At 54.5% G+C, this 115343-nt stretch carries 78 protein-coding genes and 1 pseudogene (2 of these 79 only partly in view); 38 read left to right on the top strand and 41 right to left on the bottom strand.

Going from position 1 to position 115343, the window contains the following annotated elements; all coding sequences use genetic code 11:
- From rpoC to K239x_RS27180, 4 genes and pseudogenes are all read right to left on the bottom strand, one after another.
- Positions 1-49 (bottom strand): annotated as a pseudogene (gene rpoC / locus K239x_RS27165) (DNA-directed RNA polymerase subunit beta') (its annotated part extends 4193 nt beyond the left edge of the window); the annotation flags it as partial.
- A 140-nt stretch (positions 50-189) separates the two neighbouring features.
- Entirely contained in the window at positions 190-3912 is a 3723-nt protein-coding gene (gene rpoB, locus K239x_RS27170; protein WP_145421526.1) for a DNA-directed RNA polymerase subunit beta, read from the bottom strand.
- Between the two features lie 593 nt (positions 3913-4505).
- Entirely contained in the window at positions 4506-5534 is a 1029-nt protein-coding gene (locus K239x_RS27175) for a CPBP family intramembrane glutamic endopeptidase (RefSeq protein ID WP_145421528.1), read from the bottom strand.
- 72 nt (positions 5535-5606) lie between these two features.
- Entirely contained in the window at positions 5607-6185 is a 579-nt protein-coding gene (locus tag K239x_RS27180) for a class I SAM-dependent methyltransferase (protein WP_419189449.1), read from the bottom strand.
- Between the two features lie 78 nt (positions 6186-6263).
- On the opposite strand from K239x_RS27180, the gene K239x_RS27185 reads away from it, so the two are divergent.
- Genes K239x_RS27185 through K239x_RS27200 form a run of 4 tightly spaced genes read left to right on the top strand, consistent with a single transcriptional unit; the run spans position 6264 to position 9937 of the window.
- Positions 6264-6683 (top strand): ExbD/TolR family protein, encoded by a 420-nt coding sequence (locus tag K239x_RS27185; RefSeq protein WP_145421530.1) that lies wholly within the window; start codon positions 6264-6266, stop codon positions 6681-6683.
- On the top strand, positions 6680-7123 hold the full coding sequence (locus tag K239x_RS27190; protein ID WP_145421532.1) for an ExbD/TolR family protein: 444 nt from the start codon (positions 6680-6682) through the stop codon (positions 7121-7123). The genes K239x_RS27185 and K239x_RS27190 overlap by 4 nt, the downstream gene beginning before the upstream one ends.
- Before the next feature lie 10 nt (positions 7124-7133).
- Positions 7134-9485 (top strand): hypothetical protein, encoded by a 2352-nt coding sequence (locus K239x_RS27195; protein WP_145421534.1) that lies wholly within the window; start codon positions 7134-7136, stop codon positions 9483-9485.
- Positions 9482-9937 (top strand): hypothetical protein, encoded by a 456-nt coding sequence (locus K239x_RS27200; protein ID WP_145421536.1) that lies wholly within the window; start codon positions 9482-9484, stop codon positions 9935-9937. The genes K239x_RS27195 and K239x_RS27200 overlap by 4 nt, the downstream gene beginning before the upstream one ends.
- On the opposite strand, the gene K239x_RS27205 is transcribed toward K239x_RS27200, so the two are convergent.
- The 3 genes from K239x_RS27205 to K239x_RS27215 all read right to left on the bottom strand — a co-directional run bounded on the left by K239x_RS27205 (position 9892) and on the right by K239x_RS27215 (position 16179).
- Positions 9892-10659, bottom strand: a complete 768-nt coding sequence (locus K239x_RS27205; protein ID WP_145421538.1) for a hypothetical protein — start codon at positions 10657-10659, stop codon at positions 9892-9894. The two genes, K239x_RS27200 and K239x_RS27205, sit on opposite strands and share 46 nt — an antisense overlap.
- A 64-nt stretch (positions 10660-10723) precedes the next feature.
- Positions 10724-14644, bottom strand: coding sequence for a hypothetical protein (locus K239x_RS27210; protein WP_145421540.1), 3921 nt, complete (start codon positions 14642-14644; stop codon positions 10724-10726).
- A gap of 245 nt (positions 14645-14889) precedes the next feature.
- Positions 14890-16179, bottom strand: a complete 1290-nt coding sequence (locus K239x_RS27215; protein WP_419189450.1) for a DUF4013 domain-containing protein — start codon at positions 16177-16179, stop codon at positions 14890-14892.
- Positions 16180-16598: 419 nt separating this feature from the next.
- Here K239x_RS27215 and K239x_RS27220 point away from each other — a divergent pair, with 419 nt between their 5' ends.
- Positions 16599-18011: a trypsin-like peptidase domain-containing protein gene (locus K239x_RS27220; protein ID WP_145421542.1), complete on the top strand. Its 1413-nt coding sequence runs from the start codon at positions 16599-16601 to the stop codon at positions 18009-18011.
- A gap of 135 nt (positions 18012-18146) precedes the next feature.
- Here K239x_RS27220 and K239x_RS27225 read toward each other — a convergent pair whose 3' ends face one another.
- From K239x_RS27225 to K239x_RS27235, 3 genes are all read right to left on the bottom strand, one after another.
- Positions 18147-19037 (bottom strand): hypothetical protein, encoded by an 891-nt coding sequence (locus K239x_RS27225; protein ID WP_419189451.1) that lies wholly within the window; start codon positions 19035-19037, stop codon positions 18147-18149.
- Between the two features lie 320 nt (positions 19038-19357).
- The gene (locus tag K239x_RS29005; protein ID WP_419189452.1) at positions 19358-20941 is read right to left on the bottom strand and encodes a hypothetical protein; all 1584 of its coding nucleotides are present in this window, start codon (positions 20939-20941) and stop codon (positions 19358-19360) included.
- Positions 20942-21150: 209 nt separating this feature from the next.
- The gene (locus K239x_RS27235; RefSeq protein WP_145421546.1) at positions 21151-22245 is read right to left on the bottom strand and encodes a DUF1573 domain-containing protein; all 1095 of its coding nucleotides are present in this window, start codon (positions 22243-22245) and stop codon (positions 21151-21153) included.
- 147 nt (positions 22246-22392) lie between these two features.
- Here K239x_RS27235 and K239x_RS27240 point away from each other — a divergent pair, with 147 nt between their 5' ends.
- Positions 22393-23295: a sialate O-acetylesterase gene (locus tag K239x_RS27240; RefSeq protein ID WP_145421548.1), complete on the top strand. Its 903-nt coding sequence runs from the start codon at positions 22393-22395 to the stop codon at positions 23293-23295.
- An 8-nt stretch (positions 23296-23303) separates the two neighbouring features.
- Here the strand turns inward: K239x_RS27240 and leuD are convergent, their stop codons facing one another.
- From leuD to K239x_RS27265, 5 genes are all read right to left on the bottom strand, one after another.
- The gene (gene leuD / locus K239x_RS27245; protein WP_145421550.1) at positions 23304-23894 is read right to left on the bottom strand and encodes a 3-isopropylmalate dehydratase small subunit; all 591 of its coding nucleotides are present in this window, start codon (positions 23892-23894) and stop codon (positions 23304-23306) included.
- A 51-nt stretch (positions 23895-23945) separates the two neighbouring features.
- Complete coding sequence (gene leuC / locus K239x_RS27250; RefSeq protein ID WP_145421553.1) at positions 23946-25367, bottom strand: 3-isopropylmalate dehydratase large subunit; 1422 nt, start codon at positions 25365-25367, stop codon at positions 23946-23948.
- Between the two features lie 246 nt (positions 25368-25613).
- Positions 25614-25814 (bottom strand): hypothetical protein, encoded by a 201-nt coding sequence (locus K239x_RS27255; RefSeq protein WP_145421555.1) that lies wholly within the window; start codon positions 25812-25814, stop codon positions 25614-25616.
- Positions 25815-25902: 88 nt separating this feature from the next.
- Positions 25903-27759, bottom strand: coding sequence for a glutamine--fructose-6-phosphate transaminase (isomerizing) (gene glmS / locus K239x_RS27260; RefSeq protein WP_145421558.1), 1857 nt, complete (start codon positions 27757-27759; stop codon positions 25903-25905).
- Positions 27760-28100: 341 nt separating this feature from the next.
- On the bottom strand, positions 28101-28769 hold the full coding sequence (locus tag K239x_RS27265; protein WP_145421560.1) for a hypothetical protein: 669 nt from the start codon (positions 28767-28769) through the stop codon (positions 28101-28103).
- 246 nt (positions 28770-29015) lie between these two features.
- Here K239x_RS27265 and K239x_RS27270 point away from each other — a divergent pair, with 246 nt between their 5' ends.
- Positions 29016-31193, top strand: coding sequence for a S8 family peptidase (locus K239x_RS27270; protein WP_419189453.1), 2178 nt, complete (start codon positions 29016-29018; stop codon positions 31191-31193).
- Positions 31194-31237: 44 nt separating this feature from the next.
- Here the strand turns inward: K239x_RS27270 and K239x_RS27275 are convergent, their stop codons facing one another.
- Both K239x_RS27275 and K239x_RS27280 read right to left on the bottom strand, forming a co-directional pair.
- Positions 31238-33472 carry a TRAP transporter permease gene (locus K239x_RS27275; RefSeq protein ID WP_145421564.1) on the bottom strand — a complete coding sequence of 745 codons (2235 nt, stop codon included), beginning with the start codon at positions 33470-33472 and terminating at the stop codon, positions 31238-31240.
- Positions 33473-33544: 72 nt separating this feature from the next.
- Positions 33545-34579 (bottom strand): TAXI family TRAP transporter solute-binding subunit, encoded by a 1035-nt coding sequence (locus tag K239x_RS27280; RefSeq protein WP_145421566.1) that lies wholly within the window; start codon positions 34577-34579, stop codon positions 33545-33547.
- Positions 34580-34805: 226 nt separating this feature from the next.
- Between K239x_RS27280 and K239x_RS27285 the strand changes: the two genes are divergently transcribed.
- From K239x_RS27285 to K239x_RS27300, 4 genes are all read left to right on the top strand, one after another.
- The gene (locus K239x_RS27285) at positions 34806-35081 is read left to right on the top strand and encodes a hypothetical protein (protein WP_419189454.1); all 276 of its coding nucleotides are present in this window, start codon (positions 34806-34808) and stop codon (positions 35079-35081) included.
- Positions 35078-36643: a sodium:solute symporter family protein gene (locus K239x_RS27290; protein WP_145421567.1), complete on the top strand. Its 1566-nt coding sequence runs from the start codon at positions 35078-35080 to the stop codon at positions 36641-36643. Before K239x_RS27285 ends, K239x_RS27290 begins: the two co-directional genes overlap by 4 nt.
- Before the next feature lie 104 nt (positions 36644-36747).
- Positions 36748-37875 carry a DUF2891 domain-containing protein gene (locus tag K239x_RS27295; RefSeq protein ID WP_145421569.1) on the top strand — a complete coding sequence of 376 codons (1128 nt, stop codon included), beginning with the start codon at positions 36748-36750 and terminating at the stop codon, positions 37873-37875.
- Between the two features lie 72 nt (positions 37876-37947).
- Positions 37948-39879, top strand: a complete 1932-nt coding sequence (locus tag K239x_RS27300) for a C45 family peptidase (RefSeq protein WP_145421571.1) — start codon at positions 37948-37950, stop codon at positions 39877-39879.
- A gap of 102 nt (positions 39880-39981) precedes the next feature.
- Here the strand turns inward: K239x_RS27300 and K239x_RS27305 are convergent, their stop codons facing one another.
- From K239x_RS27305 to K239x_RS27315, 3 genes are all read right to left on the bottom strand, one after another.
- Positions 39982-40782: a tetratricopeptide repeat protein gene (locus K239x_RS27305; RefSeq protein WP_145421572.1), complete on the bottom strand. Its 801-nt coding sequence runs from the start codon at positions 40780-40782 to the stop codon at positions 39982-39984.
- A gap of 148 nt (positions 40783-40930) precedes the next feature.
- Entirely contained in the window at positions 40931-42358 is a 1428-nt protein-coding gene (locus tag K239x_RS27310) for a S41 family peptidase (RefSeq protein WP_145421573.1), read from the bottom strand.
- Between the two features lie 57 nt (positions 42359-42415).
- Complete coding sequence (locus K239x_RS27315; RefSeq protein WP_145421574.1) at positions 42416-43240, bottom strand: 3'-5' exonuclease; 825 nt, start codon at positions 43238-43240, stop codon at positions 42416-42418.
- A gap of 165 nt (positions 43241-43405) precedes the next feature.
- Between K239x_RS27315 and pepT the strand changes: the two genes are divergently transcribed.
- Complete coding sequence (pepT, locus tag K239x_RS27320) at positions 43406-44671, top strand: peptidase T (RefSeq protein WP_145421575.1); 1266 nt, start codon at positions 43406-43408, stop codon at positions 44669-44671.
- 57 nt (positions 44672-44728) lie between these two features.
- On the opposite strand, the gene K239x_RS27325 is transcribed toward pepT, so the two are convergent.
- Together K239x_RS27325 and metK are read right to left on the bottom strand one after the other, a co-directional pair.
- The gene (locus K239x_RS27325; protein WP_145421577.1) at positions 44729-45559 is read right to left on the bottom strand and encodes a metallophosphoesterase family protein; all 831 of its coding nucleotides are present in this window, start codon (positions 45557-45559) and stop codon (positions 44729-44731) included.
- A 96-nt stretch (positions 45560-45655) separates the two neighbouring features.
- Positions 45656-46852 carry a methionine adenosyltransferase gene (metK, locus tag K239x_RS27330; RefSeq protein ID WP_145421579.1) on the bottom strand — a complete coding sequence of 399 codons (1197 nt, stop codon included), beginning with the start codon at positions 46850-46852 and terminating at the stop codon, positions 45656-45658.
- A gap of 407 nt (positions 46853-47259) precedes the next feature.
- Between metK and K239x_RS27335 the strand changes: the two genes are divergently transcribed.
- The gene (locus tag K239x_RS27335) at positions 47260-48228 is read left to right on the top strand and encodes a vWA domain-containing protein (RefSeq protein ID WP_145421581.1); all 969 of its coding nucleotides are present in this window, start codon (positions 47260-47262) and stop codon (positions 48226-48228) included.
- Entirely contained in the window at positions 48225-49118 is an 894-nt protein-coding gene (locus K239x_RS27340; protein WP_145421583.1) for a hypothetical protein, read from the top strand. The genes K239x_RS27335 and K239x_RS27340 overlap by 4 nt, the downstream gene beginning before the upstream one ends.
- A 64-nt stretch (positions 49119-49182) precedes the next feature.
- Here the strand turns inward: K239x_RS27340 and K239x_RS27345 are convergent, their stop codons facing one another.
- A complete protein-coding gene (locus K239x_RS27345) occupies positions 49183-50832 on the bottom strand; it encodes a hypothetical protein (RefSeq protein WP_145421585.1) in 1650 nt (549 codons plus the stop codon).
- Between the two features lie 176 nt (positions 50833-51008).
- Between K239x_RS27345 and K239x_RS27350 the strand changes: the two genes are divergently transcribed.
- Entirely contained in the window at positions 51009-51953 is a 945-nt protein-coding gene (locus K239x_RS27350) for a DUF1559 domain-containing protein (protein ID WP_145421588.1), read from the top strand.
- A 56-nt stretch (positions 51954-52009) separates the two neighbouring features.
- Here K239x_RS27350 and K239x_RS27355 read toward each other — a convergent pair whose 3' ends face one another.
- The 3 genes from K239x_RS27355 to K239x_RS27365 all read right to left on the bottom strand — a co-directional run bounded on the left by K239x_RS27355 (position 52010) and on the right by K239x_RS27365 (position 56402).
- Positions 52010-52444, bottom strand: a complete 435-nt coding sequence (locus K239x_RS27355) for a hypothetical protein (RefSeq protein WP_419189455.1) — start codon at positions 52442-52444, stop codon at positions 52010-52012.
- A 77-nt stretch (positions 52445-52521) separates the two neighbouring features.
- Entirely contained in the window at positions 52522-53931 is a 1410-nt protein-coding gene (locus K239x_RS27360; protein WP_419189456.1) for an AAA family ATPase, read from the bottom strand.
- 281 nt (positions 53932-54212) lie between these two features.
- Positions 54213-56402 (bottom strand): coiled-coil domain-containing protein, encoded by a 2190-nt coding sequence (locus K239x_RS27365; protein WP_145421591.1) that lies wholly within the window; start codon positions 56400-56402, stop codon positions 54213-54215.
- A gap of 318 nt (positions 56403-56720) precedes the next feature.
- Here K239x_RS27365 and K239x_RS27370 point away from each other — a divergent pair, with 318 nt between their 5' ends.
- Entirely contained in the window at positions 56721-56861 is a 141-nt protein-coding gene (locus K239x_RS27370; RefSeq protein ID WP_419189457.1) for a hypothetical protein, read from the top strand.
- Between the two features lie 87 nt (positions 56862-56948).
- Here K239x_RS27370 and K239x_RS27375 read toward each other — a convergent pair whose 3' ends face one another.
- Both K239x_RS27375 and K239x_RS27380 read right to left on the bottom strand, forming a co-directional pair.
- Complete coding sequence (locus K239x_RS27375; RefSeq protein ID WP_145421593.1) at positions 56949-57350, bottom strand: methionine-R-sulfoxide reductase; 402 nt, start codon at positions 57348-57350, stop codon at positions 56949-56951.
- A gap of 63 nt (positions 57351-57413) precedes the next feature.
- Positions 57414-59591, bottom strand: coding sequence for an FdhF/YdeP family oxidoreductase (locus tag K239x_RS27380; RefSeq protein ID WP_419189458.1), 2178 nt, complete (start codon positions 59589-59591; stop codon positions 57414-57416).
- 256 nt (positions 59592-59847) lie between these two features.
- Here K239x_RS27380 and K239x_RS27385 point away from each other — a divergent pair, with 256 nt between their 5' ends.
- Both K239x_RS27385 and hrpA read left to right on the top strand, forming a co-directional pair.
- Positions 59848-61719 carry an SLC13 family permease gene (locus K239x_RS27385; RefSeq protein WP_419189459.1) on the top strand — a complete coding sequence of 624 codons (1872 nt, stop codon included), beginning with the start codon at positions 59848-59850 and terminating at the stop codon, positions 61717-61719.
- A 112-nt stretch (positions 61720-61831) separates the two neighbouring features.
- On the top strand, positions 61832-65884 hold the full coding sequence (gene hrpA, locus K239x_RS27390; protein ID WP_145421595.1) for an ATP-dependent RNA helicase HrpA: 4053 nt from the start codon (positions 61832-61834) through the stop codon (positions 65882-65884).
- Between the two features lie 147 nt (positions 65885-66031).
- On the opposite strand, the gene K239x_RS27395 is transcribed toward hrpA, so the two are convergent.
- The 3 genes from K239x_RS27395 to K239x_RS27405 all read right to left on the bottom strand — a co-directional run bounded on the left by K239x_RS27395 (position 66032) and on the right by K239x_RS27405 (position 68806).
- Positions 66032-67777 (bottom strand): DNA methyltransferase, encoded by a 1746-nt coding sequence (locus K239x_RS27395; RefSeq protein ID WP_145421597.1) that lies wholly within the window; start codon positions 67775-67777, stop codon positions 66032-66034.
- 249 nt (positions 67778-68026) lie between these two features.
- Positions 68027-68461, bottom strand: coding sequence for a GNAT family N-acetyltransferase (locus K239x_RS27400; protein ID WP_145421599.1), 435 nt, complete (start codon positions 68459-68461; stop codon positions 68027-68029).
- A 66-nt stretch (positions 68462-68527) separates the two neighbouring features.
- The gene (locus tag K239x_RS27405) at positions 68528-68806 is read right to left on the bottom strand and encodes a DUF1294 domain-containing protein (protein WP_145421601.1); all 279 of its coding nucleotides are present in this window, start codon (positions 68804-68806) and stop codon (positions 68528-68530) included.
- 33 nt (positions 68807-68839) lie between these two features.
- Between K239x_RS27405 and K239x_RS27410 the strand changes: the two genes are divergently transcribed.
- Positions 68840-70780, top strand: a complete 1941-nt coding sequence (locus K239x_RS27410) for an AAA domain-containing protein (protein ID WP_145421603.1) — start codon at positions 68840-68842, stop codon at positions 70778-70780.
- 8 nt (positions 70781-70788) lie between these two features.
- Here K239x_RS27410 and K239x_RS27415 read toward each other — a convergent pair whose 3' ends face one another.
- Entirely contained in the window at positions 70789-72192 is a 1404-nt protein-coding gene (locus tag K239x_RS27415; RefSeq protein WP_145421605.1) for a GMC family oxidoreductase, read from the bottom strand.
- 87 nt (positions 72193-72279) lie between these two features.
- Between K239x_RS27415 and K239x_RS27420 the strand changes: the two genes are divergently transcribed.
- The 11 genes from K239x_RS27420 (at position 72280) to K239x_RS27470 (ending at position 89317) form a co-directional block, all read left to right on the top strand.
- Complete coding sequence (locus K239x_RS27420; RefSeq protein WP_145421607.1) at positions 72280-73494, top strand: amino acid aminotransferase; 1215 nt, start codon at positions 72280-72282, stop codon at positions 73492-73494.
- Positions 73495-73664: 170 nt separating this feature from the next.
- Positions 73665-75635 (top strand): peptide ABC transporter substrate-binding protein, encoded by a 1971-nt coding sequence (locus K239x_RS27425; RefSeq protein ID WP_145421609.1) that lies wholly within the window; start codon positions 73665-73667, stop codon positions 75633-75635.
- A 117-nt stretch (positions 75636-75752) separates the two neighbouring features.
- The gene (locus K239x_RS27430) at positions 75753-76682 is read left to right on the top strand and encodes an ABC transporter permease (protein ID WP_145421610.1); all 930 of its coding nucleotides are present in this window, start codon (positions 75753-75755) and stop codon (positions 76680-76682) included.
- Between the two features lie 41 nt (positions 76683-76723).
- A complete protein-coding gene (locus tag K239x_RS27435) occupies positions 76724-77917 on the top strand; it encodes an ABC transporter permease (RefSeq protein WP_419190122.1) in 1194 nt (397 codons plus the stop codon).
- Positions 77918-78063: 146 nt separating this feature from the next.
- Entirely contained in the window at positions 78064-79071 is a 1008-nt protein-coding gene (locus K239x_RS27440) for an ABC transporter ATP-binding protein (protein ID WP_145421614.1), read from the top strand.
- Positions 79068-80087 carry an ABC transporter ATP-binding protein gene (locus K239x_RS27445; RefSeq protein ID WP_419189460.1) on the top strand — a complete coding sequence of 340 codons (1020 nt, stop codon included), beginning with the start codon at positions 79068-79070 and terminating at the stop codon, positions 80085-80087. Before K239x_RS27440 ends, K239x_RS27445 begins: the two co-directional genes overlap by 4 nt.
- A 187-nt stretch (positions 80088-80274) precedes the next feature.
- A complete protein-coding gene (locus K239x_RS27450; RefSeq protein ID WP_145421616.1) occupies positions 80275-80883 on the top strand; it encodes a hypothetical protein in 609 nt (202 codons plus the stop codon).
- 272 nt (positions 80884-81155) lie between these two features.
- A complete protein-coding gene (locus K239x_RS27455; RefSeq protein ID WP_145421618.1) occupies positions 81156-82154 on the top strand; it encodes a hypothetical protein in 999 nt (332 codons plus the stop codon).
- A gap of 4 nt (positions 82155-82158) precedes the next feature.
- The gene (locus K239x_RS27460; RefSeq protein WP_145421620.1) at positions 82159-83187 is read left to right on the top strand and encodes a cytochrome c family protein; all 1029 of its coding nucleotides are present in this window, start codon (positions 82159-82161) and stop codon (positions 83185-83187) included.
- A 192-nt stretch (positions 83188-83379) separates the two neighbouring features.
- A complete protein-coding gene (locus K239x_RS27465) occupies positions 83380-86406 on the top strand; it encodes a secretin N-terminal domain-containing protein (protein ID WP_419189461.1) in 3027 nt (1008 codons plus the stop codon).
- 166 nt (positions 86407-86572) lie between these two features.
- Positions 86573-89317, top strand: coding sequence for an MMPL family transporter (locus K239x_RS27470; protein ID WP_145421622.1), 2745 nt, complete (start codon positions 86573-86575; stop codon positions 89315-89317).
- Positions 89318-89357: 40 nt separating this feature from the next.
- Here K239x_RS27470 and K239x_RS27475 read toward each other — a convergent pair whose 3' ends face one another.
- Both K239x_RS27475 and epmA read right to left on the bottom strand, forming a co-directional pair.
- A complete protein-coding gene (locus tag K239x_RS27475) occupies positions 89358-89834 on the bottom strand; it encodes a hemerythrin domain-containing protein (RefSeq protein WP_145421623.1) in 477 nt (158 codons plus the stop codon).
- Positions 89835-89936: 102 nt separating this feature from the next.
- Positions 89937-90890, bottom strand: coding sequence for an EF-P lysine aminoacylase EpmA (gene epmA / locus K239x_RS27480; protein ID WP_145421625.1), 954 nt, complete (start codon positions 90888-90890; stop codon positions 89937-89939).
- Between the two features lie 168 nt (positions 90891-91058).
- On the opposite strand from epmA, the gene K239x_RS27485 reads away from it, so the two are divergent.
- Complete coding sequence (locus K239x_RS27485) at positions 91059-92096, top strand: ThiF family adenylyltransferase (protein WP_145421627.1); 1038 nt, start codon at positions 91059-91061, stop codon at positions 92094-92096.
- 91 nt (positions 92097-92187) lie between these two features.
- On the opposite strand, the gene K239x_RS27490 is transcribed toward K239x_RS27485, so the two are convergent.
- Positions 92188-94752, bottom strand: coding sequence for an ATP-dependent Clp protease ATP-binding subunit (locus tag K239x_RS27490; protein ID WP_145421629.1), 2565 nt, complete (start codon positions 94750-94752; stop codon positions 92188-92190).
- A gap of 459 nt (positions 94753-95211) precedes the next feature.
- Positions 95212-95841 (bottom strand): hypothetical protein, encoded by a 630-nt coding sequence (locus tag K239x_RS27495; RefSeq protein WP_145421631.1) that lies wholly within the window; start codon positions 95839-95841, stop codon positions 95212-95214.
- 303 nt (positions 95842-96144) lie between these two features.
- On the opposite strand from K239x_RS27495, the gene K239x_RS27500 reads away from it, so the two are divergent.
- The 4 genes from K239x_RS27500 to K239x_RS27515 all read left to right on the top strand — a co-directional run bounded on the left by K239x_RS27500 (position 96145) and on the right by K239x_RS27515 (position 101561).
- Entirely contained in the window at positions 96145-98277 is a 2133-nt protein-coding gene (locus K239x_RS27500) for a DUF4190 domain-containing protein (RefSeq protein ID WP_145421633.1), read from the top strand.
- A gap of 135 nt (positions 98278-98412) precedes the next feature.
- Complete coding sequence (locus K239x_RS27505) at positions 98413-99663, top strand: outer membrane protein assembly factor BamB family protein (RefSeq protein ID WP_145422620.1); 1251 nt, start codon at positions 98413-98415, stop codon at positions 99661-99663.
- Between the two features lie 226 nt (positions 99664-99889).
- Positions 99890-100507, top strand: coding sequence for a DUF937 domain-containing protein (locus K239x_RS27510; protein ID WP_145421635.1), 618 nt, complete (start codon positions 99890-99892; stop codon positions 100505-100507).
- A 76-nt stretch (positions 100508-100583) separates the two neighbouring features.
- Complete coding sequence (locus tag K239x_RS27515; protein ID WP_145421637.1) at positions 100584-101561, top strand: alpha/beta hydrolase; 978 nt, start codon at positions 100584-100586, stop codon at positions 101559-101561.
- A gap of 7 nt (positions 101562-101568) precedes the next feature.
- On the opposite strand, the gene K239x_RS27520 is transcribed toward K239x_RS27515, so the two are convergent.
- The gene (locus tag K239x_RS27520) at positions 101569-102114 is read right to left on the bottom strand and encodes a PDZ domain-containing protein (RefSeq protein WP_145421639.1); all 546 of its coding nucleotides are present in this window, start codon (positions 102112-102114) and stop codon (positions 101569-101571) included.
- A gap of 395 nt (positions 102115-102509) precedes the next feature.
- Between K239x_RS27520 and K239x_RS27525 the strand changes: the two genes are divergently transcribed.
- On the top strand, positions 102510-103778 hold the full coding sequence (locus tag K239x_RS27525; protein WP_145421641.1) for a hypothetical protein: 1269 nt from the start codon (positions 102510-102512) through the stop codon (positions 103776-103778).
- 55 nt (positions 103779-103833) lie between these two features.
- Here K239x_RS27525 and K239x_RS27530 read toward each other — a convergent pair whose 3' ends face one another.
- Entirely contained in the window at positions 103834-105162 is a 1329-nt protein-coding gene (locus K239x_RS27530; protein WP_419189462.1) for a Na+/H+ antiporter NhaA, read from the bottom strand.
- Between the two features lie 298 nt (positions 105163-105460).
- Here K239x_RS27530 and K239x_RS27535 point away from each other — a divergent pair, with 298 nt between their 5' ends.
- The gene (locus K239x_RS27535) at positions 105461-106510 is read left to right on the top strand and encodes an LOG family protein (RefSeq protein WP_145421643.1); all 1050 of its coding nucleotides are present in this window, start codon (positions 105461-105463) and stop codon (positions 106508-106510) included.
- Positions 106511-106557: 47 nt separating this feature from the next.
- Positions 106558-108273, top strand: coding sequence for a gamma-glutamyltransferase (gene ggt, locus K239x_RS27540; protein ID WP_145421645.1), 1716 nt, complete (start codon positions 106558-106560; stop codon positions 108271-108273).
- A 69-nt stretch (positions 108274-108342) separates the two neighbouring features.
- Here ggt and K239x_RS27545 read toward each other — a convergent pair whose 3' ends face one another.
- From K239x_RS27545 to K239x_RS29010, 3 genes are all read right to left on the bottom strand, one after another.
- On the bottom strand, positions 108343-108933 hold the full coding sequence (locus K239x_RS27545; RefSeq protein WP_145421648.1) for a sigma-70 family RNA polymerase sigma factor: 591 nt from the start codon (positions 108931-108933) through the stop codon (positions 108343-108345).
- Positions 108933-114176 carry a serine/threonine protein kinase gene (locus tag K239x_RS27550; protein WP_145421650.1) on the bottom strand — a complete coding sequence of 1748 codons (5244 nt, stop codon included), beginning with the start codon at positions 114174-114176 and terminating at the stop codon, positions 108933-108935. Before K239x_RS27550 ends, K239x_RS27545 begins: the two co-directional genes overlap by 1 nt.
- Before the next feature lie 189 nt (positions 114177-114365).
- Positions 114366-115343, bottom strand: the end of a protein-coding gene (locus K239x_RS29010) for an ankyrin repeat domain-containing protein (RefSeq protein ID WP_419189463.1). 1386 nt of this gene lie beyond the right edge of the window; the window shows 978 of its 2364 coding nt (coding positions 1387-2364); its start codon lies off the right edge, out of view — the gene reads right to left on this strand; the stop codon is at positions 114366-114368.

The raw sequence follows: 115343 nt of genomic DNA on the forward strand, positions 1-115343 counted from the left end.
ACGCGTAGTCGTTAATGCGATCGTAGTTGCTGGTTTCGCCAATCGACATAAATCAGGGCTCCAAAAGGTTCGGCCATGACGGCCGAGGGAGACTTTGTGGTTGGTAAGGTCGAGGACGATTCGTGAATCGTCCAAAAGTTGTTCTTCATCGCCGCGAAAGGTCTCTCGCGGCTGCATCGTTGGGAAAACCTAGATAGGTCGTTTTTCGAGCTGCATGTTCAGCGCGAGTCCACGAATCTCGTTTGTCAAAACATCGAAGCTAGCTGGCGTGCCTGCCTCGAGAGTGTTTTCACCTTTTACCATCGATTCGTAGATCTTGGTTCGACCTTCGACGTCGTCACTCTTGACCGTCAGCAATTCCTGCAAGATGTAAGCGGCACCGTATGCTTCAAGTGCCCAAACCTCCATCTCTCCAAAGCGTTGTCCGCCAAAGCGAGCTTTACCGCCAAGAGGCTGCTGAGTAATCAACGAATAAGGTCCAGTGCTTCGTGCGTGAACTTTGTCGTCGACCAAGTGGTGCAGTTTCAACATGTAGATGTAGCCCACCGTCGTTTCTTGCTCCATCGGCTCGCCCGTCCGTCCGTCGGTCAGACGAACTTTACCGTGAGCCGGCAAGTCAGCTTCGGCCAAAGCCTCGTTGATGTCCTCTTCGCTGGCACCGTTGAACACAGGCGTAACGGCTTGGAAACCAAGTTTGGCTCCCGCCCAACCCAAGTGAGTTTCCAAAATCTGTCCCACGTTCATTCGACTTGGAACACCAAGCGGATTCAACATGATTTGGATCGGCGTGCCATCGGGCAAGAACGGCATGTCTGCGATCGGCAAGATCTTAGAAATCACACCCTTGTTTCCGTGACGTCCAGCCATCTTGTCACCAACACTGATGACTCGCTTGGTCGCAACGTAAACCTTGACCATCTGCAACACACCACTGCGAAGTTCATCACCACGCTTCATGCTGTTAAGTTGGCGATCACGGGCGTCGATGGCTTGCTCAACATTTTCCCACTGTGACTTGTAAACCTTTTCGACTTCAGCTTTCTTGGCGTCGCTTTTGACTTGCTCCAAGACATGGTCGAAACGGAACGAAGTTGCTCGTTCGGCAACAAACTTTGGATCTTGACCGTCTGCCAACGGCGTCCCGGTCAAGTCCTTGAACTTGACTCCCCCAGCGGCTTCCAATTCACGAACGAATGCTTCAAACGTGCTGGCAATTTCCGCGTTGCCTTCAGTTTCCGCGATCTTCAAATCCGCTTCAAAGATCTTACGCTCATCTTCGGAAAGACTCATGCGGCGAGAGAATTTGTGCGTGTCAATCACGATACCTTCGATGCCCGACGGCACTTCCAGCGAGTCGTTCTTGACGTCTTCACCAGCACGACCAAAGATCGCGTGAAGCAGTTTTTCTTCTGGCGTCAATTCTGTCTTGGACTTCGGACTTACTTTGCCAACCAGAATATCACCTGGCTTGACGTAGGTACCTGTTTGAACGATTCCGCTATCGTCCAAGTTGCGAAGTGCCTTTTCCGAAACATTTGGAATGTCCCGCGTGAACTCTTCGCGCCCCAGTTTGGTTTCGCGAATTTCGACGTCAAAGTCTTCGATGTGAATCGAAGTGTACGTGTCGTTTCGCACAAGTTCTTCGGAGATGATAATCGCGTCTTCGTAGTTGAAACCGTCGAACGACATGAAACCGACCAGGACGTTTCGCCCTAGAGCCAATTCACCGTTTCGAGTCGCAGCTCCGTCGGCGATAATCTGATTCTTTTCGACCTTGTCGCCCATGCTGATCAAAGGCTTTTGGTTCTGACACGTTCGTTCGTTCAGACCTTGGTACTTTTTCAATTCGTAGTGATCGCTACCGACTTCGATGCGAGTCGAATCGACATAGGTCACTTTGCCAGCGCGACGAGCACGAACAACCATCGCACTGTTGCGTGCGACTTCGCGTTCCATGCCGGTACCGACAATCGGAGGCTCGGCAACCAGTAGCGGCACAGCCTGCCGCTGCATGTTCGATCCCATCAACGCCCGGTTCGCATCATCATGCTCCAGGAACGGAATCAAGTTGGCAGACACACCGACCATTTGGCTCGGCGCGACGTCCATGTACGTAACTTGTTCGGGCTGAACAATTTCAAAGTCACTATGGAAACGAGCGATCAAGTTCGGCCCGGCAACCAAAGCACCATCTTTCAGTTCGACGTCAGCAGGTGCGACATAAGATTCGCTCTCTTCGTCGGCACGCAACCAAACGGTTTCTTCGGTGACCTTGCCTTTTTTGACCATGCGGTAAGGCGTGATCAAGAAGCCGTAATCATCCACGCCAGCGAAAATCGCCAACGAAGAAATCAGTCCAATATTGGTACCCTCAGGCGTTTCGATCGGGCAAATTCGACCGTAGTGCGAAATGTGCACATCACGAACTTCAAAGCCCGCACGTTTTCGGTTCAAACCACCAGGGCCCAAGGCAGACAGGCGTCGCTCGTGAGCCAATTGGCTAAGCGGGTTCGTCTGGTCAACCACCTGCGAAAGTTCGCCGCGCCCAAAGAAGTAATCGATCGCCGCTGAAACGCTCTTGGGATTGATCAGCGAACGTGGTGACATGTCTTGAGCGTCTTTGACACTCATGCGCTCTTGAACGGTACGACGGAGTTTCAAGAAACCCTTTCGCAGTTCTTCGCTAGCCAGTTCGTCGATCGTTCGCAGGCGACGGTTCCCCAAGTGGTCAATGTCGTCGATCTCTGCTTCGCTTTCGCTGTCGAACAAATCGATCAGGTAACGAATTGCTTCGACCATGTCGTCTGGACGAAGCGTCATTTCTTTTTCGCTGACGCCCAACTGCAATTTACGATTCAGACGGAAACGTCCGACTTTGCCAAGGCGATAACGGTTTTCGTCGTAGAATTTCTCGTTGAACAACGTACGTGCTTTTTCAAGCTGCGGTGGGTTGCCCGGTCGCAAACGCTGGTAGATACGCAGCAGTGCTTCTTCGTGACTGGCCGTGTTGTCATCGGCCAGCGTGTTGAAGATCAACGGCACTTTGGGCGAATCCATGCACTCGATGCTTTCGACACCCACGGTCGCGATTGCTTCGGCGACTTCTTTGGTGATGCGGCGACCGGCTTCGACGATAATCTCGCCAGCTCGATCACTGCTGCTGGGGTAGACCACATCATCAACAGCGACTTTGCCTTCGATTTTTGCAGCACTCTTGGGGCCCGAGATCTTTTGCGTGCCGGTGTGATAAAATGCTTTGAGCAAATCGGTGTCCGTGCTGAACCGTGGGTCCATCGCACGAAGCAAAGTCGTCGCGGCGAACTTACCACTCTGGTCAATACGGACTGTCAATGCGTCCTTTTTGGTCACGTTGACTTCGATCCACGAACCACGCTCAGGGATCACCCGGCAGCTAGGTAGTTTGCGGTCAGTCGTTGTGTCGTTTTCCAACACAAAGTCAACGCCGGGACTTCGGTGCAACTGGCTCACTACGACGCGCTCGGCACCGTTAATGATGAACTCACCGCCACCCATCATGATTGGCAAATCGCCAAGGTAGACTTCCTCTTCGTGCGGCTCTTCGCGGTTCAATCGCAACCAAATTCGCAGCGGACGACCGTAAGTCATGCGCAGCTGACGACATTCTTGGCTGGTGTAACGCGGCTTGCCCAATTCGTAGTGCAAGTATTCCAGCGTTGTGTTGCCGTCGTAACTGGCGATCGGGAAAATCTCGCGCAGGACACTTTCCATGCCGTGATTCTTGCGATTGCGAGGATCAGCGTCCTCCTGCAAGAAAGCTGCGTAAGAAACAGTCTGTAACGCTGTCAGGTCCGGAAGCTCGAAAGAAGAAAGCTTGGTTCCGAAGTGACGAACGCTGGTAGGTTCAAGTCGACGCTGGGTCGTGGTTGCCATCGTGTGAGAAAGCTCCTAGACAATCCAAATGAGTTTTGCCCGCAGTAGAATTCGCCGTGGGTGCGACTAGTTCAGGGCAGCAGTAATTGAGGGGGCCGCAGTGTCAATCAGCGAAGTGTCGACACGTTCAGCGCGAACCGTCAGCCCGAAACAAAAATCGAGCTGGGGAACTAGAAATCGTCGTGTTTTGCATTGCGGCATGTGCGGATAGCCGGAAAGCAACGGGACGAAGGAGAGCGGAATGTGCGAAACTGGGCCTGTGATCACGCTCAAAAATTACCAGATACCCCAATTTCTGCCTAGAGCAACTACCCAAACTGGCGCGGATTGTGCTCTAGCCGAAAAAACCGGGAAATCACGCGTTTTGTTGGGAAATCCAGCCCACGCAAAAACGCCCCAAAGGAACGATAATCCCCCTAGACGATCATTTTCTGAAAAAAATGCTTTTCTGAAATTTTATTTTGCACCTATTTCCTCCTGTTTCAACTTCAGTTTGGCCCGAATAGGACGATTATCGCAGGCCGCGAGCGCTGCCAATGGATGCCAAATCCCGCTTCGCTAGGCAATCGATCGGAGGAAAAGTCTGGCACCAGCTAACTTGCTTTGCTCTCTCCAGTCGCCACCAGACGCGGCCATCGCTGGACACTGACACTGCTGTCTGCCGCAGGCAATCTCTGGCTTGCGATCACTTTGCTGGCCCACCCAAACGCTATCAGCGCGATGATTCCGCCGACCACTTGAAACCAAACCGGCGGGATCGTCGGGATGCCCCACTGAAAGCGGCCCACCTGATACACGTTCCAACCGCTGTTGATAAACGCGTGGATCAACGCACCGGGCCAAATGGAGTTGGTGCGATAGGCAATCCATCCGAGCCAGACTCCGATGATCGTCGCCAACGCGATTCCGTGTGGCGTAACGTGCGCCAGTCCAAAGATGACCGAGGTGATCCCAATCGCGACGGCGGGCCGAAAACGCTGCAGAAATCTTCGCTGCAAGAAGCCGCGAAAGAACAGCTCTTCTCCGACTCCGGGAAAGACGCCGATCGCAATGATGAACACGATCGCCCAACCATCACTGATGTTCTTGTACAGCGCCAAGACTGACTGGTCGCCCGGAATGACTTGCTCGATCGCGATAACGGCTCCCACTGCCAGCAGAAGCACCGGGATGGATCCGATCGCCAAAACGCCCCACGAAACGGTCGACAACTGGGGCAACGTCAAGCCGAGCCGATCCGTTAGCGAACAATCGCGATGTCTGGCACTGATCGATCCAAACCAATAGCCACCCAGCATCATCGACACGCCCGAGCACACGATCAGCGTGGTAAAGATCCGAGCATCGTAGATTCGAGTCGGCAATGTTCCGGCTGCTTCGACGATCGACTGACCTGGCTCCCGAATAACAAACAGCACAAACAAGATGACGACACCCTGCAGCAATGACGCAAAAACCATCTCCACCAGCGCCAGCGGAAACAGAGGCCAAACCCGAGGTTTCAGCGCAGCGCTGTCTTGGTGAGGTGCGATCTGTTCGCTCAGCGGCGGATTCTCAGCCTCACCATTTGTCGGATCGCCATCTTCATTACCACTGCGGGGCGATTCATAGGGATTCGACATTTCGTTTTCGACCTTGGTGATGAAGAGGCGGCTCTGACGTGATGCCGGTTTATCCAGAGATTCCCAGCTCAGTCACTTCACACAGCGGTACACAAATGCGGGTGGCAAGTTTCGCCAGGCGGTTTCACTTTTTTCGACGCTTGTAAATGAATCGTGCAGCCGCTGAGAAAAACGTCGGCCAGCCGGCAAAATGATGCCTTGCCAGTAAGCAAACGTGGCAAACTGTGCACCAGGCCTGAGCCGGGCCAGCATCGTCTCCATGATCTCGCTCTGCAGTGAGTCGCTAAATGACGCCCAAGGCAGTCCGCAGATGATCGCGTCGATCTGATCCATCGATTCTTGATCACAAAGGCTGGCAATGTTGGTGACACTGTCTTCGCAGACTTTCACCCCCGGGCAGAGTGCTCGCGTTGCGGCGGCCAGTTCACTCGATCGTTCGACGGCGAAGAACTTAGCATCCGAATGGAGCTTCGTCTGAATGGCTTGAGTGAAAACACCTGTTCCCGGTCCGAATTCGACCACGTTGCGAACGTTTTGCCAGTCGAACCAGTCGACCATGATTCGCACCAACGCAGGGCTGCTTGGCGCGATTGCCCCCACCTGCGTCGGATGCCGCAGAAAGGTCTTTAAAAATGTTATGGTATCGTTCATAAGCGTTAGCGTATCGCATCGGAGCGACTGCGCTGAGAGATCACAGCTTTGACGGCGGGTCGGTCCGCCACTTTTCCTATGCAAACACCATCGATTCGCAACCGACGGCCGGTCGGCGCCAACATGACGCCGATGATCGATGTTGTATTCTTGCTGATCATCTTTTTCTTGGTATCAAGCCACCTCGCTCGCCAAGAAAATCACCTGCCGCTGGATTTGCCGGTCGCGTCTACTCACGGACCACAGGATCCGGACCGCGCAGCGCTGACGATCAGTGTCGACGCAGACGCTCAAATGCGAGTGGGAGGCAATGTGCTGGAGATCGCCGACTTAAAAATGGTGCTGGCAGAATTGCAACAGCGCGAGGGCTCGCAGGCTGCCGTCCGAATTCGAACCGATCGCGGCGTGCAGTATCGCTACGTAGAACCGGTGCTTCGCGAAGCGGTGATCGCAGGAATCACGGACGCCACGATCGCCGTGCGGGAGAAGCAGCCATGAAGTTGCCTCGCGCGGCCGATGCGGATTCGCTGGAAGTCAAAATGACGCCGATGATTGACGTCGTGTTTCTGCTGTTGATTTTCTTTGTCTGGACCAGCAGCTTTCAAACACCAGAATTCGATCTGCCAAGTTCATTGGCGGAAGCCCCGCAGGGTGGTTCGACGGAGAACCAGTCGGCCAATCCGCCCGTGGAAGCGTTCGACGAAATTGTCGTCAGACTATTTCTACAGGATGTGACGACTGTCATCGAACTCAACGGCAACACGGTTGCCGACGCAGCCGCTTTACGCACACAGCTTGCTGAGATCATTGCGTTGGGCGTGCAGCCGCCGATCATTATCGATCCGGCTGATCGTGTTACGATGGACCGAGCGATCGAAGCCTACGACGCCGCGCGCGACGCAGGTGCCGATCGCGTGCTTTTCGCTGCCCATCCATGAGTTCAGTGAGTTGATTGATTCAAGGTTTCTTGTCGCGATTATCCTGGCAACGCTTGCCACACCAGCAGTCGTCAGGGCAGATGGCTTCAGCGGTGTCGTACAGCGTCAGACGGATGATCGTGACCAAGATTTGATCGAAGCTCTCATCACGCACCGACGCTTCGTCGAAGCGAAAGAGATCTGCTCAAGCGAATTCTTGCGCTTCGATGCCAAATCCGACGAAGCGGCGAAGTGGGCCATCCGTTGGTCCAACGTGCTGGTCAAAGAAATTGAATCCGGTGGCAAATTCGACAATCAGTCGATCGAAAAATGCCGAGAGCCGATCACAACGCTAGTTGATCGATTAGGTTCCCTTAAAACACTCGACGACCATCGCCGCTCTGCTTTCCTGGGTGCCCAAACCGATCGAATCCGCGCCTCGATTGCTCGGCAAGTCGTGGTTGCTGCTTCCGTATCCCCCAGCACAGAACGCCGCGTTGAAGATGCGTCTTCGATTATTTCACAAGCCACTCAGGGCTTTGTTGATTTAGCCAAAGTCGTCGATGGCAATCGTGCCAGCATGGATACAAAAGCAATTACTCCGGAGGAAAAGGCTTTCTCCGCAGACCTGAAACGGCTGCACAACGAGCTCAGAATTGAGATCGTTAGCTTGGCCCTATTGCAAACCGATGTGTTCCCACCAGGAAGTCGCGATCGAACCGCTGCGGCCAGCAGAGCGCAGCGCGAAGCCGATACAGCGTTCAAAGAACTACCGATCGACAGCCCGGCGCGACTAGAAATCGAACGGCTGCGCACAACGGCGATCCTGAGAACCGGAGACTTGCAACTCGCCGAACGAAGCCTTGCAGAACTGGCGACCAAACTACCGCGTCCCATTCCGCATCGAGTCATGGCGCTGCGGATCGACCTCGACCTCGCTCAAGGCAATCGATCCAAGGCCGCCGAACGCTTGGGAGCCTTTTATGGCACACAGCCTGACGACGCGCCTCTTTCGGTCGAAATGGATTTGGCTCGATTGGCTTATTTGATTGACACGCGAAACAAATCAGTAGGGCAATGGCTCACTTCGATTTCAGCGCGTCATGGAGCCTACGCGCGGCGGCGGGCAGAAGCCATTTCACTTGGCAACCTACGGGCAAAAGGGACCGATGATGCGATTGATCCGGCCATCATCGCGGCGCAGGGAGCGGACTGGCTGCGACGTGGCGATTCTGCTCGGGCCGGTGCCTTGTTAGCGGCCGCGGCCAAAGCAGAACGAGACGACGATCTGGCGATCAACTACGCGATCAAGTCTGCCGCTGCTTTTGTCAAAGCCAAGCAACCTGCCCAGGCTGCGGCGACGCTAACGGCAGTAACAATCGCTCACTCAGCGGCCAAGCAGGCCGCCAACGCTCACCTGCAAGCCGCTGTGGTTCTTTCGCAGATCCAGCAAGACGGCGCAGCAAAGGACGTCGAAAACGCTCTCTTGCAAACTCAAAAAACTTGGCCAGAGAGCGACGCGGCAGCGAAAGCAAGGCAGTGGGTGATCACCTTGCTTGCGCGACAAGATCGCTTACAAGAAGCCGCTCAGCTGGCTACCTCATTTCTGAACGACGCAAGCACATCTCAAGAAATCGCCGCGACGATTGACGCCTGGATGAAGCTCGTTGTCGACTCGAATGAATCGGTCCAGGCCAAAACACTGTCTGAATTTCAACTTGCGTTTGAATCGCTCAAACAGTTTCCCGCGATCGCGCGCGGCTATGCATTTGCCGAAGCATTTTTGCTGGATGTGAACCAACTCAGTGACACGCAATCGATCCCTAAAGCAACCAACATCCACGAAACGTTCGCCGCCGACTTAGCCGGGTTTCGAAGAAACCAAACCGTCACCGACACGCTCAAGTCACCACCAGAACGCCGGCGTGACATTGCACAGTGGCGGCTGATGCGAGACGGAAAGCTCAACCCGAAACATCGCTCCACGATTGCTCAGTTGATCTCAAGCTGGGATGCAGGTTGGGAACAACAGATCCCGCTGCTCGTCTGGGCCGGCAAACGCGAGCAGGCTGAAACACTTGCCAAAGAAACGGCCGCCGCGGCCGATCAACCAGCTCCAATATGGAAGCTCCTGGCCAACACGCTTGCGAATTCGCAGAACCGCACCGATCAACTCCAGGGCGTCCAGGTCTGGGACCAACTGGCAGCTGGACTCCCCAAATCCAGCGTACCCTGGCACGAAGCCAAACTGGGTGCGATCGAATTACTGATAAAACTGGGCGAGCAAGCCGACGCACAACGCCGCGCGAAGTACGTACTGCTAACCAACTCCCCCGCCGATGCAACTTTGCGACAACGCTACGAATCGGCGGTGAAAAAATGACGCCCTTAGACAGCAACACGCAGTCTCCCTCGCAAAACCCTTCACAAAAACCCGTACCAAGGTTCATTGTTCTGAAACACGAAACCGGATCGACCTCCAAGCAAGAACCATTGGCACATGGACCGGTTCATTTCGACTGGATGTTTCAAGTCGGCGATTCACTTCGCACGTGGTCAACTCAGATTGTTTGCGACCTGGATCGCGAACTGGAACTGGAGGCGATTGCGTTGCCCGACCATCGCATCGCCTATTTGGAGATCCAAGGCGACATCGGTGGAGGTCGTGGGAACGTGACGCAAATCGCAGCGGGTGGCCTGCGCAATTCGACGGCGACCGACGAACACTACCGAGCCGATCTGGATTGGAAGAGCACCGCTGGTTCATTCACAGTACGCCGAGTGTCTGTTCAACGAATCGCCGTCGACTCCTGGCGATTACGTCTCGGGTTGTAAGAAACGAATTGGTGCACTGGGCCGCGTGGTGTGAAGACTTGCTCGGCCAATGATCCGGTGTGCCCCGCCAGCAGTAGCACACCGTCGACCAGTCGCACGGATTCGACGATCACCGGACTGGCAACGTAGCCGGGATGCTCTCGAGGCACATTGACCAAAGCGATCGGGCCGGCCTGAGTCATGTCCCATTTCACATCCACGTCGCCGCGGGCGGCTTCGCGAGTAATGCCCTTCAAAAACTTGTTCAGCGGCATTGGCAACGCACCCGCACGCAGATTCTTCAGACGCAGCGCCAGCATGTTGGCTTCTTCGGTCAATTCGACTTCGACCTCGAATGATATGATTGTATCGAACCGACGGTCTTGGTAACGCGCCGCGACCAGCACGCAATCATCTTCGATCACGATCCGTGGATCATTCATTCCTTTGGCAAGCAATCGTGGAAATCGCTTGGGTAGTTCTTCGATCAACCACGCGTTGATTTCGGCATCACTAAACGCGGCACTCCAAGATCCCAACCGGCCGACATCACTTTGGAATTTTTCGACATCGTGTTGCAGACGTTCGCTGGCTTCGCGAGTCTGAACCGGCAGCAAGTTGGTCGCCTTGGCATAAAACTCAGGCACAACCTTGGTTTGTTGGACTGCCCAGTAACTGGCGATCGATCCGACGATCAGTACGATGGCAAGTGTTATCGCGATTCGTTTCGTCCATCGTCGCATCCTGTTCACCCTCAATTGAAAAACAAAATCGGTTCCGGCTTCGTTTGCGAAATCTCTCGGGGACCTAGAACCTCAATGGCCGAGGCAGCCAGTCCTTAATACGCTCGGCTACGCTAGGCGGTTTGCCTTTCCCAGGTGTCGCTCGTCTAAATCGTCCTGCAATGGGCGGTGTGGATGATGATTTCGCCACGCCCGCAGGCTTCGCTGAACGCGTCGTCGGCGACGCAGCCCAACTGCGACCAGGAATTGAATCCAGGGCACTGCGTGGAAAACTCGGAGTGTTTGTGCCAGAAGCACTTCCGCTTGTCGCGAGCAGTTGCTGAGCCCAATAATTTTGTAGCAGCGAAGATGCAGAAGTCAAACTTCCATGCTGCAATCCTTGGACCGCCATAAACGCTTTGTCCTGGAGTTCACGGCGTTCGTTTGCCATCGGAAAATGATCGTGCAATTGAACATCGTCAATCCAAACGCGTCCACGTGACAGGCTGTCGATGGTCAGTCGAATCGAATCGACCGTCTGGCTAGACACATTGTCGGCTTCCAAAACGGTGTGCCTTGGTTGCCACTTTCCATCGCGATTAATTTCGACGATCTGTGAATGACGAATCGGTTCACCATCATGAGTGGCTTCGATTGACACTTGAATTTTTTGTTTGGTTTGATCGCCCGGTACCAGCTCGCCGCGAAGCGCTAGCGAAACGGCCAAACGCCCTGATTGAGGCGGCTTGAATTGTTCGCTGACAATCCATGTTCTTCCGGAATTGGCAGCCCCGTTTGCCAGCACGACGGACTGTCGCCCGGCACTTGCTTCGACAGCATCTATCCGAACGGCGTCCGCTGGATGCTGTGTGTGCATCCAACCGGCCAAAGCCGCATGGTTGGATTGTTCAAACCGATTCTTAAGCTCGAAACCACCGTTGGACAACACCGTATAGCAGGGCGGTTGGGACAAAGTGCCGATTCGTTCTACGACGGTCGTCACCTGATGTTTAATGAGTGACAACGTTTGCGGTCCGCCACTGATGCCAGCCATCCAAGAATGAACCGGGTTGGCGGGGCTATCGTTCTTCGCTCTCAAAATCAGCAATGACTCCGGAGCGACAGAGAACTTCATGCTGGCACCGTCGCTTCGAAAATCCGATGGCAACGCCGTCGATTGCCACGGCAACGTTGTTTGACACTGAATCGTGACCTGAGCTTTCCAAGGTGCCACATTCGATACGATCATCGCCGTTTCGCCACCCGAGTGCACATACCGGACAGTCGTGGTTTGCATGCTGGGGGCCTGTTCTTCGCCCGATTGCACCGCTGGAATATCGCCCCACTTTTGGGTTGGCATCGACGCAAAATCTTGCAGCATGCTGGCGAGCGCATCGTCCCAGCGAAGTGACAAGTTCTTTTCGCTGACGATGACCCACTGGGGATTCGCGCGTTGGACCGTATCGACAAGCCGACCTGTCATCGAACGTCCACTGGCTGCAGTGGCATCGAACTGCGCTAGATCGGCATAAGAACCAATGTCGACCGCCGGCACCATTGCATTGTGCGATACCGAATGACGAGCGGTTGTGTTTTGATCGGCGCCCGAATCGCCGCTAGTCGACTTGCCGTCAAAGGCACGTACGACAACCAGTCGTTTGTCGCTATCGGATTGATGCGACCATTGATTTCCCGTCAGCAGAACTTGCCCTCGAATTTCCGATGCAACTCGGTCATAGGTCGCCAACGCTTCAGACTCGCACCACGCGATCAGGTCAGACCTTGCAGTCAGCGTTGCCCAAGAGTGCAACTGGTGATGATTCGCGTTTGCGGGCGGTTTGTCGGAATCGTCAAAAACGGTTTCGTCGATGAAACGCTTTACGTCCACGGGCGTCAGTGCTGAATAGTCCGCTGAGTTGCGTTTGCCCGCAGGTGATATCACCAAACCGGCATACGACTTTTCACTCAAACACTGCTGGTCCAAATCGGTCAGCCAACGAAAGAGGCGTTTCTGCGACGTCGGATCGATGCATGGCACTGTCAATCCTGGCACGTCCGACGGATCAACCCCGACGTAGACACGAAGATCGCGACGATTCATCAGTCGCAGAACCGTCAAAATTTGGCGTGACGCAAACGGCGTTTGCGATCGCAAGGGAACAAACTCACGCGTGGCATAGCCAGTGCGTCCACCTGCATTGCCTGGAATCGACACGGCGTTATAGCCTGCCATCGACATGTACTGTGCCAATCGCTTAGTGGCTGTTACCAACCGGTCAGCCGCGATCGAATCAGGATGAAAGCGATTGTCAGTTTGCGATTGCTGTTCGTATACCAGTCGTTCGAACCACTCAAAATCGTTTAGGTGCAGCAAGGCCGTGCGATGCTCATCTCGCATCAAGTGATCTTGTGCCTTCAGCGAACTGGCGGATGATTCTGCTGTCGAATCTGACGGCGGACTCGATGTTCGCACTTCCGATCCAGCAAAAATCTCGATCGATTCAAACGACATGACTTGATTGTCAGAATTGTTGGTCAGCGTTACAAACTGCTCTCGTTGCGTCGGATAGTACAACACCGATTGAGTGCGATATCGAACGTCGTCTCCGACCGAGGGCGAATCCGAGAGCACGAAAGTCTGGCTCGGACGATCCATCGCTTTTTGCTGCGACAATTGGATTTGCAGATTCAGACGCTGTCCAGCGGGATAGCGAAACGTTAAGCGGTGTGGCTGATTGGGTTGCAAGCGAGGCAAACGCGTCGAGTAAGTGCTCTTGGGATCCAAAAGCGACACGACTTCGTCGCCGTGCTTGGCTTGCGCAAGACCGCCACTACGGGCCGTATCTGACGCACCGTAGGCTTTGCCGATCGATGGTTTTTGAAAATTGCCTGGCCACCACTTCTTTAATTCCCATTCGGGTTTTTGGGCGGGACGCACTTGGCCAATGGAATCCCACGAAAGCAGTGGACGTTGACTTTGTTTGATTGGCGAATCCACGTCCAAAGCCGACTGGACGATCATGACGGAATGAGATTTCGCCAACGCTTCGGTGGATCCTCGCAGTCTTGACCAAATCGCATCGTCATTCTCGAAGCCCAAACAGCGAATTTCGTAAACGCCGTCTCGGTCGGGAGCCTTGCCCGTTATCTCCAGCGCGGCTGAGTTTCCGTTCTGATCGACTGCAATGGAATAGTCGCTTTCGGCAACTTGCTCCCCATCCTGCACGCGAATCAATTGATATTTCAGCGACAGATTGCGCGAGCGCATTTTGAAGAAAGCATTTGTTTGGACAACAATCGTGAATGCGTCACCACAGTCTCGGTAGACCGAACCTTCTGAAAACTTGACTGCTAGTTCATCGTCGTCTTGGCGACGGAGTGTCAAAGTCGGCTTGGTGGGATTGGCATCGTCGACGATCGAAAACTCGCTCCCATGCAACAAGTTTTCTATCGTAATCGTGTTCTTATCAGCGGATGCCACGTCATCACTAGCAACGCCTGGGTCACTGCCGGACGACTTTAGTTCTCGGGATTGAACGATCAAACGAGAAGTGGAGTTCCCGGAGAAACGAATCTGAAGTGCTCCTTGCTCCATCTGTTCACGCGACGAAAACACCACGGATCGGCCATCCGCTGCAATCGTGAAACGGTTCACCGAAGCAGCGTTCTGGCAATGATTTTCAAGCTGCGAGAACGTACCGGGATCGTCAGCCGCGATCGATAGCTGAATATTCCATTGCCGCGACTGGCTGGCTGACCACTGGAGTCGCAAACCAGCGTCGACGACGAACGAATCTGTACTCGCGAGCGATTCGCCTAGCTCAGCCGACTGCGTGACTGATGCTGTTTTTTCTTGAATCTGTGACTGGCTAGTGGCAGGCGTCTGATTGCGAGAACGCATCTGGCCGGTAGCAACCGGAACAAAAAGGCCGCCAATCAAGATCAGAGCAATGATCGGAGCGCAGTTCCCTAGCCTTACTCGCCGCGGCAAGCGTGACTTGTTCATCGGTTCGGTTAGACATCCGTGTCGAACCATCAACCGTATCTATTTTGAGAGGACGGTGCGGGTAATCAGAGTCTACGAAACAAAGTGCGTCTCAGGTGTTCCAAACAACCAAGACGTCACATCGCGTTTCTTCCACGCTAATTCGTTGACCCTTGTGCACGATAGTATCCAAATAGACCCAGCGTAAAGACGAATCATTGCTAGCAGTGGAAACTAGAAAAGAAAGTTCGCTCTTGTGAATCGCATTAAACGCCACCGATGAACGGTCGCGGAAAGAGGATCGCATGTTGTTCGACCCAAGTGGGCAAGCCGTCCCAACTTGTGAACTGTGAAATGGTCAAGAAGACGAGATAGGTCCCCACGACCGCCAACATCAGTATCCGCACACTGATACGCGAAATTCGTGCCCATTTTTTTCGCGATGCCAGTGGGTTTCCGTTCTTGTCGATCGAGCTTTCGCCCATGCGGCGGCGGGCACGACGGAGTGCCAAGCCTTCGAATATCCTGGCGGGCAAGATGAAGGCAACAAACACCACACATGGCAACCAAGCGACTTCGCGCGGCGTCGCTTCGACTTTTAAGAGGTAAAGCGGCACAGGCAAAACAACCAAGCCAAGCAGCATCGCAGCAAACCATGCCCAAGGAGCAGCCACAAAATTTCGTCGGATCGTGCGCAGTTCAAACATTGCTGATAGCCGATTTTCGGCTGCAAAATGAGCTTGGAGCATCGGCAAGTACAGCAGCGTGACCCCCATCACCAACAGCGACAATCCGCCAATCAATCCTGCCAGCCCGCCTTCACCACTGCGATTCGCAGCAATGATGATCATGCCGGGAATCAACCAAACGAGCGTCCCGACGGCACCACGAGCGCCCAACCAGAACAGTCGAGGCAATTCCAGCGCGATGGTAAATTCCCAAAGCCGATCGGGAATGTCACGCCAAGTTGCCCATCGCCAACTTTCTTTCAAGAACCGCTTGGGCTGTGGCCACAGGTAGTGCCGAGGACGTCCTCCGCGAACCCAAGCCCACAACAAGTACATGGTTGCAACGAACGAACACACGATCGCCAAGAATCGCAGTACGACCGCTTGAGCCGAGCCCGGATTGATCAACTGCGCGACCGACTCCCAGTGAACCAGCAACTGAGTCGGCAGGGAAGCGACGAACACTGCCAAAACCGCCAAGCCGATCATTCCGGCTCGCCGCAAATTGGGAAGAGCATCGCGAAACTGACCACCTCGCGTCAATCGGCCGGCGACATCCAGCAAGTAGCCAAATGTGATCAATTGCAAAACGGGGATCGCTGTGAGCACGGCCAACAACGCCGTGAGCGATGCAACACAAAACGTGCCTCTGACAAACCACATGACTCCGCCAAACCAACGACGAACGCGGCTGCGTGGTTTCTCTTCGATGGTGGAAAGAGGCTCTCGAGCGGGTACCGCAGTCGCAACAACGATCTCAGAATCCAAACTAGCGGGCTCGCCAATCGATAGGGCGGCGCCAGCAGAATCGAGTTGCGAATCGTCCACTTGCAAAAAACCTTTGTCAGTTGTGCGTCACGCTGCTGCTAGATCAAGACGGTAAACGGGCGACGAGTTTCACGCCCGCTAAGCCATTCGCCGGACGCATCGCTTTCTTGCCGCCTCTTTCGCAAACAAACTGAATTTATCTTAGACACTTGTCTGCGATGTGCAGGCAATGTCGCGATCGCGAAGCAATTTTCCAGCGTTCGTGTCAAAAAAGACTGGCCATCATCGGTGGACAACCGACGACCCCCCATCGAGTGGCAAGCTTGGTAAACCTTGCGGCGCGAAACCGGTCGCATCAAGCGGCGTGAGGGATATTACCGATGCGTAGGATCGTACCGGTGATATCGGTGCAGCTGTGGCGAGTCCCGTAAGCTCGCCGATGACCGTGCATCCCAACCATTCCGCGGGTACGGGGATATATGCGACCTAAGACTCAATTCACCCTGGCTTCCAGCCGTCTGTTGTTTGCAATCACCATGATTGCGATCAGCATTCCAGCGTCACGCTTAGCCGCTCAAGGCCAGCGATCCGCTGAGGGTCTCAACGACATAAGACAAACACCTACGGTTCGTGCGATTCGTCGTGCGTCGCCAGCGGTGGTCAACATTCACGGTCAAAAGACTGTTCGCAACACCGCGGCCGGCCAAGCCGGCGCGGACCCTGATTCCTTTCGTCATGTCAATGGCATGGGAACCGGAGTTGTGATCGATCCACGTGGCTACGTGATTACAAACTATCACGTTGTCGAAGACGTCGATGATATCCGTGTGACGCTTCACGATGGCACCACCACCAGCGCCGACTTGGTGGCCTCGCGAATTCGAAGTGACTTGGCGCTAATCAAAGTTAATACACGTCAATCGTTGCCCACGATTCCGCGTGGCACCAGCGAAGACCTGATGGTCGGTGAAACCGTGATCGCAATTGGCAACGCATATGGCTACGTGCACACGTGCACGCAAGGCATCATCAGTGCGTTGCACCGCGATGTTCCGGTCAACGAAACACAAGACTACCTGGATCTGATCCAGATCAGCGCTGGCATCAACCCTGGCAACTCTGGTGGTCCGCTGCTGAACATCAAAGGCGACATGATCGGCGTCAACGTCGCTGTGCGTGTTGGAGCTCAGCAAATTGCGTTTACGATTCCGATCGACCAAGTGGTCGAAATTGTCACCGAGATGATCGAACAACATAACAACAGTCGTCTTTTAACCGGACTGCGAACCAACGGCGGTCCACGCGACGGCGACGGGGTAACCGTCGCCAATGTCTCCGCTAGCAGTCCAGCCGCACGGGAGGGAGTGAAGCCGGGTGACCGGGTGGTCCGTGTTGGTTCGCAACCGGTTGACGACCGACTGGATTATTCGCTGGCTCTGCTTAATGCAGCTCCCGGCGAAACGATTCCGCTGAGTATCGAACGCGATGGCAAGCTGATGAACTTGCAGATGGCGACAACACGTGCGGCCAAGACTTACACGGGTTCGTTTTCGGATCTAGCGTGGGCCGTGATTGGTGTCCGAGCCAAAACAGTTAGCCCGACCGCGATGAAACGGCTGAACACTCGAATGCAGACCAGTCACCGAGGTGGTTTGTACATCACCGCGGTGCGACCTGGTTCGGCTGCGGCTGATCAAGGCATCCAAGTCGGTGACGTCATGTTGGGCATTCACGGATGGCAAACGGCGACCCTGGATGACCTGCAAGGCATCTTGGAGCACCCTGATATGCAACGCGGATCGCGAGCGAAGTTCTACCTCGTTCGCCGTGAACAAACTTTGTTTGGACACATGCAACTGGCCGCCCAGCCACGACGATCGACCCGCCGCTAAAGAAGTAAAAGATCAACGTAGACGTCCCGGGGTAGACTCCTCCATCGCATCCCGCTGCGACCGGAGTTTGCCGACCCAGCCGGGACGCCGCGTTGATTTTTTGCGATGGTCAGTCAGGTCATTCCGATAAAACATTCACTCAGTTGTCTGATCTGGCGGCTTCCTTCGCTCGGCGGAGACTTCCTTGGTTAGAAAGGCAGCGTATTCACCAATAGTCAGACGACCGTTGCGGTCATAATCGGCGTCAGCGGGGCTTTTTCGCATCTGGGACCACTCCTTGGGCGTCAGCTCGCGGTCGCGATTGGTGTCGAAGCGGCGAAAATACGCTGTCGCGACCGCGATGAATTTCGCCGGCGGCTTGACTCGTAAAGTCCGCGGTGGCGACTGATTCTTTCTGTTCTTGGATTCCTTGCGGTGGGCGATCCGCACCGGCTGAGTGATTTTTGAACGTCGCGCGTCGACAGCTTCGCTTGGCGTGATGACTCCGTCTCGATTGGTGTCCCAGGTAAAAAAATCGGCAACCACTTGGTCGTTCCATTCGCTGGCGTACTCCGACATAGCAATCTGTCCGTCCGTATTCGTGTCTTTTTCTGCAAAGAAGTCCGGCATGTCTTCGTGCTGCCGGGGGTTTTGAAGGCTCCGGTATGACTTTCGCCCGCCAAAAATGTCTCGCTTGCTGCGGACGGTAATCCGATTCTTAGTCGGGGCCGTCGCGCTGAAAGCCGAATCGTTGGGAGGTGATTGCGTGGGCGGAAGAAGTCCGGGCTGCTTGGTCGACGCACTAACCAGTTCACGTTTTGAAACTTGGCGGTCTCGATTCGTGTCGATCAGTTTCAAGTTCGCGCGAACTGGAATTGAAAACTCATTGGGCTGCAAAATTCCGTCGCGGTTCTTGTCGTACTGGTTGATCAATTGCCTGGCACGGCTGACAAGACTGAGGTCCATCATCAAGTGATCGAAAGCCTCGGCCGCACCAAATCCTCGCAACGCTGGAGTCGGCTGCTTGTCGACGGAAAAACCTGGCACCAGTGGTCTCGGCTCGGATGAATCGATCGTTTTGCGAGCAGGTGTCGACTTTGGATTTGCCTTCTCCGTGCTGTTTACCGACCGGGTGCTGCGTGCTGATTGGGCATTCGCATTCTCGCTGCACAGCAGGGCGAAGCAATGAATCGCAATCAGCAAGCAAGGCAAACGGTTTCTCAATTCAGGTCTCCTTTGGACGCCGAATCACGCTTGGAGGAATGGGTGCGTCGTATGATCGCGCCACTTCCTCCATCGGCCGATGCAGGACTGACGCTAGCCCGGATGATTCACCTGTGACCGTTGGTGTACCGCCCACGGCGCGTTCATCGCTTACTCCGCTCATTTGAGCCCTTGGCTCGATCGTTTTTGGGAAAGAGTCCTTCGGGTTCTTCCCACGGCGTGCCGTGGGTAATGTTGCGACCCTCCGCGACATCGAATTGGAAATCATAGTATTTGCTGAACGGAATCCGATTGTCGTTCGTGTCGAAGTCAAAGAGATCGTCACCACATTCGGTGCCGACTCGCCAATCAAGTAGCATCGTTTCCTGCTTCACGTCTGCTTCGGTCATTCCACCGGAAACAATTTCAATTCGATAAGGCAACGGTTTTTTCAATTTTGGATGCATCCGCCACTCGATCCGGTTGTGGCCGAAAAAGTGTGGGCGCCCGACCATGCGACTTTTGAATTTGACTTGGACTGGCAAGTGTTTCAGACGTTTGCTCTGCGTCAATTCGATGTCGTAGTGCATGTCGCCTTTATCCCATTTCCACCTACTTCGGAGGTCACCGCCAGTAATTTCTTCCGCTGCGTCATAGATCGCTTGATGAAAATAGAGCGACTCAATCCAGTTCGTGTTCGGCGAAGTGCTCGTCGAGTAACCCCCTGGCAGAACCAGATCATCAAACGGATCAAACGTGGGAAAGCGAACGGTATAAGCCAAATACCTGTGAAAAGCCTTGTCTTTTGGTTTCGCAGTGTAGCCGGGGCCAATGGCCCATCCTGAACGATGCTTCAGTTGCGGTTTTTGGATGGTGACTTCGCTCCAGTTTTGGCCAACATGAGGTGGCTCCGACTTTTCGAATCCGAAAGCTTGATAAAGAAATTTGGATTTCGCATTACCAGCCATCAAGCGATAGACACCACCGAAGAATGGAGCACGACCGTTGCCAAAGGTCTGGTCTTGCATTCCCGTTGCGAACAGAGCAAAACGCTCTTGGACTTCGTCCCGCACGAGGGTCAGCTCAGTTAGCCCTGCGAACACATCCGCTTTCAACTTCTGTTGTTTCGCGGTTTCAGCATTCGGTTTATCAGCGATCGCTGGCACAGCTACGCAACTCAATGTGAGAACGATCACGATCTCAAATGCATTGTGAACGAAACAAAGCTTCCTATCAAACTGTGAGTTGTTATTGGTCATAGCTTGCATCTCCACCTTCGTCGTAGCCGCCGTCATCTCCTTGCCCACCTTCGTCGTAGCCACCGTCATCTCCTTGCCCACCTTCGTCGTAGCCACCGTCATCTCCTTGTCCTCCACCACCTTGTCCTCCACCACCTTGTCCTCCACCACCTTGTCCTCCACCACCTTGTCCTCCACCACCTTGTCCTCCACCACCTTGTCCTCCGCCTGGTCCTCCACATGCAACACCTGTGTATGGAAACCATGGATTGACTGCACCAGCTGGCGTTTGCTGGTTAGGGAGAGGTGGTTGGCAAACAAAGAATAAGCCGTCTGGATTGCAACTGCACGTGCCAGTGTGTTTACACACAAATACTTGCGCTTGGCCAACGGTTTGCCCAAATTCCATGGGTAGCGTATTTCGCTGCGTGGGTTTCGTCGTGGCTGCATCCGCACCCAATCGAACATACATCCGCATATTGCATTCGCCAGCAGCTTCTGGGTTGCCACAGGCGGCAGTGGGCCCGTTGTTGCACCCGTGAAAGTTCACCACCCCGCAGACCTTGAAGGGTTGGTTTTGTAAAACACCGTTGGCGTCCTTTTCTTGATGATTGATCATGCATTGCCCAGGTTGAGCGAATAAATTACCTACAATCATGAACGTGGCCGCAGCAACCACTGAAATTCTCTTCAACATCCTGATCCCCTGTTAAAAATGTTTAATCTCGTTTACGAACTCGAAAAGTCAGTTCTTTGTCATTGACGGTCAGTGTCGCTTTATAGTCTCGATCGGTTTCAATCGCAGCAGCGATCGGAAATGTCAATGCGACCAATGTCGGCATGACTTTCACGTGAGTTTCAATCGTTGCCTTTGGAATTTCCGCATGCCCTTCGCCACTATTAGCATTAACTGATCCGCTTCCATCTGAACAACGCAACGCAAGCGTTGCCTGAACAGTTTCGGATTTTTCAAACGCATCGATATCTCCAGTTGCGAAAACACGAACTGGTTTGCCATCAGAAACATAGACGATAGGTGGAATGACCCTCAGAACGCCGATGTACGTGATTGGAACGGAAAGGACCGGGAAACTCTTATCATTGAAAAATGGGCGAATGCGTATTTCGTTTGGCATTCCATCGGACCGATGACACGAAAGCACTATTGTTTGAGCGTCGCGCGGTTGATGCCTGATGCTAAACCCCTCGGTTACGCAATCAAATCGCGCAGATTCCGGTGCCAGAGTCTTATCATTGATCCGTAGTAGCAGGTCGCCTTGCCCATCAGGCTTGATCCGCAAATGATCCAACGGATACAGACGCGGTTCGATTTGTCCGGAAAACAATATTTCATGGGTCTTACCCGCATACTGCAATCGAATGCCCTCACTGAACTTTTCAGCCTTTTGTTTTCGGATTTGCGTCAAAAGGGGTGCGGACGAATTCGGCTTCACAAGATCGGCAAGCCGTTTCACCGCCGTGCAGCCGCAGGAACTGGTTACCGTTCCTAGACGAACATCTTCTGACAGGTCGTTCTGTAGGACGATGCGCCCGGTCAAGATAGCGCCCTCAAAATGTACTCCAAGTGGTACGGTGATCTGCTTCGAAATTTCGGATGCCTTGATAGTTGCCCATACAGGAATGTTGTCGACTTCCTGTTTTGGCAGTTGCACTTTGTCGAACTTGACAGCGGCAGGTTCATTGCTTTTCTGTGGCTCGGCCGAGGGCAAAACGCCCTGTGCCCGCAGAAGGGGTGCCACAGCCAGGGTGCTCACGAGCGTGATCACGCCCCCAAAGCTGCAAATATTCCACATGGTTTTGCCCTCAAGAAACTAGAAGGGAACCAATACCCCCCCCCCACCCGTAGTGTCAACAATCGCTGCGTTGATTTTTCATTTGGATGGATGACAATTTGAAAACTGAAATTTCAGATTTCTATTCCTGTCCCAGGCCAAACACTCATGCGTGGTTTCTTCCTCATCGCTTTGCTGGCGACTACGTTTCCGCGGTTGCTCTTTGCCGCAGAAGCTAATGCCGCAGAACCCATTGACATGTTCATCGTTGCTGGCCAGTCCAATGCCGTCGGCGTCGATGCTCCGGCTAGTGAACTGACGAAACAGCCGATCGACGATTCGATTCTGATTTGGTGGCGTACGGGCGACCCACCGCCTGACAAACACGACTCGATCAGCGATGGATGGCAAACGCTTCGCGCTCAACCCAAGGGCGATCCCATCCTTCCACGCGATAACAAGACACGGCAATGGGGCAACTACGCACAGGCTGACGGCGGTTTTGGACCTGAGATCGGGTTTGCGAGAACCGTCGCGGCTAAGCGACCCACGCCTGTTGCGATCATCAAAGTTGCGTTTAGCGGAACACACGTCGAAGGCGACTGGGATCCCCAAGCGGAGCCGACGAATGAATTCGACTGGCGCGATAGCCAGGGTGCTTGCTACCGCCAACTCATCGACGAATACGGCCGCGCGATCGAAGGTTTGCAGTCACGTGGCTTCACCCCAACCGCACGTGCGATGATTTGGGTGCAAGGCGAAAGCGATGCCAATTCGACCATGGCACCTCGCTACGAAGCAAACCTACGGGAAATGGTTGGCGCGCTGCGAAGCGACATTGCGACTCCGGGCATGATGTTGGTGCTGGGTGTGAATACAGAATTCAGCCGCGGCAAAAACAAATTCGTTCCCAAAATCGTTGCGTCGCAAAAGAAGCTGGCGACTCAAGAAGAGTCGATCATTTACGTCGATACTGAGGGAGCAACGACGTTCAACGCGGCACACTTCGACGCCGCTGGCACGATTGACGTTGGGGAACGATTTGCCAAGGCTTGGTTGTCATCCCAGTAAGCCATCAACTACCAAGTCCGGGCGGCTTCGTAGGCCGAAATCTTGTCTTCGACTAGCAACGTTTGAGCGATATCATCCAAACCTTGCAGCATGTTTTCGCGGCGACTCGGATCAACTTCAAATGAACGCTCGAACCCGCTCTCATCGCGGACGACCTGATTTTCCAAATCGACTGTCAACTGATACGGCGCGTTTTCAGCTCGCTTGAACAGTTCATCGATATCGGCATCGGGCAGCACGATGGGCAACACACCATTCTTGAAACAGTTGTTGTAGAAAATGTCGGCAAACGAAGGCGCGATCACACTGCGAAAACCGTAGTCGTCTAGTGCCCAAACAGCATGTTCGCGACTACTGCCGCTCCCAAAGTTCTGGCGTGCTACCAGAATCGAAGCATCTTTGACGACGTCCTGATTCAGTTCGAAGTCCGGATTTGGCGTCGTTCCATCGTCTTGGAAACGCCAATCGTAAAACAAAAACTGACCAAACCCTGTGCGTTCGATTCGCTTCAGGAACTGTTTAGGGATGATTTGATCGGTGTCGACGTTCGCGCGATTCATCGTCGCGACGACGCCGGAGTGAACGGTGAAGGCTTTCATAGTCGAAGCAGGGGGCTGGAATCTAAGTGCTGGAAATAAACGAAGGGCGGACTAGGACTTGTAGGCCCAGTCACGGATATCAACAAAATGCCCTTCAACGGCAGCGGCAGCGGCCATAGCAGGACTGACCAAGTGAGTTCGGCCACCTTTGCCTTGCCGGCCTTCGAAGTTTCGATTGCTGGTACTGGCACAGCGTTCGCCGGGAGCCAATTTGTCCGGGTTCATCGCCAGGCACATGCTGCAACCGGCCTCGCGCCAATCAAAACCGGCTTCCTTGAACACTTTGTCCAAGCCTTCTCGTTCGGCATGCTCTTTCACTTTGCCACTGCCTGGGACCACCATCGCATTGACATCGCTTGAAACGTGGTGACCTTTGACGACCGCCGCGGCAGCTCTCAAGTCTTCGATCCGCGCGTTGGTACACGACCCGATGAAGACGCGATCGATCTTGATGTCTTGGATCGGCGTACCGGCTTTCAGATCCATGTAGTCCAGCGAATCTTGCGTCGTTTTCTGGTCCGTCGGATCGCTAAAGTCAGACGGGTTAGGTGTCGAAGCCGTCACGCTTAACACTTGACCTGGGTTGGTTCCCCAAGTGACTTGTGGTTCGATGTCTTTGCCTTGGTAGACGTTGGACCGATCGTAGGTTGCACCTGGGTCGCTGGGCAAATGTCTCCAACGCTCCACTGCGGCTTCAAAATCTTTGGGAGACTCGGGTTTGTCACGAAGGTAGTCGAACGTCGTTTGGTCCGGCGCGATCATGCCAGCACGTGCGCCCGCTTCGATCGACATATTGCAAACTGTCATGCGTTCTTCCATTGAAAGAGCACGCACGCAGTCGCCGGTGTATTCCAACACATAACCGGTGCCGCCCGCCGTTCCGATCTGGCCGATCAAGTACAGGATCATGTCCTTGGCGGTAACACCTTTAGACAGCTCACCGTCGACGCGAAGTTCAAATGTCTTGGGTTTGAACTGCAACAGGGTTTGCGTGGCCAAAACATGTTCGACTTCACTGGTTCCAATCCCAAATGCCAAGGACCCAAAAGCACCGTGCGTCGCTGTGTGCGAGTCACCACAGACGATCGTCATACCGGGCTGCGTGTAACCATTTTCGGGGCCGATGACGTGAACGATGCCTTGGCGAACATCACCGATATCAAAAAGCTGAACGCCAAATTCGGCGCAGTTTTCTCGCAGCGTTTCAATTTGCTTGCGGCTGATCGGGTCTGCGATCGGCAGGCTACGATCCGACGTCGGCACGTTGTGATCGGGAGTGGCCAACGTGCGTGCAGGTTGGCGGACGGGCCGCTGAGCCAGTCGGAGCCCCTCGAACGCTTGAGGGCTGGTCACTTCGTGGACCAAGTGCAGATCAATGTACAGAACTGCCGGGCCAGTCGTAGGGGCGTGGACCACATGCTCGTTCCAGATTTTGTCGAGCATGTTGCGAGGCGTATTTTCGGTCGCTGACATGAAGTTGATAGTGCAAAGGGAAACGGAATCTTTGCGGCCACTGTCAACTCTAAAGCCGAAAATGTCAACGGCTCAGGACGATTTCTAGCTCATGAACAGGCCAGAAAGCCGCACGCCGGATCAGACGCTGCGGCGGCGAAAAGGTTCGCCAGAAGGGAATCCCACCGGGGCATGGCGGGATTCGTGCGATGGCGGACACCATCGCGTTCAGATTTCTGTCACGCCACAGCGAGACGGCACACCGACCTAAACAGGTTCTTCGATGTACTCGCGAGTTTCGGCGATAGCCCCCGGAACAATTCGCGTTACGCTGACTTTGGTGCGACGAAGTTCTTCGATTTCAGCGGCCATCTGTGAGATCAGATTGGCGATCTCTTCACCGGCGGATTCGCCAATGTTGATCATCAGGGCTTTGCGAGAATTGTACGATAGGCCAGCGTTTTTCATCGCGAAGCACTCCAGTTGATATCAGAATAGTGGGGAAAAGGGCGTAGATCTAAGAAATAGTTCGATCCTGCCCCAAGGCAAGCGTTACTTATTCGACAGTCACGCTTTTTGCCAAGTTACGTGGTTTATCGACGTCACATCCCCGCAAAAGGGCAATGTGATAGGACAGTAACTGTAGTGGTACAACCGACACAATCGGCTGCAAAATCTCAGGAACCGAAGGGATCCGAATCACATCATCGGCAATTGATTCGATTTGCGGGTCCTCGTGGCTGGCAATGGCGATGACCGGCCCGCCACGTGCTTTGACCTCTTCCATGTTGGCCAAGACTTTTTCGTAGGTCGTGCCATGTGGAATGATAAAAACGCTGGGCGTGTGTTCGTCGACCAGTGCGATGGGACCATGCTTCATTTCGGCCGCTGGGTAGCCTTCAGCGTGGATATAACTGATCTCTTTTAGTTTCAGCGCGCCTTCCAAAGCCGTTGGGAAATTGTATTGGCGCCCCAGATACAACACGTTGGACACGTCTTTGTATTTTTGGGCCACGTCACGCACCTGTACATCACAAGTCAACGCTTGCTGAACCGCTCCGGGCAACTGCTGCATCTCTTCGATAATGCGTTTACCACCCTCGTAACTTAAATGGCGCATGCGACCAAAGTACAACGCCAACATCGCCAGCACGCAGCACTGCGATGTGTAAGCTTTGGTACTGGCCACTCCAATCTCTGGACCGGCGTGCAAGTAGACTCCACCATCTGCCGCCTGTGCGATCGAACTCGCGACGACATTACAAATTGCAAGCGTGCGGTGCCCCTTGCGTTTGGTCTCGCGAAGGGCCGCTAACGTGTCAGCTGTCTCACCACTCTGCGTAATTCCAAAGACTAGCGTATTGTTGTCGATCGGTGGATTTCGATAACGCAGCTCGCTTGCGTATTCCACACTGACCGGAATCCGCGCAAGCTCTTCGATCAAGTATTCGCCGACCAGTGCGGAGTGCCAACTGGTTCCGCAGCCCGTCAAAATGATCCGTTCGACACCGCGCAGTTGCTGCGGAGTCAGATTTAAACCACCAAACACCGCCGTCGCGTCTTGTTCATCCAAGCGACCACGCATGGCATTGCGAATCGATTCGGGTTGCTCATAAATTTCTTTGAGCATGTAGTGGTCGAAGCCTTCCAACGAGACTTCGTTACTTTCCGTTTCCAGCGGACGGATATCGACGCGCACCTTTCCTTGGTCGCGATGCAACACTGAGAAACCTTCGGGCGTCAACACAGCCAACTGATGGTCAGCCATGTACACGATTCGCTCGGTGCTTCCAATCAACGGAGTCGCATCGCTGGCCAAAAAGTACTCGCCCCGTCCAACACCAATCACCAATGGACTGCCGAATCGAGCGGCAATGATCATGTTGGGCTTTTCGCGAAACGCAATCGCCAAACCATACGTTCCACGAAGCTGTGCAACCGCCCACTGCACCGCAGTGACGTAACGCATGTTGGGCTGTTCTTTGTTTTCGGGCGTTTTTTTCAGCCCTTCGGCGACCAGATGGGCGATGACTTCGCTGTCGGTGTCCGATTTGAACTCGTACCCCTTTTTGATCAGTTCGTCTTTCAGTAACTGAAAATTTTCGATCACACCGTTGTGAACCAGCACAACTTCGCCTTCGCCGCCCACATGCGGGTGGGCGTTTTCATGAGTTGCCGGACCGTGCGTGGCCCAACGTGTATGGCCGATGCCAAGCATGCCTGCCGGCGGTGTTTCGCCTAGTTCGCCAGCCAACGCATCGATGCGTCCAACGCTTCGGGTGATGTTGATCTCGGCGCCACCATGGACGGCTACCCCTGCGCTGTCGTAACCGCGGTATTCCAGCCTTCGCAAACCATTAAGCAAGAATGAACCGGCGTCACTGCCACCCACGTACCCCACAATACCGCACATAGAATCTCTCGAATTTATCTAAAACAAGCGTTCGCACATTCGGGGGAAACCAGAGTCCGAAATGTACGACACTTAGTGAATGGCTTGATTGACTTGGATTGCTTCAAATTCTTGATTGCAGCGTCTACCAAAGTCACTGGATCGATGGGTTTGCAAAACCATCTCGGTCGCTCGACTCGCAGGCAAACGGGATCTGTCTACAGTAACACCACCGTGCGGCAGAGTAAAAATAGGCTGGCTTTAACGATTTGAAAAGTGTTTCAATTCTGCATTTTCAGTACTTATTTTCTCTCCGCAGCCGCAAATTTGCTTCGGACGACGCTCGGTCGCCGTAGTCGCCCTTACGCAGCACGGCGGGCGGGCCGCGTTGCTTTGTCGGTCACAGCGTCCAGATCGATTTGGACCCACTGTTCGTCAGTCAGTTGGTAAATCGACGTGTTTTCTGACGCGACCTTCTTCAGTGCTTTGCTGATATCGAGCAGGGCAACCGATTCGGCTGGTCCAGCGACTGGATCAGCAATCAAAATCAAATCCACAACGCCAACCGTGCTGGACACGCGATTCAGACCAGCCGAAACACTCATCGGTACCAATGTCGGCTGGACGTTCTGAGCCCGAATCTGTTTGTGAAAATCTTTGAGCGTGATCGGTCCGTCTGCCATCTCGAACATATCGATCGCGACGTAACGCACTGGGTTGCCACCATTGGCTTCCACCAGAGCAGCCGTCATGGCTAAAGCCCGCTCGCCATCGCCCACGCCGATCTCCAAGATCGATGTTGCACCACTGCTTCGGACCAAACGACAGGTCGCCGCGTGCGGTCCACCGCCGAATCGATCCAGCAAACTGAGCTTGGGCTTTGCAGCCGGCTTCGACGGCACCGGCACCTGCGGATCACGACTAGCGGTGCCGCTATTGAGCTTCTTTTTGGTCGCTTGCTTGGGATTTGCGACACCAGCACTGTCAGCCGATTTACCGCGAATCGTGTTCCAAAGTTTGATAAGGGGCATCGCTTGATTGCCTTTGACTGCCCACCGCGCGGCGCTCGAAGTAGCAGCTCAGCGCGTTTCTGGGGGTACGAATTTGAGGACTTCTCTCTTTGTGTCGTCGCCACCAGCGAATTGAATCGACTGTGTCTCAGTTTATTCCGGTTATGCCGACCACCGCCGAATATGCGTCCTACGTTTGCTGTGACGGATCGGGCCAGTCTCATTGGACAACGACGGTCTGTCGCACTCATTTTGCACGGGAAAACCATGGTTCGCACAACACCGACTTCCTCCGATCCGACGTCGATCCGATCGATACTTGATAGCATCGATGCCGCCGCTTCAGCGATCCAGGCCTGCGAACCAAGACTGGCACTTTCGGCAAGTCTGGCCGCTGACGTTCTGCTGGACGCCCTGGATGTCCAATCCGTCGATACTCCCGAAAATTTCGCTGTCGATGACACGGCCAATTTCGATAGCGCCCCGGCAGAGCCAACCACATTGCTGGAGCAAGCCGCCGAAGTGCGCGGCGCTTCTGGTATCGATGGCAGCGGGCAAACCGTCGCTGTGATTGATAGTGGTATCGGCTGGCAACACGAAGCATTCGGAAGCGGCTTTGGTCCTGGCTACCGCGTCGTCGGAGGATGGGACTTTGCAGAGAACGACGCCGACCCCAATGACGATGGGCCCAGCGGATTTCACGGAACGCACGTCGCTGGACTGCTAGGCGGAGATACCGACGGTTTTCAAGGAGTCGCACCGGGAGCCGACTTGGTCGCGTTGCGAGTCTTTGACGATAGCGGAGCCGGCGAATTGGAATGGATCGAATCGGCTCTGCAGTGGGTGCATGACAACCAAGACAGCTTTGAATCGCCGATCACGACGGTCAACCTTTCGGTCGGTGCAGCGCTGAGCGATGCGAATCGCGCCGACGCAGAGATGATGTTGGCCGACGAACTGCAGCAACTTCGCGATGACAACATTTTGGTATTTGCGGCGGCTGGCAACTTTTTCGGCTCCGACCAATCCACTGGCGACAACCAAGTCCTCTTTCCAGCATCTGATCCATCGGTCGTTGCGATCAGTAGCGTAGACGACGACGGCGGACTGAGCGATTTTGCGCAGCGTGATTCTGGAATCCTAGCAACCAACGGCGAAAGCATTCGTAGCAGCGTGCCGGATCATGTTTTTGGCTGGGATGGCAAAAACGACGACTTCGCATCGCTGGACGGAACCAGCATGGCCACGCCGCAAGCTGCCGGTGCATCGATGCTCATTCGCCAAGCCATGATCGAAGAAGGACTTGAGCCGACCGCCGAGAGTGTTTTGGCGCGTCTCTACAGTGCAGCCTATTCGCAGGTCGACCCGGTCAGCGGCGAGATTTTTCACAACATCGATTTGGCAGCAGCCATTGGTGACACAAGTGCGGTCGACACGGACCCCGAATTGCCACTGGATCGATACGATGGCTCAAGTGATTCCGATTCGATCGTGTTGGATCTGACGGACGGAATCATCATGCGAATCGGCGACCAGACTTACACGCTGCAACAGAATCCGTCTGGCGATCCACTGGTGATTGATGTTGGTAGCGGAGCCGATTCGATTCAGATCATTGGATCCGAACAGACCGAACGCCTGGTCGCACACGCCACCAGTTCACTTGTTGACGGAAACGTATTGGAGAGCAGCCTAAGCACAAACGAGTTCGAAATCACGCTTCGCGGGTTCGAGAACATTAGCTTTGATGGAGGCGGCGGACGCGACCGTGCGACGCTTTACGATTCAGCCGGCAACGACACCCTGCGTTCAACAGCTGATACCGCGACCTTGTCCGGTGTGGGATTTCAGTTTGAAGTTTCCAACATGGCTCGTGTCTATGTGCATGCCAATAACGGTGGCGATGACACGGCGTTCATGCAAGATTCAGCCGGTGATGATACCCTCGCTGTGCGGCCGCAGTTCACCAGTCTCCGCAGCGACAGCCACTTCCAATCAGCGCTCGGTTTTGAATCGGTCTACGCCTACGCCAATGCTGGTGGCAACGACACCGCGACCATCTACGACTCAGTCGGCGACGACACGATGAGCGTTTCGGCAAGTCGCACGATGATCAATGGCCCCGACTACCAAGTCAGCGCTCGCGGTTTCGAGAGCGTCGTCGGACACGCCAATGCGGGTGGGGAAGACGTCGCCAAAATCTACGGCGACTCGGACTCCAATCAGTGGCACGCGACTGACGACATGCTGCAATGGACCGGGCAAGATGAATCAGTCCGCGTGGCCCGTGGGTTCGAGCGAGCATTCGCTTTTGAAAACTACCAGCCAATCCCGATTGAACGTCTATCCATTCAATCGCTGATCGCGGACGTCGACGAACGCGAAGAACTGGCACTTCGCGAAGCCGAGGCACAAAGAAGCGTTTTTGACAACCTTGGCAAATAGCAAATTCGCACGACAAGCGAACCTCTCTCAGTACATACGGCCAACTACAGCGGTGCAACCACGGTCGGCGGTTCTTCTGGCCTGCGCATCGAATTGATCGCGACGGCGACAGCGAAAACAATCGCTCCAATGACGTCCACCGCCAAGCCAACTTGCATCTCACCAATTTTGGTCAGCGGTGCCAAAAGCAGGGCAGCCGAAACAAACATCGCGCCACGTTCCAGCAGCGTCAGGTTGTTTCGGAAATAACCGGCAATGCCAGCCGCAAGCGCTAAGATACCGATCGTCGCCGCGATCACTGCGTGCGATACAGCAAACAGCGTCGGAGCTCCGCCATCGGCCGCCAACAAGCACAGCGCCGGTCGATAGACAAACATGAACGGCAGGGTGAAACCGACTAAGGCAAACCGAAACGCCGCAAACGAGGTCTTCATGATCGGCGCATCAGCGATCGAAGCACTGGCGTATCCCGCCAGTGCGACCGGGGGCGTGACCATCGACATCATGCCAAAGTAGAAAATAAACAGGTGGGCAATCAGCGGCTGCACGCCTAGTTCGCCCAGTAGCGATCCCATCAAGGTTGCCATCAGCAAGTAGCAAACCACTGACGGAACTCCCATGCCTAGGATCAGTGAACAGACCATGATGCCCACCAACGCTAAAAACAAATTGGTTGCGACGACGCCTTTGATGGCCGCACTAAAATCGGTCGCGATTCCGGTCTGCTGAACGATGCCAATAATGATGCCAACGCAGGCACTGGCTGCCACCAATGAAATTCCGTTCTTGGCGGATTTGGTAAATGCGGTTGTCATCTCCGGACGCCAAGCGGGATGGATCAATCCAAAGATCAAAAGTCCAAACATGCCGACGATCGCTGACTCAAGCAGCGATCCGATCGCCAAAATGGGGCTGATAGATTGCGTCTCAGGGTGGACCCACGACGGAGCGACAAAAGGACTGAGCCAAGACGGCGCCGTTTCGCTAAACGGGATCGATGCTTGGTGCAGCAACAGGACAATGAAAAAACTGGCAAAGGCAAGCCAGCGAGCACTGGAGCTGATGTTCAGTTCTTTCCGAAGCGTTGCGAACACCAAAATCACGGCCAGTGATCCGGTCACCGAACGGAAAGGAGAAAATCCAAAAATCAACAGTCCAATCAGCGTTCCCAAGGCACCAAAGAAAACAATCGCGTCGAAGCCCCACAATTTCTTTTTGCCGACTTCCGCGACGTCCAAACCTTCTGCGCCCAGTCGTCTGGAATACAAAAACACGACCGCAAGGATCGATAGGTAATACAAACACGCCGGAATAATCGCAGCCTTCATGATCGTCACGAAAGTAACTTGCGGCTGAACCAATTCCAGCATCATGTACGCACCAGCGCCCATCACCGGGGGCACCAGCGCTCCTCCCGATGCGGCGGCGGCCGTAATACCACCGGCAATGTGTTTGGGAAACCGAGCACTACGCATCATCGGAATCGTAAACGTGCCGGTCGTAACAGCGTTGGCCACGGCACTGCCTGAGAGCGATCCCATCAATCCACTGGCCATCACGCTGACCATCGCGGGGCCACCGCGGATTTTGCCAAATGTTTTGGTCGCAAAATCGATAATGAACTGCGTTGCGCCCGACATCTCCAAGAACGAACCGAACACCACAAACAAGAACACATACTTGAACATCACGGCTGCGGCCGGGCCGAACACGCCTAGCGACTGCAGAAACGTCGTGCTGACAATGTCTTTGGGGCTCTGTCCTGCGTGCGGGAGCAACCAAGAGGGCATTTCGACCAAATCGTATTCAATGCTGCCGTAGCAATAAAACGAATGCGCAACAAAGAACAGTGCCAGAATGGGAACAATCAATCCGATGCTACGCCGCGTCGCTTCCAAGACGATGATCAAACCCAGCAAGCCGACACCGAAGTCAATTCCCGTTTCGGCTCCCGCGCGATTGCCCAGCGAGATGCCGTCGGACCAGAACGCTTCGAACAGCGGTTCGGTCTGCACGACCACATAGCCGCAACACGCGACCGCGACGATCGCAAGGACAACATCCATCCAACGCAGCGCGACCACATCCGTCCATCGCTTGGCGATCGGAAACGTCAAAAAACAAAGCGCCAATCCCGCTCCAACAAAAATCGCCAGCGACGACTGCGGTTGCAGCAGATTGTAGTTCACTTCAAAGAGCGTGAACAAACAAAGAAAGATGCCCAGCAACGACACCGCGTGTTTATTCATACGGTCGAAAGCCGAAACGTTTTCTGTCACTTAGTTTTTCCTTGGATCATCTTCACTTAGATATCGGCGCATCAGTTTTGCGTCTTCGTCGTGACATAGTTCTTACGGTGTTGCGGCAGCGGTTTCTTTTTCTGTCGTCTCAGCTTCGCCATCACCTTCGGGCCAGACCCCGGCTTCTTTGTAAAACTTGATCGCACCGGGGTGATATTCAATCCCCGTGTCGCGAGCGATGTTCTTTTCGTTAAGCGCTTTGCCGGCGGGGTGTTTGCCAGCGATTTCCGCGCGGTTTTCCCAAATCGTTTTGGTGACTTCGTAGATCAATTCTTCTGGCTGCGACTGGGCCGTGATCACGTGCATCGAACCGACATTCAAACCCAAGTAGTCAGCTTCCATTCCTTTGTACGTTTTCGCAGGGATGGTGAACGGATGAAAGAATGCGTAGTCCTTGATCAGTTTCTGACGAGACTCTTCTTCAAACGGAACAAACGTCACATCAAACGTGCTGGTCGCTTGGGTGATTGAACCAGTCGGAACGGCACCACCAAGAAACGCTGCATCGGCCGATCCGTCGCCCAACTGGTCAACCGATCCACTTTGGGTAGCGTTCAGCGAAGTGATCTCTTCCCAGGCAATCCCGTGGGCTTTCAAGATTGGCTCAATAAACATTTGAAAACCTGCGCCCGACGGACCGGTGATGACACGTTTGCCCTTGAGGTCAGCGATTGTTTTGATGCCTGAATCGCTGCGAGCGATAAACAGTGCAACGTTTGGCGCCATCGTTGCGATCGCGCGGATGTTGTAATTCTTGTCCCAGCCTGCTTCGCCGCGAACGGCGAAGTAACTGATCGCGGCATTGGATAAAGCCAATTCCAATTCGCCTTGTTCCAATCGACGAATATTCTCCTGCGACCCCTTGGTGCCTTTGGCTTGAACTTTCCACGCGATGGTGCCCTGGTGAGCGTTCAGAACTTCGGCGATCGCTCCTCCGACAACCGGAAACGCACCGCCAACCGGCGCGGTTCCCATGCTAAGGAACTGCGTCTTGGAGTCGGAGCTTTTCTTGCAACCAACAAGCACCGGTGTCGCGATCAAGGCAGCTAACGCGGTGAACAACAAAAACTGGGAGACACGGGTCATCTGAAGAGAACCTTTTGCGGTGGCGAATACCGTGTTGCCAGCGGCACACGGTCGGTGTGGTGAGGTGGGATTTTCTGCGGGAGACGTATGTTAACACGCACGGTTTGCGTGGGCTAGCGAGTAGCCGGTTGGTAAGGAACCGCCGCGGAATGGTGCCGACTCCTGACGCGCACTAGACTAGTCGCTTCGCGGTCCGTTCCCCGCTTTTCTTCGTTGAAATCGCTTTATGAAAACTGCCATCTGGATTTGCGTTGGCTTACTGTTGATCCTGCACCAGGACTACTGGCAGTGGGACAACGCAACGCTCGACTTTGGGTTCCTGCCAAGGACGATGACCTACCAAATCGGGCTATCGATTGCTGCTGCGGTCGTTTGGCTACTGGCAACGCACTACTGCTGGCCAACCGATCTTTCGCCGCGAGATCCCCTCAATAGTGATCCACGCGGCAGTGACTTCGTTGACGGCGACCAAACAGGTAGTGGACAAGAGGATGCGTCATGACACAGTTAATCATCATCGCGATCTATCTTGCTTTGCTGGTGGCCATGGGGCTATCCGCCAGTCGGCTTTTTCGAGGCACTGCGGACGACTACATGTTCGCCAGCCACTCGATCGGGCCGTTTCTGTTGTTGATGTCGCTTTTTGGAACCACGATGACGGCCTTTGCGTTAGTTGGATCCACGGGAAAGGCGTATGCCGTTGGTGCCGGCGTGTATGGGCTGTTGGCATCGGCCAGTGGAATCATTCACTCGCTATGCTTCTTCCTGATCGGTGTTCCCCTTTGGCGACTTGGTAATCGTCACGGCTATCGAACTCAGATTCAGTTTTTTCGCGATCGCTTGGACAACAACTTCATCGGATTGCTGCTGTTTCCGGTGTTGGTCTTTCTGGTGATCGGCTATTTGATGGTCGGTGTACTGGGCGGCGGCAGTGTGGTTCAAGCGGTAACCGAAGGTGCGTTCAGCAAAATGGGCTGGTTCAAATCGTACGACTACGGTGTCCCGTCGCCGATAGCGTCCGCAGTGATTTGTGCGGTCGTTTTGACGTACGTCTTTTTTGGCGGCATGCGTGGAACCGCCTGGGCCAATGCGTTCCAAACCGGACTGTTCATGATCCTGGGTCTGGTGACGTTTGTCGTAATCGCCAATTCGATTGGCGGCACCAGCAGCTTCGCCGACAACTTACAGATCGCGTCGGCACAAGCCGATGCGTCGCTGATTGCACGCGACAAAATCCCCAAGACGGTTTTCTTTTCGTTCTTGTTGATCCCTCTGTCCGTGGGAATGTTTCCGCACATCTTTCAGCATTGGCTGACGGCTCGAAGCGCCGCGGCATTCAAACTGCCCATCGTCGTGCATCCGATTTTTATCATGATCGTTTGGGTGCCTTGTGTGCTGCTGGGCGTTTGGGCCAGCGGACCTGCTAGCGGCATCGCTGATCAGCTTGCTGCGATGGATCCACATGATCGCGGCAACGCGGTATTGGGCGCACTGGTCAGCACGCATGCAGGACCACTGCTGGGAGGATTACTGACGGCCGGTATTTTGGCGGCGATCATGTCATCGCTGGACAGCCAGTTTCTCTGTTTGGGAACCATGTTTACCGAAGACATTTTGCGAAGCAACTCACGTCATGCTCAAGACGAAAAGAAAACGGTCCGCCACGCTCGCGGCTTTGTCATCGCCGTTGTCGTCGCAACCTATCTGCTTAGCCTAGTATTGCCTCGCAGCGTATTTGATCTGGGCCTATGGTCGTTCGCCGGATTCACTGGCCTGTTTCCGTTGGTATTCGCTGCGATCTACTGGCGTAGGCTATCGGCGGCGGGAGCCATCTGCAGCGCGATCGCGACTTTTGCGTCTTGGGGCGTTTTGTTCTATCGCTCGGACTTTGGCGGCAATCCTCGCTACAGTTTCCCCGAATCTCCGGTCCGTGCGGGTGATTTCACGCTCATCCCGCCATTGCACCCCGTCGTTACAGTATTCGTAATATCCGCCTTCGTCATCGTTGTCGTGTCGCTGCTAACAAAGGCTCCGAAAGAATCGACGCTCAAGAAATTTTTCTAAGCACTGATTCTCCAAGGTCGGCCGCCGGCGTGGGGGAACGGCAGCGCAGTCGTTGGAGGATGACCAAGTCACGATCGACTACTCACCGCAAGAATCGCAACAACATGAATGTTGAACTAGCTATCTCCGCCGCAACAAACGGTCGTTCATGGCTGTGCTTGATTGCCGTGCTACTTTTTTCGGGCGTCAATTCGGCTCAAGAAAGCGAATCGGCTGCGAAACCTGCTTTGACGGAGGCCCAGGCAACCACATTCGCGCGGCTTGCTCTCAAGGGCATTGCGCAGGAGTATCCCAACAAACCGTCCAACGTGATGGACACGGCCGACGATGTGCGTTCACCCCAATCGATGCACCCTGCTTTCTATGGCAGTTTCGATTGGCACTCATCAGTACACGGGCACTGGATGCTCGCGAGACTATTGAAGATGCATCCCGATGCTCTTATCGCGACTGAGATTCGCGCAGCGCTCAATTCACAACTCACCGCAGAAAACCTGACACAAGAAGCTGCCTATTTCGCGGCTGACCACAACAAATCATTTGAGCGAATGTACGGCTGGGCCTGGCTGATGCAATTAGTCGCCGAACTACATGACTGGGACGATTCCGATGCACGGCGTTGGCGAGAACACGTGCGGCCGCTTGAAGAACAAATCACGAAGCGAATGAATGACTATCTGCCAAAGCTGACGTTTCCCATTCGCACGGGGGTTCACGCTGACACAGGTTTTGCAATCGGCATGCTAGTGGATTACGCTCGCGCGACCAGCAATACCGAACTGGAGCAACTGCTGGTCGGCAAATCAAAAGCGTTCTATCGATCCGACATCGATTATCCCGCCCACTACGAACCGTCGGGACATGACTTTTTCTCTTCCGGATTCAATGAAGCCGATTTGATGCGTCGAGTCCTTTCCAAGGAAGAGTACGTCACCTGGTTGGATCGATTTCTTCCCCAACTGCGAACAAAAACGATGGGCGAAATGATGCGGCCTGTCGAGGTCAGCGACGTGACCGATGGGCACTTGGTCCATCTGGCGGGACTCAATCTATCCAGAGCGTGGACCATGACAGGCATCGCCCGAGCACTCCCGGAGAGCGATCCACGCCGACAATCCCTTTTTAGCAGTGCCAAACAGCATGCCGATGCTGGATTAAAATATGTTTCCAGCGGGCACTACGAAGGCGAGCATTGGTTGGCCACGTTTGCGGTCTACCACTTGTCGCAATAGTCAAATCGACTGGCTGCGGTGCAGACAAATGACCGCGGTGCACGACAACACGACCATTAGAGAGAATTGACGATGTTTATCTTTGTCCGCGCTGTTGCCGTTGCACTCCTCCTTGTGGCAAACGGATTCAGCTGCACGACGGTCCTTGTATCCGGCCGTGTCACCGTAGACGGTCGACCGCTGCTATGGAAAAACCGCGACACATGGCAAACTCAGAACGAAGTTCTCTATGCCGATACCGGCAAGTACGCTCTGGTCGGCGTGGTCAACGCGGAAGCCGCCAAACGAGTCTGGATGGGGACAAACGAAGCGGGTTTTTGCATCGAAAATTCGCTCAGCCGTGACTTAAGCGGCAGCAAGGGTGTGTCCGGTGGCATGGGGAACGGATCGTTGATTCGCCTGGCCTTGGAGACATGCGATAGCGCCGATGCGTTCGAACAATTGCTGATCACAACCAATTCGCCGGGCCGTCGAACCGAAGGTAATTTTGGAGTCATCGATGCTGCTGGAAGTGCAGTGATGTTCGAGGTCGGCCCGACCAGCTATCTCAAATTCGATGCTAATGATCCCAAAGTCGCACCCGATGGAATCATTGTTCGTGCAAACACCAGCGTTTCAGGATCGTTGGAAACTGCTCCGAAAACCCCGCTCGCCGATTTACCAGTCTTGGAAGCCCGATACAGCGGACTGCGGTACTGCCGCGCACGTGAAATTTGTTTGCAACAGTTGAAGGCAACGAACTTGGATGTTCGCTTCATGCTTCAGGATCTTGCTCGCGACATCGAAATCATCAAGACAGCCGAAGCGAAAGCCGGCGACCTAGTCGATACGGCACGGACCCTGAATCGCAACACCACCGTGTCGGCCGTCGTCTTTCAAGGTGTCCTGCCGGGTGCGTCTCCGACGGGCACAACGATGTGGACGTTACTGGGTGAGCCAGCGTTTTCGATCGCGGTTCCCAATTGGGTAACCCAGGGCAGAATTGCCCAGCAACTCAACGGTGACGGAAAGAGTTCGATTTGCGAACTATCGGTCCAACTTCGTCAACGAAACTATCAAGCTGATTTGTCGAAACGTAAAGACTATTTGATGCCCAATCATCTGGACCAAATTCGTCAGGCAACGCTCGCAGTGGAAGACGAAACGATCGACGAACTGCAGCGCGTCAGGGCACAGCTTTGCCACGACCAACCGTCTTCGGAGCAATTCTGGAACCTTCACCAGAAAGCTGCCCGGAACGCTCAAGCTGGACTTGAACAACTGTGCCAAGTCATTCAACAACCCGCTCGCCGCACGAAAGGTCAAATCAGACTCGCCGCCGATTTCCGTTTTGATGAACCCGATGGAACCAAACTGGCCGACGTCGCAAATTTAGCCGGCAAGGAAGTCTTTGACGGTGGACTGTCTGATTGCCGCGTCAAAGCAGGCAGTTTTCGAGTTCGTCGCAATGAATATCAGAGCGTAAATCGCTTTGTTGACGTGACGCCCAACGTGCGCGTTTCACCTGACAGTCACGGGTTTCCCAAGACGCAACGTGGATGGATCGTTATCGAAATTGCTGGCTGGAACCTGTTGGGCGACCAAACCGGCGAAACTGTCCGCGTGGGGTTTGCTTCGCAAAGTGACAATGACATCCACACCGTGGGCCTGGAGATTCGCCGAACGAAAGCGAACAAGGTGGCGATCCGAGGAGTCGGTTTTGGCGACGGAGCGACTGATGTCAATCTAAGAGTACTCTGGCCGGCGAAACAAACCCAGCCGATCGCGTTTGCCTTGGAACTTGACAAGGTCGCAGGCAACAGCGGCGAAGGTGACTCCGGGGGCAGGTACCGTTTGTACGTTCGCCCAAGCGGCCAATCGAACTTCAAGCCGCTTGGCGAAGTGGGGAAGGTTCGACGACTCCGAAACGGCAACCAATTGGCGTTGCACGTCGAAGGCTACTTCGGCGGCGAGGCCGAGTTCTTGGACATCGACCGAATCTACTACTCCACAGCAAGACCATAAGTCACTGCTGAAAAGACGAATCGCATAGTCGACGCGTCTGGTCGTGGATTCGTCTGCTACCAAATGGCCTTTCGCTTCAACGCGAAAGGCCCGGCAGAGAGCTTAGTTACCAAATGGGTCGGCGCCACCACCGCCACCGAATGGATCAGCCATCGCGTCGCCGCCTCCACCAAATGGGTCGGCTGCGGGAGCAACGCCACCGGCTCCGCCAAACGGATCCGCGGCAGGAGCATCTGATGCGCCACCAAAGACTCCATCACCAGCAGCTTCGACTCCGGCACCTACGTCAGCCATGCCATCGTCAGGGAGCGGATCCAAAGTGCCTTTGAGCGCGTCGTCGGCGACAATCTTGGCATCACCCATCGCCATATTCGGCGCGTCATCTTTGAAGGGATTCTCTGCAGCTGGCGGCGTGGGAGGTGGCGTCACGCTTGCGGTTCCCGGTGCCGCGACAACACCAGGTCGCGTCGAGCGAATTTCGTTCATTCGGACGTTGGATCGAGAAGCTGCCGACATCAGTGCTTGCAGGCGAGCCGCTTGGCGAATCTGTTCTAGTTTCAATCGCCCGGAACCTTGAAAACGCGAAAGTGAACGACCGATTGCGACCGTTGTCTTTCCGCTCGCTTCCAACTGTGCGCCCTGCTGCCAATCCGATTCAGCTTCATAGCTGCTTCCGGTCATCGTCGAAACAATGCCGCGGAAATAATAAGCGCGGGGATCTTTCGAGCCAGCATTGATGGCCGACGAAAACAATTGGCGAGCTTCGTCATAGCGCCCTGCGTAAAACGAGTGCACACCGCGTCCATAGATTTCAGCCAAAACGGCGTCTTGCGAAGACGCAGTTTGAGGTGCAATTGTTGTGGACGCGCAAACCAGCGCGATGACAGTCAAGCAGTATTTCATATCGGTAGAGTCCTCCCCGAAAGGTATCGGCACGGGTCAGCCTGTTGCCCAGTGGAGCGTAAGTTCTTTACCGAGACTCTAGTTATTCCGGTTGTACCGAGCAAACGTTTTTGTGGCTGAGAGCCCATAAAACCCGCTCGAATGCCTCCTACGCAGCGGCTTTCGTTGCGTTTTGCGACAGTTCTTCGTCGACCTTCGATTTTTCAGATTCCGAAGCCGGGTGGATGACCTGCTTCAAATGTTCGACGGCCTGACGCAGCTGCGGGTCAAAATCGACACTCGACTGCTCCGACGATTTCGCAATCACGGGCTTCGCGGAATCCTCGGCCCCTTCGCCGGTCTCCCCCCCGTTTTCTTCGCTGGACTGATCCGTGAAAAGTTTGTCGGCCAAAAGTGGATACGAAGCCTGTTCGCGTCGCCGGATCATTTCGACCAACGTTTCATCGTCGACCGGAACGACTAATCCATCATCGGGAGTCACCCCCCACTCGTCTTCCTCAGTGGCGTCCGCCTTGCGATGAATGTTCTTGTCACTGGGGCGAAAGTACCGTGCCACCGTCAACCTCAGGGCACTACGGCCGAATTGCAGCGGCAAAATATTTTGCACGGTGCCTTTGCCGTAACTGCGTGTTCCGACAATCGACGCGCGCTGATGATCCTGCAAACTTGCCGCAACGATCTCACTGGCGCTAGCGGAACCGCCGTCGATCAAGACGACCATCGGCTTGCCGGGATCAACCAGGGTACCCAACTGAGCTTCATAAACATCTTCGATGACGTTTCCGCGGATCCGCGTCGAGACGATCTTCCCTTCATCCAGAAACATGTCGCTGATGTCGCGAGCGGCGTAAAGCAGCCCTCCAGAGTTTCCGCGAACGTCCAAAATCAACGCGTTGAAATCGTTGTCCAGCGCCCCGAGTACACGCTGCAATTCGTTGACCGTTTTTTCACCAAAACTTGTGAGGCGGACGTAGGCAGTTTGTGGATCGGATTTCAATCGATAGACCCAGTGATTGTCTTTGTCGCGGTGGTCACCAATGACGGATTCCAATTCGATGGTGGCTCGGCTGACATTGACCAAGAGCGTTTCGTCGTTTTCACGCATCAAACCAACTTTCACGGTCGTGCCAACTGGGCCTTTCAACCGATCACTTACCGCACGCAGCTCCATCGTCGAAACATCCACATCATCGACCGAGATGATTCGGTCATTTGGCAAAATGCCAGCCTTCAGAGCGGGCGACCCAACAAGCGGAGTAATGACGCGAACCGGTTTTTCTTTGTCAGGTTGTTCGACAAAGATCCCGATGCCCGCGAATTCTTGGTTGATGCTGTTTTGGAATGACTCGTACTGATCTCCCGGTATGAAACTGCTGTTTTCGTCCAACGCATCGGTCATGCCGTTCATCGCTGCGGTCAACAAATCGTCGACTTCGACAGGATCGACGTAGTTTTGATTGATCAATTCCAACGCATCGCCCACCATCATCGCGGTTCGAGTTCGGCGGTGGGTCGCGTAGCAAAGCACGGCAACGCACATTGCGATCAAAATTGCGTTCAGATTACGGGGCAGCATATTTAAGTTTGTGTTGGTCGATTCAACAGGGAAAAACAGTAGCCATCTTTGCTCCCGCTAGGAAACCAATTCCTCGGATTCCCAAGGGTCATGCCAGTCATCCCAGTGGCTGAGATAATCCGAATAGGCTTTGCAGTCGTCGGCCCGTTCTTCGATCCAGTGCTTGGTATTGGCAACGATTTCGATCTCTCGCTCCAAGGTCAATCGCCCGCAGAGCACCATGGATCGTAGAAAAACAAAGTACGTGTCCAGCACATCACACCGGCAATAGTCGCTGATCGATTGCAATTCGCCGGCATCGTACTGTTGCTGCACTTGATCGCCTCGCAAATCCATTTTGCCAGGTTTACCAAGCAATTTGGAGGCAAGATTGAGACCGCCATTCAGACGAGCGGCGCCGAAATTCGTTAACAGTTCTTGCAGATCCAAATGCGAATTGGAATTGAACCGATTGCGAGGCGATTTGTAACCGTCGTCAGAAAACCACTTTGGCAGCGAAATCCCGAAACGAAAGGCAGCCATTTCCATCAGCGGCAAATCGAAGGACCGTCCGTTGAAAGTGACCCACTGCGGACGCCGGTAGATCTCCCAGCCTTTCCAAAAATGAGCCGTAATCACGTGGCTGCGAAAATCCGGTTCATCGAGTGAAACCAAGTCGATGATCTCGAAGTCCGGATTTACTTTGGCAATCACGACCGAAATCGGCATCTGAAATGTGTGCGGAATGAAGGTCGTCCCCTTCTGTTCCATCAACTCATCTTGGTACTTGGTCACCGCTTCCTTGGGCGTCAGCTGTTCGCCCGGATAACGGACCTTCGCGATCAGCTCACCATCGGCGATACTTTCGGCATCGAAAATCAAGTGCGATACTTTTTCGGGCATCGGTGAACCAAGTCTTGGATGATGAGGATTCGGTTTGCACCGAACAACTTCACAGACTTTACCATAGCCTCATTTCAATCGCATCGACCCCATTACTCGCCCCCAAAAATTCGCCCTCCCAGAAACCGATCTCCAAAGTTCGTTTACTCGCGCCCCAGCATTCTGATGACATCTACGCAAATAGCCGACGTTCCGATCAATCGCCAACGACTATTGGAGCGTTTTCTTCGCTATGTTCGCGTCGGGACGTCGGCCGATCCGACCAGCAACACTTACCCTAGTTCGCCTGAGCAAGCTGATCTGAATCGCATTTTGCGTGATGAGCTCTTGGCAATGTCGGTTACCGACGCGCATCAAGACGAAAACGCCCTGACATGGGGCACGATTCCGGCGACCAACGGCGGCGGTACCCCCACAGTCGCCGTCGTCGCGCACGTGGATACTTCGCCGGACGCTCCCGGGGACAACGTAATGCCTCAGGTGATCGAATCCTACGAAGGTGGTGATATCGAATTGCCTTCGGGAAAAATGATCACGGTGGCAACCGCGCGCGAGCTGGAAGATTTGGTGGGAACAACATTGATCACCACCGATGGCACGACACTGCTGGGCGGTGATGACAAAGCCGGCGTGGCCATCATCATGGAACTGGCTCTTACCTTGATCGAAAACCCTCATTTGTCGCACGGCCCCGTCAAACTGATGTTCACCTGCGACGAAGAAATTGGTCATGGCACAGACAAAATTGACCTGCAGAAACTGGACGCAACCGTGGCTTACACGCTTGATAGCGGCGGCGAAGGAGTGCTGGATGTCGAGACGTTTTCCGCAGACGCCGCAACCGTTCATTTTACGGGTTACAACATTCACCCCGCGATTGCCAAAGACCGCCTGGTCAACGCTCTTCGCGGTGCAGCAGATTTTGTAGCCGCGTTACCACGTGATACTTGCACGCCAGAGACGACCGAGGACCGTGAAGGATTCATTCATCCCCACCGAATCAGTGGTGGCAATGGCGAAGCAACGGTGGATCTAATTTTGCGATCGTTTGAAACGCCGCAACTGACCGAGTACGCCAAGATCGTTCGCGACACCGCCGACAAAGTGGTAGAAAAAACACCAGGACTCTCGGTCGACGTCACGATTCGACAGCAGTATCGCAACTTGCGAGAAGGCCTGGACAAATTGCCCGAATCCGTTGAGCTGGCCGAGCAGGCGTTTGCAAACCTTGGCCGCGAGTGCAAAAAGACGATCGTCCGTGGGGGCACCGATGGAAGCCGATTGACTGAGAAAGGATTACCAACACCTAACCTGTCCAGCGGTCAACACAACATCCACTCGGTCACCGAATTCGCGTGTCTGGATGAAATGGAACACGCGGTGGAGCACTTGATCGAACTACTTCGCCTTTGGGGTGAAGTGCGTTCATAGCTCGCGCCTGGCGACAGCGCACTGCTGCCACGACCATTCGAAACGTGTTGCGGATCGTCATGACCGCAGCAAGCTGACATCGCACTTGCCGTCTTGGACATGCACAACCGCTTCCACGTCTGGCTGACCGTACACAGCGGCACCCGTAAAGACCGTCAAGTTGCCCGCTAGATTCGCAATGCCTGCGTGATGCGTATGACCACACAGCACGTGTAGTTGGATCTTTGGATTGTCGTCGGCAAATTGCTTTAGCTGGTCGCCGACCTGACCACACACAAAGAACGGAGCCCAGTTGTCGTCGGTCGTATGGCCTTCGTACCAGCAGGCTTCGCAAAACGGTGGCACGTGAGTTGCCACGATCACATCAGACGCATTGGCTGGCAGCTGCTGGAGCTGAGTGCGCAAGCGTTCGGCAGACTGTTTTCCTTGTTGCTGAAGCTGCGATTGCCAATTCGATCGGTCGCTGGTGATAAAATCTTCGATCGAAACGAAATCGTTTAGCTTCACCTGCGATCGCAGGTAGTCACCGCAGGTAGCGTCTCCCCAGCCGTCTTCGCCGATTAAATAGACGCCGTCGGTCAGACGGGTCGGCGTTTCGAAAGTCAGATACTTCAGCAGCGGATTATTGTTGGCCGATGCGATCACCCGCCGCCGCGTTTCCGCGATGCTGCTTTGGTAAAAATCGTGATTACCTAGTACGAAGCGCAGCGGCACCCGAAACGCTTCGGACATGCGATTGAGTTGAAAGACAACATCATCGCCTTCGGAGATATCTCCTGTGACCAGAATCGCGTCGGGACGCTGAGATTCGATCAGCGCGATCCAACGGTCCCACTGAAGCACAGGGACATGATTGAGATGAGGATCGGTCGTCCAAACAATTCGCATTTCGCAGGTTGGTCTTGCGCTGGATTGACTAGAGAGACGAACCAAGCCGTCAAAAGCTCTCGCAATGCGAGAGCGTTGCCCAGTGTCAACCTAAATTCAAACAGCCGATTTGAGAGCGTCGACCTTGTCGGTTTTTTCCCAAGTCAGCTCGTCGATTTCGCGGCCAAAGTGACCGTAGTTTGTGGACTTGCCGTAGATTGGACGTAGCAAATTCAACTGACTGACAATGTCGGCTGGCTTGAACGAGAATACTTCAGCGACAGCTTTTTCGATCTTGGCTTCGTCGACGGTGTTGGTGCCAAACGTATCGACCGTTAACGAGACAGGCTCTGGAAAACCGATTGCGTAGGCGGTCTGCAATTCGCATTTCGTCGCCAGTCCCGCGGCAACGATGTTCTTTGCGACCCAGCGACACATGTAAGCTGCCGAACGGTCAACTTTGGATGGGTCCTTGCCAGAGAAAGCACCGCCACCGTGACGGCCCATGCCGCCGTAAGTGTCAACAATGATTTTTCGACCGGTCAAACCACAGTCACCTTCGGGTCCACCGATGATGAACAATCCGGTCGGATTGATATGGTAGGCCGTGTCATCGGTCAGCAAGTTTCCAGGCAGGACTTTTTCGATCAGATCTTTCTTCAAGATGTCACGAATCTCTGCGGTCGTAATCTCAGCAGCGTGCATCGTGGAAACAACAACGGCCGTGATGCGGTTGGGTTTGCCATCGACGTATTCGACGCTGACCTGTGTCTTCGAATCGGGACGCAGCCAAGTGTGCTTGCGCTCTTTTCGCAAATTGGTGATGCCTTCACCCAACTGATGCGAGTAGGCGATTGCTGCTGGCATCAGCTCGGGGGTGTCATCGCACGCGTACCCGAACATGATTCCCTGGTCGCCCGCACCTTGTTCGGCCGTTTCTTTGTCGGCTGCCGCTGCGGCGTCAACGCCTTGGGCGATGTCGGGGGACTGCTGCCCAAGCAGATTCATGAAAAAGAAGTTCTGGGCGTCAAACTTGCAGGTGTAGCTGTAGTCGGTGCCTTCGGCGTAGGCCGAGTCGTAGTTGATTTCGATCAGCGCTTTTTTGACGACTTCGCGATAGTCGAACTCGGCTCCGGTCGTGATTTCGCCGCCCAGGATGACAGCGTTGTCCTTGACCATCGTCTCGCACGCCACTCGTGATCCGGAATCCTGTGCCAGACAAGCATCCAGCACGGCATCGGAGATTGTGTCACAAGTTTTGTCAGGGTGTCCTTCAGTGACGGATTCGGACGAAAAGATGAAACTTTTACCCATAGCAGCAATCGGAGCCTGAAAGTGAGGTGTGTTTGGAAAGACCAAAACGCGAATTTGAAGTTGTGTGATAGAAGCGACCGCCCCCAGCGTCAAGCGGGGAAAATCACCCAATCCAGCACACAGAAGATGCGATTTGACTGCCGAATCAGCCGTCCAACGTCTAAACTGAAGGCTTCACGACAAACCGAGCTCAGTACGGTAGTTCGATATTCGCGTGCTGCCTAGCCAATTCTCCTCTTTCACAGCCGCGCTGCATGGTCGATCCGTCGCCACGTCCCGTCCATCGCGCAGGCAATCGTGCGGGTCCTCTATCCGCCTCTGGAACTGGCCATTTCCTCGCTGAATCGCGGGATCTAACTCAATCGTTGGATCTGTTGGTGCCTGAGCGGACTACGCCCGCTCTGATCATGTCGCTCCTGCTCCACTTCATCCTGCTCACCACGCTGGGCATCATCTGGTCCAGCGAGCCGTCGGGTACCGGCGACGAAGCCGACCGTCCGGTGGGCATCGCGATTGTGCATCAATTACCCGACCGGCAGCGATATGTCGACGCGCGCGACTTGAAAGTTCAAGAAAAAAAATCAACCCAGTCGCAACAGCAGTCCCAAAGCAGCAGTGCATCAGCTGCTGCGCCGCCCGCGGATCTATCCCCTCCCATCGACTTGGCCGGAATTCTCAATGCCATGGAATCCACTCCCTCGCCGGTATCGGGAACCGGACTGGCAGGCGAGACCGAGCTAGGTGATGACGCATTTGGTTCAGGCGACGATAAGAAGTCGGATAGTCAGGGAGACCAAGCCACCACGATGGTATTTGGGGTGTCGGGAAGTGGCTCGCGGTTCGTCTACGTTTTTGACCGTAGCGACAGCATGAATGGCCACAACGGTCGCCCCCTGCGTGTCGCCAAGGCCGAATTGATTCGCAGCTTGAAAACACTCAGCGAACAACAACGGTTTCAAATCATTTTTTACAATGACAAAGCCAAACCGTTTCAGCTTTCCGGTGCACCGCTGCAGCTGGTCGCCGGCGAACCGTCGATGATCACGATGGCACAACGTTACGTGGAGTCGATCGCAGCGTTCGGCGGAACCGAACACGACGTCGCACTGAAACTGGCGTTGCGAATGTCGCCTGACGTGATTTTCTTTTTGACCGACGCAAGGATTCCGCGTTTGTCAGGCACCGAACTAGCCGAAATCCGACGTCGGGCACAGCAGTCAGGAACCACGATTCACGCGATCGAATTTGGTCCCGAACCAGGCGCCCCGCAAGACAGTTTCCTGCGCGACTTGGCAGCGCAGAATCAAGGCGAGTACAAATACATCGATGTCCGTAACTTGGGCGTCCAATCGACAACGCGCGAGGCAACTCCGTGAAGCGTGCTTTGATTGCAGGGTTGGTTGGTGTTACTGCGTTGTGGGGAGCGTCTTCGCCAGCGGAAGATCGCGTTTGGATTTCACCACCACCGACCACCGCGGCGAGCAGCAGGTGGTTTGCACGACCGATCAAGCAACTCAGTGGCAAGATCGCTCAGTTGGACGATCGCCAACTTCGGATCAAAGTCGCCGATGCCCCCGACGATACGCTGATCGCTGCTCATCGCGTCTTGTGGATTGAATCGGATGATTTGCCGGCGGAAGCCCAGAAAGCATACGGACTTTACAACGCGGGTAAATTCGACCAAGCCCTTCGGCCTTTTTTGGATTCACTCGCCGAACACCCGCCAGTGTGGCGCCAACAATGGCTGTCCATGATGGCTGCTGACGCGGCATGGCGAGCCAAACGGCCAACGATTGCGTTGGAGTTGGTATCGCAATTAGACGCCAGGCCGCTGCCGCCAATCGTTTTATCATGGCTCCCGATCAATTGGGACAACAGCGTCAACGATCGAACAAACGAAACAGCTGCCCTGGACAAAATCAGTGCCCCGTCGGCAGCCGTACGCTTGGTGGCGGCCAGTTGGCTGATCCAATCACGCCAGCGACGCCAAGCGGTCGAAACTTTGCAAAAACTAGCGTTGGACAATCAACGACCGATCATCGCTCGGCTCGCCGAAGTCGTGTCATGGCGAGCCACTCTGCCGCCCCAGGTAGCAGGCAATGTCGCCAACTGGGAGCAGAAAGTGAACGCGTTGCCGCTGGTTTTGCAAACGGGCCCGCTTCAAAGCTTGGTTCATAAGTACCAGGCGGCAGGACTTAAAGACGAAGCTAAAAAGCTAAGGCTCTTGCTAGAACTGACGCCTGTCGTTCCCAAAAGAGCTCAATAGGTTTGCAACCGACTCTGCAATTCATAGATGCCGTCTTGCACTGACAAATCTTATTGCACGACTCTTACTGTACGACTGAAATGTGCTGGAGCTTTCCCTCGCTGGACAAGACCAATCGCAGCACGCCGTATCGCACCGCTTGCGATTCTTGAAAATCGGCCCCCTTGGGAAGCCTTGCCAAGTCGAATGGGAGCACCGGCCGTGCTTCGTCTGGGGCCCCAAATTGCTGGAGCAGAAAGTCCGCATGCGCCCTCACGCTGTAGCAAAGCCCGTCAGATCGATCACTACTCGCTGCGCCCGTTTCGTACTGGGTCATCAGCTGCATTGCGACAACCGAAACGTGAGGAGATCGTTCGGTCGCAAACCCAATTTTTGGCGGCGGTTCAAACTCCATTTCAGCCAGAGCCGATAGCGGCTCCAAACCACTGGGATGTTGCTGTCCAAGTTTTATCCACCCCGCCTCCATTCGTTTCTCACCATCACGCCAGTGAACGGTAGTCAAATAGCCAAGCTGCAATTCATTACCGCTGAGCCTAAGAAAAGCGTCACTCAATTCCTTCCCTCCAACAAACGTGGGTTCCAAGGCGGACGAACGGAATCGGACATAACCATCAGTCGGTCGAACGTCACCGACCACATCATCTGGCTCCGTCGCAGCGATTTGCGTCGTCGCTTCTTCATTATCGGCGAGCAACTGTTGGTCATGAGTGCGAACAGTCCATTCGTATTCGCCTGACCAAGAGTTGCCAGACGGATTGAAAACAACACAGTTTCCGTCCTCATAAAAGGTCAATGAAAACGAATCGTCTTCTGCAATCCAACTGCCGATGATTTGCTGGGGCTTCAAGCCGATTTGGCGCCAATGCGAAAACGCCGTCGCAATCGACGCGCTCAGCAATGCAACACAAATGACAAACATCGCCACACGCCGAAATACATAGAGACTTGACAAACTGATCTTCGAATTCAGACCTTCCCAGCGGACTGAATGCTGCCTCCAACGCGGGGCCGCTTCAGTTCCCTCTTCGATCTCCTTCGGCTCTCCGGCCGCTTCGCTACAAACGTCCGGGCCTACGACTTGCGGTGTGTCTTGAAAACTACCGGTCGACAACAACGGTGCGTCGTGATTGCTTTGCTCAGAAGCCGCTGAAGCCGACTTCTGCTTGAATCGTTTCGCCTGATCCCGAGCGACCTCGACCGGCACTCTCGTTTTCCCCATGTCGCCGACGTTCTTGGCATCGCCTACAGCGTGCTGTTGGTCAATGCGACTGGTTTCGCCAGTTTGCGTCGTTTGCCGGACCATGCGTCCTGTTTCACTTACCAAAACCATTTCGCCGGTCAAGCAAGCCGAGAGAATCGGGATTCGATCAATCGGCATCCACTCGGGGGACAAGTCGCTTTGCAATGAAGCTTCCGCTAACAACATCCCGCGAGCTGCAAACCCGATTAGTTCACGCAGCTTAAAAGGGCCCTCGGCGACAAAGCTGAGACCGCGCACGTGGTACTGCGGGACATGGACTCCATCGGGGTGAGGCAGCGGCGTTTTGGCTGTCGAGAAAAGCCCGGTGTCGGTCGCTACGGTCCACGGACCTTTGCGAGACGGGCCGATCAATGAACTGGTCGTGATGATTCGCGACAGTGCCGCTTCGCGTAATTCGATCCCCGTAAACGGGCCAACCGCAGAGCTTTCGGTCTTGATAAAAAAGGCTGTCATCGTGCAGACCGATGGGGTGGGGATCTCACGGCTTTGATCACTTTAGTTTACCGAACGCTTGAAAATAGCTCTATGATTGAAGTCGCTGAAAATCGCAGTTGCTCTCGCAACGGTCCGCTTTGTGCGGCCACGCAGCGCATCGCGCGACAACACTTGACGTTTGCCCGGGACGTGACATGAAACCATCTTACACCACCAGACAAGCCTTCACCCTGATCGAACTCCTGGTCGTGATGTCGATCATTTCGATCTTGGTTGGACTACTGTTACCGGCCGTTCAAGCGTCGCGCGAAGCAGCACGTCGAACTCAATGTCAAAACAACCTTAAGAACGTTGGCTTGGCGATTCAAAATTTCCACGCTCAGCGAAAAGAGCTTCCACCAAGTCGCAACTACGACCACTACACTAGCTGGGCTTTCTTGATCCTGCCGTTCGTCGAACAGTCCAATCTGAGCAACGAGTGGGATGATTCTCTGAAATACTACTACCAGAGCGACAAAGCACGGACGACTCGGATTCCACTTTACTACTGTCCGTCGCGACGTGACGGAGACATTCTCAGCATTCGTGGCGATGACATCTATTCGCCGTTTGAGACCAGTTCACACATCCCCGGCACGGTCAGCGATTACGCGTGCTCGGCTGGTCACGGTCCAAGCGGAGTTTGGAACTGGATCAAATCCAATGGTGCCATGATCATGGGCAATGGAGTGACCGAACCAGAGACGATCCCCGACGGCAACTTTGCAGCTCCCGGCGCCATTCTAAAAACCTGGAGCAGTCGAACGTCCTATGCCAGTTTGACCGACGGAGCAAGCCACACGATCCTGGTCGGCGAAAAACATGTCCGTCCGTCGCGACAAGGCATCAGCCCCGAAGACGGTGCGATCTACAACGGCGACCATCCCGCCAACTTCTCACGCTGTGGCGGCCCGGGCTATCCGATCGCCAAGTCCCCGACCGCTCGGTACCAAACCAATTTTGGCAGCTACCATGCCGGCGGGGCCACCCATTTTGTCTTTGCTGACGGCAGTGTTCGCACTCTGACGCCCGACACAAACACGGATCTTCTGGGACGTCTGACGCATCGGGCGGACAACAAATTCACCGAAGGTCACTGACCCACACTCAATCGACAAGCGTTGAGCGGGATTGAATGAGCTCACTTCGACGGAGCTCATTTCAATGGGAAATAGTCGACTTCGATGACAAAATGGTTGCTGCTCTCCCGCACAGTGAACTCCAAACCCGACGTATCAAAATCGCGATACTTCTGATCAAGTTTTGCTTCTGCAATCACCCCCGGCCGTTCAGCGCCTGTTCCAATCGGGACGTCCGCAATCACAGCGACACGGTGCTTCCCAGCGATTGCACCGTCGTCTACCGCAAATGTCCCTAACAAAAAACTTCCGTCCGGCTGAATCTCGCCAGTCGCCGTAGCGGCATTTTCTTTGCCGACCAGTTCAAATTCAACAGTGCCTTCACGAAGCAACTGGCCATCGGCAAATCGCACAATCCCGCCCGCGGGAAACACGTTGGTCGCCCCTCCCGAGCAACCCACGAATGTGATCGACAGCCAAACCATAGACAACGTTCGTGGAAGACTATTCATTTCGTGCTGCAAAATTGGATGACAAGCATTCAAGTAAAAGGCACTCGGCCAGCCGCCATTGTATCGCACAAAAGAGATCACTCGGCCGACGTCGCCCCCACTGGCTCCGAATCACTCCCCGATGCTTCGCCATAGTGAAGCTTCAAAGCCAAGCGACCGCAACGTTCTTGGAATTGCGCCGGCGTATCTTCGCGACCTGCGTGACAGATGTCATCAATCCAGTGAGGCCAATGATCTAGAATGCGCTCGGCCAACTTACGCCGACCGGCTTCATCCAGTCGGCCCATCGACACGATTCGATCGATCCGTCCTGGTCGAGATCCGATCGCCCCCGGCTGTCCGATCGCGGGATCAATCTTCTCCAAGTGATTGGTGGTTACCATCACCATCAATCCGTCGGCACGCTGCACGCCGTCCAAACAATTCAGCAAACAATCAAACGTCAGCGCGGGGCCCTGGTTAGCCGCGATGTTTTTGCGTCCTTCGAACACCGCGTCGATGTCTTCCATCAGTGCCATGCAGGGAACCTCTGCCAGCATCTGATTCCATGCCTTGAGAAGTTCATCATTTTTCAAGGTGGCCAAGTCGAATACAAACACAGGCAGATCGAGATCTTCTGCCAGCGCACGGGCGAGGGCTGTCTTGCCCGTCCCCGGTTCACCGTGCAATAGATAGCCGCGACGCCAAGGCAAGCCGCGATCTCGATGCCAATCTTCGGTTTCGCTCCAGCGTTTGGCTTCGTTGACCAATTCTTGCGATTCTTTGTCTAGCGCCAACCTATCCACGGCACTGGTCGCGCGATCCGGATCAGGACCAAAATCGCTCAGCTCCCAACCCAACGGTCGATGCCCCAAGCAAGCACGAATGTCCGTCCCGCTCGTCGGCGAACTGTTGCCACCGCGACTTTTTGCCGACACCATCGCAATGTTGCCTGCGGTGCCATGAATGAATCGAATCGAATGCCGGCGACCACCTGTGGATTCGTACTGGCGCACTTGCGTATTGAAAAAGTCAGTCGCGTCCAAGACCAGCTTGTCGGGGTCCATCATTCCTCGCCCAAACGTCACCGAAATGGTTTGATAGTCGTAGTCGGCCGCCTGCAACCCTTCTTCCAAATCGCCCAAACCATCTTTACTTTTTGCAACCCAAATAGGACGCCAACCACGCCAGTAAAGTCGGCCCGACGGGGGAGCAATTTCCATGCTGACCAACTGGACACGTTGGCGAGGGCGGACAAACAGTTTCCAACCCACATACGCACGAGGCCCAAACCGAGAGGCCGTAAAGTGATGTTTTAAGTACATCAAAATGGCGTCGGCTTGGTATCCACTGACTGTCAGCTTAACGACGACGCGACCAGCTATTTGCGAGTAAAGATTCTTCAGGTGGCTCCAGCCGGTCGCAAAAATCGTCAGCAAAGCCGCCCCACCGGCCAGCATCCATCCGCTTGTCAAATCTTCCACCGTGACTCCAAAAATAGCAAACATCAACATCGGTCTAAACAATCAATTGTCCATCTTGCGGGCGTGCGAGCCGGCGATTCTTCGCTGACGTCACGGCTAGGACACCGATGCTGCGAACAGGTTCCCGCGATTCAATGACATTCTTGGCGGAAGTTCGCCTCTGTCCAGAACCACACACAGCAGTGCCACGTTCAGATCGCCGTCCACAACAGCCACAAAAAAACCGAGGCTTCCTGTGCAAAAACATTGCACTGAAAGCCTCGGCGGCTGTGAGATCGGTAGGGACGCGGTGCCTGACCCTCAGGCTAAGCAGCGCGTCGTTGTTGTCCTTCGTCGGTGTCTTCGCCGAACTGGAAGATCGATCCGCGTGGGCGGCGGAGTTCGCGAATGGTTTTCGTGGACTCGTGCACTTCGTTCTGCAAGTCGCGGATCGTTGTTTGTGCTTTCGCATTAGCGGACAACGATTGATCGTGCTCCGCACTTAGTTCCTTCAATGCAGTTCGCAGCTGAGCAACATCGCTTTGCAGCTTTTGGTTTTCTGGTTGCATTTTCTGAGCCACGCTTAAGTCGCGTTCCATCGCAGAAATTGCAGCCTGTTGTTGTTTCAGGCTGTTCGCAAATTCGCGGCTGTCCTTGATGGCTTTCTCGTAGGCTTGGTTGCGGGCATCCAATTCGCTACGTAGTTGATCAGCATTGGAAGACTGAGTCGCTAATTGACTGGCCAACTGCTTGACCTGCTTTTCCAAATCCACTTGCTGTTCAGCCAATTGGCGACGCTCATTGGAAATGCCCTCGTATCGCTCGCTGACAATCTCCAAGTTTCGCTTTGCCGATTCGACTTCGGCTGCGGTCGCTCGAAGCTGCTGGACTTCAGCCCGTTGTTCAGCGTAAGCCTTGGTCTGCAACTCGCTTTGATGCTGCATGTCCTTCAGGTCAGCGGCACTTTGATCCAACTGCCGCTCCAGCACTTCGGCCTTCTTCAGTTCACGGTTGAGCCGAGCGATTTCGGCGGACTGTTTTTCGTTGGATCCGCGCAGTTCGCTGGTCGCTTTCTCTGCAGACTCCAACTGGCCTTTGATGCTGCCCATCTCGGCTCGGAATTGACCGACTTCGCTGAGCTGGTTTTTCACATCGGCGACTTCCGCCTGTTGTTCGCTCAGCAGGTTGGTCAAACGAGTGTGTTCGCCATTGGCTGTCTTGATGACATTGGCGGCACTGTCCAACTCCGACTTCAAACGAGTGATTTCGACTTCGCTCTTCTTCAACTCTTCAATCTCGTTGTTCTTTTCGACCAACGTCGAACGCAGCGTTGCGTTGCTCTCGCCAAACTCTTTCAACTTGGCTGCCAGTCCCGCATGTTCCTCTTTGACGCCGTCTGCCTCGGTCAGACTTTGCTGCATGACAGCAAACTGCTCGGAGCGTTTTTCCAACAATTGCTCGAGTCGCAAATTGTTTCCTTCGGCGACCTTCAATCGCTCGGCCAGCTCGTCACGCTGCGAAGCGAGTTGCTTGAGAGACTCGTTTTCTGTCGTTAGCACGGCGATATGATTGACCTGCTCGGTCAATTTGAATTGCATGTCTTCGGAAGTCGCCTGAGACTGCACTACCTGTTCAAGCAGAGTGTTCTTTTCTTGGATCGCTGCTTCAGGTATTTCGTCGCGAACAACCACTAGCTGCTGCTGAGCCTCGGCAAGTTCCGACGTAGCCACATTTAGCTGGGTAGAAGTTTCGTTCAACTGAGTCGTGGTTTCATCAAGCGACGAATGCAATCGCTCAAGTTCGCTTCGAGCTTGCTGCAGTTCGCTTTGCAAATCGCCAACCCGAGCGTCTTCTTGTCCAGCTTGTTCCAAACTGGCATCAAGCTCGCTAATGCGGGCGTCCTTTTCAATGAGCACATCATTGAGAACTTCGGTTTGTGCGACCGCTTCCTCTGCTTGCTGCGACGTTTCCGCCAATTGCTGACGAAGTTGTTCGATCGTCTGCTGAGCCTCGGAATCGTCGCTGGCTCCGTCCGTCGCCTCTTGCAGGAGAGATTCCAGCCGCTCAATTTCTTTTGTCTGCTGCTCGATGATGCCTGTTTGACGGCCCAATTCGTCGCCTGCTTGGCGAACGACGTCTTCATTGCGACCGTGAATGGCTTCGTAAGATTCTTTGGCTTCAATCGCTTCTTGAAGTTGCGTTGTCAACGATTCGTTGCGACTGACTTGCTCTTGCAAATCGCGACGCAAAGCCTTCGTCGACTCCGCAAACTCTTCGCTCTGCATCCTCAGCTGGTCAAAGTCGCTGTGCTGAATGGTTTGCGTTTTCTTCAGTTCCAAAAACTCTTGACGGTGCGTTTCCGCCGCACCATTGGCTGCCGAGTACTTTTCTTCGAGTTCCAAGATCCGTTTTTCATCGTTGCCTCGGTCCTTGTACCAGACCAAATGGCCGATCAAAAAACCCGCCAGCACGAATAGAAAAATCGAGACTATTGGCAGTCCAAGAAAAATACTCATCCGTCATTCCCAATTGTGGGGAGCACGCGAAATAATGCTCGCCGATATTTGCGAGTTGTGATTCAAACCGGTCCCATCCGTCTTCGGAAAAACATCATCCGGAAACATCTGAAAGCTGGCGTACAGGTCGCTATAACAAGAATTCCAATTGAAAGTCGACTGGAGTTTTGACTTTTCTAAATGGGCTCGCTCCCGCTAAATCAAATCACCGCCCCCACGCCGTGAAACGCGTCCTTGCACACCAGGCAAAATCAACGAAAAAAGCGAGCCAAAGCACTGGCTCGCCTTTCGTGAAACTGTCGAATCGCCATCCTTCGATTGGAAGGTAAATCGAGCCGCAAGATCGCCGAGAATATTCAGCGAGCCAAAAGCACGGTTCACCGCAAACTGAAACGCAAACGGCTCCGACGACGCTGGATCAAACGAGTCAAACAATCGCTCCAATGCTTGCTGGACTAGCGACTTGCTAACAAACTGGCGACTTGCTAACAAACTGGCGACTTGCCAACAAATGCGATGACGCTGGCTGACGCATTCCAATCGCGACTAAGAACCTGAATTTTGAATCACTTCGGGAAGGTCCTTGCCTTCGACAACAAACTGCATCGAAAGCGAATTGACGCAGTGTCGTGTGTCTTTCTGTGTCAGCCGCTCTCCTTGGAAGACATGCCCCAGATGGCCACCACAGTTTTCGCAAAGTATTTCGACGCGGCGGCCATCCGCATCAGCCTCGCGGCGGACGGCACCTTCGATCTCGTCATCGAAACTTGGCCACCCGCAGCCGGAGTCAAATTTGTCGGCTGAACGATAGAGCGGTGCATTGCATCGTCGGCAAAGGTAGGTCCCTGGCTGTTTGTTGCCAAGCAATTCACCGCTGCCGGGAGCCTCGGTGCCTTTGTTAACGATCACGCGTTCTTGTTCGGGCGTCAGTTCGTTGTAGTCGGTCATTGCTTGGTTTCCATGGGTGGGTGCAGAATGTTTCGCGGCTGTCATCACGCGATGCGACTGCGGCTAGGTTTCGATCCGAATCACGACGCCTTTGAACGCCGGCGTTTTGCTTTTGGGATCCGCATAGCGAGACACCAGCACGTTGGCTTCGGGATAATACATCAGTGCATTGCCGCAACGAATATCATCGTACCCGCGAGCGCGGATGTTTTTTAACGCCCCGGTATCGCTGGCAACTGTGACCAGCTGATCGTGCGTCAAGCCGAACCGTTTCATGTCGTCGCTGTGCATTAAAATGACGTCGCGACGATCCTGATTGCGGTACAGGTCCTCTTCTTCGTAAACGACCGTGTTGAACTGACCTTCGCTGCGGACGGTCATCAATCGCAGTTCATTTTGAGCGGTTCCCTTGAGAGCCGGTAGATCGTGGATGAACAGCACCCCGCGCCCATCTTCGGTTGGAAACTGTGGCTCGTAAAAAGTGCGTCCGTCGATCTGGAACTCTTCTTTGGTTTTGTCGATCTCCGTGATCTTGCCATAACCCGGCACAACGGCGCCGATCCAATCGCGAATAGTCGACGCCTGTTTCATTGTGTTCCAGTCGACGCCCTTTGCATCGGGAATGACCTTTTCGGCGATCGAGGCAATTACATCGACTTCGCTTCGCGGGCCCGGCAATCGTCGCGGCCCACCATCACTGAGTCGCACGAAATTGAACATTGATTCTTGGGTCGTCGACTCAGGTTCTTCGTCACGAGCCAAAACGGGCAAGACAATGGTGTCTTGGGCTAATCCGTGAGCATGACCGGTGTTGAGCGTCGTATTGAGCATGACGTTCAACTCCAAATTCGACATCGCTGTGTCTGCAAAAGTGGAATCTGGATTGGAGCCATAGAGATTCCCACCCAACGAAAATCCGATTTTGATATCGCCCACCGCTGCCGATTCCATGCACGCCAACGTGTCTTTGCCAGGAGTGGTCGGCAGTTCGACACCGAATTTTTCTTGCAACGCCGTGAAGATGGCGTCTTTCAATTTGGGAGTAACGCCAACACTACCGATACCTTGCACGTTGGAGTGACCGCGAATGGGCATCAGCCCCGCGCCGGGCCGACCAACCATGCCACGGCACATTGCCAGCGCTGCGATCGCTTGCACGTTGTCCACGCCGTGTGCGTGGTGCGTGATCCCCATCGTCCAGGAAAACACCGCCTTCTTGGATTGGCCATACACGGTTGCAATCGATTCGATCTCGCTGCGCGCGACGCCCGACTTGGATTCGATTTCTTCCCAGGTGAGTGCGCTAATCGCTTTGATCCACGTTTCGCTATCGCGGCAATGATCTCGCAAAAAATCGTCGTCCATCCCGCCTTGTTGCTTGACCGCTTTTGCGATTCCCCACAGCAGCGCAAGGTCGCCACCAATGTGTGGCTGAACATACTGTGTGGCCACTTTGGTACCCAACAGCAACGAAAACGGATCGCTGGGAACACGGAACTTAATCAGCCCGGTTTCGCGAACCGGATTGATCACAATTACTTTGCCGCCGCGACGACGTACATGCATCAAGCTGGTCATCAACCGCGGATGGTTACTGGGTGGATTGCCGCCGATGATAAACACGGTATCGGCATTTTCCAGATCCTCCAGCTGAATCGTCGCCGTCCCGCTACCGACGGTTGACTGCAATCCAACACCGCTGGCTTGGTGACAGTAAAAACTGCAGTTGTTGACATTGTTGGTGCCGTACACTCGCGCGAACAGCTGCAGCAAGAACCCGGCTTCGTTACTACTGCGGCCACTGAAATACCAAAACGTTTCGTCTGGTTTGGTGGCTCGCAGTTTGTCGGCGATGGTGTCGAAGGCCTGTTGCCACGTGATTTCTTCGTAGTGTTCTGTTCCGGCGCGGTAGCGAATGGGACGAATCAGCCGGCCTTGGTGCTCCAGCTCCCGCGGCGTCATTTTCTTTAGTTCACTGACCGGCGTGTCGATCCAGAAGTTTGATTCGATGGCAGGCTGCATATCGGCCACCATCGCCTGCATGCTTTTTTTGCAGACCTCCGGGAACGATCCGGCTTCATTGACCATCCCACCCTTCTGCCCCCCCATCCCTAACGCACAGGTTTTGCAGGCGTTGCGGGAACGCATGGCTTTGAAAAGTTTCCAAATTCCCCCCGCTTCGCGGCCTTTTTTGACCGTGTACCAAATCGCTCGGAATCCACCACCACTGCGAACTTTCACGCTGGAAACACCTTTTATTGAATCGCCAAAGAATCGGTTAACCGTCGGGCGTATGGTAGCGTTTTGACGAATTCCTGGCAGTGACGTGCCGCAACACGACATTGGCTGTCCAGCGTTCAAGTCACAAGTTCCCATCGCCGGCCATTCGACCCGACTATGCGGAACTTCTTTCTGGTTTTCCCGCTGCTGAGGCCCAAGTGACGTTCGAGATTGGCGGCTGGGCGAGTATTTTGTGCCCTAAGAGTGACCGCGATCGGTGGTCATCACTTGTTTTCTCCTGCTCAATGAACTCTGGCGACTTGGAACTTTGGTTACTTGGGAATCCTGGCTGACCCTGTCCGTCGCTGGCATACTGCTAGTTTGCTTAGCCCTGCGCGTCGCGGCAACGGACCTTTTGGCAGTCGCGTGCTTGGCAATCCTGGTCTTTGCTCAGAACATCACCGGCACGCCTCTGCTACCGACGCCAGCCGAAGCAGTCGCGGGATTTGGTAACGAAGGTCTAATTACGATCGCACTTTTGTTCGCTGTCGTCGCTGGCCTGGAGTTCACCGGTGGCACCGAATTGGTCACCTCGCGATTACTTAACCGCGCAAAGACACTGCGTACCGCGCAAGTTCGATTGCTCCTTCCGGTCGCAGGCATCAGCGGTTTTCTGAACAACACGCCCGTGGTTGCCGCATTGCTGCCAGTCGTGGATGACTTGGGCAAACGAATTTCGCAAAGTACCAGCCGTCTGTTTTTGCCGATGTCGTACGCTGCGATCTTGGGCGGCATGTGCACGATCATGGGCACCAGCACCAACCTGATCGTGCAAAAAATGTACGACACGCAGTTCGGCGTCCAGCTGAACTTTTTTGCTCCCGCTTGGGTCGGTTTGCCCGCCACGATCATTGGCCTGATCTACATCATTCTGGCGACACCCAAATTACTCGCCCCGCGTAAACCCGCGGTCAGCGCGTCCGACGACCCGCAGCAGTACACGGTGGAAATGCAAGTCGATCCGGGTGGACCGCTGGTCGGCGTGACTATCGAAAAAGCCGGCCTACGTAATCTTCCCGGGCTCTACATCGCCGAAATCCAACGCGAAGACGACACGATCACGGCAGCCAAACCAAACGAACGATTGCAAGCCGGGGACGCGTTGATCTTGGTCGGCGCGTTGGACAGCGTAGTCGATTTGCGAAAAATCCGCGGACTGATCGCACCCGACGATCAAGCCCGCAAGTTACAAATTCCGGCGTGGCGGCGAACACTCGTCGAAGCTGTTGTCAGTTCACGCTGTTCCTTGCTTGGCAAGACGATCCGTGAAGGCCGCTTTCGTTCGCACTACAACGCTGCGGTAGTGGCGGTGGCACGCGGCGGGAAACGACTGTCCGGCAAAATTGGTGACGTCCGACTTGAATCGGGCGACGTGCTTTTGCTGGAAGCATCGCCTTCGTTTCAACATCGCCAACGCGAGCTGCGGGATTTTTATCTGGTCAGCGCTGTCGAAAAAGGCACGGTCCGGCGACACGAACGTGCCTGGGTTTCGCTGGCCATCCTGATTGTGATGGTGCTGAGCGCTGCGTTGAATTTCCTGACGATTTTGACAGCCGCCTTGCTAGCCGTCGTCGCCATGATTGGGCTGCGTTGCTGCACAACTGTCGAAGCCAGACGGAGTGTTGATTGGTCGATCTTGATTGTCATCGGTGCAGCCATCGGGATTGGCACCGCGATGGAAACCAGCGGATCCGCCAAAGCCATTGCAAATGGGCTGCTCAGTTTGGCCAATGAGAATCGCTTTCTAACACTCGCTGCGATCTATCTGGCCACCATGCTGTGTACCGAGCTCATTACCAACACCGCTGCAGCGATTTTGATGTTTAAGATTGCCACCCAAGCCGCCGCAGCCTTGCCCGCCGCGGACGGTTCCATCGGAGTGAGTGAAACGCCGTTCGTGATCGCGGTCATGATCGCAGCGTCGGCCAGTTTCTTGACGCCCTTTGGATACCAAACCAACTTAATGGTGTACGGTGTGGGTGGTTACCGCGTCAGCGATTACGTCAAGTTCGGTTTGCCCCTGAGCCTAATTGTTTTCGCTGTGTCCATGATCGTGATCCCCAACGTCTGGCCCTTCGCGATTCAGTAGTCTCGCGTGGCCAAAGCGGCGGCGGTCGCTTTGTCATCACCCTCCACCAAGACGTCCACGCGTCGTCATGCCCTCCGAGCGGTCCTCCGAGCTGCTTCGCAGGACTACGAATATGAACTTCAAACCCAATAGCCCTCGACTTTCGCAGACATCCCCCACAGCGAAAGCGACTCCGCCCCAGGACCAACAGCCCAGCGTTTCACTTGACGATGCCCTGCGGATCGACCGGTTCCGCTTGCGCCGCTTGAAGAAAAAGCTCTCCGAAAAAGACTTCCAGTCCAAACTCGCCCAGTCCATCGCTCAGCACGAAAAACGCAAAAGCGCCGATCCACGGTTGGAGTACCCTGACGAACTGCCCATCAGTTCGCACCGCGACGACATTGTTCAGCTGATCCGCGATCGCCAAGTCATCGTCGTCTGCGGCGAAACCGGTAGCGGCAAAAGTACCCAGCTGCCGAAATTCTGTCTGGAAGCCGGCTTGGGTCGCGAAGCCATGATCGGCCACACCCAGCCTCGGCGATTGGCCGCTCGCAGCATCGCCCAGCGTCTCTCGGAAGAACTTGACACCCCGTTGGGAAAATTGGTCGGCTACCAAGTTCGTTTTGGTGACCAGACGACGCCCGAGACACTGATCAAATTGATGACCGACGGAATCCTGTTGGCCGAAACACAGTCCGACCGATTTTTGGACGCCTACGACGCGATCATCATCGACGAAGCTCATGAACGATCGCTAAACATCGACTTCCTGATGGGCTACTTGCGACAACTGCAAGGCAAGCGCCCCGATCTGAAAATCATCATCACGTCGGCAACCATCGACGCCGAGCGTTTTGCAGAACACTTTTCCGATGAGCAAGGTCCGGCGCCGATCGTCAATGTCGAAGGCCGTGGTTTTCCAGTCGAAACACGCTACTTGCCATGGGAAGAAGTCGCAGGCGAAGTCACTGCTTCGTACGACCTGTCACGTCACGTCATTGCGGGAATCGATTCGCTGTCCGGCGGCGGCGACACGTTGGTTTTCTTACCCACCGAACGGGACATCCGTTTTGTTTCGCACCGCGTCTCCGGGCACTTCACCAGGCAAGGCATGGAAGGCCGCGTTGATCTGCTGCCGCTCTACGCTAGGTTGCCGCAAAAAGAACAGCAAAGGATCTTTCAGCCATCGGGCAACAAACGCAGGATCATTTTCGCGACCAATGTGGCCGAAAGTTCGCTGACGGTCCCCGGAATCCACTGCGTCATCGACGCGGGAACCGCCCGGATCAGCCGCTACAGTCCTCGCAGCAAAGTCCAGCGACTTCCCATCGAACCTGTCAGCCGCGCCAGCGCGGACCAAAGGGCAGGGCGGTGCGGCCGCGTCGGACCGGGCATCTGCGTGCGATTGTTTTCGCAAGACGACTACGAATCTCGGGACGATTTCACGACCCCCGAAATTCGCCGAACCAATCTTGCGTCGGTGATCCTAAAAACCAAAACCCTGCGAGTCGGTCGGTTAGAAGAATTCCCACTCCTGGACCCACCACGGCCCGAATCCATCCGCGAAGGCGTCAGCACGCTGGTCGAACTCGGTGCCATGGATGACCGTCGAGAACTGACGGACATCGGCTGGAAACTCGGCTACATGCCCGTCGATCCACGCGTCGGACGAATCATCTTGGCCGCCGATGAATACGGCGTATTGCCGGAAATTTTGCCGATCGCTGCGGGGTTGGAAATTCCCGACCCACGCGACCGTCCACCTGAAAAACAACAAGCCGCCGACGAAGCTCATTCGCAGTTCGCCGACCCACGCAGTGACTTTCTTTCCTGGTTACGGCTCTGGCGATACTACGAACAGTCTCGCGAAGAATTTGGCCGCAACAAACTGACACGCATGCTGCGAAAACAGTTCCTTTCGCCCAACCGCATGCGCGAATGGAGCGACATTTATCGGCAGCTCAAAGACACCGCGGCAACCTCGTTGGGCGACCGCAAATCAAAACGCCGCAAAATCGGCGCGATTCATTTCAACGAAGACGAAACCAAGCTGGTCGACGATGCCAAGTACGATGCGATTCACCAAGCCTTGATGAGCGGACTGCTGTCGAACGTTGCCACCATCGGCGACAAAAACGAATACCTGGGCGCCCGTGGATTGAAACTGCATTTGTGGCCCGGCAGTGGCGTGTTTGATTCCAAGCCAAAATGGATTGTCGCCGCCGAACTGGTCGAAACCACGCGGCAATACGCTCGGACCGTCGCGCGCATCCAACCGCAATGGATCGAAAAGATGGCCGCACATTTGCTCAAACGTTCGTACAGCGACCCGCATTGGGGTGGAAAAGCGGGAGGTGCTTTTTGCTACGAACGCGTCACGCTCTACGGACTGCCCATCGTCGCTCGCCGCCGCGTGCCGCTGCCACCGTTGGACCCGAGCACTTCGCGAGACCTGCTGATCGAACAAGGTTTGGTGGCGTCACTACTGAAAACAAGCGCCAAGTTCGTTCGACACAACGAGCAGTTGCTGGAGCTTGTCGCCGCGCTGGCCGCAAAAACCCGTCGCCGTGATCTGGTCATCGACTCCTACGTGATCGAGCGGTTTTATCAAGCTCGTCTGCCCGAAGAAATCTGCGACCGCGGGCGCTTAGAGAGCTATGCCAAAAAGATTGACGAACCAACCTGGGTAAAAAAACTTAGCAACGCTGCCGACGTGTCAGCGTGGCTTCAATCACCGCCGACCGATCTAGACGATGCAACGTCGCTTTACATGAACCCAAGCGATCTGGTCGACGTAAAGGCTGACGAGATTACGCAGGAAGACTTTCCCGATGAACTATCGGTTGGTGGCTCGCGTTTGCCCCTGGAGTATCACTTCGAGCCCGGATCGGAACGGGATGGTGTCAGTCTAAAAATTCACCAGGCCGCATTGTCGCAGATCAGTGACGAACGACTCGGCTGGCTCGTGCCCGGACTGCTTCACAAAAAACTGGTGTCGATGATCAAGTCGCTGCCAAAACGAATCCGCCGCAATTTGATCCCCGCCGCCGACGTTGCCACGTCGATCGCCGCCGAACTGAAGGAATCGCAAGGCACCGCGCCTTTTATGGCAGCTGTTTGCCAAGCCATGTCGCGCCGTGCTGACATGACAATTACCGAACATGATTTTCAATCCGAAAAACTGGACGACCACCTGCAGTTTCTGATTCAAGTCGTTGATGATTCGGGCGAAACCATCGCTTGCGGGCGCAGTGCCGCGCCACTGCAGCAACAAGTTGGCGCCGCCGACGGACCTGCTGCCGACGAAGCCGGCCATACGGATGACGAGTCCTGGTCGCGCGATTCGATGACCACGTTTGACATCGACGCGTTACCCAAAGAGATTCTGCGAGACCGGGGCGGAGTACGTGTCGCGCAGTACCCAGGCCTAGTCGATTTGGGAGAAACCGTCTCGACGCGGCTCTTCTCGGATCAACTCTCTGCTGATGCTTCGACGCGATTGGGCTTGATGCGACTCTATGCAATCGCGGATCGCAAAGAACTCCGCGGCCAAGTCCGTCATCTCCCGTCATTGGAACAGGCCAAGATCAAACTGACCGGCGTGATCTCGGCGGGCGATTTCGAGTCGAGTCTCGTCGATCTGCTGGCCCGAATCGCGTTTGTCGAAAATCAACCGATCGTTCGCACGCCTTCCGAATTTGAAGCCCGCCGCAAAGACCGCATCGAACGAATCGCCAAAGCCACTCACGAGGTCGCCACTTGGCTGACAACGCTGGCCGACGGATATTTTGACACACGTCGCCACTTAGAATCGGCAAACAAAAACAACCACGGCGTCGCGATTGGTGACATCCGCTCACAATTGAAATGGCTGATGCCAACGGACTTTTTGTCGTTTACTCCATGGCAATGGCTAAAGCACTATCCGCGTTACATGAAAGCGATCGCTTATCGCCTGGACAAACTCCGCAGCGGATCCGCCGCCCGTGACGACGAATCGAACCGCTTGATCGCCGATCTCAATCACCAATGGCTCGTCGCGCTCCCCGAACAAGATCAGAACCCTAAAACCCAAGCCGCCAGCGACTTCCGCTGGATGGTCGAAGAACTCCGAGTCAGCCTGTTTGCCCAGCCACTGGGAACGTCCATCAAAGTATCCGCCAAACGCTGCGAAAAATTGCTGTAACCCGCAATCTGTTCGCAAAGCAATTTCGTAGTCTCGCGACGCCGTTCGCGAGGCCAAAATGGCGACAGCCACTTTGCCTCTGCACCGGACGACTGCAAGTCGTCATGACCTGCGAACCGCGTCGCAGGACTACGGAGACCGCTGAAATCAAACGGCCAAGCGTTCGTTAAAGTTCCACTGAGGACTGTACCATTTCAACAAGCGACTTTGCCTTGCCAGCCTTGCATCGGTGATCGAACCGACTTGCACAATCGCCAATTCAAGAGTGTCGATATCGACGCCAAACGCCGGCCACCCTTCGCGGGTTGATTCGCAAAACTGAGCTTCGATCCGACTTTTTAGATCGCTGGTTTCACCCGCGTAGACGTAGTGATTGTCTCCGTCGCGAAGCGCATAAACGGCGGGCACTTGATCGAGAGAAGCAAAATCGATTTTGCTCAGACGCTTCACGTCGGCTTTCTTGAATTTTCGGATTCCCAGCTGTTTCGGCGTACTAGCCTGGGCACGGCTCCTGCCCTTACTTCCTTCTTTTCGCAATTTCAAAGCGGCCCAACGATAGTCCAGCGAAGTGAATCCGGGTGAATAGGCCATGGCTAATTTGTCGAACTTATCGGCCAACCGCGGATCACTCAGCAGTTCATCCAAGCTCATGTTGGCATACAGATCGCTGATTTGCCGCCACGCAATTTCGGAGGCAAACAAATACGGCTCCATCTGATCCCAAGTGATGCTTGTTCGTTTGGACGTCTCGATGCCTGCGCGCTTCAGCTTTCCGGATTTGCGTAAGCGAAACAAAAAGCGGTTTCGTTCTGCCCCCGTACCGGGCACGTCGCGGCGAGCACATTGCAACTGAAAATCTTCGTTCAGAACCGGGTCGGCAATCAGTCGATCGACCGAAAATCCGCGATTTGACTCCGAAAATGCCTCGACAATCGACTGCGATTCAACTTGCGACTCTTCCAGATCAAAAAGCAAATTCGTCGGCGCGGGCGATTTTTTCTTGCTTGGTCGTTTCTCACCGAGTTTCTTACCAGCACTTGTCGACGGAGCGCTCACGGTCGGTTCTGCCGAACCATCCAACGGGTCGCCCACGCAAGCCGATTCCAATCGTTTGCTACCTAACTTGGCGTACTCCTTGGAAAGTTCAAAGCTAAAATATTTGCGTCCGAGTTTCTTCGCAACCGTAATCGTCGTTGAACTTCCCGAAAAAGGATCCACCACCACGTCATCCGGATCCGAACAACCTCGAACAATCCGGCCCATCAATTGCTCGGGCATTTGGCAACCGTGAAAACCGGCTCGCTCTTTGAAAGTGCCTGCGACGCGGGGGAAGTACCAGAGGTCTTCGTCGGCAGTGAACCCATCCACGCAATCTTGCGGGCGCAAGATCCACGTATCGTCGGGCAGTCGTCCTTTCGGGTTCGCACGTTTATCGCCGTAGACAAGCTGTCGCGCCGAAGGCACCGCGATCGCGTCTCGATTAAACGTGAAGTTGTCGTTGTCTTTTACAAAGTAAAACAAGTGTGCGTGAGAACGCGTAAACTTGTTCTTACAGTTCACTCCAAAGGTGTAGTACCACACGACCCAGTTGCGAGTGTGAAAACCAATCTTCTGTGCTTCTATTTTCAGCTCGGCCGCATACTCATCGCCGATCGCTAGCCAAAACGTACCGGTGGGACTGAGCATCCGATGAACCTCCGTCATCCAATCACGCGACCATTCAACGTACTTTTCAGCATCCAGTCGGTCATCGTATTCGTCGTAGTCGTACCCGATATTAAACGGCGGATCAGCAAACACGAGTTGCACCGATTCGCTGGGCACGGACTTCATGCCGTCGATGCAATCGCCCTGGTGAATTTTGCCAACGAGTGAATTCAGTTTCTTGGACATGGTGGCTTCAGCAACGAGTTCGGCATGGGGGTAAGCCCATGTTTTACGTCGTCAGTTGGTGGAAAGTCCACTGGTGCGGTTTGTTAACTGATTGGTTATTTCCGCTTCAAATCGTCAATGTCCACAAAACACGGACTGAGCACGGTTTGTCAGTCTGAAACGCGATTTCCTGGAGACCGGAAAAGCCGGAGAAGTGAATAGCGGTTCTGAACAGAGCGGGCCTGAGCAACTCACCCGAGCAACGTGTTTCTAACCCCGCAAACTTTTCACCATCCGGAAATGGGGAATTCCGACTTCGACGAACCGTTCGCCTTCGGTGACGTAGCCGAGCGAATCGTAGAATCCTTGGGCCACATCCCGGGCGTTGAGCTCGATTCTCTGAAACCCTTTTCCGACCAAGTCCCGTTCGACATTTTCAAGCAAGAACCGCCCAACGCCGCGACGTTGATGTTCAGCTGCGACGGCCATTTGCCGCAGCTTGATCGCAGTTTGCGAAATCGGCTTGCCCAACACCACTGCGATCAACTCCTCCTTGTCGATCACCCCCCAACGCAATTCCTCTGATTCGGCGGCCAACTGCGGCGCGGTAAAAGTCAGTCCAAGCGGCCGACGCAATAGTTCGTCGCGAAGTTGAATTTCCGCGTTGTAGTATTTTGATCGCCATGTCATTTCGATGAATTGCATAAGGTGCCTTTGTACGACGCAGCGATCCGCGTGGGTAGTGTTAGTGGCGAAACGCCGGCCATTTGTTTACTGGCTGAAATACCAGATACCTGCGGCGACGATTGCGACGACATGAGTGATGGCGGCCAGAACAAACGGAATTCGGAAGCTGACCTTTTGAGTTTTGTGCCGAACCATCCTGCCTGCAATCAGTCCGCCCGGCCAACCGCCGACCAACGACCAAAGCAACAGCGTACTTTCGCTGACGCGGCGAGCGCTATTTCTCGCTGCTCGTTTGTCCCAAATGAACAAGCACGCAGTCACCAAACTCGCTACCAGTGTCCAAACCACAAATTTCGCTAACATGGGGGATTCTCGATTCCGCTTCTTGCAAGTTTTATGGCTCGTTCCAAACATTCCAATTCTTTCGGCGGCCAGCTTACCAAGCTTGATGACCTCCGCACCGCCGACGATTATTTTGACGTTCTGGAACGTTGGTTGGACTTGGAGAGCGAAGCCGAAAGAGCTCGATTGGCACGTCGTCGCCAGATTCGCAATCAGACCCACGTCGAAAAGACAGGCGAGACAATTGTACGACTGCAGATGGCCGATCATAAGACCGGTTTGGCGGGGCGATTTCTGATTGACTTGACCAAACCGGGCGATCAAAAATTGCCGATGAACCGTCTGAAAGTCGGCTCGCCCGTTGTGCTCAGCGATGACGACGATCCCTCCGACGAAGGCATCCCCGGCGTGGTCAGCCGCCGCAAGTACGATTCAATCCAAGTCGCTACCGACCGCTGGCCAGAATCACGCTGGTTCCGCTTAGATCTATCGCCCGATGAAACAACCCGACGTCGTCAGCTGAGTGCGATGGCGCGGGCAAGGACTGCTGCCAGCCGGACGGGCAGGTTGCGTGACATGCTGCTGGGCAAACGACCGCTTCGCTACGGCGAACCCAAGAACGTCGAACTGCTGACTTCACTGAACCCACCGCAGCAAGAAGCCGTTCGATTCGCACTTTCTGCCTACGACGTCGCGATCCTGCACGGGCCTCCCGGTACCGGCAAAACGACCACGTTGGCGGAAGTCATCTACCAGGCCGTGCAGCGCGGCGACCGCGTCCTTGCTTGCGCCCCCAGCAATACTGCCGTCGACAATTTGCTAGAACGACTGATCGGCATCATGCCGCGCACCGTGCGAGTCGGGCATCCGGCCCGCGTCTTTGAATCGCTGCGCGGTCACACGCTCGACGAACTGGTCGATAACGACCCCTCGTCGAACATCATTCGTGAAATGCGGCGCGACGTCGAAGAACTGATGCGAACCGCTTCGAAGACACTTCGCGGCAGTGACTGGCGGCAGCAAAAGCGAGCCATCCATGCCGAAGCCGGTCAGCTGCGCGGGCAAATCCGTTCGCTCGAACGCAGCATCATCAATAGCGTGCTGGATCGGGCCGATGTGATCTGTACAACAACCACGATCGACGACGACTTGTTAGGCGACCGCACATTTGATTTGGTCGTCATTGATGAAGCCTGTCAGTGCACCGAACCAAGCGTGTGGCAAGCGATCTTGCGAGCGGACCGCTTGGTGTTGGCCGGCGACCATTGCCAATTGCCGCCAACCGTGTTGAGCGATGAAGCGGCGAATTGCGGCATGCGTCAGTCGTTGATGCAACGTTTGGTGTTGCGCGAAGGCGAGGAGGTGTTTCGACGATTGACGGTGCAGTACCGAATGCACGAGGCGATTATGAATTTTTCGTCTGATACGTTTTACGAAAGCACGTTGGTGGCCGATGCCTCGGTGAAATCGCATCGATTGTGTGATCTACCAAATGTTCAAGAACTGCCGCTAACGACCGATCCGATCGAGTTCATCGATACGGCCGGTGCGGAGTTTGAAGAACAGCTTGAACCCGATGGTGAAAGCAAGATGAACCCCAAGGAAGCCAACGTCATTGTGCGATTGGTGCGTGAACTGATCGACGCTGGGGTCACGGAAGATCAAATCGCAGTCATCGCCCCCTACGCTGCGCAAGTTCGTTTGCTACGCGGGCGACTGGACGCAACAGATTTGGAAATCGGGACGGTAGATGGTTTTCAGGGCCGCGAAAAGGAAGTCATTCTGATCACGATGGTTCGCAGCAATGATCGCGGCGAAATCGGTTTCTTGTCCGATACGCGGCGCACCAATGTGGCTCTCACGCGGGCCAAACGCAAACTTATCGTCGTCGGCGACAGTGCGACGTTAGCCACCAATGAGTTCTACGGTGATCTGCTGGAGTACTTCGAAACGCAGAACGCCTACCACACCGTTTGGGAATTCGGCGATGTCTAGTTCCGCGATCAAGTTGCTCTGCCAGCCCCCACTAATTTGGCCAGCGTCATCACGGCAGCATTCGGATTGCCCATCGTGATTCGCTGCAAGGCGGATGCATCGACGACGTGCAGATTGTCGGCTCCCGTTTTGATCCCCGCTGCGGTTCCCATCGGATGATACAGCGTCTGAGAAAATCGCTGCACTGATTTGGCAATTGCTTCGTCGCTCTGTCGCTTCGTACCCGGCAGTATTTCACCGGTGATCAGATTGCCGTAGTGATCACTCGATGCGATCTGCCGAGCCAGTCGGACGCCGTCGATTGTCTTTTCCAAATCGTGTGGATGATCCAAGTAGTTTGGATGAATGCTGGGCGGCGCATGCGGATCAGCGGACGTGATCGTCAGCTGTCCACGCGATTGGGGCTGGGTCACGTTCACACCGATCGTCAGCGCGGGCGGTGCCTTGGGATTGGGGTACAGCAAATAGTGAGTCGGAGTAACGTGAATTTGAATGTGCCCGTCGTCGAACAAGCCGCCTGCTTCGGCAATGTTGGACACGATCGGTCCGTCGCCATCCTTTGTCCACAATTGGTCTTCTTCGTCGCTGAACGTGAACGGGAAAGCATGCTCTGGATTCACGCCAAAGATCACCGGCATGATCAAATGATCCTGTAGGTTAGCGCCAACCGCTGGATCATCATGTCGCAAATCAATTTTGCAATCGCACAAAACCTCTCGCGGCCCAATACCGCTTCGCATCAGAATCATTGGCGTCGCGATGGCGCCCGCACAAAGAAAGACTTGTTTGGCGGCACGCAACTCTTCGCCATCGGCGGTGCGAACCCCCGCCGCGCGATCACCTTGGAACAGAACTCGGTCAACGGTTGCACGAACGACTTCAATGCTGCCGTGCTTCAGCAATTCTGCAGGAGTCCAACGTCGGCCGCGCCGGTTAGCACGCCGGTAGCTGTCCGGATCACCATAGTTTTTCGCTGCCAGTTGAAACTGCCGCGCAGCGTTACTTTGCCACTTTGCCCGTTCAGGCTGAACGATTGATTCCAATTCATCAAAAGCGTCGCGTGCATCCGAGGACTGCACCCCAATCGATTCGGCGATGTTTTCAAAGTCACTGTCGGTCGGCGGGAACCAGATCATCGCGTTGATGCGGCCGCTGCCACCGGGCCCCCGCCCTCGAGGCCAGCCGAGCGATCGCCCCGCCAAAGTATCGATTGGATCGGTCGCCAGATCCCAATCTTCACGACTACCGATCAGATTCAACCATCGGGACGGCCGAACTCGATCGATTTGGGGGGCCAAATCAGACTCCGGCTCGATGACCAGGATTTGTTGATCGCCGTCACTTGCCAAGCAATTTGCCAACAGGCAACCGGCCGAACCAGCGCCCACGATGATGATGTCAGGGTTAGGCATGAAAACAGAAAAACTGCCGATAGTCGATTTCGAGTTTGTTGATTAGGATTTTGGCATCTGTTTCGACACCCTTACCTTTCGATTGTCATGACCGCGTCAACGACCAGCCACCGTTTTTCGACTCTGTCCGTCGCGCCACCCGATGCTATTTTGGGTTTGACGGAAGCCTTCTTGGCGGATTCCAACCCCGACAAGATGAACTTGAGCGTCGGCGTGTACAAGGACGCTTCGGGACAGACACCGGTGTTGAAATGTGTCAAAGCAGCCGAAACAAAATTGATCGAAGAAGAAAAAACGAAAGGCTACTTGCCGATCGATGGGTACACGGACTACCGCAACCACGTGCGCAATCTGGTGTTTGACGAAACCATCGAGCACGATCGAATCGCTGTGATTCAGACTCCAGGTGGAACCGGAGCGCTTCGCGTGGCGGCAGATTTCTTGGTCACTCAGTTGACGCCGATTCGCATTTGGATCCCCACTCCGACTTGGGCCAACCACGGCAACATTTTTGCAGCCGCGCACTTGGAAGCTCAACCGTACAGCTACTTGGGTGCGGACCGAAAGTCCCTGGACATCGATGCGATGTTGGACGATCTAAAAAACAAAACGCGGGTAGGTGATGCCGTGCTACTGCATGGTTGCTGCCACAACCCAACCGGCATCGACCCGACCGCCGCACAGTGGAAGGAAATCGCCAAGGTGGTCGCCGAAAAATCATTGATCCCACTACTGGATTTTGCGTATCAAGGTTTCGGTGCGGGCATTGCCGAAGACGCCGTCGGACTGCGAACGGTACTGGATGCCGTCGATGAAGCGATTGTGTGCAGTTCGTTTTCAAAAAACTTTGGACTGTACAGCGAACGCGTCGGAGCCGTCTCGTTGGTTGCCAGCGACGCCGACGCGTGCAAAGCTTCGCTGAGCCAACTGAAACGGATTGTTCGCACTAACTACAGCAACCCGCCACGACATGGCGGTGCGATCGTCGCGACAGTGCTGGATGACGCAGGATTGACGGCGATGTGGACCGAAGAATTGACTGAGATGCGAGAACGGATCACACGTCTGCGTGGCGATTTTATCGACACGATGAAATCGACCGGTGCCGGGCATGACTTTGAATTCCTGCGATCACAAAACGGCATGTTTTCGTTTAGCGGCCTGACCCCCATGCAAGTTGACGAACTGAAGAACAAGCACAGCATCTACATCGTCGGCAGCGGCCGTATCAACGTGGCCGGCATGAGCGAGAGCAAAATGTCGCAGCTATGCGAAGCGGTTGCGAGCGTGATGGAGTCCTAGACGTTGCCGCGACCACGATCTGGCACTCTGCCCGGCAATGAGGACGGGGGGACGTAGCATTCCGCCGCGAAGCTTTGCAACGACGGGATTGAACCGCCATCGCACTGAATTGCGGTTCCCGGTTACAATTCCGACTCACCGAGCAATTGCATCTCTTGAGGAACCTTCGCGTGCCCCCGCAAGTACGTCGTGCCTTTCTGATCGTCGCCGCTGTCATGGTGGTCATTGCCGTGGCTTGGGCATCATTTTTTGAAACGTTGCCGCCAGCAGACTTCAGTTTGCAAAGCGGCACGGATCCCAAAACTCTGGACCCCCACCGAGCGACGGGAAACATCGAAAGCCGTTTGATTTTCGCGATGTTCAACGGCCTGTTGCAGATGCTTCCCGAGGGCGAACCGGACCCCGAAAGCGGGCTGCAGCCGATGACCGCCCAACCAGCGATGGCCAAATCGTACGACGTTTCCGACAGCGGTAGAACGTACACGTTTCATCTTCGCGATGACATCTTCTGGACCGACGGCTCCCCCGTGACCAGTCACGATTTTGCTTGGAGCTGGCAACGAATGCTGCACCCCGGCACTGCCTGTGAATACACGTTTCAGTTGCACGGCGTACCGTTTGCCAAAGAATATTCCGAAAGCACCGTCAAAGTAGGTGACAAAGTCGAAGTCGAATTGTGGGATCGCCCAGACGACACGGACGACAAAGCCAGCCTGCAAAATTTTCCGCGCGGAACGATGCGTTACGGAATTCTTCGCGAAATTGAGAAGCCGGACAAACCGCCCCTTTCCGACGATGCGTCCGACAAACAGATCAAGAATGCCGAAGCCGACTGGCAAGAAACCTGGGTCTATCACATCGATGTCGCAGCAGAAAACGCAGATGGATCCATCGACTGGGACGGCCAAACAAAATCGCAAACGTTTGTCGCGAATCTAGAATCAGCCGCCAAAAAGACTGACACCCAACGCTGTCATGCAGTGATGATCGCATTTGGAAAACTAGGCGGACTGGAAACTCCCGACTACAAAACGTTTGTGGTTCACTTGAAAGATGCGATTCCATATTTCCCCAATCTGGTCGCCTACTACCCAACGTTCCCGGTCAACAAAAACTGCGTCGAAGAGCACGGATCGCCACTTTGGACCAAAGCCGAAAACATCGTCACCAACGGGCCGTACAAACTGCAAGAACGACGCCTGCGTGATCGCCTGCGACTGCTAAAAAACGAAGACTACTTTGGCGTCAACGAAAAGGGTTACGACACGATCGACTTCTTGTCCATGGAAGGCCAGAACACTGCAATCAACATGTACGAAACCGATCAGATCTCTTGGGTGACCGATCCGCCCGCGGCACTGTTGGGCGAATTGATCAAACGCGACGATTTTGTCAGTGCTCCGCAGTTGTCAATCTACTACTACCAAATCAACATCCAGCGCGAGCCACTGGATGATGTTCGCGTCCGCCGCGCGATCGCGATGGCGATTGATCGAAAACAGATCGTCGAACAAGTCATGAAGACTGGCCAGCTTCCCGCGTTCACATTGGTGCCGCCAGGGATCGCTGGATACGAAAGTGCCAAAGGCCCGATCTTTGATGTAGAAGCGGCCCAAAAATTGCTAGTCGAAGCCGGTTTTCCTGGTGGCCGTGGGATTCCAAAAATCACGTTGCTGTACAACACAACGGAAACCCACCGCGCGATCGCCGAAGTCATTCAGCAGCAATTGCAAAACAATCTAAATGTCAAAATTGAGTTGCAAAACATGGAATGGGGCAGCTACTTGGACAAACGCAAACAGAAAGATTACGAAATCGCTCGTGCAGGTTGGATCGCGGATTATCCCGATCCAAACACTTTCTTGGACATGTGGATCACCGATGGTCCCCAGAATGACACAAACTGGAGCAACCAAGAATTTGATCGCTTGCTGCAAGACGCGGGATCCGAAGGCGATCCAGCAAAACGAATGAAGATGCTTCAGGCAGCCGAGCAGATTTTCATTGATGAGATGCCAGTGATCCCGATCTACTTCTACACGTCCTTGAACATGATCAAGAACGACGTAGAAGGTTTCTTTCCAACTGCCCAGGATTTGCATCCGATTCAGTTGTTGCAACCCAAGGAGGGCGTGAAGTGATTCGATCTCTCAATCCGCCGTTGGCAATCGTCATCGGCCGCTACGAACCTCTGAGGTCGGATCCAGGCCCATGGCTAGCGCCATCGACTGCCCCGGAAATTCGACAGGAGGTTTTCCATGCGTGATCTCTTGAGCTATCTGACGCAGCGGTTCTTTTGGATGCTGCTGACTCTTTGGGTGGTCTACACGTTCTCATTCATCTTGATGCGCAGCGTGCCGGGCAATCCCTTTAGCAGCGAACGCAATGTACCGCCGGCGATCGAACGACAGCTGGAAGCCCGTTACAACCTGGACGCACCGCCGCTGACGCAGTACATCGACTACTTAGTCGGCATCGTCACACGGTTTGACCTCGGCTGGTGCATTCGCCTGGAAGACTACAGCGTCAACCAAGTCTTGGCCGAGGGACTCCCCGTATCGGCCTCACTTGCGATTTTCGCGATGGTGTTTGCGATCATCCTGGGTGTTTCGACAGGTGTTGTCTCTGCCGTCTACCGAGGCACCTACGCCGATATCGGGATGCGGACCGCGGCCGTACTGGGAATCGCGATTCCAAATTTTGTATTGGCAGGGCTGGCCATTTTGTTGTTTGTGTTTGGGATCAAAATTTTTCCTGCCGGCGGCTGGGGAACTTTGCGGCAAGTCGCATTGCCTGCACTTTGCCTGGGCGCACCAATCGCTGCCTACATTGCTCGATTGACACGAACGGGCATGCTAGAAGTCCTGACAAAAGATCATGTTCGCACCGCGTTTGCAAAAGGGCTTCCCAAGCGAACCGTCATCATGAAACACGTTCTTCCCGGAGCCATGTTGCCAGTCGTTTCGTACTTGGGACCAGCCACCGCACGCGTGCTGACGGGATCGCTAGTGCTTGAGCAAATTTTTGCCTTGCCCGGACTTGGCAGTCACTTTATTCATGCTGCCCTGCAGCGCGACTACACGCTGGCCACAGGAATGGTTCTGACTTACACAGTGATCTTGTTTGTCATGAACACCCTCGTCGATATCTCGTACTCGATCATCGATCCAAGGGTGAAGCTACAGTGAACACAGGAAAAGATGATCGCGACGTCAAACTTCTCGAGCAAATTCTCGACGAATCGAAGCAGGTGCAAGGCGTTTCGCTTTGGCAAGATGCCTGGAAACGATTGCGCCGCAACAAGGCTGCGATGGCATCGATGGCGACGTTGTGCATTTTGGGCATCCTAGCCTTTTTGACACCGCTATTGCCTCTGCAAAGCCCCATCGACAAGGACTTGAACAACCGACGGTTCTTGCCACCCAGCCTGGAAACAGTTGTCATGGGGCAGCGTGACGGATTGAAATTCAAAGACGGCCGGCTGACGGCGCAGCTGGCAAAGTTCGAGGACGAGATTGGCGAACTAAGAACGAAGCAGAGAAGTGAATCGGATCCTGACAAACGCGATGCGATCGATGAACAAATCGAAAATCGCATCGAAGTCGAGCATCCTTTCAACCAACTTTGGAACGAACTAGATTCCGTTTCGTGGGGTCTGTGCGAACTGCGAGTATCAATCTTTGGCGACTACGCGATCCCCAGCATCTTCGGCACGGACCAACTGGGCCGAGACTTGCTGGCACGCGTCTTCTGGGGCGCCCGTGTATCGCTAATCGTTGGGATTGTTGCGACGCTGGTCAGCTTGATCATTGGTGTCAGTTACGGAGCGACGGCGGGTTACTTCGGTGGGATCGTCGACACGATTATGATGCGGATCGTCGATGTACTCTATTCGATTCCGTTTTTCTTTGTGGTGATCTTGATCATGACGTTTTTAGGCGACGACGCTATCAAGAAACGCATGAACGAAATCGGCATCGACCAGATCATGGTGTTCTACGTCGTGATTGGCGCGATCTATTGGTTGACCATGTCTCGAGTCGTGCGGGGACAGGTCCTCTCGCTCAAAGAAGAACAGTTCGTCGAATCAGCACGCACAGTGGGCGCATCTTCGTCGCGAATTATCTTTCGGCATCTGGTGCCCAATGTGTTGGGCATCGTGATCGTTTACTTAACTCTGACGATTCCATCGGTCATGTTGTTCGAGGCGTTCTTGTCGTTCTTGGGCATGGGTGTTTCACCGCCAGATGTTTCGTGGGGCTTACTACTCAAAGACGGTGTCGATGCCCTCTCCAGCGTCAAGCTGTTTTGGTGGGTCGTCGTTTTCCCAGGCGCCGCCCTGGCCGCCACGCTGTTCGCATTGAACTTCTTGGGCGACGGACTACGTGACGCATTGGATCCAAGAATGAAGAACCGTGATTAGTCTGCCTATCCATTTCGCCAACCTAGTCGTCCCGCGTCGCCGCTGGCGGATCCAAAGTGACGTCCGTCGCATTGCCGCGTTGGCAGTTTTGACGACAGATCGGCAACACGCTGCCAGCATCGTGGCAGGCTTACGGAGATGCGCAAATGTCTGACTCAATTCTCAGTGTCGATGACCTGCGTGTCAGTTTCAAAACTGACGATGGAATCGTACGTGCCGTGCGTGGCGTATCGTTCGATGTTCGCCGCGGAGAAACCATCGGTCTGGTTGGCGAAAGCGGTAGTGGCAAAAGTGTCACGAATTTGGCTGTCATGGGCCTGATCCCAAAACCGCCCGGCACGATCGACGGAGGATCCGCAATGTACGACGGGCGCGATCTGTTATCGATGGGCGACCGCGAATTGCAGTCGGTTCGCGGCAAAAAGATCGCCATGATCTTTCAAGATCCAATGACAGCGCTCAATCCGCTGATGACTGTCGAACAGCAGATGACCGAAGTCACTCGCATGCACATGGGTCTGAACAAGAAGGAAGCTCGACTGCGTGCTGCGGAGATGTTGGAAATGGTCGGCATCAGCTCGCCCGCCAAACGCTTGCGAGACTACCCGCACCAGTTCAGTGGCGGGATGCGGCAACGTGTCATGATCGCCATGGCGCTGTCGTGTGAACCTGACATTTTGATCGCCGATGAACCCACCACAGCTCTGGACGTAACGATCCAAGCTCAGATATTGGATCTGTTGGCGGATCTACAGAAACGTCGTGGTACCAGCATCATCTTGATCACCCACGACCTGGGAGTCGTCGCCGGTGTATGCCACCGCGTGATGGTGATGTACGCCGGACGAGTCGTCGAAAAATCTGATGTGCATCCGTTGTTTGAATCTCCCCAGCATCCATACACAATCGGATTGCTGGAGTCCTTGCCGCGAATCGATCAAAGCAAAGGTGGCGAACTACAAGCAATCCCAGGCCAACCGCCCGATCTGGCACACATCCCCGACGGCTGTTCGTTTCGACCGCGTTGTCCGTTTTCGATCGACAAGTGCGTTCAGCAAGATCCGCTGCTTACCGAAGTCGGACCGGATCGCTTGGCAGCGTGTTTGGTGGATGTCGAAACTGCCGAACGAAAAGCGGTGGAGGTGGAATCGTGAGCACACAAATCCAAAGCGACGCATCAGCAAATCGAACGTCTGATCCTCCGCTGCTGCAAGTCAATGACCTGCGCGTTTATTTTCCGTTTAGTCGCGGTTCATTGTTTCGACCCGAACACGGTTTCATTCGTGCGGTTGATGGTTTGACGTTCGACATTCGCGAAGGTGAGACGCTTGGTTTAGTTGGCGAATCAGGATGCGGAAAGTCGACGACGGCTCGAGCGATCATCAACTTAGTCAAACCCACGTCCGGCCAAGTGATTTTGGAAGGCACCGATATCACCGGGCTCAACGACAGGTCGATGCTGCCGTATCGGCGCGAAGTACAAATGGTTTTTCAAGACCCTTTTGCTTCGCTGAACCCTCGCATGACCGTGGGCAGCATCATCGGCGAACCGATTGCAGTACACGGATTGGCCAAGGGCAAAGATCGCAAACTGGAAGTTATCCGGTTGATGGAACTGGTGGGGTTGAACCCGCGATTTCTGAATCGCTATCCACACGAATTTAGTGGCGGACAGCGCCAACGAATCGGCATCGCCAGAGCGCTCGCGGTGCAACCAAAACTGATCCTCTGCGACGAACCCGTTTCCGCGTTGGACGTTTCCATTCAAGCGCAGATCATTAATCTGCTAATGGATTTGCAACAGCGACTTGGATTGTCCTATTTGTTTATCGCCCACGACTTGAGTGTCGTCAGGCACATCGCGACCCGCGTTGGAGTGATGTACCTAGGTCGACTAGTCGAACTGGGTGCTGCTGCTGACCTCTACAGAGCACCGGTACACCCGTATACCGAAGCACTGCTTTCCGCGGTGCCGGTTCCTGATCCAAACGCAGCGGCAGCGCGAGAACGCATCGTTTTAAGCGGTGAAGTTCCCTCTCCCGACAAGCAATATGTGGGCTGCGCGTTTGCGGATCGCTGCTGGCTTGCCGAAGATCGCTGTCGAACTGAACAGCCATCTCTGGCAACAAAAGATCATGCAGGAGCTTGCTGGGTCCGAGCGACCGATTGATTGCAACACTTTGCTTTTGCCGCTCTCTTTGTCCGCAATGAAAACCTTTGCTGAAAAGGAGCTCTTGGCGGACTATTCGGCCAATGCGTTATTGTCATAATGTTGTCGGTGATCGAAATTGTCTTTTCTTTGAGGTCACCGCGCTAATCAATCTTCTCGGAATCAAGTTTGCCGGAGAACTTACAAGATGGAACGCGTCTTTCGCTGCGGAGTCGTGCCATTCGCCTTGGCGTTTCTTTCGATGATGTCCATCGTTTCGGCGGACATCCCGGTCGCCAAAAGCACTCCGGCCAAACCGACGCCGCTGATCAAAGGTGATGCCGCCGGTGCATTTTATGTCACCAAGATCGCAGGCGCCAAAGACGATGGCGTGGATGTGGGGCAAGAACTCTGTTACCGATGCCGGTATGGGTCTCGACCAATCGTGATGGTGTTTGCACGCAGGGCCGATGACAAGCTATCGGACTTGATGGTTCAGTTGGACAAAGCCGTCCAAAGTAGCAAGGAGTCTCAGCTCCGAGGCCTAGTCACGTTGCTCAATGACGATTTGGCGAAGGCCAAAGACAACGCGAATAAGCTTGCTGACAAAACGGGTGTCAAACTGGTCCCCATTGTCGTCGCAAAAGACAACGCGACCGGCCCTCCCAACTACAAACTGAATCAATCCAGTGACGTGACCATCGTGATGGCCAGCGACAGTCAAGTTGTCTGGACGCGTGCCTATTCTGGTGACAGCGTTGATGTTTTGGATGTAATGAGCCACGTCAAAGCGTTGATCGCACAGTCGATTCAGTAGCGCCATTCCAGTCGCTGCCGGCTGTCCCCTCCGCCAACGCCGTTTCTTCTTTGCGAAATCATCGCAAAAAGCGTTCTGCTTTGTTCGATCTATCTGTTTTGTGACCTAGCGTTCAATAAGGAACCGCATGTCTCGGGTGTACCGAGTCTGGAGTTCCGATTGCAACGATTTTGCAACTCAGACAGATCACCATGACCCACTCGTTGAATCGGCCAAGATACTTATTGCGCTGGGATCATGCCTGCGCTAAGGATCTCAGCCAGGACACTGTGGTGGCATCCCATCGTCTTGGCGAATTGCCACTGGCACATGACCAGCGGCTTTGCGACTTGCTCAGCGAGCACCCACGCGATCTGACACAGGTTTACTCGACGGGCAGTGAATTGTCTCATCCCAATGAACTTCGCGTCGGCGAACTGGGTGACTGCCGCAGCGACCAAATCTTAGAAGCAGTTCGCCGCGGACGACTGTGCATTGTTCTACGAGACGTCGACAAGCACCAAAACGATTTTCGTCACTTACTCGGTCGGCTCTACAGCGAGCTCAACGAGTGCGACTCCAGCCTGCGAGCAAGTGACATTGCCGGGGATCTTGTTCTGGCGTCTCCAAATGCTCTGCAGTACTTCAACTGCGATCCTTGCCCAACGATACGTTGGCAACTGCGTGGCAGTCAGTCCATCAGCCTGTACCCGGTCGACAATCACTTTATCGATCCCCAGACACGACAAGCCATCGCGGTCGAAGGTCAATGCTCCGAACTGTTCGGTGCCAGCTATCAGGGTACTGCACCGCAGGGCGTCGGACTTTACTTTGAGGCCGATTTTTTAAAGGACGCTCAGACATATTTTGTTGACGCTGGCAACCTGATTTCCATTCCGCATCTGATTCCTCGACACACGCAGTACCACGGTGATCTGTGCGTCTGGTTTCAGACTCGAGCCAACACGCCGCAGTCGCTTCGGTACCGAAACATCGCGTCCGCTAATTGCTTCATCAGCAAGGCATATCCCCGCATCGCGCGACACGACAGCCAAAAGGGAATCTTGGCGGCGACCAAGAACTTACTGGGCAGCATTCTATCGCTCACTGACCGTCGTACTGAACCAGTTCATCAATTGCCGGCAAGTTTCTCGATCTCGCCGGTAAAAGACCTCGCTCCAACGAAAACACTTTCGCAGCGATCCAGCAAGAAAACTCAACCATCACCAGTCGTCGGCTTTCTCAGCCCGACGCAATCAATCTCAATTACCCCCGTTGTTTCGGAGCAATAAATCGATGTTTGCACGACCTTTTGTCTATGCAGGTCTGGGACTCACACTGGCTACTGCCGCCTTCGCTGCCACCGCAACGCAGTCGTCTTCCGCGACGCCTGCGGTGGCGGCACCGGCGACACCTAGCAAGGTCCTGGGCAACCAAGCTTGTGTGAAATGTCACGCCAACGAAGTCAAAGTTTGGGAAGCCACGCCGCATGCCCACACGTTCGAGGAACTTCACCGTCGCCCCGAAGCCAAGCAAATTGCATCGAAGCTTGGTCTGACGTCGATCAAGCATGATGGTCGCTGCGTCAATTGCCACTACACACAACAAACCGACGCCGCTGGATCAGCCCACGCGATTGCCGGCGTGTCCTGCGAATCGTGTCACGGCGCTGCCAAAGACTGGTTGGATATCCACCACAACTATGGCGCCGAGAACATCACTCGTTTGACCGAATCGCCCGCTCATCGCGCCAGTCGCATCGCAAGCTCGGTTTCGGCCGGCATGCGAAACCCAAACAACGTGTTTGCCGTAGCGCAAAGTTGCTTGCGTTGCCACACAACTGCAGACGAAGAATTGGTCAACATCGGTGGTCATACACCGGGAAGCCTGGACTTTGAATTCGTTGCCTGGAGCCAAGGCAAAGTGCGTCACAATTTCGTGCGGACCGACGGCAACTCCAACGAAGCAAGTTCTCCTGAGCGAGTCCGTGTGATGTTTGTCGCTGGCATGATCGCCGAACTCGAAGCCAGTTTGCGAGCCACTGCCGTGGCAACGAAAAAAGCCACGTACGGCGTGACCGCCGCGAAACGCACCGCACGCACCGCAGCCCGTTTGAAGAGCGTTGCGGCCAAGGTTGACGCTCCCGTTTTGAATGCCATCGTGAAGGTGTTCGGAAGTGTCAAATTGAAACTAAACAACGAAGCACAACTAACCGCCGCTGCCAATCTGATTGCCAAATACGGTTTTCAATTCGCGGCCGAGAACGACGGCAGCGCGCTGGGCAGCCTGGATGCGTTCATTCCCAAGAGTGACCGTTGGAAGTAGATCCGACGAATCCGAGGAGCTTCTGCTCACTTAGCCCTGCAAATCGCAGGGTTATTTTTTTTGCATTTCACACCGAATCAGCCATTTTCGCCGCGTGATTTGCGATTCGGCAAATCGGTTTGTAAGCGGACCACAGAGCATCCATACTGACGGGTCGTTCCTTCTTTCGATCCAGTTTTGCGGCTCAAGTGGATGCATCTCATCAAAAATCTAGTTTTCGTCATCGCCGCCGTGACGTTCGTGTTCAACGTTTCGCCGGCACAGGGCGACGGCCCGATGGCATTCCGCCCAGGCCCCGATGGCAAACCCGTGCAAGTCCCAGGCACGGGCGAATCCAAAGGCGGCGACGGTAAGGATGGTCAACCCAAACCGCCCGAAAAGGGCGGCAAGAAATCGAAGGATGACGATAACAAAGAAGGAAAGTCGCCCGAGCCAAAAATCATCCGCCGTGGTGAAGTTGTCGACGGAACCGCGGACGCTGATGAACTGAAAGCGACCGTGGGCGAGGACGGAAAAGTCGCGTTCCAGTTTCGCAATCAGAGTTGGGTCGAATTGGTTCAATGGCTGTCGGACATCACCAACAAACCACTCGACTGGTTGGAACTCCCCGGCGACCGCGTCAACCTTGCTTCGCCCGGTCGCTACACCGTGGCCGAAACACAAGATCTCTTTAACCGGCACTTACTTGCTCGCGGGTTCACGATCCTGGAACTCGATGGCGGCATGACGATTACGCAAACCAAAGACATCAATCCCGCAGTGGTACCGCGAGTTTCGCTCGCGGAGCTACATGTCCTTGAGCCTCATGCATTCGTGCGAACATCCTTGGACATCGGCTGGCTCTCCGCAGAAAAAATGGCGCAAGAATTGACTGCCATGATCAGCACGAATGGCCGATTGACGGCCATGACGACGACCAATCGCATCGAAGCCATGGATGCCGCCATCAATTTGCAAGAACTTGCTCGTGTGATGGAACAGGAACGCGACAGTGCCAGCCGCGAAGCCTTGGCTCCCGAATTCAAACTTCGCTATCTGCCGGCCGAAGAAGCCAAAAAAATGCTGGAGCAGTTCCTGGGTGTCCAGGAAAAAAAGTCGGCGCCCATGACGCCACAGCAAATGCAGATGATGCAGCAACAGATGCGAAACCAAGGCGGCAAGGCCGTGCCGACCGCCAAGAAGGTCGAAGTCTCCATTGTTGCCAATATTCGCCAAAACTCGGTCATCATTCGCGCGCCAGCGGATCGTGTTGCCGTGGCCACAGAGTTCATCAAACGCATCGATGTTCCTAGCGACGCCATGACTTCCCTGGCCGACATCCAGTCTCGCATGCAAGTCTTTCGGCTTTCGTCGCTTGATCCCGAAAAGCTAATCGAAATCATCACGGAAACAAACGTCCTGGAACCGTCCACGCGACTGCGTGCCGACAATGAAAACAACGCCTTGATCGTATCGGGAAGCGCCCCCGACCGATTTATCATCACCAGTTTGATCGAACGACTGGACGGCAGTGGCCGACGATTTGAAGTCCTTCAGCTTCGGCGGCTGAGCCCAACCGAAGTCGCCGAATCCATCTCCTTTCTGATGGGGCAAAAAGAAGAAAAGGACGAAGGCTCATCGCGAAATCGTTACTACGGCTTCTACGGATACGGCGGCAACGAAGAAGAAAAGAAGAAGACGGACGAGTTCCGTGTCGCTGCGAATGAACGCTATCGACAAGTACTCTTGTGGGCAAGCGAATCCGAAATGGAGCAAGTCGAATCACTGCTGATCAAACTTGGCGAGATTCCGCCTCCGGGAGGCAGCAAACGGACGATGCGAATGGTCGACGCGGCCGCCACGCCAGAAACCTACGAGTACTTGCTGAAACTTCAACAACAATGGAGCTCTACCTCCGGGACTCCGCTGCAGCTCCCAGATAAAGAACTGTTCAAAGATCCGATCGATGAAGTCAATCAGACGGACGACACAGAGACCGAGAATGCCGATCAGCAAGAAGAGCAGGAGGCTGCCCGTCCCAAAAACAGCGACGAAGATGACGCCGTTGCGTCCAACAGCGTGATCAAGCCAGGATACTTGGTAGCGATGCAACCACCTTCCGACCAAGTCGAATCGGGAACTGCTGCCCCCAACAACGCTGCTGACTCTGGCAACGCGGCTGACTCGGACAGTGCTTTGCAGGACGACGCGGCAGCGCCGGCCAGGAAAGTAATTCGGTCGGCAGCAGAATTCGACAGCGTGTTTCGGCCCAAGCCAGAACCGAAAGTCCAGAAAAGCAAGTCGTCCGGATCGCCGATTCGCATTGAAGTCGATTCGGAAGGCAACCTGCTACTACTGTCCAGCGACACCAAATCACTCGATCAACTTGAGGATTTGATGATGATGGTCAAACCACCTCGACGACCGTATCGTGTTTTCAAAATCAAGTTTGCGTCCTCGTTTTGGGTCAAACTGAATTTGGAAGAGTATTTTGAGGACGCCGAAGAGGAGGACTCCGAAGCCGATCGTTTCTACCGTTGGTGGAATGACGATACGGAAGACGAAGACGAAGGACCGACTGGTTTGGGCAAAGGCAATCCACTGAAATTTGTAGAAGACCCGGACACCAATACCATCGTGGTCTCTGGCGCGACCAGCGACCAACTGCGGACGATTTCCGAATTGATTGAACTTTGGGACATCAACGAACCAAACAACAAACGCAAGATGCGATTCACGCGTCTGGTCTCCTTGCAATACGGGCGGGCGGGCGCGATCGCCGAAACCGTCAAAGAAGCCTATCGTGATTTGCTTAGCAGCAATGACAAATCCTTTGGGGGACGTGGTGGAGGCGGTGGCGGAGAAAAGGGAGACAAGGGTGATGCCAAGCGGAAACGCGAGGGCAACGGCTCCGGGCTGGTTGACCGAGAGAACGGCAACGAAGGTGGTGGCGCGGACTTTTCTTTCAAAGGCAAGTTGTCCATGGGCATCGACGAAGTTGGCAACACGCTACTGGTCAGTGCGGAAGGTGAAGACCTGCTGGAATTGATCACCGGGATGATCGAGAAACTCGATTTGGCCGCTCGATCGGCCGGCGAGGTGGAAATTTTTCAACTCTCCGGCAATGTCAGTACTCAAAGTGTTCAGCAGGCGCTGGAGGCATTCGGATCTGGCGCAAGCACCAAGGCCACTGCTGAAACACGCCCGCGACGACCTTTCGGTGGACAAAGCCAAGATTAGCAGTCAATTTAGATGACCTGGCATCCCCCGCCAGCAGCAGCTGTCCATGTGTTCGCGTGGACTGCAAGAACCGACGGTAATGGGGTAACTTGGTATTTGAAACAGCCGTCTTTTGCTGCCTCTTTCTTGGCCAGGCTCCCTTGCTGTCGACCCCACAATTGAATTGATGCAACGATCTGTCTCCGCTGCTTGGGCCGAGATTGTCACCCGCTGGTGGCACGTGGTGTTGATCGCCTGGATTGTCATCGCAGTTGGTTTGCGTTTAGCCGCCCCTGCATGGAACGACGTTGCCTATGACGGTGACTTTGAGTATCTACCGCCGACCATGTCCAGTGTTGCAGGCGGACGGTTGCTGGACGATGCGTTTCCGGGTGTTCGCAGTCGTAGCCAAATCGTTTTGGTCCTTGGACGTGCCGAAGACAAACTCACCCCCAACGATGAGATCGTCGGCCTGGATCTGCTCAGGCGTTTGTACCACCGCCTTGCCGAAGTTTCCTGGCAGCGGGCGATTGAATTTGGTTACGAAAGTGGGCCTGTCGATCAAGCTGGCGACGCAGCGCCTTGGGTTCGACTGACTCGCGAAGCCTTAGATCAATCCATCTCCATCGACGAGCGTTTTTACGAGCGAATCGCTGCAACGGTTCCAGCGGATCCCCCGACGCCCGAAGAACCTCGCATGGCGATCGCGCACTGGGACCGTGGCAAACTGCTGGAATGCTTGGGCGAAACCGAAGAAGCAATTGGCACGGACTTTGAAGCCGCGTTGATTCTGATGCCGGAGCTTCCCACCGTCGCAACGCCGATCGAACAACGTGACCTTGGCCCCTGGTCGTCAATGATCGACGTGCTTTCGTGGGATGACAAGATCATCGGATCGCGCATGACACATGAAAGTGCGCGGCTAGCAGTCATGCAACTTTCAAGCGAACTTGCTGCCACTGGAAACATCGAAACGGTTGAAGCCGTCAACGAACTGATCGATACCGTTCGCCACTACAGCCTGCACTACACCGAGCCAGGATTGAAACTGGAGATGACCGGCTCCGCGGCAATTGGCGGAGAAACTTTGCTGGCTGCACGCGATGCGATTCGTTACACGGAGTGGATCACTGTCGCGATGATCCTGTTGATCTTGGCGGGAGTGTATCGCGCGCCGTTGCTTGTCGCCGTGCCAATGGTTTCGATCGGCGTCGCTGTATTGGTCTCCACGTCGTTGGTCGCACTGCTAACAGGCTGGTCGATCAATGAAACCGTGCCGGGATTGGACCTGCGGGTCTTCACGACTAGCCGCATCTTTATTGTGGTGATTTTGTTTGGAGCGGGAACCGACTACTGCTTGTTTTTGATCGCCCGGTTGAAAGAGGAAGCGGCCAAAGCGGAGTGGCCAGAAGCTTGTCGCAATGCCCTGACCGGCGTCAGCAGTGCATTGATGGGCAGTGCGCTGACGACCATCGTCGGCCTGGGGACACTCTGGATCGCGCGATTTGGAAAGTTTCATTACACAGGTCCCATCATCGCGATCTGCCTATTGGTCGGGTTGTTGATTTGCATGACGTTGACCCCCGCGCTGCTCCGTGCACTTGGACCGAAAGTGTTTTGGCCAGCCACGATCCAACCGACCGTCAGTATTAACGGTCTTTTTTCACGTGGGTCCGATAGCCAAACGGGATCATCGACAGCAACCATTGGCGGTGGAGTCTGGAGCTGGATCGCATTGATGATCACCCGCCGACCGATGACTTGGCTCGTGCTGGGTGTCACTGTCCTGGCCATTCCCGGAACCTACGGACTGATCAATGAAAACTCCGTCACCTACGATCTAAGTGGAGAACTAAGTCACAGCGCCGCCAGCCGTAGAGGACTGCGACTTCTTTCACAGCACTTCAAAATTGGCGAGATCAATCCCGTCACGGTACTGCTGGTTCGCCCAGACGAAAAACCACACAAAGAGTTTGTCAAAGAAATCGGAAAGCTATCGGATCGCTTGTACAAAGCCGATGGTGTTGCCACGGTCCGTACCGCGGTGGATCCGCTGGGCGACTTTCCGCCCGACCGTGACATGGGACTGCTAAGTAGCGATGCCTGGAAAAGGCTGGTTCTTCAGAAACACCGCATCGCCCAAGGATACTTCTTTGCATCGGATGCAAAGTACAAAGATCGGCTTGCCCGCATCGACGTTGTATTTGCTGGTGATCCCTTTTCGATCCAGACCGCTGCCAAAGTCGCAGCGCTAAGCAAAACGCTGGCCGCGGAATCAGCCAATCCAAATTCCACGTGGGCTGACTCCAAGATTTTGTTGACCGGCACGACTCCATCGATTATGGACTTGCGCAGTGTCACGTTAAGCGACAATCGTCGGATCAAAGTCGCCGTCGTGGTGGCCGTGTTTTTGGTGCTCGTGTTTGTGATTCGCAGAGTTGGTCTGTGCTTCTATCTGATCGCAACCGTGCTACTGAGCTACTACGCCACGCTCGGGCTGACACTGCTGTTCTTCCAAGGTGCCTACGGAAACGAGTTCGTCGGCCTGGACTGGAAACTGCCCATTTTCCTGTTCGTGATCCTGGTCGCAGTCGGACAAGACTACAACGTCTACCTAGTCACGCGAATCTTGGAAGAACAACGTTCCTTCGGCTGGCTGATTGCACTTCGCCGGGCCGTATCCAGAACAGGCGGCATCATTACGGCCTGCGGATTGGTGATGGCTGCTACTTTTTTCAGCATGACTTCATCGGCCTGGTTCCCGGAAGTCGCCAGCTGGTTTGGCTTTACAACCGGCGGCAAAGTTGGCCTTCGCGGGATCATTGAACTGGGATTCGCGCTCGGACTGGGAGTGCTGATCGACACGTTCTATGTGCGAACCATCTTGGTACCAAGTTTTGTCGCCATCGCAGGGCGCCGAAAAAAATCCTAGCGGATACAAACTGAGCTAACGCGACTGAGTCTGCGCAGGATCAGTCGCCACCGCCAATGTCTTCTGTCGCCCGCAGTATCAAATTCAGCTCGGCTTCTTCGTGCTGTTCAAACCGTCGGCGAAACTTCCCGAAAAGCCTGACCACTTTAGACACTTCGTCTTCCACGTCTGCTTTGGCGTCCATCGCAGCGTCCGCCAAATCACGCACCTCTGAAAACAGCTTGGAATGCTCTGCTCGCAAGCAATGCGCCATCGTGCTCAGCTGAGGTGCGATATCCACGGCATCATCGAAGTATCCGTAGGCTTCTTCGAGCGAAAAGTGCAGAGCGAGTTGATCTCGCAGTTCCGCAAACAGCTCGATTAACTCCGCCCAATGATTGCCGGCCCTTTCGGGTTGTTCGACGAGAGGAATGACTTGATCCCAAAGCTGTTTTAGATGTCGATTGTCTTCCTTGATTTCTTTCAAGAAAGCCGCGTTAACGGTGACCTGTTTGGTAGCAACCCGACTTTGTGACATGCTGACGATTCCCGAATAGAGAAAACAGACGACGCCCTATTTTAGTCCGTCTGCCAGTGGTAAACCATGTTTTTGTGTTCGCTCGCAATTACAATTGACTCTTTAGGCGATACTGGTTGTGAAAGGCATCACTTGGTCGATACCGTTCGCCCCTGTGATGATCATCAACAATCGATCGACTCCCAGGGCCACCCCCACACAGGCTGGCAGGGTGTTTCGGATTGCTTCGGCTAGTCGCGTGCTATCCGGAAGAGCATGGCGTCCCGAGGCAACCCGTTTCAGATTGTTTTGCTTCGACCGCTGGAGCAGAACATCACTGTCCAACAATTCGTCATAGCCGTTGGCTAGTTCAACGCCTTGGCAGAAAAGTTCAAATCGTGCTGCACAGTCCACATCCGTTTCCGATGGTTTCGCAAGAGCGGCTTGACTGATCGGATAGTCCGTCATGATCAAGGGACGCTCTTTGCCAAGTTTCGACTGAATCTTTTCGCTCAACAGCAAGTCCAGGCAGTCATCGCGATCGACCCGACCATCGTTTGCCAAACCCGGAGCAAATTCAGCCACCCGTTTGCAAAGATCATCTGTGCTCGCTTCGATTGGATCGATATCCAGATGCTGCCGAAACACCTCTCGGTACGTCAGGCGATCAAATCCTGTGGCGCCAATGGCTGATGACACCAGATCGCCCAATAGACAAATGCCCGCGTCCAGATCGGCCCCGACGTCGTACCACTCCAGCATCGTGAATTCGGTGTTGTGAAAATGACCAGATTCTTCGGCGCGAAAAACAGGCCCGATCGAATAAATCGACGGAGCGCCCGCCGCCAACATTCGCTTCATCATTGATTCGGGCGACGTCTGTAGAAAGAAACGCTCCGAATAGCCAGGCAGTTTCACCGACAGCGGATCGATGTACGGATCCACCACACAGTCTCGCGATAGACAAGGCGTTTGGACTTCTAGGAAACCTCGATCGTCAAAGAACGCGCGAAGCCAGCGAAGTAGCTCCGCCCGCTGTTTTAGACACGTTAAGTTCGGCGGAAAGCTAGAATTCATAGTGCCAAATATTGGTGGAGGGTGGGTCAATGAACGACAGCAATGCCGTCCACCATTTCCGATTTGGCAACGCTCCCACATCCAACCCGGATTAGCTTGGTTGCCTTCAAGGCTGCTTTACCGCAGGATAGTGCAGTGAACCTGTTTCGCTCAACCAACCATCTGCCAATGTCGCCATCGGAAAATCGCTACGCTCGCCAAATTCAGTTTGCTCCCATCGGAGCGGATGGACACGATCGCATTTCGCAATCACGAGTTGCCGTGCTGGGATGCGGTGCCTTGGGAAGTGTCGCAGCAGAATTACTCGGCCGCGCAGGCGTGGGACATCTTACTCTGATCGACCGCGACGTCGTGGAATGGACAAACTTGCAGCGACAGTCTCTGTTCGATGAATCCGATGCATCGCTGGCTCGCGCTAAGTCGCAGGCGGCTGCAGAGCGTCTGGGTGAAATTAACTCGCAAATCGAAATCAAGCCGATCGTCGCCGACGTGACAGCTGACAACATTCGCCAGCTACTCGGCGGTGCGGATTTAGTCATGGATGCGGCGGATAACTTCGCTCTGCGGTTTCTGCTGAACGATTGGTCGCTTTCGACCAGAACGCCTTGGGTGCATGGCGGATGCGTCGGCGCGAACGGACAGGTGCGATTGTTTACCGGGCAAGGCAAACCCTGTTTTCGCTGCCTCGTTCCGCAGCCACCGCCAGCTAGTGCCGTACAGACATGTGACACGGCCGGTGTGATCGGTCCCGCCACACATCTAATCGCTAGCCTTCAAGTGACCGAAGCCCTGAAATGGCTTTCTGGAAATCAGGACGATGTCCGGCAAACCGTGCTGTCGGTCGATCTTTGGAGCAACCGCATTCGCGAGCTGAAGTTGGGACCGGCGACCAGCAAAGACTGCATGGCGTGCGCCCAGCAAAAACTCGAATTCCTTGACGGCGAGCGAGGACAGACTTCCGACGGCGTACTGTGTGGCCGCGATGCCGTGCAGATCAGTGCTCTAACCGGCAGCCAGATCGACTTGGCGACTTTCGCAAAACGCTGGGACGGTGTGGGGCGCATTCAGCTGACAACATTTTTTGCCAGACTATTTCCGGATGACGAACGCAGTCTCACCTTGTTTCGCGACGGCCGCGTGATCGTGACCGGAACGTCGGACATCAGCGAAGCAAGAACACTGTACGACCGCTACGTCGGCGGGTAGCCTCCGTTGATCTCATGAGGCTACGAAAAAAAGCAGGCCAGAGATTTCTCTTCGACCTGCTTTGATCGTAAATCGTTAAGAAGGCTTTGTGTTAGCCTTTCTTTTCTTCTGACTCGCCTTCGCCGACGCCAGCACTGACGGTTTCTTCTGGCTCGGGTAGGCCGCGTGCTTCGCCCTTGAAGTCCAAGCGAGTCGTTTTGCCTTCGTCGTTCTTGAACGCATCGATCAAGATCGTGTCCTTGCCCTCGAATGCACCGCGGAGCAATTCTTCGCTCAACGGGTCTTCGATACGTTGTTCAATCGCACGACGCAGTGGACGAGCACCGTAATCCAGGTTGCTACCTTTCTTGACCAAGAACTCCTTCGCTTCGTCGGTCAATTCGATTGCCAAGCCACGCTGAAGCAAACGCTCGCGAACCTTTGCCAATTCGTAATCGATGACTGTCTTGAGGTCTTCTTTGGTCAAGTGGCGGAAGATAATCGTATCATCCAGACGGTTCAAAAACTCAGGTCGGAAGTGACGTTCGATCTGATCCATCACTCGCGACTTCATCGATTCGTAACTGGCATCGCCATCGGGCTTGGTGAAACCAAACGCCGATTCGTTCTTAATCGCTTCCGCACCAGCATTGGTGGTCATGATCAAGATCGTGTTACGGAAGTCAATGTTGCGACCGAAGGAGTCCGTCAAACGACCTTCTTCCATGACTTGCAACATCATGTTGAAGACGTCCGGGTGAGCCTTTTCGATTTCGTCAAACAAGACCACCGCGTACGGACGACGACGAATTTTTTCGGTCAACTGACCGCCTTCTTCGTAGCCGACGAATCCGGGAGGGGCACCAATCAGACGACTGACATTGTGCTTCTCCATGTACTCACTCATGTCGATGTGCACGAGTGCCTCGGAGTCACCGAACATGTACTCGGCCAGCGCCTTGGCCAGCAAGGTTTTACCGACGCCGGTTGGACCAGCAAAGATAAACGATCCGGTTGGACGACGTGGATCTTTCAAACCACTGCGGCTACGACGAACCGCTTTGGCAATGGCCGAAACGGCTGCACTTTGGCTGACGACGCGTTTGTGCAGTTCTTCTTCCATCTGCATCAAACGCATGCTGTCTTCGGTCGACAGACGTGTTAGCGGAACTCCGGTCATTTTACTGACCACTTCGGCGATCACTTCTTCGTCAACGACGCCATCGGTCTGCTGCGACTTCTCACGCCAGTCCTGAGTGATCTGGTCTTTCTTCTTGCGAAGTTTTTCCGCTTGATCACGAAGGTTGGCTGCCTTTTCAAAGTCTTGATTGGCGACCGCGTCTTCTTTTTCCTTGTTCAGCTTTTCGACTTCCTCGTCGATCTCTTTCAGATCGGGTGGACGAGTCATCGTGCGCAGCCGCACCCGGGCACCCGCTTCATCGATCACGTCGATCGCCTTGTCCGGCAAGCAACGTGCGGTGATGTAGCGTTCGCTCATTTCGACAGCGGCGGCGACCGCATCGTCGGTGAACTGCACACGGTGGTGTTCTTCGTAACGACCACGAAGTCCTTTTAGAATTTCGATCGTTTCTTCTTTGCTAGTCGGTTCGACGATGATCTCTTGGAATCGACGTGCCAGAGCGTTGTCTTTTTCGATGTACTTTCGGTACTCGTCCAAAGTTGTTGCGCCGATGCACTGAATCTCGCCACGAGCCAAAGCAGGTTTCAAGACGTTTGCCGCGTCGATCGCACCTTCCGCTCCACCGGCACCCACCAGCGTGTGAAGTTCGTCGATAAACAGAATCGTGTTTTTCACACGACGCACTTCGGTCATCACCGCTTTGATGCGTTCCTCGAATTGACCGCGGTACTTCGTACCGGCGACCATCATCGCAAGGTCCAAGACGACGATGCGTTTGTCGCAAAGGATTTCAGGGACTTCGCCCGAGATACACTTCTGTGCGAAGCCTTCGACGATGGCGGTTTTACCAACGCCGGCTTCACCCAAAAGCACAGGGTTATTTTTTGTTCGGCGGCAAAGGATCTGGATCGCACGCTCGATCTCACGAGCACGTCCGATGACAGGATCCAGTTCGCCTTTCTTGGCTAGTTCGGTCAAGTCACGACCAAAGCTGTCCAACGCAGGCGTCTTGCTTTTGCCGCTTTTGCCCGATGATGAACTGCCGCCGTCGCTGCCTTCGCTACGACCACCGCGTTCGCCGACTTCGGCACCTTCCAGGCCATGGCCCAGCAGGTTCAAGACTTCCTCGCGAACGTCTTCCAGCTTCAGCCCCAAATTCATCAGAACTTGGGCGGCGACGCCTTCTTGTTCACGCAGTAGGCCCAACAAGATGTGCTCGGTGCCAACGTAGCTGTGGTTCAGATTGCGAGCTTCTTCCATCGAATACTCGATGACTTTTTTGGCTCGTGGTGTTTGCGGCAACTTGCCAACAGTAACCATTTCGGGACCGCTTTGAACTAGCTTCTCGACTTCCAAGCGAATTTTGCGGAGGTCGACTTCCAGGTTTTTCAAGACATTGGCGGCCACACCACTGCCTTCCTTGACCAAGCCCAACAGGATGTGCTCGGTGCCGATGTATTCGTGGTTAAACCGCTGAGCCTCTTGGTTGGCCAGTTGCATGACCTTGCGGGCGCGGTCGGTAAATCTTTCGTACATATTTTAAATCTCAAAACCCAGGTTGTTTCCGATCCGAATGGAGTGGGTGATGCCCAAATCGGTTCGTGTCTCTTGTCCTGCGAATGTCGCAGTAAGCGGTCGCTGTCGTCTTGCTTACGATCGATTCGACAGGCCCAACAGCCTTCCTATGGCTGCTGTCAAACTGGCTAACGTTCTTCGTTGCATGATCTCTATGCAAAAGGTACGCCACAGTGCTGCTTTAAACTCAAATCGCGACCCACTGAAGGCAAACCTCGCCGCTATTTCTGCCCTCAGTAACGCACGCCCTGATTCTATCGGTTACGCGAAAAAACAGGGATAGGAGCTTTGCCCAAAGCAGAGGACAAAACACGGAATTTGGCAACCGACCGAATAATCGTTTTCCTATTTCCCGTTGGAAACTTAGTCGAAACTCTCATTTCAATTCGTCTCGCGGTTTCCTCTGTTTTCAGCGAAATTTTAAGCTGCTGTCAAATCGGCAGCGTCATCGGCGATTTTGTCTTCGTCAGAATCGCTCTCGTTATCCTCTTCTACAGCCTCTTCCTCAGCCCCGATATCTCGTTCGATGCGAGCGGCCTCGGCGTCAATCTCCAATGCCCAAGTGTCCCCTATCTCCAATCGACTGAGCTCCGTCACGACCAGCTTGGCTGATTCAGCACGATCTGTGTGACGGTAGACACCCGAAAGCAACAATAGCGCAGGTGGATCTCGCGGCTCAATTGCTAGCACTTGCATGAGACATTTCTCTGCGATTTCCCACTCGCACATCAAGTAAGCGTGCTGCGCATCCTCGAATCGGTCCGGTTCTTCGCTGACCACGCGAGGCGTCAGGATTTCGGGCAGTTCCCGAAAGCTGCGAATCACATAGAACGCCCAAGCGGCGACACCAATCCAACATGCCATTCGCACCAAAATGGCTGATAGCCATTCGGGATACATAAAACGCATCACCAAGAGCAAATTGAGCGCAGCGGCAAACACGATCGCCGCAGCCAGCCCCGATAGCCGTCCGCGCCACCACAATTCCGTCATTCCTGGCCACAAGCAGGTCAGGTAATGCCGCGGCAGAAGCGATTCGTTTGCTGGCATCGTTTTCCCGTCTTTGGCCAGTGTCGTTTACAGGTTCGTATCTACCGCGTTTCCCAGGTCGATAGCAAGACGATCCTGAAATTACGTGCGACGCTTACTCGCCGATCATCACTTGCCAATCAAACGACGGCCCCCGCCGTTCTGCGGCCTACCCAGGCCTATTTCTCCGGTAAATCATCGCTCTCGCTTCGCAAAATCTCTTGCGTCACGCAAACAAACGCCAGCGCCGCCCAAACACGAAACGGGATGAATTAAACTGACAGAGGATTTTCTGGACGTTTCGATGAAAGCTTGGGCCCACTGATGATCATTTACGGACACCGAACGCGGGAATCCAAAGCTGGCACCGGCAATTTTGAGTGCCCCAACTGCCGAACCAACCAAAGTTACACGCGGCTCGAATTGCGTAGTTGGTTCACGCTGTATTTCATCCCGGTCATCCCGTTGATGCGTCAGGGAACTCAGGTGCAGTGCGGTGGCTGCATGTCTCGCTACGACGCCGAAATTCTGAACGTCGTCCCACAACAAGAAACCGTTCCACAACAATCGGTTTTTGGTCAAAACGATGGCTACGCTGCGTCTGCCAACGCGTTGTTCGAACCGAACCCTTACGCCCACACACAGCCCAGCCAGCAAACACAGCCCAACCAGCAAACCCATCCTATTTCGACTTCGTCGTACGCCATCGTCGCCCTAGTCCTGGTCTGTCTTTCACCAGTGCTGATGTTTGTTTGTGGATTGTCGCTGATCTCATCGATTCTGGCGGTCATCTTTGGCCATGTCGCTTTGTCACAGATCAAAAATTCGCAAGGCTCCATTGGCGGTCGAGGAATGGCGTTGGGCAGCACGATCGGCGGCTATCTTTTCTTAGGGCTAAGCGTTTTGCTGATCTTTGTCATCTTTAGTGACGTGGGGCGAGGGAGAAACCAGCGCGCCATCGCGCAAAACCAAGACCTCTTCCCGCAGCGCAACCCAGACCCGACTGCGCAGCGCAACCCGAATTTCGTTCCACCACCCCAGGAGATACCTGATTTCCGTGGCAACATCACCTCCTCGCAAAGCAACGATCAAAGTGGAGCGGCGCAGCGCAACAACCGGACTCCCGACGCCTGGCTAGACCAAGCCTTTCCAAGTCGCGCAGCTTCAGCACGTCCCGGTTCGTTGCCATCGACAACACGATCAGCGGCGGCAGATTTCGGTCGTTCGACAGGAGAACCGCCCAACTTTTCACGACCGAACTTCAGACCACCAAATTTCGATCTGCCATCCGGCCCTCCAAGTCACTTTGCCCCGTCGATGGATCCACTCCAAGCCATGGAGATTCCTCCGCCCTACGTCCCCCCAGCGATGGCAAATTCTGGTCGATCCTTTCCCAACCCTGTCCCGTCGGCTGGCACGCCGCCGACTTCGATCGCTTCCGTACCGCGCGACTCTCTCAATCCGGCTCGTTCACGATCGACGGGGCAATCAAGTAGCAGAACCCGTCCCGCAACTCGGCCACGTCGTGGCGAAACAGATCCCAATCTTGTTCCGATCGACATCGTGCAGAGTTTTCCCGAGATGGGCTGGGGTGTGAAATCATTGGCGTTTTCGCCCGATGGTCGATGGCTGGCCGCCGGTAAACAGGACGACACAATCCTTCTGCTGGACGTTCAAAACGGCCAGACGCTCAGCGAAAAAACCAAGGTCCGTGATGTGGGGCAAGTCACAAACATCTCGTTTGTGCCTCGCGGCAACGGAATCATCGTTGCTGGGTACCGCGGAACGTTGGCAACGATCCCGGTCAACAAACAGGGAGTCATGGGCGAATTAAAATTCCTGTCGCCCCATTCGCGTCCCGTTGAGTCCCTGACGGTCAGCCCGAGCGCGAACTTTGTCATCAGCGGAGCGAACGGAGAAGTGGTCTGGCAATCTTACGCCGGCAACACAACTCAGTCGCGACGAGCTAAGGCACTGGACCGTAAAGTCATGGCGATCTACCTGCCCAAGAAAAGCCTGCACGCGTTGGCGACCGATGGTAAAGAGCTGGTCAGCATTGATCTCGGTAGCACCAAAGTATCCAATCCCAAAACCTGGAAGGGTCCGTACCCACAGTCCTGTAACTTTTCGCCCGACGGTAGCCTGCTGGCAATCAGCGGCGGCAGCGACATCAGCATCATCGAAACCGCCAGCGGAACGGTTCGCTCCACCATGAAGGGACCTAACAACGTCCAGTGGAAAGCCTTGTTTCATCCCGATGGCGACAAGGTCTTTACCGGCAATCGTGGCGTGGTGACCTACTGGGATCTAAGTGACAATTCCGTGATCGCAAACTTTGACTTCGATAGTATCGGCTACATACAAACCATGGCAGTCTCCGATGACGGAAAGATGTTAGCCGCCGTCGCCAGCGGTGCAGGCAAAACACTGAACGTAATTCGATTGCCAGAAAACTAATCACTTCGCGTTGCTGAATTTTTTGTTGCCGCTTGGTGGATCTAACTGCGGTGCGTGCGTTTTTTCTATGGAGACTCTATTCGCACCGCAACTGTACGCGCAAACCCCAACTTAAACTCATTTTCAAACAACATGATGATTCGGACATTGATTACGGCCATTTGTTTTCTGGTTGGTTCGGTCGCGATTCAAGCGGACGACTGGCCTGCATTCCTAGGGCCCCAGGGTGCTGCCAAAACAACCGAAACAGTTCCAACAGCATGGAGCCAATCGGAGAATCTTCAATGGAAAATCGATCTCCCCGGAACAGGATCATCCAGTCCCATCATTGTCGGGGACCGAATCATCGTGACTTGCTACGTCGATGGCGGTGACGCTGAACGACGGGTCTTATGCTTTGACAAGAACACTGGCAAACAAAATTGGTCCGTCGCGTTTCCCATCGACTACCGCGAAGACGGTTACCAGGGCTACATCACCGAACACGGGTACGCCAGCAACACACCTGTAACGGATGGCGAAGACGTCTACGTCTTTCTGGGCAAAGGTGGCGTGCATTCGATCAGCTTAGACGGGAACAAAAACTGGAGTGTCGATGTCGGCAAAGAATCCAGCAACCGCCAATGGGGTTCGGCCGCAAGCCTGATGCTGCTCGGTGACAGTGTCATCGTCAACGCGGCGGAAGAGGCAAAAGCAATCCTGTCCTTGGACAAAAAGACGGGCAAAGAGTTGTGGCGACAAGAGGCCGGAATGCTGGAGTTGACCTACGGGACACCACGGGTCGTCAAACTGGACAACGGCGAAACGGAATTGGTGATCAGCGTGCCCGGCGAAATCTGGTCGCTCAATCCCACGACGGGAAAATTGAAATGGTTCGCTGAATCACCCATGACCGGAAACGTTTCGCCTTCCGTCATTGTCGATGGCCAAACCGTCTACAGTTTCGGTGGCTACCGTGCGTCGGGGAGCATTGCCGTCACAGCGGGCGGCAAGAAAAATGTGACTGACACGAACGTTGTTTGGACCGCCAAGTCCAGCTCGTATGTTGCCACACCACTGCTGCATCAAGGTCGCTTTTACTGGATCGACGACCGCGGCATCGCTTACTGCATCTCGGCAAAAGATGGCGAAATCGTTTATCGCGAACGCGTCAACAAACTTCAAAGCGGCCGCCCCGTCTACGCATCACCGGTCCTGATCGGCGAGCAGATTTATGTTGTCACGCGCCGTAGTGGCACGCTGGTCTACGCCCCCGGGGATACGTTCGAGCCAATAGCGCAGAACGTATTGCCCGATGACGAAACGGACTTCAACGCTTCGCCCGCGGTTTCCAACGGAAAGCTTTACCTGCGAAGTAATCAGTCGCTTTATTGCATCGCGAAATAGCCGCTGGCTGTCAGTGGAGCAGCGTTGCCAGCAAGCAGAGCGATTGAGAGGAAAACAGCTAGCGGCCGGAGATCGGAATCTTCACCTGAACTTCGATCCGGAACCTAACTTCGATCCCGTACCGGGGCGTGCCAAGCGGACTCGTCCTCGACGCAGCCGCATGGACAGGAGTACATTGATTCGTCGCCACTGGGCGGCACTTTGCACTCATTACAGGAATTACTCCATGTCTCAGTTACTTGATCTCGTTGGCCAATACCTTGACGATGACAGCGTCGCAGCCATTAGCAAGCAAATCGGAGCCGATCCCGCGCAAACTCAACAAGCCATCGGCGCGGCACTTCCAACGCTTTTAGGCGCCATCACGCGGCAAGCCGGCGAACCCGAGGGCGCGGCCAAGCTTCACCATGCCCTTCAAAATGACCACGATGGTTCGATCCTCGATCATTTGGGAAGTCTGTTTGGCGGTCAACAGCCAGCGGCTCCCGAAGTTACCGAGCGGACGACGGCGGGCGGGTCGATCTTGGATCATATCTTGGGCAACCGCAAATCTCGCGTCGAAGAAGGCGTTAGTCGAGCCAGCGGGCTTTCCAGCGGTCAGGTCATGAAATTGATGGCATTGCTGGCACCACTATTAATGGGCGCGCTAGGAAAACGCCGAAAACAAGAAGACCTGTCTGCCGGCGGACTTGGTGATCTTTTGCAAAACGAACGCAAGGAAGTCGAATCAAAAACATTCGGCGGCGGAATGATCTCCAAAATGTTCGACCAAGATGGGGACGGTGATTTTGACATGATGGACATGATGAAGTTTGGAGCCGGCCGCCTGTTTGGAAAGAAATAGACGAGCGAAGCAGCAAGCCCAGAACTGACCTGGGCAGACGTGATTTCCCGATGCAAGGAAGCAAAAGGATTACGACATGACAGAATTCGTTTTCTCTCTCGCCATCGCGGTTGTGATCGCGTTGGCTCTCTGGCAAATCATAGGCTGTCTGATCGCGCAAAGACTTCTCTACAGCAACCACCACAGCATTGCCCAACGGCGAACTCCCGAGCAATTTGGCCACCGTGTCACGCGTTTGACCATTCCGGTTGACCGCCATCACAACTTGGCTGCTTGGATGCTATCGCCTAGCCCCGATGTCTCTCTCGATGGTGCATGCATCGTCATGGTGCATGGATTCAGTGGCGGCAAAGACAAGTTGTGGAGTTTTCCGTCGGACGACTACCAAGCGTCGACTTTGGAACAGGGCGGCGCGGCCTTGGTCAATTCTGGTTTTCACGTCGTCGCCATTGATCTCCGCAATCATGGTGACTCCGACGACAACGGCCCCGTTACCTTGGGCGCACGAGAATCCGACGACGTACTGTCCACACTGGACTACTTGCGCAATCACGCTGGGCATCTTGGGATCGACGCCAATCGAATTGGCCTTCGCGGAGAGAGCATGGGTGGCGCGACTTGCTTGATTGCAGGAGCCCGTGATCAAGAAAATCAAATTCGAGCGATCTGGTCGGACTCTGCATTTGCAGAAGCAGCCTCTGCAATTCCTGACTTCATGCGTCACAAGAACATCCCTACGATCTTTGCGTTGCCAGCAAGGTTTTGGCTCACCAAACTGGCCGGCGTCCATCTCAACGAAGCCAGTCCGCTGCGACGAATAGGAATGATCCACTGTCCTGTTTTTCTGACCCATAGCAACGGCGACGCAATGTTGCCGATTCGACACTTGGAAATTCTCGCTTCGTCGGAGCATTGGCAACAAACTCCGCAGATCTGGTCGTTGGCACAACACGCACACAATCGACTCTGGCGAGAACCGGAGTACCACCAGCGCCAGATCGATTTCTTTCGGCTTCATCTGGCTAACCAAACCATCCGCCGCGAAGCTGCTTAGTCGTCACTCAGTGTCCCAAGTGTGCGATAGGGCTGCGTAGATTCGCATTCATGGATACCAGTCGTCCGTTGCGACGATTCTGAACCAAGATCCGCACGCGACCGTCGTAGCTGCCACCTTGTTCCAACGTTCGGGCAAGTGACACCAAGCGACCACCGATGTAACCGACTTGTTTTCCGTCGACGGCCACGATCCTATCACCGATCTCTAAGCCTAGTTTTTGGGCCGCACTGGACAACTGAACGTATTCGACCAGACAACCGGTTTGTGTCGCATGGGAGCGAACCCCCAAGATCCAGCGACGATGGCGTTTTGATGCCACGTTCGATGCCGACCCAGCCACCGCAGTACCGGCAACGGGCGTGCTGATGGCAGGTGTGCTGACGACGGATGGGGTGGACACTGATGCACTCACCGCAGGTGCTTTGACGTTGTCAATTTCGCCGTCTTGTTGTCCAAACGCATTGGCGGTAACCAACCCGGTTAACAAAGCCACCGCAATCACGACGTAGCCAAGTACCGGTTTTTCGACTTCATTCTTTTTCGCGTTCATGGTGATGACTCCCGTCGGTGTGATTGATTCGTTTCTAACTCGCTAAGCGAGATTCAGATTGGTGTGTTACACCCATAATTCAGAATCTCCAAAACAGTCGTTCTCCCCGGCAAACAACGGACTTTTTCTCGCAACGGCTCCCAGTGATCGCGTGAATTCTCAAAACGAGGGCAAGCCACTGGCTGGACTCGGAATTGGCACAAGTTCTGACCCCAAACTTGGATTGCTTTAGAGATCTGACACCGGACACTCCGACCAGCCGTTTACAGCTCAAAACATGCGAATCGCTGCTTTGTTCGCTAAGATGAAAATTCTCAAAGCCTTTTGAGAGTCCATCGGTTGGGCAATCGCACGGCAGATCAACTCTCCTTGGTTCTTCTCATCTTGGCGGGCACATGAAAAGTCTTTCTGTCACGGCTCTACTCCTGGCATGCTCTGCGTGCATCTCTGCTTGTTCAGTCGTTCAAGCCGATGAAAAAAGTCTTACCTGGACGAAAGCATTCGAACCGAATTCGGCTCGCGACTCAGCCGACAAACTGATTCTTTTGTTAATCACCAACGACGATCCTTTCGTCGAAAACAGCTCGCATGAACCACGTTCGCTTTGGTGTACTCCTCTCGTCGAATCAGTTCTTCAAGAAGTCTCTCAGGCACGCGACGATTTGAAAGAAAAGTTCATCCTGCAGTCGCTCGCAGCGGGGACCCCGAAATTGCTTTCAGCTGGCAAAGATCGCAACAAACCAGAACGCGCGATCATTGCCGTTTGCGATACCAACTACCGATTGCTGGGTCTGCAAACCGGAGTTCCTGAGTTGTCGAACATGCTGACGTTGATCGAAGACGCACAGTTTGCAAGTGCACTGCTAAACGCACCCGAAGGCAAGAATCAAAAAGCGGCTCGACATCGCGCCGACGAAATCACTCAGTACTACGCTCAGCGATTGCCACGACTGTGGAGCGAAGCACAGCAGGAGATCGTCGCCAAAACAGAGCAAGACGCTGACGACGAATCAGTCAAATCAACCTCCGTCACATCAACCAATCTGACACGCAGAAAACTGGCGAACATCGGCGAAGCATTGGACGAGATTTACTTAGCCGATGTCAAACGTCGCTTCTCACTGAACGAACCGAGTGATTTATTACGCTTGGCTGTCATTGAGCAGCATCCCCAAGTACGCCAACCCTGGTGTGACGCGATCTTTCCGCTTGTTGCTGGCACAGATTTTCAAACGCACTGGCAAAGTTTGGTCGAATTGATCTGGAAGCGGAGTCCGGTGACCGAAAGCAATCATGACCAACCGCTGATCGAGTGGTGGGATCGAAACGCTGCATCCAACACCGTCGTCTTTTCAATCGAGCCACCGATCCTTGATTCGCTCCGGCGTTGGCCGCCAATCAACGTCGACAATGCCGCCGACCGATTGAAACTGGGGTGGAGAGATTTAGAAAATGTAGCGGCTAAGGTTCCCTTCCGTCATGTAACGCATCAGCAACTCGCAACTGTGATGCGAATCAAGGGCCTGCAACCCATCGATACGGAGCTTCCCTCTCGTGGTCGCTACGTCGTCTTTGACCCCGGCCGCAAAACGGGCATTGTCATACACGAAAACGACCTGCCAGCCAAACACATCGGACGGATCAAACGGGCAATCAAAAAATAGCCCGTCGGAAAATAGCTCGTCAAAAAATAGCATGTTGAGGCACGTCGACCGAAAACTAACTCGGGCCACCCGACTGATCGCGATCTTTTACGCCCAGGATCTTGCCCAGGATGATTGCAAGCACCGCAATGCCGGCGGAGAACAAGGCTCCCATCTTGGCTGAACCCTGTAAATCAATTTGCTTGAACGCTTGGCCTGACACGAACAACGCGACGGTCAACCCGAGCCCAGCGATCACGCCCGCGACGACTAAGTGTTTAAGTTTCATGCCGTCTGGCAAAGGAATCTTGACCAAGGTGCCCAGACCCGAAAATAGCGTGATCCCGACCGTCTTGCCGACCAACAGAGAAAGGAGAACGATCCAAGTCAGGTTGTTAATATTGGATAATTCAACGCCTGCATTGGCAAACGCAAAGAAGAACAAACCAAAGTCGACAAACTTCTTCAGATCGTGTTCAAAATTGTTCAGCGTGTCGGATTCGATCGTCTTCGTGTCGTCGCTAAACATTCCTTCGTCATAAGCCGGTCCGGGCAGGAAAGGAACAATTGGAACCAGCGCCAATGCTGGGTGCAGGTGAGCACTGAATAATCCCCACCAGCTAAACGCGCCACCGATGACGATGTAGGGAACCCAACTCTTAACGTTTTTCTTTCGCAACAGAAAAGCGATCACCATGCCGGGGATGATGAACAATGCGTTGGCCCAGACAGGATCCTGGGTGGGATAAAAGATCGCAATGATCATCAATCCGATTCCATCGTCAGCGACTGCCAACAACAGCAAAAAACTGATCGCGGGATGCCCGTTGCCAAACACCAAACGAGCAACCAACCAAGCCAACGCGATGTCCGTTGCTGTCGGGATTCCCCAACCACGGGTCCAAGCTTCTTCGCCAATCGTTTGGTTCAACACAAGGTAAACCACGACCGGCCCGACGACTCCGCCGATCGTACCGAGCAGCGGATTGATTGCCTTGGACACCGGATTCAGAGCACCGCCCGGTAGACAGGCTTCGGCAATTTCTTTGGCGGCAATCCCGAAGAACAAAACCATGAACAGATCGTTGATGATGAAATGCATCGACAAAAAGTGATGCAAACCATGATGTCCGCCGCCGGAGGCGATGTGATCGTCGGTATCGTCAAGAACATCGGGGTCTTCACCGCCATGAAGATCGCCGGAATCAACGCCGTGTTCGGCGGCGTGCCCGTCACCATCGTGCCCATCGCTTTGGATAAACGAATACGTGTCGTGAACGATGCGGTGGTACGTGTCGGGATACGTATTGGCCATCGCCAGCGCGGCAATCACGCCTAGCACCAGCGGAATCGAAAATTCCTGGAGGAGATAAACTACTTTGTTGCCCGATCCGTGGTTCGTCATCTGTCGTAAATAGCAAGAGTTCAATAGCGGGGATGCCGGCCAAACCATTTCGCAGTGCGTTTGGTTGGTGGCTCGATTGGAAGGGAATATAGCCACAAACCCGGTTTTAGGATCAGTCCACTTCGGCGGCTTCCGCCCCAACCGAGCCAGGTTTTCTCTCGCCAAAGGCGGCTGCATTTCACTTGGATTCGTCTAATGAAGCCACTCTGTTAAGCTATCCGCCCTCCAAGGGTATAAATCACATCGAAAACGCCCTTCAGCAATATTTTCACCATCGTCGACAAATCGCGGATAACTCATGGATAAGAATCAGCTGCCACCCGAAGCCATCGGCGAAGACGAACTTCAGCGACCACAGCCTGCCGATGAGCCAATTTCAACTCGTGATTCGCAGGACTTGTTCAAAGTCATGCGGCACACCGTCGATCGGATGCAAAACGATCAGATGGCTCGCGGTGACATCAAGATTCTCTCGCGAACCCTCCGCGAACTGCGTTATGCGTTTTCGGTGTTTCGCCCATTTCGTTGCCGTCGCAAAGTCACGGTGTTCGGTTCCGCACGAACTCAGCCGGGACATCCCGAATACGAAACCGCCGTGGAACTTGGCCGCCAGATGGCCGCCGATCATGGCTGGATGGTGATCACCGGCGCGGGCGGCGGCATCATGGAAGCGGGCCACAAGGGAGCTGGCAAAGAAGCATCGATGGGTTTGAACATCATGCTGCCGTTTGAACAGAGCGCAAACCCTTACATCGAAGGCGACCCCAAACTCGTCACGATGAAATACTTCTTCACTCGCAAATTGATGTTCGTCAAAGAATGCAGCGGAGTAGTGTGCTTGCCCGGCGGGTTCGGCACACTGGACGAAGCACTCGAAACGCTAACACTGATGCAGACGGGCAAACAGACGATGATTCCGTTGGTGCTATTGGATTCGCCCGAAGGCAGCTACTGGAAAGACCTTGGCCTTTTCATTGACAAACAGCTTTTAGGGGGCGGCATGATCAGCCCCGAAGATGTTCACCTTTACAAAATCACCAATTCAATTGACGAAGCGATCGATGAAGTGATTGGTTTTTACAAGGTTTACCACAGCATGCGATACGTCAAAGATCGCTTGGTGTTCCGGCTAAAAGAAAAACTCAGTGACGAACAACTCGAAGCGGTCCGAACGGAGTTCTCCGACATTTTGGCGAGCGGTGACTACACGCAGCGCGACGCTCTTCCCGAAGAAGCCGGCGAGCCTGACTTAGCGGATTTGCCGCGTTTGCATTTCCACTTCAATCGCCGTGCCTTAGGTCGCCTAAGAATGCTGATCGACTTTATCAACGGACGCGTCAAAACTTAGAAAGAGGTTGACTGCGAATCACTCTTGCCCAAAAACCGGAGACAACGATGCGACGACTGCCAACGATTTGCTTTTCGCTACTGGCAATGCTGCTGGGAATAGACCATTCGTTTGTCTCTGCCGACGAAGCGACCTGTGTTGTCGCCAGTGTCCAGCCGATCGCGACAAACGCGGGCATCAACACTTATCACTCCGGCGGCAATGCCGTCGACGCTGCCATCGCAACGGCAATGACATTGGGCGTGGTCGACAATCACAACTCGGGGCTCGGTGGCGGGTGCTTCATCCTGATTCGGACACCCGATGGTCAAATTCACGCGATCGACGGTCGGGAAATGGCACCGTCCGCAGCAACGGCCGACATGTACCTGCGCGATGGCAAAGCTGATACCGAGCTCTCGCAAACAGGGCCCCTAGCCGTCGCCGTTCCGGGAGCACTCGCTGCGTACGCGCACGCTTTGAGATCGCATGGAGAAAAAACGCTTGCCGACGTGATGTTGCCTGCTGCCAAGATCGCGGAGGAAGGATTCGCGGTCGACAAGATTTTTGCTCGAAAATTGGAATCGAAAAAAGACCTTTTGGCGGCTTTTCCAGCGACTCGCGATCAGCTTCTTAAATCCGACGGCAGCCCCTATCAAACGGGAGACACGCTTCGCCAAAGTGATCTGGCCAAGACCTATCGTTCCATCGCCGTCAATGGCGAAAAATGGTTCTACGAGGGTCCGTTCGCTCAGACGATCGGTAGTTGGATGCATCAGAACGGCGGCATCGTGACCGCCGAGGACTTTGCCAATTACCGCATCAAACTGCGTCAGCCCGTCGTCACAGACTATCGCGATTGGAAAATCGTCGGGTTCCCTCCGCCCAGTTCGGGCGGATGCCATGTCTCGCAAATGCTAAACATTCTGGAGACATTCGATCTGGCGGCAATGCACCAGCGCGATCCCGCGCAAGCCAAACATGTTGTCATCGAATCCATGAAACGTGCCTTTGCCGACCGTGCCTACCATCTTGGCGATGCTGATTTCTCCAGAGTTCCCAAAGCGCTGATTGACAAAGCCTATGCACGCGACCTTGCCAAACAGATCGACATTCAAAAAAGCACCGATGTGTCCAAACAAGGCGACCCGTTCGCATTTGGTGATGAACTTTTTGGCAAACACACCACGCACATCGCGGCCGCTGATAGCGATGGCTACTGGGTCGCTATCACCGCAACCGTGAACACAACCTTTGGCTCCAAGGTCATCGTCCCGGGAACAGGTTTGATTCTCAACAACGAAATGGATGATTTCTCTGCCCAGCCGGGAGTTCCCAATGCCTTTGGCCTGATCGGTGCAGAGAACAATGCAATCGCTCCTGGCAAGCGACCTTTGTCAAGCATGAGCCCCACCATTGTGCTTGATCGCCGAGCCAAACCGATCATGACCGTGGGTGCTGCAGGAGGCCCCAAAATTATCACGCAAGTTCTACTGGCGCTCATTCGAACACTCGACTACGGCGACGACTTGCAAGCTGCTGTCGCGGGCCCACGTTTTCATCATCAATGGCGTCCAGACAGCGTATTAGTCGAATCCAAAATGGGCGACGAGATTATCGACCGGCTAAAGAAGTTTGGCCACGTAATCAAAACCACGTCCTCCAGCGGAATCACACAAGCCATTCGCATCGACGACGACGGCAATCTGATCGGCGTTCATGACCCACGCGTTCCTGGAAAAGTCGGCTACGGATTTCGCAAAGTCGCTGCCGTAAAGAACTAGTTTCCATCGCCTGAAGTCGGAACGCGCCGCGTGCGATTACTTCCTTGGCAATTGGATTGCAGGCGATGCTTAGAACAAGCTTTGATCGCACTGCTTGCGAAGCGCCGCTAATGCTCGCACCCACAAGACTCTTGTCGCTGCATTGCTACGACCTAGATTCTTCGCAATTTCCTCGTGCGTCATGCTTTGGAAATGACGCATTTCGATGACACGTCGATAGTCTTCGGGTAATCCTTCGATCGCAGAGGCTAACAACAGACTCCTTTCGGAATTTGCCACACCTTCGTCGGGTTGCGGCTCGTCGCCCGTCGCCAGTTCTTCGATTCTGACACTCGCTTGGCCAATCACGTCGGTTACAGCCCGCTCGGCGCCTTCCCCTCGTTTAACCGCCATCGCTTTTCGATGATGCTGCAAAACGACACGTCGCAAAATCACTCTCAGCCATGCCAACCGCTGGACGTGCGTTGTGCCTTGAAAACCCTGCTCGCCGCGCCAAGCATCCAGCATCGTTTGCTGGGCGATGTCCGACGGATCCAATTTGCCTTGCAGATCTTGGGGTAATTCGCGCCGCGCGATTTGCACCAGCCAGCTTCTTAGCGGACCAATTGACCAGCTTTCCCGCAGACTACTTTCGGGGTCATCGTGTTCCGCTGGTTCCATTACGAGATCGCTTTTGTTTGATGAATCGCATTCAGCCGTTTTGGCAGCCGATTCCCAGCGGCTTTGGCGGCATGCAGTAGCAGCGATGCGAACGTGAAGATCATCATGAAAGTCATCAAGAACATGGTTACGACACCCGATATCGCCCAGTCGTATTCGACCGTCTTTCCGCCAGCCAAGTCAGTCAAGACTGGGAGGATGGTCATGGGAAACAGAGTGAACACCGAAAACAAAACACAAAACCCTAGTCGCAACCACTCTCGCTGCGTAACAGCCCGCCAAAAATACGCAACAAACGCTAGTACATAGCATCCGCCCCAAATAATGATGATCCACGACTCACCCTGGTTCACATCCTCGCTGGACAGTCGAACGGGTGACAGTAGATGCCCCCATGTCATCAACGCCGCTGCGGCAACGATAGGCGCGAGCATCAAATACGCCAGCGTAAAGCGACCGCTTCGCAGCCCACGGGTCAGGTATAGCACTGGCAACACGACGGCAAAAAACGCCAGAATCGCCGCCCGGCAGAATGACCACCAAAACGACGCAGCAGTTTGGCCGGCCGTCAGCGGTGACCCCAGCAGTCGACGTCGGTTACGTGGGTCAGGAGTTGCAGGGGCACTGGCGAGCGAGCGTTCTTGACTACGTGGCTGGACCCGAATGGTTTGCACACCTTCTCGTGTCGCACGCACCAAACACAATCCGTCTTCTTCGGCCAGCAATACAGGGGACGCCGCTGGGTAGAGAGCCTTTTTGGTATCGCGATGACGACGGGAGCTGGTCCAAACCGGCTTTCCGTCCGAGAGCGAAACCAAACGATACACGTTGTCTTGGTCATACAAACCGATCAGCGGTGCCCGTCCGTGGACTTCATGAATACGGTCAAAGTCATTCCAACGACTGGCATCGACTTTCCATAGCTCGCCCGAATCATTTTGACAAACCAATTGCGAATCATCCAAGAAGACATGTTCGCGTTTGCCGTCTTGGTCGACGTCGATCAAAAACTGCTTGCTCTGTACTCCGTTTTGCTCAACGGTCGACCTTTCCGACAGCTTCAAGCCATCTTCGCTGGTGTCAAATTCTTGCCACGTTTTGATACCTGTCTTGCTGGGATAAGCAACACTCACGCGAGGCCAGTCGGCTTGTGGATTGACGACCCCGATCTGACGTTGTGCAAATTGACTTTTCGTTCTGCGATAGGTTTTTACAACTTGGATCGGCTGTTGATCGATTTCCACGCCATATTCTTTGGACAACATCCGCAAAGCGTGCTTGCCTTGCGGTTCATCATTCCCGTCAAACACTAGAATTCTGCGATCGGTCGGTGGTCCGCAAACCTCGATCGGCGGCCACACGTTTCCCGCATTCCAGCGGATGACGGAAAGATCTGTGTCGGCTCGCCAAAGCGATTCGCCATTGGTTCCCGAAACCGCGACCAACTCGACAGATGCTGCTTTATCCCCGTCGGGAACTACCGCATCTGCCACGCCATCACCGTTGCAGTCGACTCGCAGGATTTTGACATCGCCATAGGATTGGTAACTTCGCGGGTTCAAGGCTCGGCAGAATTGTTTTCGCCAACGAGTCTTTCCTGTCATCGCGTCCGCGCAAATCAGGAGCATTCCCCGAATGCCAAAAGTGGTCTGACCGTTGAATGATGCGTGTGCCAGAATCCAAATCGCACCCGGGTTGTCATCGCAGACTTGGACGCCTTGCGCCACACCACAGGCTTGTTCCAATTCGCACATCACACGCCCGGTCTCAGCGTCCAAGAATCGAGCTTCCTGGCCCTTTTCGAGTGGCTGAATCAAGACCGTTGATGCATGTCTCTGCGAATCCAGAATTGGTGTTGCATGAACTTTTGCAGTGGCTAAGTGCCACCATAGTTCGGTGCCGGTCACACCATCGAAGGCGCGTACTATTGACGATTCGGTTTCTCGCACCAAGACACGAGCCTGCCGCTCGCTGTTATTCCAAGACGCGACCAATTGCCGAGCATCGCTACGTGTTTTTGATGGAGCTTCTCGATCCAACCAGAACGCTCGGTCGTCATACAGATCATCCGGGCCTGGACGCTGGCGATAAAAGCTGGATTCGATCCTATCAGCCAAGCTTAACCGCGTGATACCTTCGGCGATCACAGGTCGCGAATCGCTTGTCACGTCCAAACGTATCGTCACACCGCGGCGGGCCGTGTCTTTCAGCGGACCAGTCGTCAGTGACACTTCGATCAAATTGTTTCCATTGCTCGCAATGTGATCGACTTCGGACGTCTCCATCGAGCCACTGGTTGTTCCAATCGGTTCTTTCCAAGACCGGATGGGATCGCCGGTCTTGCCGCTCAGTAAATCGACGTACAACCAGTATTGGTTCATCCGCGAATGAGTACTGCGATACGCTTGCGTTTCCCGCCTGCCATGAACGGTCGCAATCGCAATGTCACGAAATCCGTCGCCATCAAAATCACGAAGCACGGCGGCTCGTTCGATCATCGATGCAAAACAGGATATCGACTTACGCCCCGTCCATTTCGATTTTCCATCGTTCGTGTTCAAGCAAGTGATGCTCCCGCTATGGTCGCGGTTGTCGAAATCTTCGGCCACAAGCAACTCATCTTCTCCGTCGCCGTCCAAGTCGACCGCCATTGGAAAATCGGATCGTTCCATTGCCTGGGACGACTGATCCCAACGCAGCGGGTGATTGCCGGTCCACAAAACACCAGGCGAAGAATCTTCTGTCGAAATCGGTGACACAACTGCAAGTGAATCAGGCGATGGAACGTCTTCGGAGACTTGCGACCAAATCGCAAACACCGGCGGCAATCCGGCGCCACGCTGAATCACGGTGGGGCTAGCGGCGATCGTAAAGGGAAGTTCGATCGCACGGCCTACACGCGAACCAGCGGCAATATCCCAAACATCGATTGTTTTGTCGCTCACCGTGACAGCCAGCGTCTGATCTTGCCAACGAAGAATTTTTACGGGAGGCGTCATTGGTACGACGGCGCTCGAAGTTCGACCCGCCCAATGAATCCGATGCCTGTTGGATGTGCCACTTCGGTGGATCACACCGCTGGCACTGCTATTCACACTTTGAAAAGGCCGTATCTCGTTACCCGGCAAAATGTAGACCAGCGATCCGTCCGTGGGCCAGTACTCTTTTTTTAGCGGCGTCTTGGATGACGGCATCGTGGGACGCGGCAGCTTTGTGATCGCGATGGTTTTTCCAGTTCGGCCACTGAGCGTGACCAGAAACGGGTCTAGGGATAGATCCGGGTTGTTTCGAGTCAAGTTGACCAACAAATCATGGGTGCCATCACCATCCAAGTCGTTCAGCAAAACGACTTCCATTACTGCGGGCAACTCGACTTTCTTTCCGCTGCTTCTTGGAAGCTGGCCTAGATTCACCACAGCAGGCAATTGCAATGTCTGCGACCAGATTGTTTTGCCGTCCTCACTGATTGCCGCAATCGCTGACTCGGTTCGTGCCGTGACGACCACGTGTTCAGCACCGTTGATGCTAAGGGTTTTGGGCATCAGTCGTCGTGGTTTGGCAAAGTAAGGATTTCGAACGACAGCGTTGTTGGTCCAGCCGTTGTTGGCATGAAACGAGAAATCGGCCTCGTCGACAAAAGTGCTCAAGTCGGTCCGGAAAACTCCTTTTTCTTCGGATGCAAACACCCGCAGTTCCTGAGTATCCAGAGTCGCCAACCACTCGCTGCCGTCACTTCGCTCAATGGTCTCGACATACTTATCAGCAATCGGAATTCCTTCACGCACAATGCGGCGATCGACGTAACGAGTTCGCGTCGGCAGAATGGCGTCCACCGAAACACGCGTCGTTTCGCTGAATCGTCCATGCGGCGTCAAACGCACTTCGTATTCGCCGGCAGGTAATTCCGTTTCACTCAGCATCGGCAGAGTGGTGGTCAGTTGCGGTTCGGCAGACACTCCGTCTTGATCGACCAGGAAAAACGAAGTCGCAAACGGCCCGCCCGCTGCGGCCATTTGTAGTTTTCCCATCGTGGCCGATCGGCGTTGCTGCATCATTCCATACAAAGCAGCGCCCACCAGCAGTGTGGCCGCAATTGCCATCGCCGCCATTCGCAATCGTTCGCCATTGCGTTGGATTCGACGTTTGATGATCGTTCGTAGTGGCACGCCGCGAGCCTTGATCGGGCGTCCGTCGCGAATCGCCATCAGGTCGTCTTGCAGGTCGCCGGCGGTTTGGTAACGATCGTTGGAATCCTTTGCCAAACATGTTTGCAAGACGACTTCTAAGTCACGCGGCAAGCCTCGGCGAATCGTGGTCGGATTGGGCGGATCAGCGGTGCGAATCTGCTGCAACACATCCAGCGGTGTCGGGCCGTCAAACAACGCCGTGCCGGTGACCAGTTCGTACATCGTCGCACCCAACGAATAGATGTCCGATCGATGATCAGGTTTAGCGCCAGGTGATTGAAAAACAGTTTCCGGACTCATGTATCGCGGTGTGCCCAGCATGGCGCCTGTCACGGTTGCCGTTGCATCCGCGTCGCGCCGCGCTAGTCCAAAGTCCGTCAACCAAATATGCCCGTCATCGGCCACTAACAGGTTGCCAGGTTTGATGTCGCGATGCACGACGCCTTGCTTGTGAGCATATTGGAGGGCGCTAGCCGATTCGATTCCGATGCGGACAACTTCGTCCAGCGGCACACCCTGGGGATGTTCCGACAATGTTTTGGAAAGCGGTGCACCGTCGATCCGCTGCATCGCGTACCAGTGAACACCTTCGTGTCGGCCAACGCCGTAAACGGGCACGATGTTGGGATGGTGAAGTGCAGCGGCTGTTTCTGCTTCTCGCCAAAATCGCTGTGCCGCCATCGGGTCGACCGTCGTTTGCGGCAAGATTTTTAGCGCGACGGTTCGGTCCAATGATTCTTGAACCGCTTCGTAGACGATCCCCATCCCACCACGCCCCAGATGTCCGGTGATGCGAAAATCCGGGATTTTGAAGTCAGGGAGCCGCCACGTTGTCACCGGCGATGGCGAACAGGTGAAATCGGACGAATCAAGCAGCGAGACCGATTCTATGCACTCACCAAGTTGCGGCTGTAGTTCCGGGTGTTTCGCAATCAGCTCCGCTGGACTCTCCGCGGTGCCCGCGTCACGACGCTCCATCCATTGCTGCAAGACCTCGGCCAAACGCAAATCGATGGTTTCGTCGACGGCATCTTGTGGCAATTCGGAAGAAGACATTTTGAACACCTAGGACAGAAAGAATGGGCTACAAAGTCCTAGATGCGGGATATCGACTCGCGCAACACGAAAAAAGTAAAAATAGTCCTGCGACGCCGTTCGCAGGGTATTTCTTGCTCTGCAAAGAACAATCGGCGTATCCGTGACCGTGATGCCCTGCGAGCGGTGTCGCAGGACGGCGGAACGCTTCTATCTTTGCGGCACAGTCACCTCGGCACTCCACAGCGTCCCTCCCGCGGTGATGTACAGAGTTTTTCGATTCGGGCCGCCGAAAGAACAGTTCGTCACTTCGTCGCGCGGGATCGCAATGAAATTCAATCGCTCCCCACTTTGTGACAACACATAAACGCCGCCTTTGAATTCGGTGGCCGTTTCGCTCGGCAAGTTCGCTTCGTTTCGTCCGCCGGCCACATACAACGTGCCGTGATCGTCGATCGCCATTCCGTCGGGGCCGCGACCGGTTTTCCAGTCCAAAATCAATTTCTTGCTCGCCGCATCGACCGTCCCATCGGCCTTCAGATCAAACCGCCACAATTTACGCTCTGCACCGACCGTGTTGTTGTGATTATCAGCGACAAACAAATAGCGATCGTCCGGCGTGACCAGTACACCATTGGGCCGGTCCACTTCATGCGTGATGATCCGGCTGACCGAACCGTCGGTGTCAATTCGATAGACACCTTCAACGGTGCGTCCAGCGTCGTCGACGATCTGCATGTCGTTGCGCTGGCCATAACGTGGATCAGAAAAGTAGATCCGTCCTTTGCTGTCGACCATGATGTCATTGGGCGAATTGTATTTGTTTCCCTCGAAAGAATCGGTCAGCACTTCCAACTTCTTTGTCGCAATATCCATTCGCGAAACACGTCGCGTTTTGGGCTGGCAGATAAGAAGCTTGCCATTGTTATCGAACAACAATCCATTCGACCCCGCATCGGGCAAAAACAACTCCGTCTTTCCGTCAGGTGAAAGACGCGTGATGCCCGCAGGTCCGCTGAAAAACAAACCATGCTCGGGATGCCAAGCCGGTCCTTCTCCCGCACCTTCTTCAAGCACCAGCTTCGTCGTCCCGACCAAACTGTCGCGGCGCTCCGCGGCGCCGCTCTGCTTTGCCTTGGCATCGATCGCTGCCTGCATCGCGGCGACTGTCTCTGGCGAGGGCTTAAA

Source organism: Stieleria marina (assembly GCA_007741555.1).
Classification (GTDB): domain Bacteria; phylum Planctomycetota; class Planctomycetia; order Pirellulales; family Pirellulaceae; genus K23-9.

Bases quoted from the DNA above. Each gene is read 5' to 3' on its own strand.
- rpoB (WP_145421526.1), bottom strand. From the start codon at position 3,912: ATGGCAACCACGACCCAGCGTCGACTTGAACCTACCAGCGTTCGTCAC.
- K239x_RS27175 (WP_145421528.1), bottom strand. From the start codon at position 5,534: ATGTCGAATCCCTATGAATCGCCCCGCAGTGGTAATGAAGATGGCGAT.
- K239x_RS27180 (WP_419189449.1), bottom strand. From the start codon at position 6,185: ATGAACGATACCATAACATTTTTAAAGACCTTTCTGCGGCATCCGACG.
- K239x_RS27185 (WP_145421530.1), top strand. From the start codon at position 6,264: ATGCAAACACCATCGATTCGCAACCGACGGCCGGTCGGCGCCAACATG.
- K239x_RS27190 (WP_145421532.1), top strand. From the start codon at position 6,680: ATGAAGTTGCCTCGCGCGGCCGATGCGGATTCGCTGGAAGTCAAAATG.
- K239x_RS27200 (WP_145421536.1), top strand. From the start codon at position 9,482: ATGACGCCCTTAGACAGCAACACGCAGTCTCCCTCGCAAAACCCTTCA.
- K239x_RS27205 (WP_145421538.1), bottom strand. From the start codon at position 10,659: ATGCGACGATGGACGAAACGAATCGCGATAACACTTGCCATCGTACTG.
- K239x_RS27210 (WP_145421540.1), bottom strand. From the start codon at position 14,644: ATGAACAAGTCACGCTTGCCGCGGCGAGTAAGGCTAGGGAACTGCGCT.
- K239x_RS27220 (WP_145421542.1), top strand. From the start codon at position 16,599: ATGCGACCTAAGACTCAATTCACCCTGGCTTCCAGCCGTCTGTTGTTT.
- K239x_RS27235 (WP_145421546.1), bottom strand. From the start codon at position 22,245: ATGTGGAATATTTGCAGCTTTGGGGGCGTGATCACGCTCGTGAGCACC.
- K239x_RS27240 (WP_145421548.1), top strand. From the start codon at position 22,393: ATGCGTGGTTTCTTCCTCATCGCTTTGCTGGCGACTACGTTTCCGCGG.
- leuD (WP_145421550.1), bottom strand. From the start codon at position 23,894: ATGAAAGCCTTCACCGTTCACTCCGGCGTCGTCGCGACGATGAATCGC.
- leuC (WP_145421553.1), bottom strand. From the start codon at position 25,367: ATGTCAGCGACCGAAAATACGCCTCGCAACATGCTCGACAAAATCTGG.
- K239x_RS27255 (WP_145421555.1), bottom strand. From the start codon at position 25,814: ATGAAAAACGCTGGCCTATCGTACAATTCTCGCAAAGCCCTGATGATC.
- glmS (WP_145421558.1), bottom strand. From the start codon at position 27,759: ATGTGCGGTATTGTGGGGTACGTGGGTGGCAGTGACGCCGGTTCATTC.
- K239x_RS27265 (WP_145421560.1), bottom strand. From the start codon at position 28,769: ATGCCCCTTATCAAACTTTGGAACACGATTCGCGGTAAATCGGCTGAC.
- K239x_RS27270 (WP_419189453.1), top strand. From the start codon at position 29,016: ATGGTTCGCACAACACCGACTTCCTCCGATCCGACGTCGATCCGATCG.
- K239x_RS27280 (WP_145421566.1), bottom strand. From the start codon at position 34,579: ATGACCCGTGTCTCCCAGTTTTTGTTGTTCACCGCGTTAGCTGCCTTG.
- K239x_RS27285 (WP_419189454.1), top strand. From the start codon at position 34,806: ATGAAAACTGCCATCTGGATTTGCGTTGGCTTACTGTTGATCCTGCAC.
- K239x_RS27290 (WP_145421567.1), top strand. From the start codon at position 35,078: ATGACACAGTTAATCATCATCGCGATCTATCTTGCTTTGCTGGTGGCC.
- K239x_RS27295 (WP_145421569.1), top strand. From the start codon at position 36,748: ATGAATGTTGAACTAGCTATCTCCGCCGCAACAAACGGTCGTTCATGG.
- K239x_RS27300 (WP_145421571.1), top strand. From the start codon at position 37,948: ATGTTTATCTTTGTCCGCGCTGTTGCCGTTGCACTCCTCCTTGTGGCA.
- K239x_RS27305 (WP_145421572.1), bottom strand. From the start codon at position 40,782: ATGAAATACTGCTTGACTGTCATCGCGCTGGTTTGCGCGTCCACAACA.
- K239x_RS27310 (WP_145421573.1), bottom strand. From the start codon at position 42,358: ATGCTGCCCCGTAATCTGAACGCAATTTTGATCGCAATGTGCGTTGCC.
- K239x_RS27315 (WP_145421574.1), bottom strand. From the start codon at position 43,240: ATGCCCGAAAAAGTATCGCACTTGATTTTCGATGCCGAAAGTATCGCC.
- pepT (WP_145421575.1), top strand. From the start codon at position 43,406: ATGACATCTACGCAAATAGCCGACGTTCCGATCAATCGCCAACGACTA.
- K239x_RS27325 (WP_145421577.1), bottom strand. From the start codon at position 45,559: ATGCGAATTGTTTGGACGACCGATCCTCATCTCAATCATGTCCCTGTG.
- metK (WP_145421579.1), bottom strand. From the start codon at position 46,852: ATGGGTAAAAGTTTCATCTTTTCGTCCGAATCCGTCACTGAAGGACAC.
- K239x_RS27335 (WP_145421581.1), top strand. From the start codon at position 47,260: ATGTCGCTCCTGCTCCACTTCATCCTGCTCACCACGCTGGGCATCATC.
- K239x_RS27345 (WP_145421585.1), bottom strand. From the start codon at position 50,832: ATGACAGCCTTTTTTATCAAGACCGAAAGCTCTGCGGTTGGCCCGTTT.
- K239x_RS27350 (WP_145421588.1), top strand. From the start codon at position 51,009: ATGAAACCATCTTACACCACCAGACAAGCCTTCACCCTGATCGAACTC.
- K239x_RS27355 (WP_419189455.1), bottom strand. From the start codon at position 52,444: ATGAATAGTCTTCCACGAACGTTGTCTATGGTTTGGCTGTCGATCACA.
- K239x_RS27360 (WP_419189456.1), bottom strand. From the start codon at position 53,931: ATGTTTGCTATTTTTGGAGTCACGGTGGAAGATTTGACAAGCGGATGG.
- K239x_RS27365 (WP_145421591.1), bottom strand. From the start codon at position 56,402: ATGAGTATTTTTCTTGGACTGCCAATAGTCTCGATTTTTCTATTCGTG.
- K239x_RS27375 (WP_145421593.1), bottom strand. From the start codon at position 57,350: ATGACCGACTACAACGAACTGACGCCCGAACAAGAACGCGTGATCGTT.
- hrpA (WP_145421595.1), top strand. From the start codon at position 61,832: ATGAACTTCAAACCCAATAGCCCTCGACTTTCGCAGACATCCCCCACA.
- K239x_RS27395 (WP_145421597.1), bottom strand. From the start codon at position 67,777: ATGTCCAAGAAACTGAATTCACTCGTTGGCAAAATTCACCAGGGCGAT.
- K239x_RS27400 (WP_145421599.1), bottom strand. From the start codon at position 68,461: ATGCAATTCATCGAAATGACATGGCGATCAAAATACTACAACGCGGAA.
- K239x_RS27405 (WP_145421601.1), bottom strand. From the start codon at position 68,806: ATGTTAGCGAAATTTGTGGTTTGGACACTGGTAGCGAGTTTGGTGACT.
- K239x_RS27410 (WP_145421603.1), top strand. From the start codon at position 68,840: ATGGCTCGTTCCAAACATTCCAATTCTTTCGGCGGCCAGCTTACCAAG.
- K239x_RS27415 (WP_145421605.1), bottom strand. From the start codon at position 72,192: ATGCCTAACCCTGACATCATCATCGTGGGCGCTGGTTCGGCCGGTTGC.
- K239x_RS27420 (WP_145421607.1), top strand. From the start codon at position 72,280: ATGACCGCGTCAACGACCAGCCACCGTTTTTCGACTCTGTCCGTCGCG.
- K239x_RS27430 (WP_145421610.1), top strand. From the start codon at position 75,753: ATGCGTGATCTCTTGAGCTATCTGACGCAGCGGTTCTTTTGGATGCTG.
- K239x_RS27440 (WP_145421614.1), top strand. From the start codon at position 78,064: ATGTCTGACTCAATTCTCAGTGTCGATGACCTGCGTGTCAGTTTCAAA.
- K239x_RS27450 (WP_145421616.1), top strand. From the start codon at position 80,275: ATGGAACGCGTCTTTCGCTGCGGAGTCGTGCCATTCGCCTTGGCGTTT.
- K239x_RS27460 (WP_145421620.1), top strand. From the start codon at position 82,159: ATGTTTGCACGACCTTTTGTCTATGCAGGTCTGGGACTCACACTGGCT.
- K239x_RS27465 (WP_419189461.1), top strand. From the start codon at position 83,380: ATGCATCTCATCAAAAATCTAGTTTTCGTCATCGCCGCCGTGACGTTC.
- K239x_RS27470 (WP_145421622.1), top strand. From the start codon at position 86,573: ATGCAACGATCTGTCTCCGCTGCTTGGGCCGAGATTGTCACCCGCTGG.
- K239x_RS27475 (WP_145421623.1), bottom strand. From the start codon at position 89,834: ATGTCACAAAGTCGGGTTGCTACCAAACAGGTCACCGTTAACGCGGCT.
- epmA (WP_145421625.1), bottom strand. From the start codon at position 90,890: ATGAATTCTAGCTTTCCGCCGAACTTAACGTGTCTAAAACAGCGGGCG.
- K239x_RS27485 (WP_145421627.1), top strand. From the start codon at position 91,059: ATGTCGCCATCGGAAAATCGCTACGCTCGCCAAATTCAGTTTGCTCCC.
- K239x_RS27490 (WP_145421629.1), bottom strand. From the start codon at position 94,752: ATGTACGAAAGATTTACCGACCGCGCCCGCAAGGTCATGCAACTGGCC.
- K239x_RS27495 (WP_145421631.1), bottom strand. From the start codon at position 95,841: ATGCCAGCAAACGAATCGCTTCTGCCGCGGCATTACCTGACCTGCTTG.
- K239x_RS27500 (WP_145421633.1), top strand. From the start codon at position 96,145: ATGATCATTTACGGACACCGAACGCGGGAATCCAAAGCTGGCACCGGC.
- K239x_RS27505 (WP_145422620.1), top strand. From the start codon at position 98,413: ATGATTCGGACATTGATTACGGCCATTTGTTTTCTGGTTGGTTCGGTC.
- K239x_RS27510 (WP_145421635.1), top strand. From the start codon at position 99,890: ATGTCTCAGTTACTTGATCTCGTTGGCCAATACCTTGACGATGACAGC.
- K239x_RS27515 (WP_145421637.1), top strand. From the start codon at position 100,584: ATGACAGAATTCGTTTTCTCTCTCGCCATCGCGGTTGTGATCGCGTTG.
- K239x_RS27520 (WP_145421639.1), bottom strand. From the start codon at position 102,114: ATGAACGCGAAAAAGAATGAAGTCGAAAAACCGGTACTTGGCTACGTC.
- K239x_RS27525 (WP_145421641.1), top strand. From the start codon at position 102,510: ATGAAAAGTCTTTCTGTCACGGCTCTACTCCTGGCATGCTCTGCGTGC.
- K239x_RS27530 (WP_419189462.1), bottom strand. From the start codon at position 105,162: ATGACGAACCACGGATCGGGCAACAAAGTAGTTTATCTCCTCCAGGAA.
- K239x_RS27535 (WP_145421643.1), top strand. From the start codon at position 105,461: ATGGATAAGAATCAGCTGCCACCCGAAGCCATCGGCGAAGACGAACTT.
- ggt (WP_145421645.1), top strand. From the start codon at position 106,558: ATGCGACGACTGCCAACGATTTGCTTTTCGCTACTGGCAATGCTGCTG.
- K239x_RS27545 (WP_145421648.1), bottom strand. From the start codon at position 108,933: ATGGAACCAGCGGAACACGATGACCCCGAAAGTAGTCTGCGGGAAAGC.
- K239x_RS27550 (WP_145421650.1), bottom strand. From the start codon at position 114,176: ATGTCTTCTTCCGAATTGCCACAAGATGCCGTCGACGAAACCATCGAT.